This is a genomic window from Streptomyces piniterrae, from assembly GCF_005048155.1.
In the GTDB taxonomy this organism is placed as follows: Bacteria; Actinomycetota; Actinomycetes; order Streptomycetales; family Streptomycetaceae; genus Streptomyces; species Streptomyces piniterrae.
Map to the genome: position 1 here is coordinate 1 of NZ_SUMB01000015.1, position 111,463 is coordinate 111,463.

The 111,463-nt window shown below is 70.8% G+C and carries 105 protein-coding genes and 4 pseudogenes (1 of these 109 cut by a window edge); 38 read left to right on the forward strand and 71 right to left on the reverse strand.

Features of this window, described 5'->3' with window-relative positions:
- Positions 1-698 precede the first annotated feature (698 nt).
- Positions 699-1,235 (forward strand): annotated as a pseudogene (locus FCH28_RS32940) (tryptophan--tRNA ligase); the annotation flags it as partial.
- Positions 1,236-1,385: 150 nt separating this feature from the next.
- On the opposite strand, the gene proC reads toward FCH28_RS32940, so the two are convergent.
- The 3 genes from proC to FCH28_RS32955 all read right to left on the reverse strand — a co-directional run bounded on the left by proC (position 1,386) and on the right by FCH28_RS32955 (position 4,009).
- Positions 1,386-2,195 carry a pyrroline-5-carboxylate reductase gene (gene proC / locus FCH28_RS32945; protein ID WP_136743894.1) on the reverse strand — a complete coding sequence of 270 codons (810 nt, stop codon included), beginning with the start codon at positions 2,193-2,195 and terminating at the stop codon, positions 1,386-1,388.
- Between the two features lie 117 nt (positions 2,196-2,312).
- On the reverse strand, positions 2,313-3,137 hold the full coding sequence (locus tag FCH28_RS32950) for an ABC transporter permease (RefSeq protein ID WP_136743895.1): 825 nt from the start codon (positions 3,135-3,137) through the stop codon (positions 2,313-2,315).
- Entirely contained in the window at positions 3,134-4,009 is an 876-nt protein-coding gene (locus FCH28_RS32955; RefSeq protein WP_136743896.1) for an ABC transporter ATP-binding protein, read from the reverse strand. Before FCH28_RS32955 ends, FCH28_RS32950 begins: the two co-directional genes overlap by 4 nt.
- 233 nt (positions 4,010-4,242) lie before the next feature.
- On the opposite strand from FCH28_RS32955, the gene FCH28_RS32960 reads away from it, so the two are divergent.
- The 3 genes from FCH28_RS32960 (at position 4,243) to FCH28_RS32970 (ending at position 8,112) form a co-directional block, all read left to right on the forward strand.
- Positions 4,243-4,665 (forward strand): hypothetical protein, encoded by a 423-nt coding sequence (locus FCH28_RS32960; RefSeq protein WP_136743897.1) that lies wholly within the window; start codon positions 4,243-4,245, stop codon positions 4,663-4,665.
- A gap of 269 nt (positions 4,666-4,934) precedes the next feature.
- Entirely contained in the window at positions 4,935-6,581 is a 1,647-nt protein-coding gene (locus tag FCH28_RS32965) for a SulP family inorganic anion transporter (RefSeq protein WP_136744078.1), read from the forward strand.
- Between the two features lie 124 nt (positions 6,582-6,705).
- Positions 6,706-8,112, forward strand: a complete 1,407-nt coding sequence (locus FCH28_RS32970) for a M1 family metallopeptidase (RefSeq protein ID WP_136743898.1) — start codon at positions 6,706-6,708, stop codon at positions 8,110-8,112.
- Positions 8,113-8,143: 31 nt separating this feature from the next.
- On the opposite strand, the gene FCH28_RS32975 is transcribed toward FCH28_RS32970, so the two are convergent.
- Both FCH28_RS32975 and FCH28_RS32980 read right to left on the reverse strand, forming a co-directional pair.
- Positions 8,144-8,677: a hypothetical protein gene (locus FCH28_RS32975; protein ID WP_136743899.1), complete on the reverse strand. Its 534-nt coding sequence runs from the start codon at positions 8,675-8,677 to the stop codon at positions 8,144-8,146.
- A gap of 50 nt (positions 8,678-8,727) precedes the next feature.
- Positions 8,728-9,057, reverse strand: coding sequence for a peptidase (locus tag FCH28_RS32980; RefSeq protein WP_136743900.1), 330 nt, complete (start codon positions 9,055-9,057; stop codon positions 8,728-8,730).
- 234 nt (positions 9,058-9,291) lie between these two features.
- On the opposite strand from FCH28_RS32980, the gene FCH28_RS32985 reads away from it, so the two are divergent.
- On the forward strand, positions 9,292-11,691 hold the full coding sequence (locus FCH28_RS32985; protein ID WP_136743901.1) for a serine/threonine-protein kinase: 2,400 nt from the start codon (positions 9,292-9,294) through the stop codon (positions 11,689-11,691).
- Between the two features lie 31 nt (positions 11,692-11,722).
- Here the strand turns inward: FCH28_RS32985 and ilvD are convergent, their stop codons facing one another.
- From ilvD to FCH28_RS33005, 4 genes are all read right to left on the reverse strand, one after another.
- The gene (gene ilvD, locus FCH28_RS32990) at positions 11,723-13,573 is read right to left on the reverse strand and encodes a dihydroxy-acid dehydratase (RefSeq protein ID WP_136743902.1); all 1,851 of its coding nucleotides are present in this window, start codon (positions 13,571-13,573) and stop codon (positions 11,723-11,725) included.
- A 240-nt stretch (positions 13,574-13,813) separates the two neighbouring features.
- On the reverse strand, positions 13,814-14,446 hold the full coding sequence (locus tag FCH28_RS32995) for a TetR/AcrR family transcriptional regulator (protein WP_136743903.1): 633 nt from the start codon (positions 14,444-14,446) through the stop codon (positions 13,814-13,816).
- Complete coding sequence (locus tag FCH28_RS33000) at positions 14,443-15,267, reverse strand: sugar phosphate isomerase/epimerase family protein (RefSeq protein ID WP_187363988.1); 825 nt, start codon at positions 15,265-15,267, stop codon at positions 14,443-14,445. Before FCH28_RS33000 ends, FCH28_RS32995 begins: the two co-directional genes overlap by 4 nt.
- A 117-nt stretch (positions 15,268-15,384) precedes the next feature.
- Positions 15,385-16,323, reverse strand: coding sequence for a Ppx/GppA family phosphatase (locus FCH28_RS33005; RefSeq protein WP_136743904.1), 939 nt, complete (start codon positions 16,321-16,323; stop codon positions 15,385-15,387).
- 57 nt (positions 16,324-16,380) lie between these two features.
- Between FCH28_RS33005 and FCH28_RS33010 the strand changes: the two genes are divergently transcribed.
- A complete protein-coding gene (locus FCH28_RS33010) occupies positions 16,381-17,229 on the forward strand; it encodes a DUF3109 family protein (RefSeq protein ID WP_136743905.1) in 849 nt (282 codons plus the stop codon).
- 78 nt (positions 17,230-17,307) lie between these two features.
- On the opposite strand, the gene FCH28_RS33015 is transcribed toward FCH28_RS33010, so the two are convergent.
- On the reverse strand, positions 17,308-19,173 hold the full coding sequence (locus tag FCH28_RS33015; RefSeq protein WP_136743906.1) for a sigma-70 family RNA polymerase sigma factor: 1,866 nt from the start codon (positions 19,171-19,173) through the stop codon (positions 17,308-17,310).
- 266 nt (positions 19,174-19,439) lie between these two features.
- Here FCH28_RS33015 and radA point away from each other — a divergent pair, with 266 nt between their 5' ends.
- Both radA and disA read left to right on the forward strand, forming a co-directional pair.
- A complete protein-coding gene (gene radA / locus FCH28_RS33020) occupies positions 19,440-20,852 on the forward strand; it encodes a DNA repair protein RadA (RefSeq protein WP_136743907.1) in 1,413 nt (470 codons plus the stop codon).
- Positions 20,853-20,974: 122 nt separating this feature from the next.
- On the forward strand, positions 20,975-22,099 hold the full coding sequence (disA, locus tag FCH28_RS33025) for a DNA integrity scanning diadenylate cyclase DisA (RefSeq protein WP_136743908.1): 1,125 nt from the start codon (positions 20,975-20,977) through the stop codon (positions 22,097-22,099).
- 227 nt (positions 22,100-22,326) lie between these two features.
- On the opposite strand, the gene FCH28_RS33030 is transcribed toward disA, so the two are convergent.
- The 3 genes from FCH28_RS33030 to FCH28_RS33040 form a co-directional block, all read right to left on the reverse strand.
- Positions 22,327-23,313: an NAD-dependent epimerase/dehydratase family protein gene (locus FCH28_RS33030; protein ID WP_136743909.1), complete on the reverse strand. Its 987-nt coding sequence runs from the start codon at positions 23,311-23,313 to the stop codon at positions 22,327-22,329.
- A 144-nt stretch (positions 23,314-23,457) separates the two neighbouring features.
- Positions 23,458-24,282 (reverse strand): hypothetical protein, encoded by an 825-nt coding sequence (locus FCH28_RS33035; RefSeq protein WP_136743910.1) that lies wholly within the window; start codon positions 24,280-24,282, stop codon positions 23,458-23,460.
- Positions 24,283-24,509: 227 nt separating this feature from the next.
- Complete coding sequence (locus FCH28_RS33040) at positions 24,510-25,211, reverse strand: pyridoxamine 5'-phosphate oxidase (protein WP_246103438.1); 702 nt, start codon at positions 25,209-25,211, stop codon at positions 24,510-24,512.
- A gap of 460 nt (positions 25,212-25,671) precedes the next feature.
- Here FCH28_RS33040 and FCH28_RS33045 point away from each other — a divergent pair, with 460 nt between their 5' ends.
- The 5 genes from FCH28_RS33045 to cseC all read left to right on the forward strand — a co-directional run bounded on the left by FCH28_RS33045 (position 25,672) and on the right by cseC (position 30,685).
- Positions 25,672-26,631, forward strand: a complete 960-nt coding sequence (locus FCH28_RS33045; RefSeq protein ID WP_136743911.1) for an HhH-GPD family protein — start codon at positions 25,672-25,674, stop codon at positions 26,629-26,631.
- Positions 26,632-27,224: 593 nt separating this feature from the next.
- Positions 27,225-27,776 carry a SigE family RNA polymerase sigma factor gene (locus FCH28_RS33050; RefSeq protein ID WP_136743912.1) on the forward strand — a complete coding sequence of 184 codons (552 nt, stop codon included), beginning with the start codon at positions 27,225-27,227 and terminating at the stop codon, positions 27,774-27,776.
- A gap of 424 nt (positions 27,777-28,200) precedes the next feature.
- Positions 28,201-28,656, forward strand: coding sequence for a hypothetical protein (locus tag FCH28_RS33055; RefSeq protein ID WP_246103439.1), 456 nt, complete (start codon positions 28,201-28,203; stop codon positions 28,654-28,656).
- Between the two features lie 8 nt (positions 28,657-28,664).
- The gene (cseB, locus tag FCH28_RS33060; RefSeq protein WP_136743914.1) at positions 28,665-29,375 is read left to right on the forward strand and encodes a two-component system response regulator CseB; all 711 of its coding nucleotides are present in this window, start codon (positions 28,665-28,667) and stop codon (positions 29,373-29,375) included.
- An 8-nt stretch (positions 29,376-29,383) separates the two neighbouring features.
- Positions 29,384-30,685, forward strand: a complete 1,302-nt coding sequence (cseC, locus tag FCH28_RS33065; RefSeq protein WP_136743915.1) for a two-component system sensor histidine kinase CseC — start codon at positions 29,384-29,386, stop codon at positions 30,683-30,685.
- A 123-nt stretch (positions 30,686-30,808) separates the two neighbouring features.
- Here cseC and FCH28_RS33070 read toward each other — a convergent pair whose 3' ends face one another.
- Entirely contained in the window at positions 30,809-32,422 is a 1,614-nt protein-coding gene (locus FCH28_RS33070) for an MDR family MFS transporter (protein ID WP_136743916.1), read from the reverse strand.
- 127 nt (positions 32,423-32,549) lie between these two features.
- On the opposite strand from FCH28_RS33070, the gene FCH28_RS33075 reads away from it, so the two are divergent.
- A complete protein-coding gene (locus FCH28_RS33075; RefSeq protein WP_136743917.1) occupies positions 32,550-33,164 on the forward strand; it encodes a TetR/AcrR family transcriptional regulator in 615 nt (204 codons plus the stop codon).
- Here the strand turns inward: FCH28_RS33075 and FCH28_RS33080 are convergent.
- The gene (locus FCH28_RS33080) at positions 33,146-33,859 is read right to left on the reverse strand and encodes a M23 family metallopeptidase (protein ID WP_136743918.1); all 714 of its coding nucleotides are present in this window, start codon (positions 33,857-33,859) and stop codon (positions 33,146-33,148) included. The genes FCH28_RS33075 and FCH28_RS33080 overlap by 19 nt on opposite strands.
- Positions 33,860-34,604: 745 nt before the next feature.
- Here FCH28_RS33080 and FCH28_RS33085 point away from each other — a divergent pair.
- On the forward strand, positions 34,605-37,250 hold the full coding sequence (locus FCH28_RS33085) for an NACHT domain-containing protein (RefSeq protein ID WP_136743919.1): 2,646 nt from the start codon (positions 34,605-34,607) through the stop codon (positions 37,248-37,250).
- Between the two features lie 105 nt (positions 37,251-37,355).
- Here the strand turns inward: FCH28_RS33085 and FCH28_RS33090 are convergent, their stop codons facing one another.
- Positions 37,356-39,881 carry an ATP-dependent Clp protease ATP-binding subunit gene (locus FCH28_RS33090; RefSeq protein WP_136743920.1) on the reverse strand — a complete coding sequence of 842 codons (2,526 nt, stop codon included), beginning with the start codon at positions 39,879-39,881 and terminating at the stop codon, positions 37,356-37,358.
- Positions 39,882-40,379: 498 nt separating this feature from the next.
- Here FCH28_RS33090 and FCH28_RS38740 point away from each other — a divergent pair, with 498 nt between their 5' ends.
- Positions 40,380-41,108, forward strand: a complete 729-nt coding sequence (locus FCH28_RS38740) for an SCO3374 family protein (protein WP_136743921.1) — start codon at positions 40,380-40,382, stop codon at positions 41,106-41,108.
- Here FCH28_RS38740 and FCH28_RS33105 read toward each other — a convergent pair.
- The 10 genes from FCH28_RS33105 to FCH28_RS33150 all read right to left on the reverse strand — a co-directional run bounded on the left by FCH28_RS33105 (position 41,039) and on the right by FCH28_RS33150 (position 49,696).
- Positions 41,039-41,374 (reverse strand): histone-like nucleoid-structuring protein Lsr2, encoded by a 336-nt coding sequence (locus FCH28_RS33105; RefSeq protein WP_136743922.1) that lies wholly within the window; start codon positions 41,372-41,374, stop codon positions 41,039-41,041. The genes FCH28_RS38740 and FCH28_RS33105 overlap by 70 nt on opposite strands.
- A gap of 157 nt (positions 41,375-41,531) precedes the next feature.
- A complete protein-coding gene (locus FCH28_RS33110) occupies positions 41,532-42,050 on the reverse strand; it encodes an amino-acid N-acetyltransferase (RefSeq protein WP_136743923.1) in 519 nt (172 codons plus the stop codon).
- A 9-nt stretch (positions 42,051-42,059) separates the two neighbouring features.
- Complete coding sequence (locus FCH28_RS33115) at positions 42,060-42,509, reverse strand: BlaI/MecI/CopY family transcriptional regulator (protein ID WP_246103455.1); 450 nt, start codon at positions 42,507-42,509, stop codon at positions 42,060-42,062.
- A 190-nt stretch (positions 42,510-42,699) separates the two neighbouring features.
- The gene (locus tag FCH28_RS33120) at positions 42,700-42,879 is read right to left on the reverse strand and encodes a hypothetical protein (RefSeq protein WP_136743925.1); all 180 of its coding nucleotides are present in this window, start codon (positions 42,877-42,879) and stop codon (positions 42,700-42,702) included.
- Positions 42,880-42,942: 63 nt separating this feature from the next.
- On the reverse strand, positions 42,943-43,584 hold the full coding sequence (locus FCH28_RS33125) for a hypothetical protein (protein WP_246103440.1): 642 nt from the start codon (positions 43,582-43,584) through the stop codon (positions 42,943-42,945).
- Between the two features lie 107 nt (positions 43,585-43,691).
- Positions 43,692-44,489 carry a type III pantothenate kinase gene (locus tag FCH28_RS33130; protein ID WP_136743926.1) on the reverse strand — a complete coding sequence of 266 codons (798 nt, stop codon included), beginning with the start codon at positions 44,487-44,489 and terminating at the stop codon, positions 43,692-43,694.
- A gap of 5 nt (positions 44,490-44,494) precedes the next feature.
- Positions 44,495-45,538: a carboxylating nicotinate-nucleotide diphosphorylase gene (nadC, locus tag FCH28_RS33135; RefSeq protein ID WP_136743927.1), complete on the reverse strand. Its 1,044-nt coding sequence runs from the start codon at positions 45,536-45,538 to the stop codon at positions 44,495-44,497.
- Complete coding sequence (locus FCH28_RS33140) at positions 45,535-47,325, reverse strand: L-aspartate oxidase (protein WP_136743928.1); 1,791 nt, start codon at positions 47,323-47,325, stop codon at positions 45,535-45,537. Before FCH28_RS33140 ends, nadC begins: the two co-directional genes overlap by 4 nt.
- Positions 47,322-48,524, reverse strand: a complete 1,203-nt coding sequence (gene panC, locus FCH28_RS33145) for a pantoate--beta-alanine ligase (RefSeq protein WP_136743929.1) — start codon at positions 48,522-48,524, stop codon at positions 47,322-47,324. The genes FCH28_RS33140 and panC overlap by 4 nt, the downstream gene beginning before the upstream one ends.
- Positions 48,521-49,696: a Rossmann-like and DUF2520 domain-containing protein gene (locus tag FCH28_RS33150; protein WP_136743930.1), complete on the reverse strand. Its 1,176-nt coding sequence runs from the start codon at positions 49,694-49,696 to the stop codon at positions 48,521-48,523. The genes panC and FCH28_RS33150 overlap by 4 nt, the downstream gene beginning before the upstream one ends.
- Positions 49,697-49,953: 257 nt before the next feature.
- Here FCH28_RS33150 and FCH28_RS33155 point away from each other — a divergent pair, with 257 nt between their 5' ends.
- Positions 49,954-51,207 (forward strand): threonine aldolase family protein, encoded by a 1,254-nt coding sequence (locus tag FCH28_RS33155; RefSeq protein WP_246103441.1) that lies wholly within the window; start codon positions 49,954-49,956, stop codon positions 51,205-51,207.
- Positions 51,208-51,276: 69 nt separating this feature from the next.
- Here the strand turns inward: FCH28_RS33155 and FCH28_RS33160 are convergent, their stop codons facing one another.
- The 3 genes from FCH28_RS33160 to FCH28_RS38385 all read right to left on the reverse strand — a co-directional run bounded on the left by FCH28_RS33160 (position 51,277) and on the right by FCH28_RS38385 (position 53,080).
- Complete coding sequence (locus FCH28_RS33160) at positions 51,277-52,446, reverse strand: methyltransferase domain-containing protein (protein ID WP_136743932.1); 1,170 nt, start codon at positions 52,444-52,446, stop codon at positions 51,277-51,279.
- A 3-nt stretch (positions 52,447-52,449) separates the two neighbouring features.
- A complete protein-coding gene (locus tag FCH28_RS33165; protein WP_136743933.1) occupies positions 52,450-52,770 on the reverse strand; it encodes a hypothetical protein in 321 nt (106 codons plus the stop codon).
- Positions 52,771-52,942: 172 nt separating this feature from the next.
- On the reverse strand, positions 52,943-53,080 hold the full coding sequence (locus tag FCH28_RS38385) for a hypothetical protein (protein ID WP_169314313.1): 138 nt from the start codon (positions 53,078-53,080) through the stop codon (positions 52,943-52,945).
- A gap of 467 nt (positions 53,081-53,547) precedes the next feature.
- Between FCH28_RS38385 and FCH28_RS33175 the strand changes: the two are divergent.
- The 3 genes and pseudogenes from FCH28_RS33175 to FCH28_RS33190 form a co-directional block, all read left to right on the forward strand.
- Positions 53,548-54,225, forward strand: a pseudogene (locus tag FCH28_RS33175) (helix-turn-helix domain-containing protein); the annotation flags it as partial.
- Between the two features lie 88 nt (positions 54,226-54,313).
- Positions 54,314-54,586 carry a DUF397 domain-containing protein gene (locus FCH28_RS39535; RefSeq protein ID WP_136743935.1) on the forward strand — a complete coding sequence of 91 codons (273 nt, stop codon included), beginning with the start codon at positions 54,314-54,316 and terminating at the stop codon, positions 54,584-54,586.
- Positions 54,587-54,947: 361 nt separating this feature from the next.
- Positions 54,948-56,066, forward strand: a complete 1,119-nt coding sequence (locus tag FCH28_RS33190) for a DUF5937 family protein (protein WP_136743937.1) — start codon at positions 54,948-54,950, stop codon at positions 56,064-56,066.
- A gap of 85 nt (positions 56,067-56,151) precedes the next feature.
- On the opposite strand, the gene FCH28_RS33195 is transcribed toward FCH28_RS33190, so the two are convergent.
- Together FCH28_RS33195 and FCH28_RS33200 are read right to left on the reverse strand one after the other, a co-directional pair.
- The gene (locus tag FCH28_RS33195) at positions 56,152-56,841 is read right to left on the reverse strand and encodes a response regulator (RefSeq protein ID WP_136743938.1); all 690 of its coding nucleotides are present in this window, start codon (positions 56,839-56,841) and stop codon (positions 56,152-56,154) included.
- A 166-nt stretch (positions 56,842-57,007) separates the two neighbouring features.
- A complete protein-coding gene (locus tag FCH28_RS33200) occupies positions 57,008-58,204 on the reverse strand; it encodes a sensor histidine kinase (protein WP_136743939.1) in 1,197 nt (398 codons plus the stop codon).
- Between the two features lie 288 nt (positions 58,205-58,492).
- On the opposite strand from FCH28_RS33200, the gene FCH28_RS33205 reads away from it, so the two are divergent.
- Both FCH28_RS33205 and FCH28_RS33210 read left to right on the forward strand, forming a co-directional pair.
- Positions 58,493-59,704 carry an SAM-dependent methyltransferase gene (locus FCH28_RS33205; RefSeq protein ID WP_136744083.1) on the forward strand — a complete coding sequence of 404 codons (1,212 nt, stop codon included), beginning with the start codon at positions 58,493-58,495 and terminating at the stop codon, positions 59,702-59,704.
- 100 nt (positions 59,705-59,804) lie between these two features.
- Positions 59,805-60,947, forward strand: coding sequence for an NADH-quinone oxidoreductase subunit D (locus FCH28_RS33210; RefSeq protein ID WP_136744084.1), 1,143 nt, complete (start codon positions 59,805-59,807; stop codon positions 60,945-60,947).
- A gap of 29 nt (positions 60,948-60,976) precedes the next feature.
- Here the strand turns inward: FCH28_RS33210 and FCH28_RS33215 are convergent, their stop codons facing one another.
- Positions 60,977-61,594 (reverse strand): TetR/AcrR family transcriptional regulator, encoded by a 618-nt coding sequence (locus FCH28_RS33215; RefSeq protein ID WP_136743940.1) that lies wholly within the window; start codon positions 61,592-61,594, stop codon positions 60,977-60,979.
- 133 nt (positions 61,595-61,727) lie between these two features.
- On the opposite strand from FCH28_RS33215, the gene FCH28_RS33220 reads away from it, so the two are divergent.
- A complete protein-coding gene (locus tag FCH28_RS33220; RefSeq protein ID WP_136743941.1) occupies positions 61,728-62,213 on the forward strand; it encodes a DUF1453 family protein in 486 nt (161 codons plus the stop codon).
- A 221-nt stretch (positions 62,214-62,434) separates the two neighbouring features.
- On the opposite strand, the gene FCH28_RS33225 is transcribed toward FCH28_RS33220, so the two are convergent.
- From FCH28_RS33225 to FCH28_RS33240, 4 genes are all read right to left on the reverse strand, one after another.
- Positions 62,435-63,715, reverse strand: coding sequence for a hypothetical protein (locus FCH28_RS33225; protein ID WP_136743942.1), 1,281 nt, complete (start codon positions 63,713-63,715; stop codon positions 62,435-62,437).
- Between the two features lie 64 nt (positions 63,716-63,779).
- Positions 63,780-64,745: an ABC transporter substrate-binding protein gene (locus FCH28_RS33230; protein ID WP_136743943.1), complete on the reverse strand. Its 966-nt coding sequence runs from the start codon at positions 64,743-64,745 to the stop codon at positions 63,780-63,782.
- 187 nt (positions 64,746-64,932) lie between these two features.
- A complete protein-coding gene (locus tag FCH28_RS33235; protein ID WP_169314315.1) occupies positions 64,933-65,763 on the reverse strand; it encodes an ABC transporter permease in 831 nt (276 codons plus the stop codon).
- Positions 65,764-65,766: 3 nt separating this feature from the next.
- Complete coding sequence (locus tag FCH28_RS33240; protein ID WP_136743944.1) at positions 65,767-66,501, reverse strand: ABC transporter permease; 735 nt, start codon at positions 66,499-66,501, stop codon at positions 65,767-65,769.
- Between the two features lie 138 nt (positions 66,502-66,639).
- Here FCH28_RS33240 and FCH28_RS33245 point away from each other — a divergent pair, with 138 nt between their 5' ends.
- Positions 66,640-67,809: an ABC transporter ATP-binding protein gene (locus FCH28_RS33245; protein ID WP_136743945.1), complete on the forward strand. Its 1,170-nt coding sequence runs from the start codon at positions 66,640-66,642 to the stop codon at positions 67,807-67,809.
- Between the two features lie 261 nt (positions 67,810-68,070).
- Here FCH28_RS33245 and FCH28_RS33250 read toward each other — a convergent pair whose 3' ends face one another.
- The 6 genes from FCH28_RS33250 to FCH28_RS33275 all read right to left on the reverse strand — a co-directional run bounded on the left by FCH28_RS33250 (position 68,071) and on the right by FCH28_RS33275 (position 73,551).
- Positions 68,071-68,559: a DUF3180 domain-containing protein gene (locus tag FCH28_RS33250; protein ID WP_136743946.1), complete on the reverse strand. Its 489-nt coding sequence runs from the start codon at positions 68,557-68,559 to the stop codon at positions 68,071-68,073.
- 228 nt (positions 68,560-68,787) lie between these two features.
- Positions 68,788-69,384 (reverse strand): 2-amino-4-hydroxy-6-hydroxymethyldihydropteridine diphosphokinase, encoded by a 597-nt coding sequence (gene folK, locus FCH28_RS33255; RefSeq protein ID WP_136743947.1) that lies wholly within the window; start codon positions 69,382-69,384, stop codon positions 68,788-68,790.
- Positions 69,368-69,742, reverse strand: a complete 375-nt coding sequence (gene folB / locus FCH28_RS33260) for a dihydroneopterin aldolase (protein ID WP_136743948.1) — start codon at positions 69,740-69,742, stop codon at positions 69,368-69,370. Before folB ends, folK begins: the two co-directional genes overlap by 17 nt.
- A 395-nt stretch (positions 69,743-70,137) precedes the next feature.
- Positions 70,138-70,689, reverse strand: a complete 552-nt coding sequence (locus tag FCH28_RS33265) for a nuclear transport factor 2 family protein (RefSeq protein WP_246103442.1) — start codon at positions 70,687-70,689, stop codon at positions 70,138-70,140.
- Complete coding sequence (folP, locus tag FCH28_RS33270) at positions 70,686-71,579, reverse strand: dihydropteroate synthase (RefSeq protein ID WP_246103443.1); 894 nt, start codon at positions 71,577-71,579, stop codon at positions 70,686-70,688. Before folP ends, FCH28_RS33265 begins: the two co-directional genes overlap by 4 nt.
- A 124-nt stretch (positions 71,580-71,703) precedes the next feature.
- Positions 71,704-73,551 (reverse strand): phosphatidylglycerol lysyltransferase domain-containing protein, encoded by a 1,848-nt coding sequence (locus FCH28_RS33275; RefSeq protein WP_169314316.1) that lies wholly within the window; start codon positions 73,549-73,551, stop codon positions 71,704-71,706.
- 141 nt (positions 73,552-73,692) lie between these two features.
- On the opposite strand from FCH28_RS33275, the gene FCH28_RS33280 reads away from it, so the two are divergent.
- Positions 73,693-74,808, forward strand: a complete 1,116-nt coding sequence (locus FCH28_RS33280; protein WP_136743950.1) for an alpha/beta hydrolase — start codon at positions 73,693-73,695, stop codon at positions 74,806-74,808.
- An 82-nt stretch (positions 74,809-74,890) separates the two neighbouring features.
- On the opposite strand, the gene folE is transcribed toward FCH28_RS33280, so the two are convergent.
- The 6 genes from folE to dacB form a co-directional block, all read right to left on the reverse strand.
- On the reverse strand, positions 74,891-75,496 hold the full coding sequence (folE, locus tag FCH28_RS33285; protein WP_136743951.1) for a GTP cyclohydrolase I FolE: 606 nt from the start codon (positions 75,494-75,496) through the stop codon (positions 74,891-74,893).
- A gap of 106 nt (positions 75,497-75,602) precedes the next feature.
- Positions 75,603-77,615: an ATP-dependent zinc metalloprotease FtsH gene (gene ftsH / locus FCH28_RS33290; RefSeq protein WP_136743952.1), complete on the reverse strand. Its 2,013-nt coding sequence runs from the start codon at positions 77,613-77,615 to the stop codon at positions 75,603-75,605.
- Between the two features lie 245 nt (positions 77,616-77,860).
- On the reverse strand, positions 77,861-78,400 hold the full coding sequence (gene hpt / locus FCH28_RS33295) for a hypoxanthine phosphoribosyltransferase (RefSeq protein WP_136744087.1): 540 nt from the start codon (positions 78,398-78,400) through the stop codon (positions 77,861-77,863).
- A gap of 91 nt (positions 78,401-78,491) precedes the next feature.
- Positions 78,492-79,499: a tRNA lysidine(34) synthetase TilS gene (gene tilS / locus FCH28_RS33300; protein ID WP_136743953.1), complete on the reverse strand. Its 1,008-nt coding sequence runs from the start codon at positions 79,497-79,499 to the stop codon at positions 78,492-78,494.
- Positions 79,500-79,697: 198 nt separating this feature from the next.
- Entirely contained in the window at positions 79,698-80,843 is a 1,146-nt protein-coding gene (locus FCH28_RS33305) for a zinc-dependent metalloprotease (protein WP_136743954.1), read from the reverse strand.
- 141 nt (positions 80,844-80,984) lie between these two features.
- Positions 80,985-82,550: a D-alanyl-D-alanine carboxypeptidase/D-alanyl-D-alanine endopeptidase gene (dacB, locus tag FCH28_RS33310; protein ID WP_136743955.1), complete on the reverse strand. Its 1,566-nt coding sequence runs from the start codon at positions 82,548-82,550 to the stop codon at positions 80,985-80,987.
- Positions 82,551-82,636: 86 nt separating this feature from the next.
- Here dacB and FCH28_RS33315 point away from each other — a divergent pair, with 86 nt between their 5' ends.
- The gene (locus FCH28_RS33315; protein ID WP_108151010.1) at positions 82,637-83,131 is read left to right on the forward strand and encodes an inorganic diphosphatase; all 495 of its coding nucleotides are present in this window, start codon (positions 82,637-82,639) and stop codon (positions 83,129-83,131) included.
- A 95-nt stretch (positions 83,132-83,226) separates the two neighbouring features.
- Here FCH28_RS33315 and FCH28_RS33320 read toward each other — a convergent pair whose 3' ends face one another.
- Positions 83,227-84,936, reverse strand: a complete 1,710-nt coding sequence (locus FCH28_RS33320; protein ID WP_136743956.1) for a threonine/serine exporter family protein — start codon at positions 84,934-84,936, stop codon at positions 83,227-83,229.
- Between the two features lie 706 nt (positions 84,937-85,642).
- On the reverse strand, positions 85,643-86,317 hold the full coding sequence (locus FCH28_RS33325; RefSeq protein ID WP_136743957.1) for a DedA family protein: 675 nt from the start codon (positions 86,315-86,317) through the stop codon (positions 85,643-85,645).
- A 199-nt stretch (positions 86,318-86,516) separates the two neighbouring features.
- On the opposite strand from FCH28_RS33325, the gene FCH28_RS33330 reads away from it, so the two are divergent.
- Positions 86,517-86,885, forward strand: a complete 369-nt coding sequence (locus tag FCH28_RS33330) for a YbjQ family protein (protein ID WP_136743958.1) — start codon at positions 86,517-86,519, stop codon at positions 86,883-86,885.
- A 109-nt stretch (positions 86,886-86,994) separates the two neighbouring features.
- On the opposite strand, the gene FCH28_RS33335 is transcribed toward FCH28_RS33330, so the two are convergent.
- Positions 86,995-87,753 carry a MerR family transcriptional regulator gene (locus FCH28_RS33335; protein ID WP_136743959.1) on the reverse strand — a complete coding sequence of 253 codons (759 nt, stop codon included), beginning with the start codon at positions 87,751-87,753 and terminating at the stop codon, positions 86,995-86,997.
- 116 nt (positions 87,754-87,869) lie between these two features.
- On the opposite strand from FCH28_RS33335, the gene leuE reads away from it, so the two are divergent.
- A complete protein-coding gene (gene leuE, locus FCH28_RS33340) occupies positions 87,870-88,556 on the forward strand; it encodes a leucine efflux protein LeuE (protein WP_136743960.1) in 687 nt (228 codons plus the stop codon).
- A gap of 150 nt (positions 88,557-88,706) precedes the next feature.
- Positions 88,707-89,351, forward strand: coding sequence for an NAD(P)H:quinone oxidoreductase (gene wrbA, locus FCH28_RS33345; protein WP_136743961.1), 645 nt, complete (start codon positions 88,707-88,709; stop codon positions 89,349-89,351).
- Positions 89,352-89,370: 19 nt separating this feature from the next.
- Here the strand turns inward: wrbA and FCH28_RS33350 are convergent, their stop codons facing one another.
- From FCH28_RS33350 to FCH28_RS33365, 4 genes are all read right to left on the reverse strand, one after another.
- Positions 89,371-90,012: a PadR family transcriptional regulator gene (locus FCH28_RS33350; protein ID WP_136743962.1), complete on the reverse strand. Its 642-nt coding sequence runs from the start codon at positions 90,010-90,012 to the stop codon at positions 89,371-89,373.
- A gap of 55 nt (positions 90,013-90,067) precedes the next feature.
- Positions 90,068-90,604 carry a DinB family protein gene (locus FCH28_RS33355; protein ID WP_136743963.1) on the reverse strand — a complete coding sequence of 179 codons (537 nt, stop codon included), beginning with the start codon at positions 90,602-90,604 and terminating at the stop codon, positions 90,068-90,070.
- A 126-nt stretch (positions 90,605-90,730) separates the two neighbouring features.
- A complete protein-coding gene (locus FCH28_RS33360) occupies positions 90,731-92,188 on the reverse strand; it encodes an aldehyde dehydrogenase family protein (RefSeq protein WP_136743964.1) in 1,458 nt (485 codons plus the stop codon).
- Between the two features lie 64 nt (positions 92,189-92,252).
- Entirely contained in the window at positions 92,253-93,116 is an 864-nt protein-coding gene (locus FCH28_RS33365; RefSeq protein ID WP_136743965.1) for a helix-turn-helix domain-containing protein, read from the reverse strand.
- 309 nt (positions 93,117-93,425) lie between these two features.
- On the opposite strand from FCH28_RS33365, the gene FCH28_RS33370 reads away from it, so the two are divergent.
- On the forward strand, positions 93,426-93,908 hold the full coding sequence (locus tag FCH28_RS33370; RefSeq protein WP_136743966.1) for an ATP-binding protein: 483 nt from the start codon (positions 93,426-93,428) through the stop codon (positions 93,906-93,908).
- Positions 93,909-93,982: 74 nt separating this feature from the next.
- On the opposite strand, the gene FCH28_RS33375 is transcribed toward FCH28_RS33370, so the two are convergent.
- The 7 genes and pseudogenes from FCH28_RS33375 to rpmG all read right to left on the reverse strand — a co-directional run bounded on the left by FCH28_RS33375 (position 93,983) and on the right by rpmG (position 97,219).
- Positions 93,983-94,222: a DUF397 domain-containing protein gene (locus FCH28_RS33375; protein WP_136743967.1), complete on the reverse strand. Its 240-nt coding sequence runs from the start codon at positions 94,220-94,222 to the stop codon at positions 93,983-93,985.
- A gap of 105 nt (positions 94,223-94,327) precedes the next feature.
- A pseudogene (locus FCH28_RS33380) lies at positions 94,328-94,797 on the reverse strand (SRPBCC family protein).
- Positions 94,798-94,860: 63 nt separating this feature from the next.
- The gene (locus FCH28_RS33385) at positions 94,861-95,229 is read right to left on the reverse strand and encodes an ArsR/SmtB family transcription factor (RefSeq protein WP_136743968.1); all 369 of its coding nucleotides are present in this window, start codon (positions 95,227-95,229) and stop codon (positions 94,861-94,863) included.
- Between the two features lie 126 nt (positions 95,230-95,355).
- Positions 95,356-95,592 carry a 30S ribosomal protein S18 gene (gene rpsR / locus FCH28_RS33390; RefSeq protein WP_136743969.1) on the reverse strand — a complete coding sequence of 79 codons (237 nt, stop codon included), beginning with the start codon at positions 95,590-95,592 and terminating at the stop codon, positions 95,356-95,358.
- 53 nt (positions 95,593-95,645) lie between these two features.
- Positions 95,646-96,794, reverse strand: a complete 1,149-nt coding sequence (locus FCH28_RS33395) for a GTP-binding protein (protein ID WP_136743970.1) — start codon at positions 96,792-96,794, stop codon at positions 95,646-95,648.
- Complete coding sequence (locus FCH28_RS33400; RefSeq protein ID WP_136743971.1) at positions 96,794-97,048, reverse strand: type B 50S ribosomal protein L31; 255 nt, start codon at positions 97,046-97,048, stop codon at positions 96,794-96,796. The genes FCH28_RS33395 and FCH28_RS33400 overlap by 1 nt, the downstream gene beginning before the upstream one ends.
- Before the next feature lie 6 nt (positions 97,049-97,054).
- A complete protein-coding gene (gene rpmG / locus FCH28_RS33405; RefSeq protein ID WP_052861459.1) occupies positions 97,055-97,219 on the reverse strand; it encodes a 50S ribosomal protein L33 in 165 nt (54 codons plus the stop codon).
- Positions 97,220-97,292: 73 nt separating this feature from the next.
- Here rpmG and rpmB point away from each other — a divergent pair, with 73 nt between their 5' ends.
- From rpmB to tatA, 3 genes are all read left to right on the forward strand, one after another.
- On the forward strand, positions 97,293-97,529 hold the full coding sequence (gene rpmB / locus FCH28_RS33410) for a 50S ribosomal protein L28 (RefSeq protein WP_136743972.1): 237 nt from the start codon (positions 97,293-97,295) through the stop codon (positions 97,527-97,529).
- Entirely contained in the window at positions 97,529-97,834 is a 306-nt protein-coding gene (gene rpsN / locus FCH28_RS33415) for a 30S ribosomal protein S14 (protein ID WP_136743973.1), read from the forward strand. Before rpmB ends, rpsN begins: the two co-directional genes overlap by 1 nt.
- A gap of 168 nt (positions 97,835-98,002) precedes the next feature.
- Positions 98,003-98,182, forward strand: a complete 180-nt coding sequence (gene tatA, locus FCH28_RS33420) for a Sec-independent protein translocase subunit TatA (RefSeq protein ID WP_136743974.1) — start codon at positions 98,003-98,005, stop codon at positions 98,180-98,182.
- 9 nt (positions 98,183-98,191) lie between these two features.
- Here tatA and FCH28_RS33425 read toward each other — a convergent pair whose 3' ends face one another.
- Positions 98,192-99,037 (reverse strand): nitrilase-related carbon-nitrogen hydrolase, encoded by an 846-nt coding sequence (locus tag FCH28_RS33425; protein WP_136744088.1) that lies wholly within the window; start codon positions 99,035-99,037, stop codon positions 98,192-98,194.
- Between the two features lie 605 nt (positions 99,038-99,642).
- Positions 99,643-100,143 (reverse strand): chaplin family protein, encoded by a 501-nt coding sequence (locus FCH28_RS33430; protein WP_136743975.1) that lies wholly within the window; start codon positions 100,141-100,143, stop codon positions 99,643-99,645.
- A gap of 633 nt (positions 100,144-100,776) precedes the next feature.
- Here FCH28_RS33430 and FCH28_RS33435 point away from each other — a divergent pair.
- Entirely contained in the window at positions 100,777-101,424 is a 648-nt protein-coding gene (locus FCH28_RS33435; RefSeq protein ID WP_136743976.1) for a hypothetical protein, read from the forward strand.
- Between the two features lie 446 nt (positions 101,425-101,870).
- Here the strand turns inward: FCH28_RS33435 and FCH28_RS33440 are convergent, their stop codons facing one another.
- The 3 genes and pseudogenes from FCH28_RS33440 to FCH28_RS33450 all read right to left on the reverse strand — a co-directional run bounded on the left by FCH28_RS33440 (position 101,871) and on the right by FCH28_RS33450 (position 103,408).
- A complete protein-coding gene (locus tag FCH28_RS33440) occupies positions 101,871-102,233 on the reverse strand; it encodes a hypothetical protein (protein ID WP_136743977.1) in 363 nt (120 codons plus the stop codon).
- Positions 102,234-102,556: 323 nt separating this feature from the next.
- A pseudogene (locus tag FCH28_RS33445) lies at positions 102,557-102,787 on the reverse strand (chaplin); the annotation flags it as partial.
- A gap of 372 nt (positions 102,788-103,159) precedes the next feature.
- Positions 103,160-103,408: a chaplin gene (locus FCH28_RS33450; RefSeq protein ID WP_425472059.1), complete on the reverse strand. Its 249-nt coding sequence runs from the start codon at positions 103,406-103,408 to the stop codon at positions 103,160-103,162.
- A 243-nt stretch (positions 103,409-103,651) separates the two neighbouring features.
- Between FCH28_RS33450 and FCH28_RS33455 the strand changes: the two genes are divergently transcribed.
- Both FCH28_RS33455 and FCH28_RS33460 read left to right on the forward strand, forming a co-directional pair.
- On the forward strand, positions 103,652-104,836 hold the full coding sequence (locus tag FCH28_RS33455; protein ID WP_136743980.1) for a winged helix DNA-binding domain-containing protein: 1,185 nt from the start codon (positions 103,652-103,654) through the stop codon (positions 104,834-104,836).
- Positions 104,833-106,512, forward strand: a complete 1,680-nt coding sequence (locus tag FCH28_RS33460) for a bifunctional 3'-5' exonuclease/DNA polymerase (RefSeq protein ID WP_136743981.1) — start codon at positions 104,833-104,835, stop codon at positions 106,510-106,512. The genes FCH28_RS33455 and FCH28_RS33460 overlap by 4 nt, the downstream gene beginning before the upstream one ends.
- A 4-nt stretch (positions 106,513-106,516) precedes the next feature.
- Here FCH28_RS33460 and FCH28_RS33465 read toward each other — a convergent pair whose 3' ends face one another.
- Positions 106,517-107,149, reverse strand: coding sequence for a TetR/AcrR family transcriptional regulator (locus FCH28_RS33465; protein ID WP_136743982.1), 633 nt, complete (start codon positions 107,147-107,149; stop codon positions 106,517-106,519).
- A gap of 223 nt (positions 107,150-107,372) precedes the next feature.
- Between FCH28_RS33465 and FCH28_RS33470 the strand changes: the two genes are divergently transcribed.
- Together FCH28_RS33470 and FCH28_RS33475 are read left to right on the forward strand one after the other, a co-directional pair.
- On the forward strand, positions 107,373-108,113 hold the full coding sequence (locus FCH28_RS33470) for a spheroidene monooxygenase (RefSeq protein ID WP_136743983.1): 741 nt from the start codon (positions 107,373-107,375) through the stop codon (positions 108,111-108,113).
- A 141-nt stretch (positions 108,114-108,254) separates the two neighbouring features.
- Positions 108,255-108,698 carry a RidA family protein gene (locus FCH28_RS33475; RefSeq protein ID WP_136743984.1) on the forward strand — a complete coding sequence of 148 codons (444 nt, stop codon included), beginning with the start codon at positions 108,255-108,257 and terminating at the stop codon, positions 108,696-108,698.
- A gap of 136 nt (positions 108,699-108,834) precedes the next feature.
- On the opposite strand, the gene FCH28_RS38390 is transcribed toward FCH28_RS33475, so the two are convergent.
- From FCH28_RS38390 to FCH28_RS33490, 3 genes are all read right to left on the reverse strand, one after another.
- On the reverse strand, positions 108,835-109,278 hold the full coding sequence (locus FCH28_RS38390) for a hypothetical protein (RefSeq protein ID WP_169314317.1): 444 nt from the start codon (positions 109,276-109,278) through the stop codon (positions 108,835-108,837).
- Between the two features lie 67 nt (positions 109,279-109,345).
- On the reverse strand, positions 109,346-110,818 hold the full coding sequence (locus FCH28_RS33485; RefSeq protein WP_425472056.1) for an acyltransferase family protein: 1,473 nt from the start codon (positions 110,816-110,818) through the stop codon (positions 109,346-109,348).
- 311 nt (positions 110,819-111,129) lie between these two features.
- A protein-coding gene (locus tag FCH28_RS33490) for a glycerophosphodiester phosphodiesterase (protein ID WP_136743985.1) crosses the window boundary here: on the reverse strand, positions 111,130-111,463 show its 3' portion. 551 nt of this gene lie beyond the right edge of the window; only the last 334 of its 885 coding nucleotides appear in the window; its start codon lies beyond the right edge, outside the window; its stop codon occupies positions 111,130-111,132.

The window sequence follows — 111,463 nt, forward strand, 5'->3', positions numbered from 1 at the left end:
CGAAGCTCTGCTTGGCAGGACTTTCAAAGGAACCTCGTCCCAGCTGATGCTGGAGACGGGGTATCAACATATCTGGCGTTGACTTTTGGCACGCTGTTGAGTTCTCAAGGAACGGACGCTTCCTTTGTGCCTGTTTCACCAGGCTCTCCGGGCGCTTCCCTTCGGTTTTGCGTTTCCGACTCTATCAGATCCTCGCGGTCCTGATTTTCGCCGGTGCGTTTCGGCCTTTCGGCTTCTTCGCGGTTCCAACCTTACCAGATCCGTTTCCGTCTCCGGCCCCCTGTTGGAGCGGGGTTGACCGTCCGGCTTTCGCTTTTCGGCCTTTCCGACTCTATCAGATCCGATTTCGTTCCGTGGCCGGTTCGAATTCAGTTCCGATTCCCCGTCGGCGGGGTTTTGCGCCTTTCGGCGCGGTCACTACTTTAGCGGAATTCCTCGGTGACTCAAATCGAGTCGGTGCAATCGAATTTCGGCATGCCGAAATTGATCCCGGTGAGGGGCCGTGCAGTAGTGGTGTGCCGCTGTGGCGGCGGGATGGTCGCCAGGGACCTGTCGGGCCGTGGCAACTCGGAGAACACTACACGAGGGGGTGAGGGCCATCAAACCGCTGCCGGGTGGCCGTTCGCGTAGCTCCCTCACGTAGCCGGCCGGCGAGGTCGGCGGTCTCCACGTACGTATACGAAGGAGACGAGGCGGAGATGACGCGGATGTTCAGTGGTGTGAAGCCGACCGGGCATCTGACGTTGGGGAACTACCTGGGGGCCATGCGGCGCTGGGCCGAGCAGGACCAGCACCGGGCGGATGCGCTGTTCTGTGTGGTGGATCTGCATGCGCTGACGGTGGAGCACGATCCGGCGCGGGTCAGGAGGCTCAGTCGGCAGGCCGCGACGTTGTTGCTGGCGGTGGGGCTGGATCGAGCTGACGCGGGATCTGGCGGTGCGGTTCAACCAGCGGTACGGGGCGACGTTCGTGGTGCCGAAGGGGGCGACTCCGGCGGTGGCGGCGCAGGGGATGGATTTGCAGGATCCGGCTTCGAAGATGGGGAAGTCGCATGCGCGTACGGCGGGGATCGTCTATTTGCTGGACGAGCCCGAGGTGGTGCGCAAGAAGGTGATGCGGGCGGTGACCGATGTGCATTCCGATGTCGTGTACGACCGGGAGGCTCGGCCGGGGTCGCCAATCTGCCGGATGTGCCGGAGGCGGTGGTGAAGGTGCTGCGGCCGGTGCGGGTTCGGCAGGTGCCCGTTCAGGGGTCCGGCTTCCCGCCGTGGGGGTGCCGCTGTGCCCACCCTCCCGCAATTTCTTAAGGAGCTGGGGGACCCCATCGCCTTGCGGCACGCCTGCCCGCAGCTGGGTGGGGAGGGGGTGGGCGCAGCGGCGGATGGTCAGCCGTTGCCGGTGGCCAGTTCGCGGCTGCGGTCCCGGGCTGCTTCCAGGGCGGCGATCAGGGCGGCTCGTACGCCGTGGTTCTCGAGTTCGCGGATCGCGGAGATGGTGGTGCCGGCCGGGGAGGTGACGTTCTCCCGGAGGGTGACCGGGTGTTCGCCGCTGTCGCGGAGCATGACGGCGGCGCCGATGGCGGCCTGGACGATCAGGTCGTGGGCCTTGTCACGGGGCAGGCCGAGCAGGATCCCGGCGTCGGTCATCGCCTCGACGAGGTAGTAGAAGTACGCCGGGCCGGAGCCGGAGAGCGCGGTCGCGGCGTCCTGCTGCGACTCCGGGACGCGCAGGGTCTTGCCGACGGTGGAGAAGACCTCCTCGGCACGGGAGAGGTGCGCCGCGGTGGCGTGGGTGCCGGCGGAGATGACGGACATCGCCTCGTCGACGAGGGCGGGGGTGTTCGTCATGACCCGTACGACCGGGGTGCCGGCGGTCAGGTGGTCCTCGAAGTAGGCGGTGGGGATGCCGGCGGCGCCGCTGATGACGAGGCGGTCGACGGGGACGTGCGGGGCCAGCTCGGCGAGGAGGGTGCCCATGTCCTGGGGCTTGACGGTGAGGATCAGGGTGTCGGCGGACTTGGCGGCCTCGGCGTTGCTGACCGCTTCGACGCCGTAGCGGGTGCGGAGGGTTTCGGCGCGTTCGGGGCGGCGGGCGGTGACGAGGAGGTCGGAGGGGGCCCAGCCGCCTCGGATCATTCCGCTGAGGAGGGCTTCGCCGATTTTTCCGGTGCCGAGGACTGCGACCTTCTGGGTCATCGTGCGGGCTTGCCTTTCCGCTGTGCTGTGCCTTGTTCCGCTGTGCTGTTCCTGGTCCCGCCATCCTCGCACCTGGGCGGGGCCGGGCGGGGCGGCGTTCCGAGGACCGGGACGGTCTCAGGCGGTCCGTCGCCGCAGTGTGGCGGCGCCGAGGGTGAGGACCAGGGCGGCGCAGGCCGTGACGATCAGGGCGTCGCGGAGGAAGGTGGCGGTGATGTCGGGGTGGTGGAGGACCTCGTTCATACCGTCGACGGCGTAGGACATCGGCAGGACGTTGGAGATCGCCTCCAGGGCGGGGTGCATGGCCTCGCGGGCGGTGAAGAGGCCGCAGAGGAGGAGTTGGGGCATCAGGACCGCCGGCATGAACTGGACGGCCTGGAATTCCGAGGCGGCGAAGGCCGAGACGAACAGGCCGAGCGCGGTGCCGAGGAGGGCGTCGAGGACGGCGACCAGGAGGAGCAGCCAGGGGGAGCCGATGACGTCGAGGCCGAGGACCCAGATGGAGAGGCCGGTGGCGACGGCGGACTGGGCGATGGCGAGCAGGCCGAAGGCGAGGGCGTAGCCGCCGATCAGGTCGGCCTTGCCGAGGGGCATGGCGAGCAGGCGTTCCAGGGTGCCCGAGGTGCGTTCGCGGAGGGTGGCGATGGAGGTCACCAGGAACATCGTGATCATCGGGAAGATGCCGAGGAGCGAGGCGCCGATGTTGTCGAAGGTCGCCGGGTGCGCGTCGAAGACGTAGCGGAGCAGGGCAATCATCACGCACGGGACGACGAGCATCAGGGCGATGGTGCGCGGGTCGTGCCACAGCTGGCGCAGGACCCGGGCGGCGGTGGCCAGGGTGCGGGCGGGGGACAGCGGCAGCAGGGTGCGGCGGGTGGGAGGCGGCGCGGTGCGGCGGGTGGGAGGCGGCGGCGCGGCACCGGGGAGGGCTGTGGTGGTCATCGTGCCGACTCCTTGGCGAGGGGGGCGGGTTGTCGGGTGCCCCGTGCGGTTGCTCGGGCCTCGTCGACGAGGTGCAGGAAGGCTTCCTCGACGGTGGCGGAGCCGGTCCGGTCGCGGAGTGCGTCGGGTGCGTCGTCGGCGAGCAGGCGGCCCTCGCGCATGAGGAGCAGCCGGTGGCAGCGCTCGGCCTCGTCCATGACGTGGGAGGAGACGAGGAGGGTGGCGCCGCGGTCGCCGGCGATGGTGTGGAAGAGGTTCCACAGGTCGCGGCGGAGGACCGGGTCGAGGCCGACGGTGGGTTCGTCCAGGACGAGGAGTTCGGGGCTGCCGAGCAGGGCCACCGCGAGCGAGACGCGGCTGCGCTGGCCGCCGGAGAGGTTGCCGGCGAGGACGTCGGCGTGGCCGGTGAGGTCGACGTCGTCGATGGCGCGGGTGACGCTGTCGCGGCGCAGGGCGCGGGCGGCCCGGCCGGGGTGGAGTACGGCGGCGAAGTAGTCGAGGTTCTGGCGGACGGTGAGGTCGTCGTAGACGGACGGGTCCTGGGTGACATAGCCGATGCGGGGGCGTAGCCGGGGGTCGCCGGCGGGGTGGCCGAGGACGTCGAGGGTGCCGGTGACCTTGGCCTGGGTGCCGACGACGGCCCGCATCAGGGTGGATTTGCCGCAGCCGGACGGGCCGAGGAGGCCGGTGATCTGGCCGCGCGGGACGTCGAAGGCGAGGGAGTCCAGGACGGTGTGGCCGCCTCGGACGACGGTGAGGTCGTGGGCGTGGACGGCCGGGACGGGGGTGGCGTCGCGGGCCGGGTCGGCGGCCGGGTCGGAGTCGGCGGCCGGGTCGGGGTCGGTGGCGGGGTCGCGGCCGTAATTCATCATGTGATGAATAATGCTCGGGGTTCGGGGCTTCGTCAAGGATCCGGACGGCCGGGCGGCCGACGGCGGCGCATTGCGGTCGACACCGCGCTCCGGCGGCCGCCGGGGTGATCGGAATCGGTCATTCCCGCTCGCTGATTCCGCATTTACCTGACAGTTACACAATTGCCCGCCCGTGCCCATCTCCCGCTGGACACAATGGGGTTGACTGTCCAGCCGCGCCGAAGGGGGCGACGATGGCCAAGGTCCGGGCCGACCGCCTCGGCCGGCTCCTGTTGATCGTCGCCACCATCGTTCTCGCCCTCCCCACCGTCCTCCACGGCGTACGCGGAGGGGTCGCGGCACTCACACCGCCCGCGCTCGCCGCCGACTCCCCCGGTCACCACTGGGAGCCGCCCCCGGGCCAGCGCGCGGGGCACCCCACCTTCTCGACCGACGGCCATCCGGACGCCGCCGCCGTCCACTGCCAGCAACGGCACGGCGGCCGGTCGCCGGCCACCGCATCCGCACCGGTGCCGCTGTCCACGCCGCTGTCCACGTCCGCGCCGGTGCGGGCGGTCGGTGGCCGCGCGGTGTCCGCTCCCCTGACCGGACGGCAGGCCGTACCCCTGTCGAGATCGGGCGAACTGCCCGTCCACCACAGCGTCTTCCGCTGCTGAGAGCCGCCCCCAGGGCCTCCCCGACCCACGCATCCGACGGATCCAGCCGTCACGTCCCCCGGCGCCCCGCGCGTCGCGGCATCGGCAGCACCTGTCCGCGTCATCGCTTCGCAGGGTCCGCATCCGCAGGCCCTCGCTGCATACGTATGCCTCTACGCGTACACATCCGCAGGCATACGCGTACGCATCCGTAGACGCATACGCAGCCACAGCCGAGTCCGCGTCCGCTCGCGCGCCACCGCATCCCGTACTCCGCTGGAGGCATGCTCATGCAGAGATTCCCCGACCTGACCCGCCGTCTCTCCCTCCCCTCCCGGCAGTCGCTCCCCCGCTGGCGGGCCGATTTCGCCGCGTCGCTCGTCGTCTTCCTGGTCGCCGTCCCGTTGTGTGTCGGGGTGGCCGTCGCGTCCGGGGTGCCGGCCGAGCTCGGGCTGGTCACCGGCATCGTCGGCGGGCTGCTCACCGGTCTGCTGCCCGGCAGCAGCCTCCAGGTCAGCGGCCCCGCGGCCGGGCTGACGGTGCTGGTCTACGAGGCCGTGCAGGAGTACGGGCTCGGTTCGCTGGGCGTGCTGGTGCTGGTGTCCGGTGTGCTCCAGCTGGCCATGGGGGCGCTCAAACTCGGACGGTGGTTCCGCGCCATCTCCGTCGCGGTCGTCCAGGGCATGCTCGCGGGCATCGGACTGCTGCTGATCGCCGGGCAGTTGTACAAGCTCGCGGACGCCAAGGCGCCCGGCAGCGGACTGTCCAACCTGGGCGGCCTGCCGTTGCTCGTGGTCGACACCCTCGCATCGGACGCGGCACTGACGGCGCTCGCCGTGGGCGCCGGGACGATCGCGGTCCTGGTGCTGTGGCCGCGCTGGCCGGCGGCGGCGCGGGTGGTGCCCGCACCGCTGATGGCGGTGGCGCTGGCGACCACGGCGGTGTTCGCGCTGGACCTGCCGGTGGCCCGGGTCGAAGTGCGCGGCCTGCTCGGGGTCGTACAGCCGCCGGGCGGTGCGGACTTCGCGCGCCTGACGGAGGCGGGCGCGCTCGCCGGGGCTCTGGGCACCCTCGTCGCCTTCACCCTCATCGCGTCTGCGGAGTCGCTGTTCAGCGCGGCCGCGGTGGACCGGCTGCACGACGGGCCGCGTACCGACTACGACAAGGAGCTGATGGCGCAGGGCGCGGGCAACGCGGTGTGCGGGGTGCTCGGCGCGCTGCCGATGACCGCGGTGATCGTCCGCAGCTCGGCCAATGTGTACGCCGGGGCGCGGACGAAGGCGTCGCGGGTGCTGCACGGTGTGTGGCTGCTGGTCTTCGCGGCGGCGTTCCCGGCGGCCCTGGGGATGGTGCCGGTCGCCGCGCTGGCCGGTGTGCTGGTGAACGCGGGCTGGAAGCTGATTCCGCGCAAGGACCTGCTGCCGCTGTGGCGCGAGCACCGCGGCGAGGCGGTGGTGCTGGTGACGACGGCGGTGGCGATCGTGGCCACCAACATGTTCGAGGGGGTGCTGCTGGGGCTGCTGATGGCCGTCGCCAAGTCGGCGTGGGAGACCTCGCATGTGCATCTGGAGGTCGCGGACCAGCCGGGGAGCGTGGACCGTCCGGAGAGCGTGCAGCCGGCGGAGCCGGAGGGCGCGGGAGGCACGGCGCCGGAGGACGTGCCCGGCGCGGCGGACCCGGGCTCCGGCTCCGGCCCCGCCGGCCCGCTCCGCGTACGGGTCGTCGGCCATGCCACCTTCCTGCGGCTGCCGAAGCTGCTCGACCAGCTGGAGGCGCTGCCCGGGAACCGGGAGATCGAACTGGATCTGTCCGGGCTGCGGCACCTCGACCACGCCTGCGCGGCGGCCCTCGGCAACTGGGCCGAGCAGCGCCGCAGGACCGGGCAGCAGGCCAGGACGGGGGCCGGGGCGCCGGAGCCGGTACGCAGGGGCGGCTAGGCCGCGATGCCCGACATCACACCATCGACCCTCCCGTAACGCCCTCTAACCGGAAGGGACCGGCGTTGCGGAAGAAATGACCGTAGGGTCGGTGATCCATCGATCGCCGACCCCCGGGAGTGCTGTGAACCGCCGGCCCCTCCGCTACTGCGGTGCGACCGCCGCCCTGTCCGTCGCCCTGCTGCTGGCCTCCTGCACGAGCGCCGTCAGGGGAGCGGACGGCGCGGGCGGGGTCGGCGATCCGCTGTTCCCCGCGCTCGGCAACGGCGGCTACCAGGTCACCCACTACGGGCTCGACCTCGACTACGACGTACGGAAGAAGCACCTGGACGCGACCGCCGAGATCACCGCCAGGGCCACCGAGGACCTGCGGTCCTTCAAGCTCGACCTCCAGGGGCTGAAGGTGTCCGGCGTGCGGGTCGACGGCGAGGAGGCCGCCTTCACGCGCAAGGGACACAAGCTGACGGTCCGGCCGGCCGAGGGCCTTCAGAAGGGGAAGTCGTTCCGCACGGTCGTCGAATACAGCGGTATACCCCAGGAGATGACGGACGCGGACAATTCCAAGGAGGGGTGGGTCAAGACCTCCGACGGGGCGTTCGTGGCCGGTGAGCCCGCCGGGACGATGACGTGGTTCCCGGGCAACAACCACCCCGGCGACAAGGCCACCTACGACTTCAGGATCACCGTGCCGGAGCGGTACACGGCCGTCGCCAACGGGGAGCTGCGGTCGCAGAAGACCGCCAAGGGCAGGACGACGTACGAGTGGCACAACGGCCAGCCGATGGCCAGCTACCTCGCCACCGCCACCATCGGGACGTTCGACTTCAGCACCTCCCGTACGCCCGACGGGCTGCCGCTGTACATCGCGGTGGATCCGGCGGAGGCCGCGAAGAGCGAACCGGCACTGAACCGGCTGCCGGAGATCATCAAGTGGGAACGCGGGCTGTTCGGCCGCTACCCCTTCTCCTCCGCGGGCGCGATCGTCGACGACACCGGCAACCGGATCGACTGGGGCGCCCTGGAGAACCAGACCAAGCCGCTCTACGCCGGGGCGCCGGACACCACGACCGTGGTGCACGAGATGGCGCACCAGTGGTTCGGCGACTCGGTCACGCCGAAGACCTGGAAGGACGCCTGGCTCAACGAGAGCTTCGCGACCTACGCCGAGTGGCTGTGGGCGGAGCGCGAGGGCGGCAAGACGCCCCAGCAGCAGTTCGACGCGCTCTACAAGGACAAGAGCGACGACGCCAAGGAGCGTTGGGCCTTCCCGCCGGGCAATCCGGGCTCGGCGAAGAACGTGACGGGGACGCCCGTCTACGAGCGCGGCGCGATGCTGCTCCAGCAGCTGCGCAACGCCGTCGGCGACAAGACCTTCTTCAAGATCCTCAAGGAGTGGCCGGCCGAGTACCGCCACTCCAACGCCGACGCGAAGGACTTCATCGCCTTCTGCGAGGAACGGACGGACGTGGATCTGACGGATCTCTTCAAGGACTGGCTGTACGGGAAGGGCAAGCCGGACTGGGAGTACTGAGCGGGCGGGTGCGCGGCGACTCGGCCCCGGCCTAGCGGCGCTTCCTGCCCTTCGGCTTGGGTTTCCGCGCGGCCGGGTTGCCCGTGCGCGCGCCGCGGCGGCGTTCGTGGCGCTCGCGGGCCGCCTCGTATTCCGTACGGCGCAGCTTCTCGCCGGGGGCTTCCACGAGGCTGCGGCAGAAGTAGGCGAGGAGCGAGCCGATGAAGCCGATGAGCATCAGGCTCTGCGCGGACTTGTCGGCCGCGCTCTCGGCGGCCGGGTCAGGGCGGCGGACGAAACCGTCCCAGGTGCGGCGGAAGGCGAGGGCGCTGCAGATCGCGAAGCCCGCGACGACGAGGATGCCGACGAACCCGCCGACGTCGGCGACCTCCAGGCCCTGGAAGGCGAAGCGAAGCACGGCGGCGCCGGCCGCGGCGAGTACCAGCGAGCCGATCGCGACGGCGGCCCGGCGCAGGCCGTAGCCGCCGTCGTGGTGGACCCAGGTGGTGCCGAAGAACCGGATCTCCTCCGGCTCCGGGCCGCCCCGCTCCGGTCCGCCGGACGACGTCGTCTGCTCATCGCTCATGTCGTCGATTATCCCGGCGGCCGTGCCCGGTGCCGCGGGCGGCCCGCGGGTCAGCTCATGCAGCGCGGGGCGACCAGGCCGTCACTGCCCGTCCGCACGTAGGCGTCGGAGACGTACTGCCCGGGAGCGATGTTGTCCCAGATGTCCGAGGTGCCGTAGGGGCCGCTGACCCGCTGGCCGCGCCGCTGGCAGCGGATCTCGATCCAGGCGCCCTCGGCCAGCTGCCGGACGACCGGGGTGTCGGTGCCGGGGCCCTGGCGGACGTTGACCTTGTAGCCGGGCGCGACGGCGTAGCTGCGGCGGTGGGTGGCCGCCTGGACGGCGGCCGCGTCCTCCGCGGCGGCGGCGTCCGGGAAGGCCTGTTGGTCCTGTGTGGTCATTTCTCGTTCCCCCGTTGAACCGTGACGCCGGATCGTGGGATCGGCGTCGCGTCGTGACAGTGAAGTGAATCGTGACAGTGCATCGTGACGTGGTGCCGCCGCGTCGAGGTGCGGCGTTGCCATAGTGCAACCCGCACGCTAGCAAGCTTCATTCATCTCGTACGCGGCATCGACTAGGCTCCGCGCGTCGCACCTGCGACCGAATGGCACGGGTAATGACACGGGGGTGGAACGATGCCGCCGCTGCGTGATTCCGGGGTCGACCCGGAAGCGGAGCGTCCGGAATACGCTGGGCAATACCGCCTCGAAGCGCGGCTGGGCGCCGGCGGTATGGGCGAGGTCCATCTGGCGCGCTCGTCCTCCGGGCTGCTGCTCGCGGTCAAGGTCGTACACGCCGAATTCGCCCAGGACCCGGAATTCCGGGGGCGGTTCAGGCAGGAGGTGGCCGCCGCCCGACGGGTCAGCGGGGCTTTCACCGCACCGGTCGTGGACGCCGATCCGGACGCCGCGCGGCCCTGGATGGCGACCCTCCACATCGCCGGCCCGACCCTTTCCGAGCATGTGAAGCGGAATGGCCCGCTGCCCCCCGCCGAGGTACGCCGGCTGGCCTCGGGACTGGCCGAGGCGCTGCGCGACATCCACCGTGCCGGCGTCGTGCACCGCGACCTCAAGCCGGGAAACGTGCTGCTGGCCGCCGACGGACCGAAGGTCATCGATTTCGGTATTTCGCGGCCGTCGGACAGCGAAATGCGCACCGAGACCGGAAAGTTGATCGGGACGCCGCCGTTCATGGCGCCCGAACAGTTCCAGCGGCCGCGCGAGGTGGGGCCGGCGGCCGATGTCTTCGCGCTGGGTTCGGTGCTGGTGCACGCCGCCACCGGAAGCGGGCCGTTCGACTCGGAGAGCCCGTATCTCGTGGCCTATCAGGTGGTGCACGACGAGGCGGATCTGGCGGGTGTGCCGGCAGAGTTGGCGCCGCTGATCGAGAGCTGTCTGGCGAAGGACCCGGCGGACCGGCCGACACCGGACGCCCTGATGAAGCAGCTGCACACCGATCTGCCGACGGAGGTGCAGCAGCAGGTGCAGCACTGGCCGGGGGCGGGCTTCGACGCACCGGGCAGTGCGCCGAGCGGCGCCGACGCGCCGGACGACACGGGGGCCGGTTCGGTGCCCTGCGCGCCGATACCGGGGCAGCTTATTCCCGGCCAACGGCGGCCGGTACGCGCCGAGTCCACGCCGCCGCGGGCCGAGGCCACGCATGTCCGTGTCGTGACGCCCCCCGCGGCGGAACCGGACGAGCCCGGTCCGCCGGCTGCCGAGCCGCGCCCACGGGCCCGCCGCCGCTGGCCGGTCTGGGCCGCCGTGGCGCTGGTCGTGGCCGGGGCCGGGGCCTTCGGGGGCGTCCGGGCGCTGTCCTCCGGGGAGCCGGAGGGGGATCCGGCGCTCCAGACCCGTCCCTCGCGCGCGTCCGCCGCCGCCTTCCGCCCCTGGCGGACCACCCTCGTCGAACGCCCCGAAGGCCACGCGGCGGAGATGCCGTTCTGTACGACGGACACCGACAGCGGATCGGGCACCGACAGCGGATCGGACACCGACGGCGGATCAGGCTCCGCCGCCGCGAACCCGCCCGCCCTCTTCTGCGCCCAGTCCGGCGTCCTGGCCGCCCGCCTCGACCCCGGCACCGGCCGCGTGGTGTGGCGCCGTACGGCCCCGCCGACCGCGAAGTCCGCCGCGCCGCCGTCCGCGCCGGTGCTCTCCGGCGGGCTGCTGTACGTCTTCTCGCACGACGGGAAGCGGCTGGAGGCGCTCGACCCGTCGCCCGCCGGAAAGGGCGCCACCCGCTGGTCCAAGGACCTCTCCGGTTACGAGGGCGGCGCCACGATCGCCGGCGGCCGGATCCTGCTGGCCTCCGGCGACGGTACGGTCACCGCCCTCGACAGCACCACCCACCAGCAGCGATGGCACAAGCGCTACCCCCAGCACCAGTGGGCTGCCTTCAAGGCGTCCGAGGCGGCCGGCGATGCCCGCACCGCGTATGCCGTCGGAGGGTCGGTCGACGGCCCCGACACCCCCGTCACCGCCATCGACCCGAAGAGCGGCGAGGTGCGCTGGCAGCGGCGGCTGTCCGGCTCGCTCACCCTGGCCGGCACCGGGTCGTCCGGGGCGCTCTACTTCACCGTCGCCGACCCGGTGTCCAGCTTCACCACCACCGCCGTCGTCCGCTACGACCCGGCCACCGGGCACGTCCGGCGCCTCCCGCTCACCGCGCCACTCGACAACGTCCTGGCCGTGGTGCACGGCGAGACGGTGTATCTGCTGGCCGAGGGCGGTGCGCTGCATGCCGTCGGGGAGCGGAAGTGGGACGTGGAGACGTCGGTGAGCCGGGGCTCGGTGCCGGTGGTGACCGGCGACCGGCTGTATTTCACCGCGGCCGACGGACGGCTGCTGGCCGTCGACACCCGGTCCGGCACCCCGCTGGGGCAGACCAGGCCCCGGCTCGCCGCCGACCGGCACAACGGCTTCCTGGAGACACTGCCCGCCCCGCTGGTGGACGCGCCCCGCGGCCGGATCTACGCGGCGGCTCCCGACGGGACGGTCTTCAGCGCGACGACGAAGGACCCGGCGGGCTGGTGACGCCCACCGGGTCCTTCGCTGTCGGGCCTGCTCAGCCCAGCTTGCTCACATCGCGCACCGCGCCCTTGTCGGCGCTGGTCGCCATGGCCGCGTAGGCCCGGAGCGCCTGGGAGACCTTGCGCTCGCGGTTCTTCGGGGCGTAGGTGCCGCCGAGCGCGGCCTCGCGGGTGGCCAGGTCCGCTTCGGAGACCAGGAGTTCGATGGTGCGGTTCGGGATGTCGATGCGGATCCGGTCGCCGTCCTCGACGAGTGCGATGGTGCCGCCGGACGCCGCCTCGGGCGAGGCGTGGCCGATGGACAGGCCCGAAGTGCCGCCGGAGAAGCGGCCGTCGGTGATCAGCGCGCAGGTCTTGCCGAGGCCGCGGCCCTTGAGGAACGACGTCGGGTAGAGCATTTCCTGCATGCCGGGGCCGCCCTTGGGGCCCTCGTACCGGATGACCACCACGTCGCCGTGGGTGATCTCCTTCTTGAGGATCTTGTCGACGGCTTCTTCCTGCGACTCGCAGACGACGGCCGGGCCCTCGAAGGTCCAGATGGACTCGTCGACGCCGGCGGTCTTCACCACGCAGCCGTCCACGGCGAGGTTGCCCTTGAGGACCGCGAGCCCGCCGTCCTTCGAGTACGCGTGCTCGGCCGAGCGGATGCAGCCGCCCTCGGCGTCGGTGTCCAGCGCCTCCCAGCGCTCGGACTGCGAGAAGGCGGTGGCGGAGCGGACGCAGCCGGGCGCCGCGTGCCACAGCTCGACGGCCTCGGCGGACGGCGAACCGCCGCGCACGTCCCAGGTCTTGAGCCAGTCGGCGAGGGAGGTGGAGTGGACGGTGTGCACGTCCTCGTTGAGCAGCCCGGCGCGGTAGAGCTCGCCGAGCAGGGCCGGGATGCCGCCCGCGCGGTGCACGTCCTCCATGTAGTACGTACGGTCCTTGGCCACGTTCGGGGCGACCTTGGCCAGGCACGGGACGCGGCGCGAGACCGCGTCGATCGCGTCCAGACCGAACCCGACGCCGGCCTCCTGGGCGGCGGCGAGCAGATGCAGGATCGTGTTGGTCGAGCCGCCCATCGCGATGTCGAGCGCCATGGCGTTCTCGAAGGCGTCGAAGGTGGCGATGTTGCGCGGCAGGACCGTCTCATCGCCCTGCTCGTAGTAGCGCTGGGTGATGTCGACGATCGTGCGTCCGGCGTTCTCGTACAGCGCCTTGCGGGCGGTGTGCGTGGCGAGCACCGAGCCGTTGCCGGGGAGGGACAGGCCGATGGCCTCGGTCAGGCAGTTCATCGAGTTGGCGGTGAACATGCCGGAGCAGGAGCCGCAGGTCGGACAGGCGTTCTCCTCGATACGGAGGATGTCCTCGTCCGAGATCTTGTCGTTCACGGCGTCGGAGATCGCGTCGACCAGGTCGAGGGTGCGGACCGTGCCGTCGACCAGGGTGGCCCGGCCGGACTCCATGGGGCCGCCGGAGACGAAGACCGTCGGGATGTTCAGCCGCAGCGCGGCGTTCAGCATGCCCGGCGTGATCTTGTCGCAGTTCGAGATGCAGATCAGGGCGTCCGCGCAGTGCGCCTCGACCATGTACTCCACGCTGTCCGCGATCAGGTCGCGGGAGGGCAGGGAGTAGAGCATGCCGCGGTGGCCCATCGCGATGCCGTCGTCGACCGCGATCGTGTTGAACTCGCGGGGCACCGCGCCGGCCGCCTTGATCGCCTCGCTGACGATCCGGCCGACCGGCTGGAGGTGGGTGTGGCCCGGCACGAACTCCGTGAAAGAGTTGGCGACCGCGATGATCGGCTTACCGATGTCCTCGCTCGCTACGCCCGAGGCCCGCATAAGGGCGCGGGCGCCCGCCATGTTGCGGCCATGGGTAACGGTGCGGGACCTCAGCTCAGGCACGATGGTCACTCCCTCGGGGTTCGTCCGTACGACCGCCGGTCGCGGGTGGGTTCCCCGGCGCCTCGAGGGCTCGGGGGCGGGCCGGGCGGCCCTGCCGGATACCGGCCGGCGTCATATAGCAGCTGTAGCCGAGATTACGCCCTTGATCCAAGATCTGGACGCGGACTCCGGTATGTGAGACGGCTGACCGCAGTACGGACAGCGCACGGCCCCTCCGGGGCAGGCCCGAGAGCCCCTCCCCTACGGCTGCGTCAGGTACCGCTGGAGCGTCGGCGCGATCATCGCCACGATCTCCTCGGTGTCCGCCGAGGCGACCGGCTCCATCTTGATCACATACCGCAGCATCGCGACCCCGATCAGATGGCCCGCGGCCAGCTGCACCCGGAACTCCGGGTCGGGAACATGCACTTCGCCCGCCACACGCTGGAGCAGCCGCCGCTCGATGAGCCCCCGCAGCACCGCCGCCGCGGTCTCGTTGGTCAGCGCCGAGCGCATGATCGCCAGCAGCGGCTGCCGGCTGACCGGGTTCTCCCACACACCGAACATGAAGCGCGCCATCCGCTCGCCGACCGCCTCGCCGCCGCTCGCGATGACCTCCGGCATGGTCAGCGCGGGCGCGAAGGACAACTCGATGGCCGCGCCGAAGACCTGCTCCTTGGTGCCGAAGTAGTGATGCACCAGCGCCGGGTCCACCCCGGCCGCCTTGGCGATCTGGCGTACCGACGTCTTGTCGTAGCCCCGCTCGGCGAACTCCGTACGGGCCGCGGCCAGGATCCGCTCGCGCGCCCCGGGACCGCCCTCGGCCTCGGCGCGGGCGGGGCGGCCCCGGCGGCGCCCCGGAGCGGGGGCCCCGTCGTCCTTGCCGCCGGTCACGAGCCGGGCACCCAGGTCGGCGAGGCGAGATGCAGCCGGGTGAAGGCCAGCGCCTCGGCGAGGTCGGCCTCCCGTTCGGCGGCGGACATCGCCCGGCGGGTATTGACCTCGACGACGACATGGCCGGCGAAACCGCCGGCGGCCAGCCGTTCCAGCAGGTCGGCACAGGGCTGGCTGCCACGGCCCGGCACCAGGTGCTCGTCCTTGGCGGAACCGTTTCCGTCGGCGAGATGGACGTGCGCCAGCCGGTCGCCCATCCGGTCCACCATCTCCAGCGCGTCATTGCGCGCCGTCGCGGTGTGCGACAGATCGACGGTGAAGTGCCGGTAGTCGTCGCTGGTCGGGTCCCAGTCCGGCGCGTACGCCAGCATCTCGCGGTCCCGGTAGCGCCACGGATACATGTTCTCGACGGCGAACTTCACATCCGTCTCATGCTCCATCCGCCACACACCGCGGACGAACTCCCGCGCATAGCTGCGCTGCCACCGGAACGGCGGGTGCACCACGACCGTGGACGCGCCCAGCTTCTCGGCGGCCTTCCGCGCGCGCTGCAGCTTGACCCAGGGGTCGGTGGACCAGACCCGCTGGGTGATCAGCAGACACGGCGCGTGCACCGCCAGCACCGGCACCCCGTGGTAGTCCGACAGCCGACGCAGCGCCTCGATGTCCTGGCTGACCGGATCGGTCCACACCATGACCTCGACCCCGTCGTAGCCGAGGCGCGCGGCGATCTCGAAGGCCGTCGCCGTCGACTCCGGATACACCGAGGCCGTGGACAGCGCGACCTTCGCATCCGGGATGCGCACCACTGGCTCTGTCACGAAGGACAGCGTACGGGCCGGAACTGCGCACAGGGCAGGAGGTCCGAACGACCGCGCTCCGCCGTGTGACACGCCTTACACCGGCGGGACGCCCCTCCACGGCCCACGGCCCGAGGCCTACGGCGTCGACGGGGGCAGATGGTCCAGCCGCCGCAGGATGACGCCCTCGCGCAGCGCCCACGGGCAGATGTCCAGCGTCTCGACCCCGAACAGATCCATCCCCGCCTCCGCCACCAGCGCCCCGGCGAGCAGCTGCCGCGAACGCCCCTCGGACACACCGGGCAGCGCGGCCCGCTCGTCCGCCGACATCCCGGCCAGCCGCGGCACCCACTCCTCCAGCTTCTTGCGGGTCAGCTCCCGCTGGACGTACAGCCCCTCGGCGGAGCGCGCCGCGCCCGCGATCCGGGCCAGCTGCTTGAAGGTCTTGGAGGTCCCGACGACGTGATCGGGCGTCCCGTAGCGGGAGAACTCGCTCACCACCCGGGCGATCTCCGCCCGCACCCGGCGGCGCAGCGCCCGCACGTCGTCGCTGCCCGGCGGGTCGCCCGGCAGATCGGAGCTGGTCAGCCGGCCCGCGCCGAGCGGCAGCGAGACCGCGGCGTCCGGCTCCTCGTCGAGGCCGTAGGCGATCTCCAACGAGCCGCCGCCGATGTCCAGGACCAGCAGCCGGCCCGAGGACCAGCCCAGCCAGCGGCGGGCGGCGAGAAATGTGAGCCGCGCCTCGTCCTCGCCGGACAGCACCCGCAGCTCGACGCCGGTCTCCTGGGCGATCCTGACCAGTACCGCCTCGCCGTTGGTGGCATCGCGGATCGCGGAGGTGGCGAACGGCAGCACTTCCTCGACGCCCTTGTCCTCGGCCACCTGGAGCGCTTCGTGGATCGTGGCCTCCAGCCGTTCCACGCCGGCGTCGTTTATGGCGCCGTCTTCGTCGAGCAGTTCGGCAAGGCGCAGTTCGGCCTTGTGCGAATAGGCGGGCAGCGGGCGTGCGCCGGGGTGTGCGTCCACCACCAGGAGATGGACCGTATTCGAACCCACATCGAGGACACCGAGTCTCATACGGGGAAACCTACTGCCGCGGCGGGGATCTCTTGTCAGCCGCCTTAGGCTGGAGTCGTGGCAAAGACGAAAAAGGCGAAGCAGGTAAAAGCCCTGAAGAAGGAAGAAAAGCGGCGCGCCAAAGCGGCGCAGGTCGCGCAGTCCGCGCACGGGGCCCCGGCCGACGAGGTCGGCCTCGACTTCGCCCGCGCCTGGGTCACCTTCCCCGACCCCGCCGACGACGAGCAGCTGTTCCGCTGCGACCTGACCTGGCTGACGTCCCGCTGGACGTGCATCTTCGGCAGCGGCTGCCAGGGCATCCAGGCCGGCCGCGCCGACGACGGCTGCTGCACGCTCGGCGCGCACTTCTCCGACGAGGACGACGAGAAGCGGGTCGCCCAGCATGTGGCGCGTCTCACGCCCGAGCTGTGGCAGTTCCACGACGTCGGCACGGAGACCGGCTGGGTCCAGGAGGACGAGGACGGCGAACGGCAGACCCGGCGCTGGGAGGGTTCGTGCATCTTCCAGAACCGTCCCGGCTTCGCGGCCGGCGCCGGCTGCTCGCTGCACATCCTCGCGCTGCGCGAGGGCCGCGAGCCGCTGGAGACCAAGCCGGACGTCTGCTGGCAGCTGCCGGTCCGGCGTACCTACGACTGGATCGACCGGCCGGACGACACCCGCATCCTGCAGGTGACGATCGGCGAGTACGACCGGCGCGGCTGGGGTCCGGGCGGCCACGACCTGCACTGGTGGTGCACCTCGGCGACCTCGGCGCACGGCGCGGGCGAGCCGGTCTACGTCTCGTACAAGCCGGAGCTCACCGAGCTGATGGGCAAGAAGGCGTACGCCAAGCTCGCCGAGCTGTGCGAGGAGCGGCTGGCCGCGACGCTGCCGATGGCGCCGCATCCGGCGGACCCTCGGAAGTGAGAGGGAGCGACGCCCCGCGCAGCCCCGTGTAACGCCGTCACAGCGCCGCCGCCCGCCCCTCCGTGAGTCGCCCGCCCCTCAGCGAGCGGGGCGGGCCGTGTGTGACGGCCGCGGTGCCGACGGTGTGCCGCTGTCCGCCTGGCTCGGTGACGCGGTGGGCGTCTCGCTGGGCGTCGGGGTCCCGCTCGGCTGGGACGGTCCGGGCGTGTGGTGGGTCGGCGTCGGCCTGGGCCCGGGATGACTGTGCGACGGCCTCGGGTGCGGCGGGGTCGGCTTCGGCTTCGGATGCGCGGGCGACGGGTGGGCCGGCCCCGGGCCCGGCTGGGGCGCGCCACGGCCCTCCAGCGTGACGGCGGCGGCACCGGGATCGATGGCGATACGGGCCCGCCAGTGGCCCTCGGGCTCCCGGTCGTGATCGACCCAGACCGTGATCGTCGTGGTCTCCCCCGGCCGCAGCACACCCGCCGTATGGCTCATCTGCAGCCACGGGGCGGCCGCCGACGCCCGCCAGCGCACCGCGGAACCGCCGGACGCGCTGATCGTGACGACCGTCATGCCGCCGCTCGGCTGCGCGGTGACGGTCAGCCGCCCCGGCCCCCTGCGCTCACGGCTCGGCTCACCGGGCCGCAGCGCGGTGCCGTCCGCGCTGACCACCTCGACCGACACATCGGGCGACCGCCGACCGGCCGAGAAGCCCGGATCGGGAGTCGTCCTGGCGTTGCCGGCGTTCTCGTACGGGCTGCCGTCCAGCCGGCCGCTGTCCGACTCGTTGGCGGTCACCGCGGGGGTGCCGTCCGCCTCGCCCGTGGCCGGGGCGTTGCGGTACGCCGCCCAGACGGCCAGCACCGGCGCCGCCAGGACCGTCGCGACGACGGTGGTCGTCACCGCCCGGCTGCGCAGCCTGCGGCGGCGGGCCGCCCGGTCCGTGGGGCCCACGGGGAAACCGCTGCGGTCGTAGCGAGGAGAACCGTTTGGCCCACCGGAGCGCCCGGTCCCGGGCACGCCCGCTCCCGGCACCCCCTCGGCGCGCCCCGACCGGGAGCGCCGGGCCGCCGCCAGCGCCCGGAGGACCGCCTCCCGATCCGCTCCGACCAGCGGCAGCGCCCCTTGGGCCGCGGGCGCGGTGCCCGGCCACGGCCCGGCCGCGGTGGCCCGCTCCGCCGTCCGCCGGCACTCGGCGCAGTCGTCGACATGGCGTACCAGCTCACGGCGGAGCGCCACACCGAGCAGCATCTGGGTGTCGCCGGCCAGCCGCGCCACATCGGGACATCGGCCGCGCTCGACAACGGCCAGCGCGGCCCGGGTCCGCTCCACCTCACAGGACGCGGCGGCCAGCAGCTGGCGGGTGGCGACCGCCTCCGCGCCGAGCACCGCGGCGACCTCACGGGCCGAGAGCCGATGGCGTACCGACAGCTCCAGCGCCTCGCGCTGCTCGGGACTGGTCCCGGCGGCCTCCGGCCAGGCCAGCACGGCGAGTTCACGCTGCCGCCCGGGGTCGGGAGCGGCCTCGGCGGACGGCCCGCCGCGAGTCCCACCGGGCGGGAACGGGCGGCCCGACGACGCTGCCCGGGGAAGCTCGGCGAGCCGGCGCAGACAGGCCCAGCGGGCCAGGGCGTAGAGCCAGGGACGGTAGAGGGCCCGTTCGGCGGGCCGCCGGCCATGGTGGCGGCCGGCGAGCGCGAGCGTCTCGCCGAGCACCGCGGTCGCCGCGTCGTGCTCGCACAGGACGGACAGGCAGTAGGTGAACAGCCCGTCCAGATAGGGCTCGTAGGGCTCCCTGCGGTCCGTGCCGGTCGCGCTGTTCGCTCGTGCCGCACCGTTCGCCCGGTCTGCGTCGGACCGGCCCGGCCGCTCGGAGGGCTGCGGCCGGCTCCGGCCCGGTGCGCCGCTGCGCGCCCGGTGTGCGCCGGTGGAATGCCTGGGATGCTCTGGCCTGCTGCTCATCACCCGGCGACGGTAGGCGGATGATGCAGCCGCGCTCGCGTACCTTGCGCCCTTTTAACCCATACGGGTGACCATCTCCCTCAAAAGGGGACACGAATCGCCGATTCCGCGCCCGACGCGCACCGGTTACGTCACCCGGTTGGCGCAATGTACGGGCGGCTCAGGCCCCCTGATCCCCACCCGGGCGCGAGCCGGCGCCCGGCGCCTCCCCCGGTCCAGCCACAGCTCCACGGAGCATTGTCGGACCCCGCCGATACGGTGAACTCATGGCAACCCGAAAAACATCGGCCAAGGAGCGTCCCTCCTACCGCTGCACCGAATGCGGCTGGACCACCGCGAAGTGGCTCGGCCGCTGCCCCGAGTGCCAGGCATGGGGCACGGTCGATGAGTTCGGCGGCGCCCCCGCGGTCCGTACGACCGCGCCAGGGCGGGTCACCACCGCGGCACTGCCCATCGGCCAGGTCGACGGCAAGCAGGCCGCCGCCCGCTCGACCGGCGTGCCCGAGCTGGACCGCGTCCTGGGCGGCGGACTGGTCCCCGGCGCGGTCGCGCTGCTGGCCGGCGAGCCCGGCGTCGGCAAGTCCACCCTCCTCCTGGACGTCGCCGCGAAGGCCGCCAGCGACGCCCACCGCACCCTCTACGTCACCGGCGAGGAGTCCGCCAGCCAGGTCCGGCTGCGCGCCGACCGCATCGGCGCCCTCGACGAGCACCTCTACCTCGCCGCCGAGACCGACCTCTCCGCCGTCCTGGGCCACCTCGACACCGTCAAGCCGTCCCTGCTCATCCTCGACTCCGTGCAGACCGTCGCCTCCCCGGAGATCGACGGCGCACCCGGCGGCATGGCCCAGGTCCGCGAGGTCGCCGGGGCCCTCATCCGCGCCTCCAAGGAACGCGCGATGTCCACGCTCCTCGTCGGCCATGTCACCAAGGACGGCGCGATCGCGGGCCCCCGCCTCCTGGAGCATCTCGTCGACGTCGTCCTGCACTTCGAGGGCGACCGGCACGCCCGCCTCCGCCTCGTCCGCGGCGTCAAGAACCGGTACGGCACCACCGACGAGGTCGGCTGCTTCGAACTGCACGACGAAGGCATCACCGGCCTCGCCGACCCCTCGGGCCTCTTCCTGACCCGCCGCGCCGAGCCGGTGCCCGGCACCTGCCTGACGGTGACCCTGGAGGGCCGCCGCCCCCTGGTCGCCGAGGTCCAGGCGCTGACCGTCGACTCCCAGATCCCCTCCCCCAGGCGTACGACATCGGGCCTGGAGACGTCCCGCGTCTCGATGATGCTGGCCGTCCTGGAGCAGCGCGGCCGGATCTCCGCCCTTGGCAAGCGCGATATCTACAGCGCGACGGTCGGCGGCGTGAAGCTGTCCGAACCCGCCGCCGACCTCGCCGTGGCCCTCGCACTCGCCAGCGCCGCCAGCGACACCCCGCTCCCGAAGAACCTGGTCGCCATCGGCGAGGTCGGGCTCGCCGGCGAGGTCAGACGGGTCACCGGCGTCCAGCGCAGGCTCTCCGAGGCGGCCCGGCTCGGCTTCACCCACGCCCTCGTACCGTCCGACCCGGGCAGGATCCCCGACGGGATGCGGGTCCTGGAGGTCGCCGACGTCGGGCAGGCGCTGAGCGTCCTTCCCAAGCGGGTGCGGCGGGAGGCCCCACGGGAAGAGGAGCAGCGCCGGTAGACTTTGCCCTGGTCTCGCCCGTCACCGCAGTCTTGCCGCCGGCCACGTACGCTCCTCTGGTACGTCACCGCGGCAAGGGCCGGGCGGCCGCGGACCGACAGACCGTGCGACGGAGGAGTGCAGTGGCAGCCAACGACCGGGCATCGTCTCCCAGCAGGTCCGGCGGGAGCTCCGGCACCGACAGCCTGATGCGCGCCTCGCTGAGCGCCGTCGCGCCGGGTACGGCCCTGCGCGACGGCCTGGAGCGCATCCTCCGCGGCAACACGGGCGGGCTGATAGTGCTGGGTTTCGACAGAACCGTCGAGTCCATGTGCACCGGCGGCTTCGTCCTCGACGTGGAATTCACCGCGACCCGGCTGCGCGAGCTGTGCAAACTCGACGGCGCGCTGGTCCTCGACAAGGACATCACCAAGATCCTCCGGGCCGGAGTGCAGCTCGTACCGGACGCCTCCATCCCCACCGAGGAGACCGGCACCCGCCACCGCACCGCCCAGCGCGTCTCGATCCAGGCGGGCTTCCCGGTCGTCTCCGTCAGCCAGTCCATGCGCCTGATCGCCCTCTACGTGGACGGCGAACGCCGCGTCCTCGAGGAATCCGCCGCGATCCTCTCCCGCGCCAACCAGGCGCTGGCCACCCTGGAGCGCTACAAGCTCCGCCTGGACGAGGTCGCCGGCACCCTCTCCGCCCTGGAGATCGAGGACCTGGTGACGGTCCGCGATGTCACCGCCGTCGCCCAGCGGCTGGAAATGGTCCGCCGGATCGCCACCGAGATCGCCGAGTACGTCGTCGAGCTCGGCACCGACGGCCGCCTCCTCACCCTCCAGCTGGAGGAGCTGATCGCCGGCGTCGAGCCCGAGCGCGAGCTGGTCGTCCGCGACTACGTCCCCGAGCCGACCGCCAAGCGCTCCCGCACGGTCGCCGAGGCGCTCTACGAGCTGGACGCCCTCAGCCACACCGAACTCCTCGAACTCCCCATCGTGGCCCGCGCGTTGGGCTACAGCGGCTCCCCCGAGACGCTGGACTCCGCGGTCTCGCCGCGCGGCTTCCGCCTGCTGGCGAAGGTCCCCCGGCTGCCCGGCACCGTCATCGACCGCCTCGTCGACCACTTCGGCGGCCTGCAGAAGCTGCTCGCGGCCAGCGTGGACGACCTCCAGACGGTCGACGGCGTCGGCGAGGCCCGCGCCCGCTCGGTCCGCGAGGGCCTGTCGCGACTGGCGGAGTCGTCGATCTTGGAGCGGTACGTCTAGCTGCCGGCGGTACGTCCAGGTCGGATGGGTAGGTCCAGCTCGGACGGGCACGTCCAGGTCGGAGCGGCACGTCCAGGTCGCATCGGATCAGGCCACGTGGGTCGGTCGCGCAGGCCACGCGGGCTACCCAGGTCGCGCAGGCCACCAGTCCACGCAGGTCGCACCGGACCGGGCGGCGCCCGGGGTGGTGCGCCCGCCGCTGCCTGTGCCTGCCTTCCCCCGGCGCCCTAACCGGCCAGCACACCCGCCTCCTTCTCCGGTGCCAGGCCCGGCGCCGGGCGGTCCGGACGCTGCGGCGCCGTACCGCCGATGCTCCGGAGCCAGGCCCAGGTGTCGGCCACGGTTTCGCTGACGGGACGACACTTCAGCCCGGCGGCAAGAGCCTTGGACGTATCGCCGTGGTGCATCGTGTCGTGGGACTCGCCCGGCGGCAGCCAGATCGGCAGCTCCGTCCATGGCTCGATACCGGCGGCGAGCACCTCCTCAGGGGCCGTCCAGCGCAGCACCGCGTCCGAGCCGGTGGCCTTCACACAGCTGTCCAGAAGCTCGCCCATGGTGGTGTGCCCCACCGCGCTGACCAGGTTGTACGCACCACCGACCGCCGCCTGCAAGGCGTCCAGCGTCCACTCCGCCAGGTCGCGGGCGTCGACGTACTGCAGGGCCAGGTCCCGCGGCCCCGGTGCGAGGACGGGGCCGCCGCGGGCGATCCGGCCCAGCCACCACGGCAGCCGCCCGCTGTTCTCGTACGGGCCGAGGATCAGGCCCGCGCGGACGAGCAGCGCCCGGTCCCCGAAGGCGTCCACCGCGGCCAGCTCACCGCCCCGCTTGGCCCGCGCATAGTCGTCGGCGTCGGTGTCATCAGGGCAGCCCGGCACCAGCGGGCCCTCCTCGTCCAGCCCCGGCCCGGCCGGATAGGCGTACACCGACCGGCTGGAGATATAGGCGTACGCCCCGGCCCGGCCGGCCAGCAGCCGCGCAGCGTCCCGCACGGCCGACGGCGGGCCGGTCCAGGTGTCGACGACGGCGTCCCACTCGCCGTTCTCCAGGGCGGCCAGTCCGGCCGCGTCCCCGCGGTCGCCGCGCAGCGCTGTGGCACCTTCCGGGGGAGCGTGGTGCCCGCGATGGAACACGGTCACCCGCCAACCCCGCGCCAGCGCCGCCTCGCTGACCGCCCGACCCACGAACTCCGTTCCACCCAGCATCAGTAGTCGCATCCCGCGACTGTGCCCCAGGAGCCCCACTCGGGACAGGACCGCACGCTCTCAGCGCAACGAACGGAGCACGAGCCTCCGGGGAGCCGCCCCAGCCGGCCGCTGTTGATCAGCCTTGCGATCCCGCTGAATCAGCCCTGGTCGCCGTTAGTCGCCCTTGGCGAGCACGAAAAACGTGTGGACCGGGGACAGGCCCGGGACCTCGGCCTCGATGCGGTACTTGCCGGCCGGGACGGCGGCCGCGCTCGGCGTCGCGCACTGCGGGGCGCTCGCCCGGCGGTCCCACTCGATGGTGCGCTTCACGGAACCCTTCGCCGGGACCTGGAGCAGCGCGGAGCCGGTACCCGACGGGCAGTCGTTGGAGGCCCACACCCGGTCGTCGTCCGCGGTGTCGTCGGTGATGGTGAGCACCGCGGCCTTACGTCCGAGGTCCACCTTGCAGGCGGAACCCGCGGTGTTCTTCACCGTCAGCTCGAACTTCGGCTTCTCGCCCGGCCGGTAGGAGTCCTCGACGCTGCGCAGCGTCAACTTGCCAGCGCCGGAAGCGCAGTTGGGGAGCGGGGAGCCGGCCGGTACGACACCGCCGCCCGAACCCTCGCCGATCGGCGCACCACCACCGGAGCCGCCGGCACCCGAACCGTCGGAACCGCCGGAACCTGACCCGCCGCCCGAAGAACCCGAGCCGCCACCGGAGTCCGAGCCCGATTCACCGCTGCCGCCCGAACTGTCGCGCCCGCCGGGCTTTTGAGTGATCGCCGGCCCGGTGCCGGAGGGGCCGGGCGTGATCGACTCGGCGGGACCCGAACCCTCCGCGCCCTTGCCCTCGTTGCCCGTCTTGCCGCTGTTTCCGCCCAAGTTGAGCGCCCACACCACCAGGAGGGCGAGCAGTGCGACGATGGCCAGCGCAACGGCCCTCCGCCGCCAGTAGATGGAGGAGGGAAGCGGCCCGATCGGATTGCGCAGTGATCCCACGCGGAAACTCTACGAGAGATCCGCAGTCACACCGGCCAGTACCCGCCGCACGAAGCTGCAACTTTTCCCATCATCGTCCCGGAGAAGCGCACCCACCCGCTTTTCCCCCACGCCCCTCACGCCTCCTCCACATCACGGGCGGGGGACTCGTCCACATCAAGGGCCAGGGAGCGACGCAGACTCCTCCCCCCGGGGCGGGTGTCGTCTCGCTCCGGGAGGGAGGGTCGTCACCTCGCCCCCGGGGCGGGTGTCCGTTTCCACTCCTCCTTGTGTCCGAAGCCCTGACCGTTGTCGATCAGCCGCAGCCAGTCGGGGCGCAGCTCCCAGAGCGCGGTCCGCTCCAGCGCCGCGCGGAGCTGCTCGCTCGCCACGACGAACGGGAAGCGCTCGGTGTAGATCCGCCAGCCGGCCTCCCACTCGGCACCAATCAGCGGGCGACAGCCGCCGCGCCCCTGCAGACCGGTCAGCCCGCTCCACTCCTGGCCGTCCTTCTGCATCGTGAAGGCCACCCGGGCTCCGGGCTGCGCGAGGGCGCGGCCGTGCCGTGTCGTGGTCGCGCTGACGAAGTACAGCGCCGGTCCGGCATCGGCCCCGCCATCAGCCCCGCCGTTGGTCCCGCCATCGGCTGCTCCATCGGCTGCTCCATCGACCCCGCCGTCGGCTCCTGGCGGGCTCGCCGCGTACAGCACGGCGCACGCCTGCGGGCCGTCCTCGTCCGCGTACGCCAGTGTCATCGTCGTATGGCCGGCCAGCGCCCGCCGGATCGCCGCCGGGCAGGCCCCGCCGGCCGCACCTGCCGCGCCGGCCGCCTCGGCCGCCTCGGCCCGCGTCACGGAGCCCGCTTCCGCCTCTGCCGCGCGGGCCGCCCCCTCAGCACCGCCCGCCCCCTCGGCACCGCCCGCGCCCGCCGCACCGCCCGTACCGTTCACCTGCCGCACCTTCCGCCTTCCCTGCCCGTCCGCCCTGCTTCGCCTGGCTGCCCTGCTTCCCCGGCTTGCCTGCCAGGTTCCCCTGGCTGTCCCCCTGCCGGGCTTCCCTGCCTTCCGACCGCCTTCACCATCCTTACCGCGCCGCGCCCGCCCCTCTCCGCTTTCCTGCGTCCGCTTTCCTGCGTCCGCTTGCCTGCGTCCGCTTGTCTGCCTCCGCTTGCCCGGGTCCTCGCTCGCCGCCACCTTCCTTTTCGAGCAACAATCACGGAGAGTAATTAATTCCACCGGATCGTAGTCGGGTTCCGGGGGTTCGGGTTCGGGCTCTCCGAGGCGTCTCGTGCGTACCGGCGGTAGCGGCCACCCGTGCGTACCCGGTCGTGCTGCGTGCGGGTGGGCGCGCGGCGGGGCGCGCCCGGTGCGTTTCATGGGTGCCGTTCGGCGTGCCAGGATCGGCGGTGCCATGACTTCGACGCCTGTCACCACCACTGCCACGTCCGCCGCCGCCGAGACCGCTTCCGCCGCCCCCTCGGCCGCGGAGGCCGCCGACGGGACCGGCCTGCACGGCCCGGTCACCGCCTGGTTCGACGAGCACGCCCGCGATCTGCCCTGGCGCCGCCCCGACGCGGGGGCCTGGGGCGTGATGGTCAGCGAGTTCATGCTGCAGCAGACGCCGGTCAGCAGAGTGCTGCCGGTGTATGAGCAGTGGCTGGCCCGATGGCCGCGCCCCGCCGACCTGGCCGCCGAAGCACCGGGCGAGGCCGTCCGCGCCTGGGGCCGGCTCGGCTATCCGCGGCGCGCCCTGCGCCTGCACGCCGCGGCCTCGGCCATACAGGAGCGGCACGGCGGTGACGTACCGCGCGAGCACGCCCAGTTGCTGGCGCTACCCGGCGTGGGCGAGTACACGGCGGCGGCCGTGGCGTCCTTCGCGTACGGGCAGCGGCATGCGGTGCTGGACACGAATGTGCGCCGGGTGTTCGCGCGCGCCGTCGCCGGCCGGCAGTATCCGCCGAACGCCACCACGGCGGCCGAGCGCAAGCTCGCCCGTGCGCTGCTGCCGCAGGACGAGGCGCTCGCGGCGCGCTGGGCGGCGGCCACGATGGAGTTGGGCGCGTTGGTGTGCACGGCGCGCGGCCCCGAGTGTGTGCGCTGCCCGATCGCCACGCAGTGCGCCTGGCGGCTGGCCGGTTCCCCGGCGCATGAGGGTCCGGCGCGGCGGACCCAGACGTATGCCGGTACCGACCGGCAGGTGCGCGGCAAGCTGCTCGCCGTGCTGCGGGAGGCGGTCTCGCCGGTGCCGCAGGTGGTGCTGGACGCGGTGTGGGACGAGCCGGTGCAGCGGGCGCGCGCGCTGGACGGGCTGGTCGCGGACGGGCTGGTGGAGCCCCTCAGCGGCGGCCGCTACCGACTGCCGCTCACGTAGCGGCCAGGGGTCGTGGGTCGTCGCGGGGGCTCCGCTCACATAGGCGCCACCAGCCCGCCTCCGCTCACATAGGCGCCGCCTGACCGGTCCGCTCACACAGGCGATCGCCAACCGGCTTCGCTCATCCAGCAGCGAAGCCGGACGGGCCGGCGGGAAGCCGGGCCGACCGACGCGCGGGCCGACGGGGCGGGCCGACGGGCGGACAGATGTTGCCGTTGGCGTAGCTGTCGGCGCAGGCGTAGGCGTTGGCGGTCATGCTGGGCGGACGTACGCGCACGGTTCAGCCAGTGACCCTGTCAGTCACGCAGTCAGTCACGTCGGACGTGTGCGAATGGCCGTAACCGCGGACCCGGACTGGTCGTAGGCCTTCTGGTGGGGGTGTTTCTCCCCCCGGAGGATGACCCGTCAGGGCGGTCCGTCCGTCCGAGGTATGACCCCCGGTGCGCTGTTACACAACCGAGGGTTTTCCGTGCATTCGCTGTGGGGCCGACGCACATTACGTCGCAACACCCCCTCCGTAGCGTCTTCCTCGTGCTGGAGATGACTGCCAGCGCGGTCAACGTGGGGAACGCAAGCGGATCGGAGGCGTCGAGATGGCGACCAGCGGCGGCAAGGTACTGGACTTCGAAGAGTACGTACGTACGCGGCAGGAGGCTCTGCTGCGCAGTGCCAGGCGACTGGTGCCCGATCCGGTCGATGCCCAGGATCTGCTCCAGACGGCCCTGGTCCGTACGTACGGCCGTTGGGATGGCATCGCGGACAAGTCCCTCGCGGACGCCTACCTCCGCCGCGTCATGATCAACACGCGTACGGAGTGGTGGCGGGCCCGCAAGCTGGAGGAGGTGCCCACCGAGCAGCTCCCGGACGCGAGCGTGGACGACGGCACCGAGCAGCGCGCCGACCGTGCGCTGCTGATGGACATACTCGGGGTGCTGGCTCCCAAGCAGCGCAGCGTTGTGGTGCTGCGGCACTGGGAGCAGATGAGCACCGAGGAGACTGCGGCGGCGCTCGGTATGTCGACGGGTACGGTCAAGAGCACGCTGCACCGTGCGCTGGCGCGGCTCCGTCAGGAGCTGGAGAACCGTGACATCGATGCGCGGGTGCTGGAGCGGGGCGAGCAGGAGCGGGAGCGGTGCGCGGCCTGACGGCCGGCGCGGGGCACCGTGCGGCCCGGTTGCGGGCGGGCGGTGGCCGGGGGAGTGGTTCGGGCCGGGGGCAAGTGCGCAGGTCAGCGGGGAGTGCGGCGGGCTCTTCGGGGTCCGCGACGCGGCGCGCGGCGTTACGCGCCACAATCACCCCAGGAGCAGCGGCGGGATCAGCGGCTGTGCGAGCAGCGCGGTGAGCGGGAGCGGATTGTCCAGGAACAGGTTGACCGGTGGGTTGACCAGAGGCGGCGCGGCCACGGCGGGGGTGGCCGCCGTCGGCCTTTTGCTGGCCAGTTGCCATCCGGGAAGTGAGGGTGTGCGCTCCGAGGGGTCGGCGAGTGGTTCGCCGCTGCCCAGGGGTTCGCTGAGTGCTTCGCCGGCGCCTGCGCCGTCGTCGTCCGTCGGTCCTGGCGAGGTCGATGTGGTGGCGTTGCTGAAGGGCGATGCGAGGGTCGGGGACGATGTGAAGAAGTCCTTGGCGAAGCCGTGCGCGGCCGACGCGTATCCGGTGGAGGTGGCGTATGCGTCGCTGACCGGCGGTAAGTCTCCCGATGTCATCGTCAATGTGCTGACGTGCGCGGACTCGGTGGGCATCGGCTCGTACGTCTACCGTAGGGACCGTGGTGCGCCGGGCGGTTATGAGAATGTGTTCGCCGATGAGGAGCCGACGGTGAGTGCCGCGGTCAACAAGGGCGAGCTGGAGACCTCCACGCAGTTCTATGACACTGGCGATGAGGTGTGTTGCCCGTCCGGTGAGGTGGTGAAGAACTACCACTGGTCGGATGGCCGCTTCACGAAGTACCGCGACCATGAGACCGACTACAGCAAGACCACCGCCCTGGGCTCCGGGCCTGCGGGCGGTACCGGATCGGAGGGTTGAGCAGCCGCATGGCCGACACTCATGTCCTGTTCGTCGAGGACGACGATGTCATCCGCGAAGCCACCCAACTCGCTCTGGAGCGGGATGGTTTCGTGGTCACCGCCATGCCCGACGGGCTCGCGGGTCTGGAGGCGTTCCGGGCGAACCGGCCGGATATCGCGTTGCTCGATGTGATGGTGCCGGGGCTGGACGGGGTGAGTCTGTGCCGGCGGATCCGTGATGAGTCGACGGTTCCGGTGATCATGTTGTCGGCGCGTGCCGACTCCATCGATGTGGTGCTCGGTCTGGAGGCCGGCGCCGATGACTATGTGACCAAGCCGTTCGACGGTGCGGTGCTGGTGGCCCGGATCCGGGCGGTGCTGCGTCGTTTCGGGCATGCGAGTGGTCCGGACGGGAACGGCGCGGGTGCGGCGGAGGCGGCGGAGCCCGCCGAGGCGGTGCTGCGTTTCGGTGATCTCGAGGTGGACACCGAGGGCATGGAGGTCCGTAAGGGTGGCGAGAATGTGGCGCTGACGCCGACGGAGATGCGTCTGCTGCTGGAGTTCTCGCATGCGCCGGGTACGGTCCTCTCGCGTGACCGGCTGTTGGAGCGGGTGTGGGATTACGGCTGGGGTGGTGACACCCGGGTGGTGGACGTCCATGTCCAGCGGTTGCGCGGCAAGATCGGCCAGGACCGGATCGAGACGGTCCGGGGCTTCGGATACAAGCTGAGAGGCTGACACCCGCGGTGGTCAGGGTGGCCCTGCGGACGGGTCTGAGATGGAAGCTCAGTGCCGCGATCGCGCTCGTCGGGGCGTTGGTCGCGATCGCGCTGAGCCTTGTCGTGCACAAGGCGGCTCGGGCTTCGATGCTGGACAACAGCCGGGATGTGCAGATCGAGCGGCTGAACTTCACGCAGAAGATCTTCGAGTCGACGAACCGGGTGCAGTTCGGTGCGCGGATCGATGATCCGGCGTTGCCGAAGCCGTTGCGGGACGAGGTCGCCGAGGGTGAGCGGGCGACGTATCTGCAGGACACCGGGGAGACGGTGCCCGAGGTGTGGGCGGCGACGCCGCTCGGTAATGGCCGGGTGCTGTCGATGCATGACCGGTTCCCCGACCGGTTCGCGGTGCTGGATGATCTGGATCAGGCGCTGGTGATCGGTTCGACGGCTGTGGTGGTCGGTGGCTGTGCGCTGGGTGTTCTGGTCGGCGGGCGGCTGTCGAAGCGGCTGCGGACGGCGGCTGCCGCGGTGGGCCGGCTCGCGGATGGTGACACTTCGGTCCGTATCCGGGACGAGGTGGGTGGCCGGGTCCGGGACGAGACCGATGATCTGGCGTGGGCCGTGGATGCGATGTCGGACGCGTTGCAGCAGCGCATCGAGGCGGAGCGGCGGGTGACCGCCGATATCGCGCATGAGCTGCGTACGCCGGTGACCGGTCTGCTGACCGCGGCCGAGTTGTTGCCGCCGGGCCGGCCGTCGGAGTTGGTGCGGGACCGGGCGCAGGCGATGCGCACGCTCGTCGAGGATGTGCTGGAGGTGGCGCGGCTCGATGGTTATGCGGAGCGGGCGGAGCTTCAGGATGTCGCGTTGGGCGAGTTCGTCACGCGGCGGGTGCGGTCGTTGAATCCGGATATCAGCGTCGAGGTCGCGCGGGATGCGGAGGTCACCACGGATCCGCGGCGGCTGGAGCGGATTCTGGGCAATCTCATCGCGAATGCGGCGCGGCACGGCAAGCCGCCGATCGAGGTCACGGTGGAGGGCCGGGTGCTGCGGGTCCGTGATCATGGGACGGGTTTCCCGGAGGCGTTGTTGCGGGAGGGCCCGAGCCGGTTCCGTACGGGCAGCAGTGACCGGTCGGGCCGCGGTCATGGTCTGGGGCTGACGATCGCGGCGGGGCAGGCGAGGGTGCTGGGTGCCCGGCTGACGTTCCGGAACGCGGATGAGCTGACGGATGGTTCGACGGGGGCGGTCTCCGTGCTGTGGTTGCCGGAGAACGCGCCGACGTCGACGGGGAGCTTTCCGGTGATTCAGCTTCCCGACCGGTGACGGTGCGCTGCGGTTGGCCTGGGCCGACTTGATCGCTCGCCGTTTTGGGCTGTCCCGCCGAGAAATGCAGTGGGGCGCGCGTAAGGATTACGCGCGCCCCTGCTCGGTTTTCCCGCGGACGGTCTAGACGGCCGCCACCTCGACCGGTGCCTGCTCCTGCGGGGCGTTCTCGCCCTCCGGGCGGCTCGCCGGGCCGCCGCGGAGCGGGACCTCCTTGACGAACCAGGCCGCGGCGAAGCCGATGATGCTGACCACGGCGCCCCAGAGGAAGACGTGGTGGGTGCCGGTGGCGACCGCGTGGTCGTAGGCGTCCTTGATCATCGGCGGCAGTTCGTTCAGGCGCTTCGGGTCCATCTGGGCTCCGCCGCCGGTCAGCTTTTCGCCGGCCTTGCCGACCCGTTCGGCCATCGTGGTCTGCACCTGGTGGGTGAAGATCGCGCCGAAGATCGCGACGCCGAAGGAGCCGCCGATCGTACGGAAGAGGGTGGCGGAGGAGGAGCCGACGCCCATGTCCTTCATCTCGACGCTGTTCTGCGCGATCAGCATGGTGGTCTGCATGAGGAAGCCCATGCCGGCGCCGAGTACCGCCATGTAGGCGCCGGAGGTGAAGCGGGTGGTGTCGGTGTCCATGAGGGACAGCAGCGCGAGGCCGGCGGTGATCAGTCCGCCGCCGACCACGACGAAGATCTTGTATTTGCCGGTCGAGGTGGTGAACCGGCCCGCGAACAGGGAGACGGCCATCATCGCGAGCAGCATCGGCAGCAGCAGCAGTCCGGAGTTGGTGGCCGAGGCGCCCTGGACGGTCTGCTGGAACAGCGGCAGGAAGGTCATCGATCCGAACATCACGAAGCCGACGAGGAAGCCGATGACCGTGATGAGGGAGAAGTTGCCGTTGCGGAAGATGTGCAGCGGCAGTACCGGCTCGGCGACCTTGCGCTCCACGAGGACGAAGGCGGCGAGCGCGATCACGCCGGTGATGCCGAGGCCGATGATCTGGCCGGAGAGCCAGTCGTACTCGGTGCCGCCCCAGGTGGTGATCAGTACCAGGGCGGTGATGCCGATGGTGAGGAGCGCGGCGCCGACGTAGTCGATGCGGGTCTGCGAGCGCTTCTTGGGCAGGTGCAGCACCGTGGTGATCATGACGAGTGCTATCGCCCCGAGGGGCAGGTTGATGTAGAAGCTCCAGCGCCAGCCGAGGTGGTCGGTGATGGTGCCGCCGACCAGCGGCCCGCCGATCATCGCGACGGCCATGACGCCGGCCATCATGCCCTGGTACTTGCCGCGCTCACGGGGCGGGATGAGATCACCGATGATCGCCATGACGCCGACCATCAGGCCGCCGGCGCCGAGGCCCTGGACCGCGCGGAAGCCGATCAGCTGGCCCATGTCCTGTGCCATTCCGGACAGCACGGAGCCGATCAGGAAGAGCACGATGGAGGTCAGGAAGACGCCCTTGCGTCCGTACATGTCGCCGAGCTTGCCCCAGATCGGGGTTGAGGCGGCGGTGGCGAGTGTGTAGGCGGTGACCACCCAGGACAGGTGCTCCAGTCCGCCGAGCTCGCCGACGATGGTCGGCATCGCGGTGCCGACGATCATGTTGTCCAGCATCGCGAGCAGCATCGCGATCATGAGCGCGAAGAGTACGACGCGCACGCTGGCCGGTTGTCTGCCCGCGCTTTGCGCCGGTTTCTGCTTTTCCCCCGCAGCTGGGGTCGCGTTCCCCTGCGACATCCCCATCACTCCCACTTACTTGCCGCCCGGCTAGTTCAGTACAGTGATGAAGGTAAGCGCCCTACTAGCCGGGCGTCAAGTAAGTTAATAAGCGGCCCTCTGACCAGCATCGACATCAGCGCAGGAGAGCACCATGAGCACATCGCAGGCGCGCCGGGGCAACACCCGCCAGCGCATCCAGGACGTCGCTCTGGAGCTGTTCTCGGAGCACGGCTACGACAAGACCTCGCTGCGCGAGATCGCCGAGAAGCTGGACGTCACCAAGGCGGCGCTCTACTACCACTTCAAGACCAAGGAAGACATCGTCGTCAGCCTGTTCCATGACCTGGGCAAGCCGTGCGACGAGCTGATCGTCTGGGCCGAGGGGCAGCCGCGCACCCTGGAGACCAAGAAGGAGGTGCTCAGCCGCTACAGCGAGGCGCTGCGTTCGGCCGAGCCGTTGTTCCGCTTCATGCAGGAGAACCAGGCCGCGGTGCGCGACCTGAGCATCGGCGAGACGTTCAAACAGCGGATGCTGACCCTCTTCGGCCTGCTGCGGGAGCCGGACACCGAGCTGGCGGATCAGGTGCGCTGCATCACGGCGCTGTTCTCGATGCATGCGGGCATGTTCGCGATGCAGAACCTGGAGGGCGACCCCGAGGACAAGCGCAAGGCCATCCTCGAGGTCGCCACAGAGCTGGTCACGGCGGCCAACCCGCCGCACCGCCGGCCAGCTCGACCGGACTCAGCTCAGACGGATTCGCCGTGAGCCCGCAGGAATCCGGTCGGCTCGATGCCCGTCCCGTAGTCGGGGCCGGTGCGGATCTCGAAGTGCAGGTGGGGGCCGGTCGAGTTACCGGTGCTGCCGGACAGGCCGATCTTCTGGCCGGTGCCGACCTGCTGGCCGACGTGGACCTGTATCGCTGACAGGTGCGCGTACTGGCTGTAGGTGCCGTTGTCGTGCCGGACCACGATGGCGTTGCCGTAGGCCGGGCCGTCGCCGCCGCCGTAGGGGCCGGCCTTGACGACGGTGCCCTTGTGGACGGACTTGACCGTGGTGCCGGTCGGCACGACGAAGTCCTGGCCACTGTGGTTGTGCGACCAGTGGTCGCCGGCGAGGCCGAAGGTCGAGCCCAGGGTGTACTTGTCCACCGGCTTGACCCAGCCATTGGCCTTCTTGGCGGCGGCCTTCTTCGCAGCGGCCTTCTTGGCCTTCGCCTTCGCGGCGGCCTGCTTGGCCTTCGCGGCGGCGTGCTTGGCGTCGGCGACGGCCTTTACCTGTGCGTCGGCCTGCTTGGTGACCGCCGGGGCGACGCCGGAGGCGACGTTCATCAGGCTGGAGTCGGCGGCATTGGCGATACCGGCACCGAGCGCGGCGGTAACACCGAGGCCGGCGGCGACAACGGCGGCACGGGTATGCAGCGCGGGCTTCTTGGAATTACGGATCGCGGCGAACTTCGACATGCGGGTTTGACCTCCAGAAAATGAATGGGCCCCGGCTGCGGACCGGGATCGCCATTCCTTGGTAACCCGGCTTCGCCATCCCGCCAAGGGGCCTTTCTACTACCCGCGCCCGTATTAACCGCCGGCGAATTGACCCCGCCGCGGCCCCCGCGACCACCCACCACGAACCACCTGAACCGGGGCATACCGGTGCAGTTCGGACGCCCGCCGTACCCCCATTGAACTGGCCATTTACCCATATACGCCGAGGCCGGCCGGCGGTCCGCCGCGCCCCCTCGGCACGCCCCCCGCACCCGGCCGCCGAAGGCCCCGGATCCCCGCGCCGCAGTTCCCCTATTTCTTTTAGTAGGGCCAAAATCGGGTGTGCGGCACGTCACGGCTATGCGAGATCAAATGGCTTTCCGCGGGCCATTTACGCGCCCACGGGGGACCAAAGACCCTGTGACGCGGGTTACTCAAACCCTTGTGACGTGGATTACCGAAGGCTTTGTGACGTGGATTACCGGGCCGTTGTGACGTGGATTACCGAGCTCTTGTGACCTGGGTTACCAAGCCTTTGTGAGGTGGATTACCCAAAGGCCGAGAAATGTCCGAATTGCCAGTAAATGGGCGCTCGCCGTCCTGCGTCTGCCCTCCCCGTGGCTCCTGCGGCCGCAGGGGGATCCCCCCTCCCGCCCCCTCGCCTAGGCTGAGTGCCTGTCCCGCCGCCAACCGCCTTGGCCTGAAACGCAGTTACGGGGAACGCATGGATCCCACGATCATCGCCGCCCGCCTCACGCCGTATGCCCTCGATCCGCTGATCCGCACGCTGTTCGACACCGAAGGACCGGGCGCCGCCCTCGTCGACCGGCCCGTACACCTCTCCCACCTGGTCTCCTTCACCGGCGAGAAACCCGGCCTCACCGAGCGGGACCTGCACACTCTCGCCGCGGCTCTCGTCGAGCGCGCCTTGCGCGACGGGGACGCCGACGAGGACGGCGGCGAGCGGCCGATAGGCGCCGACGAGGACCGGGCCGTCACCGAGGCGCTCGCCCGTACGCTGCGGGCGCTCGGCGAGATCGAGATGGACGATGTGCAGGCCGCCCGGCTGCTGCCGGCCGAATTCGCCCGGCGGCTGCGCGCGACCGTACCCGGCGTCACCGAGCGGCTGACCGCCGACGGAACCCGCCTCTACGCGCTGCTGCTGGACGCCGCCGCCCTGCAGATCCTGCACTTCTTCACCCGGCGCTCACCGTTTGTCGCCCGCACCCTCGTCGAGCAGACCCGCACCCTGAGCGAGCTGGTCCACGGCCAGGGGGCGCTCGGCGCCGGGCCGCCGTCCCCCAGCACCGAGGACACCGCCACCGAGGACGCCGCCTTCGAGGAGCGCTACGCCCACGACACCGCCGTCCTCCACAACCACCTGACGATCTTCGGCATCGACCTCACCCACTCCCCCGACAGCTGGCCGCTGGACGCCGCCTATCTGGGGCTGCAGTGCGAGCCCGGCCCGCTCGACTCCGAGGGGACCAGGGCCGACGCGGACGGTGCCGCGGACCAGGGGGAACCGCCGGTCCCGGCGGAGCAGGCGCTGTCCGGCCGCAGCCAGGTCCTGGTGCGCGGCGTCGCGGGCTCCGGCAAGACGACCCTGCTCCAGTGGCTGGCCGTGGCCACCGCCCGCGACGAGCTGCCCGACGCGCTGGGCGCGCTGCGCGGCCGGGTGCCGTTCCTGCTCCCCGTACGCCGCTTCGCCCGCGACGGCGTCCCCTCCCCGGAGTCCTTCCTGACCGCCGCCGGCTACCGCGACGCCGCGTCCCAGCCGGCCGGCTGGACCGAACGCGTCCTCGGCTCGGGCCGCGCCCTGCTGCTGATCGACGGCATCGACGAGACCCCCGAGAGCGACCGCGAAGAACTCCGCCGCAGGCTCCGCGACTGGACCGCCCGCTACCCCGGCAACGTCTGGGTCGTCACCTCCCGGCCCTCGGCCGTCCGCGGCAACTGGCTCACCGGCGAGGGCTTCACCGAACTGTCCCTGGCGCCGATGAGCCGCGAGGACGTCGCCGCGTTCATCCAGCGCTGGCACCGGGCCGCCGCCCAGCAGAGCCCCGCCGACCTGGACCGCCTCGGCGACTACGAGCACACCCTGCTCAACGCGGTCCGCATCACCCGCGACCTGGGGCGGCTGGCCACCAATCCGCTGATGCGCGGCCTGCTGTGCGCCCTGCACCGCGATCGGCGCGGCTACCTGCCCAACGGGCGCAAGGAGCTCTACGACGCCGCGCTGTCCATGCTGCTGGAGCGCCGCGACCGGGAGCGGGCGATGGTCGCCACCGACGGCGTCGATCTGCCCCGCCAGCCCAAGATCCAGCTGCTGCAGAAGCTCGCCCACTGGATGCTGGTCAACGGCCGCTCCGAGATGGATCAGGACGTCGCGATCGAAACGCTCGCCGAGCATCTGCCGGCCATCCCGGACGCGGCCCGTCAGGGCGGCCCCGAGGACGTCTACCGGCACCTGCTCAACCGGACCGGGCTGCTGCGCGAGCCCACCCCCGGCACCGTCGACTTCGTGCACCGCACCTTCCAGGACTATCTCTCCGCCCGCGCCATGGTCCAGCGGCACGAATTCGGTCCGCTCCTCGACCACGCCCACCACGACGACTGGGAGGACGTCATACGGATGGCTGTGGCCCTGGCCCGGCCCGACGAGTGCGCGGCCCTCCTGGACGGCCTGCTCGCCCCGCACGCGGGCGTACGGGCCGCCGAGGCCCGGCACCGCAAGCTGCTCGCGGCCGCCTGCCTGGAACACGCCACCGAGCTGGACCCCGCGGTCCGCGCCCGCGTCCAGCGCTTCACCCGCGACATGGTGCGCCCCAGCACCCCGTCCGCGGCCCGCACCCTGGGCTGGATAGGGCCGATCGTGCTGGAGATGCTGCCCGACCCCACCGATGTGCCCGACGACGAGGCGTACCTCCTCGCCATCACCGCCACCTCCATCGCCGACGACATGGCCATCGACTATCTGACGAGCCTGCGAGGCCGCGCGCACCACGACATCCGGGCGCAGCTCGCCGGAGCCTGGCGGCGTTATGACACCGCCCGCTACGCCCGCGAGATCATCGCCCACCTGGAGCCGGCCGAGCTGTATTTCCCGGTCTCCGACCTGGAGGAGCTGCACGCCCTGCGCCGGCTGGGCGGCCGGCCCCATGTGCAGATCGCCGGGCCGTTCACCCCGGACCAGCTGATCGAGGGCATCGCGCCAGCGGAGGGGCTGACCCGGCTGTGGCTCGCCTACGACCTGGGCGTCTCCATGGAGTGGCTGTCCGGCTTCCCGCGGCTGGACACGCTCAGGATCGGCCACCGGATCCCGCCGGTGACGGGCGTGCCGGACGGTATCCGCGTCGTCCAGCTGTAGCGGGGCCCGGCCCGGGGCCCGTGGGCGGTCGTGACATGGAACTGCCCCGGAACCGTACGAAGCGGTTCCGGGGCAGTTCCGGTGCCTGATGAGGCGGGTGCTGCGTCAGGCGTCCTTGCTCAGGTTCGGGCCCGAGCCGCCGGCGGCGGACTCGATCGGCGGGGCGTCCGGCAGGGCCGCCTTCTCCTCGCCGCGGAAGGTGAACTTGGCGGTGTCACCCTCGCCCTCGACGTCGACGACCACGATGTGGCCCGGACGGAGCTCGCTGAAGAGGATCTTCTCCGACAGCGAGTCCTCGATCTCGCGCTGGATCGTCCGGCGCAGCGGACGGGCGCCGAGCACCGGGTCGTACCCGCGCTTGGCCAGCAGCGACTTGGCCTCGCCGCTGAGCTCGATGCCCATGTCGCGGTCCTTGAGCCGCTCGTCCACCTTGGCGATCATGAGGTCGACGATCTGGATGATGTCGTCCTCGGTCAGCTGGTGGAAGACGACGGTGTCGTCGACACGGTTGAGGAACTCGGGGCGGAAGTGCTGCTTGAGCTCTTCGTTGACCTTGTTCTTCATCCGCTCGTAGCTGGACTTGGTGTCGCCCTGGGCCGCGAAGCCGAGGTTGAAGCCCTTGGAGATGTCCCGGGTGCCGAGGTTGGTCGTCATGATGATGACCGTGTTCTTGAAGTCCACGACCCGGCCCTGGGAGTCGGTCAGCCGACCGTCCTCCAGGATCTGCAGCAGCGAGTTGAAGATGTCCGGGTGGGCCTTCTCGACCTCGTCGAAGAGCACGACGGAGAACGGCTTGCGGCGCACCTTCTCGGTCAGCTGGCCGCCCTCTTCGTAGCCCACGTAGCCGGGGGGCGAACCGAAGAGACGCGAGACCGTGTGCTTCTCGCTGAACTCCGACATGTCGAGGGAGATCAGCGCGTCCTCGTCGCCGAACAGGAACTCCGCGAGGGTCTTGGACAGCTCGGTCTTACCGACGCCGGACGGGCCGGCGAAGATGAACGAGCCACCGGGACGCTTGGGGTCCTTCAGGCCGGCACGGGTACGGCGGATGGCCTGGGAGAGCGCCTTGATGGCGTCCTTCTGGCCGATGACGCGCTTGTGGAGCTCGTCCTCCATGCGCAGCAGACGCGAGGACTCCTCCTCGGTCAGCTTGAAGACCGGGATGCCGGTGGCCGTCGCCAGGACCTCGGCGATCAGCTCCTCGTCCACCTCGGCGACGACGTCCATGTCGCCGGCCTTCCACTCCTTCTCGCGCTTGGCCTTGGCGGCCAGGAGCTGCTTCTCCTTGTCGCGCAGGCCGGCGGCCATCTCGAAGTCCTGCGAGTCGATCGCGGACTCCTTCTCCCGGCGCACATCGGCGATCTTCTCGTCGAATTCGCGCAGGTCCGGCGGCGCGGTCATCCGGCGGATGCGCATCCGGGAGCCGGCCTCGTCGATCAGGTCGATCGCCTTGTCCGGCAGGAAGCGGTCGGAGATGTAGCGGTCGGCGAGGGTGGCCGCGGCGACCAGGGCGGAGTCCGTGATGGAGACGCGGTGGTGCGCCTCGTAGCGGTCCCGCAGGCCCTTGAGGATCTCGATGGTGTGCGGCAGCGACGGCTCCGCGACCTGGATCGGCTGGAAGCGGCGCTCCAGGGCCGCGTCCTTCTCCAGGTGCTTGCGGTACTCGTCGAGCGTGGTGGCGCCGATGGTCTGCAGCTCGCCTCGCGCCAGCATCGGCTTGAGGATGCTCGCGGCGTCGATCGCGCCCTCGGCGGCGCCCGCACCGACCAGGGTGTGGAGCTCGTCGATGAACAGGATGATGTCGCCGCGGGTGCGGATCTCCTTGAGGACCTTCTTCAGGCGCTCTTCGAAGTCACCGCGGTAGCGGGAGCCGGCGACCAGGGCACCGAGGTCGAGGGTGTAGAGGTGCTTGTCCTTGAGGGTCTCGGGCACCTCGCCCTTGACGATGGCCTGCGCCAGGCCCTCGACGACCGCCGTCTTGCCGACGCCGGGCTCGCCGATGAGGACCGGGTTGTTCTTGGTACGGCGGGACAGCACCTGCATGACCCGCTCGATTTCCTTCTCGCGCCCGATGACCGGGTCGAGCTTGGTCTCGCGGGCGGCCTGCGTCAGGTTGCGCCCGAACTGGTCCAGGACGAGCGAGGTCGAGGGGGTGCCCTCGGCCGGGCCGCCGGCGGTGGCGGCTTCCTTGCCCTGGTAGCCGGAGAGCAGCTGGATGACCTGCTGCCGCACCCGGTTGAGATCGGCGCCCAGCTTCACGAGGACCTGGGCGGCGACGCCCTCGCCCTCGCGGATCAGGCCGAGCAGGATGTGCTCGGTGCCGATGTAGTTGTGGCCGAGCTGGAGGGCCTCGCGGAGCGACAGCTCCAGGACCTTCTTGGCACGGGGGGTGAAGGGGATGTGCCCGGACGGGGCCTGCTGGCCCTGGCCGATGATCTCCTCCACCTGCTGGCGGACCGCCTCGAGCGAAATCCCGAGGCTCTCCAGGGCCTTAGCGGCGACACCCTCACCCTCGTGGATCAGGCCCAGGAGGATGTGCTCGGTGCCGATGTAGTTGTGGTTGAGCATCCGGGCTTCTTCCTGAGCCAGGACGACAACCCGCCGCGCACGGTCGGTGAACCTCTCGAACATCGTTAATCGCTCCTCAGAGCGGTCAGAAAGATCGGGGACGATCCCCTCCCTGTCCTTCCGCATGCTAGTCCCGCAGGGCGGGACAGCTCATTCCAACTGCCGACACCCGTCCGGATCACCCCCGCGCTGGCGGGGAAAGTTACTGCCGAACAGCTGACATCTGCTCCAACTCGATGGTGCGAGACGATGTTCCCGCAGGCCAGGCATATACGCCCTCCGCCACTACGCCGATGGCGAACGCGGGCCTTTTCGACACGCCCGTCAGCCGCCCGGCGTCAGCCCGGGCGGCGCGCCATCACGCGCGGTCACACCGCTTTTCCCACTGAGACTGTCTTACCCGCTGCCACTGACACTCCATGCGGCGCGGGCTTCTTCCATCCGCTACGGGCGAACATCCACACCCCGCCGAATGCATCGGCACGCCCCCGCCTTGAGCACACTGAGTGGCATCTGGTCAACCCAGCGTAACTTCGCGGGGGTGCGGAAGTTGCACCGGGCATGATCCGCGCCCTTCCGCGACCCCGTGCACCCCTCTTCGGCGTTCCCGCCGTCCGCCGGTGGTACGAGGACGAGCTGGGCTGGCCGACCACCGGCGGGGAGCCGGTGGAACTGCTCACGGGGCTGAGTTTCGACGTTCTGGAGATGCCGGCCGACGCGGGGCGCGCGGTTCTGCGGCGGATTCCGTACACCGGTCCGGTGGCGCTGCTGCGGTCCGGACGCGACGGGAATCGCATGGGTCATCGGCCGAAATTGCTCATGCTCATCGCGGCCGGCGGCGCCGAGGAACTTCCCGGAATCCTGGAATGGCTGGAGTGGGGTGCGCTGACCCCGGATCTCACCTCGCGGGGAACCGGAGACCGGATGCCCGCACCATCGTTCCCCACCGCGGCGCCGCCTTCGGGCGGGCCGCCGGCAAACCTGCCGTCATCTCGCGGATTCGGCTCCTGGGAGGCCGCCGGATGGTTGCGACCTCCCGAGCCCGGCCGCGAGATGGAGAATTCCCTGCCCGCCCCGCGGCTCACGGCGGTAGGGGCGGGAAACGGGGACGGTGGGGGCGCCCCCGATCTCGTGCGACTCGTGAGCACGGCAGCGACGGAATGCCACCGGGCCCGGTTGCTGCGTGCTCGTAATGCCCAATCGGATCGCGCGTGCGGCGATCAGCCGTTGGCCTTCTCGAATGCCTCGCGAATGTCGGCGGGCACACGGCCACGGTCATTGACGCTGTAGCCGTTCTCCTTGGCCCACGCACGGATCTTCGCGGTGTCCTGGCTGCCGCCCGTGGAAGCCGCACGGGCCTTGCCGCGACCGCCGGAACGGCCACCGGTCTTGCGACCGGCCTTCACGAACTCCGCGAGCGACTCACGCAGCTTCGTCGCGTTGTCGTCCGAGAGGTCGATCTCGTAGGACTTGCCGTCAAGGGCGAACGTCACGGTCTCTTCGGCCTCGCCGCCGTCGAGGTCGTCGACAAGAAGAACCTGAACCTTCTGTGCCACCGGGTTTCCCTTTCATCGAATGCGGATTACGACAGAAAGCAAACCGCTTTTCCGGGAAAAACACAAACCCTTGGGTAGGGTTCAGTTGCCCGTCAGCCGGGGAACACTTGCTTCCGTACCCATGAGATAGGGGAGCGATTCGGACATAGAACGCTGATCACAGGTGCAGAAGCATGCGGCTGTTACCCAGGGTGTTGGGCTTCACTCGTTCGAGACCGAGGAACTCGGCAACGCCCTCGTCATAGGAACGCAGGAGCTCGCTGTAGACATCACCGTCTACCGGAGTCTCGCCGATCTCCACGAAGCCGTGCTTGACGAAGAAGTCGACTTCGAAGGTGAGACAGAAAATGCGCCGTACTCCGAGCCAGCGCGCGGTACGCAGCAGCTGTTCCAGGACTTGATGGCCGACTCCGGACCCCTTCAGCTGCGGATCCACCGCGAGAGTGCGCACCTCGGCGAGGTCTTCCCACATGACGTGGAGTGCTCCGCAGCCGACCACCTCGGCGTCTTCGTCCCGTTCGGCGACCCAGAACTCCTGGATGTCCTCGTAAAGCGTGACGGTGGCTTTGTCGAGCAGGATGCCGTCGCGTGAGTAGGAGTCGATGAGGCGGCGTACGGCCGGTACATCGCTGGTCCTGGCACGACGGACGGTGAGCCCATTTGAATGCGGAGGCATGCCCGGACGCTATCGCCCCTTGCCGGCGGTGCCCGATCCGGGTTCTTCCCCATCGGGCGATGTGCCTTCCGGTTCCGCTTCCGGTGCGGGTTCCCGTTCACTGACTTCCGCGGGATCGTCCGCTTCCGGCCGTTCATCGATCTGAACCATCCGTACGGCATCCCGGAGAGCTTGTCGTTGTTCCGGCGACATCATGCCGAAGAAGGCCACAAGAGCGGCGGCGGGGTTGTCACTGGCGGACCATGCTTCGTTCATCAGTGCGGCCGAGTAGGCGGCGCGAGTGGAGACCGCCTCATATCGATAGGCGCGGCCTTCTGCTTCGCGGCGGACCCAGCCCTTCTGATGCAGGTTGTCCAATACGGTCATCACCGTCGTGTAGGCGATCGACCGTTCCTTCTGCAGATCTTCCAGGACTTCTCGAACGGTGACCGGGCGGTTCCACTCCCAGACCCGCGTCATCACCGCGTCTTCCAGATCACCCAAGGCTCTCGGCACACTAAGAACAATAGTGGGAGATGTCGCGAATGCCCGTTGATCTCGATGCGTTTGCGCCGGAAAAAGGTGTACGACCCGAGGCGAGCAATCCCGGGTCGTACGGTGCGCACATGCCGCGTGAATAAACGGCGGGCCGATCAGGCCGATGAGCCGGTCAGACTCCGTGTGCCTTGGGTTCCTGACCGACGGACTCGGCACGGCCGAGTGCGGCGTCCACGGCGGCGTCTTCCTTGGATTTGTTCTGGCCGCCCTGACTCTTGACGATCGTCACGATCAGGGCGGTGAACGCCACGGCCATCACTACGGGCGGAAGCAGCGCTGCGACGTAATCCATGGCCGGTGGCCTCCTTTAAAGGGCGTAAGCCTCAGAGCGTACGCAGTCAGGGTACGCAGCGTTTCAGGCGGTGCGGCTCTCGGGGGGCGGCGCGGGTTTGCGGCGGGGCGGGAACACCTCGCCGGGTGTGGGGACGGGGCGGTGCGGCCGCGGGGATTTCGGCTGGGTTTTCGGCTCGGGGCGCGGGGCCGGCTGCGGTTCGTCCTCCCGTTCGCGCTCGCGCTCCGGTTCGTGCGCCGAGCGGCCGCCGGGCAGCGCGTGCAGCCGGGTGCGCGCCGAGCGCTCGGAGAGCTGCTCGCAGCGGCGGAGCAGGGCGGTGCGGCGGTCCCCCGCCGCCGCTCCGGCGCGCGGTGCGCCGAGTGTGCGCAGGGCGGTGAGGTCGGCGGGGGCGGGGACGTAGCCGGCCCGCAGGGCCTCCTGGAGCCGCGCCAGGTAGCCGGGGGCCGAGCCGGGCAGGGCGTCGCGGTAGCGGGCGAGGTCGGCGAGCAGGAAGGCGCGCAGCCGGCCGCCTTCGCGGACCGCCTCGTCCACCGCCTCGGCCAGCCGGAGATAGTCCTGGTTGCCGGCCGGCCCGTGCGGGTCGGGGCGGCCCAGGGGGGCGGGGTGGGACGTCGACTGCAAGGCATGGGCGAGGGCGCGACGGAGGACACGCAACTCTTCGGCGCCGAACGCCATGCCGCCGCGGGATCCGTATGGCATAGGCATGCCGCGACTTTACGACCAATTCAGACAAAAGCCACTTAATTGGTGTTCAGCGGCGCGTGCGGAGCGGTGGTGCGGTCACCGGCCGCACCACCCCGCCCGCCCGCCGCTCACGACCGGGCGATGTTCCGCTCGTAGACCAGCCGCAGGCCGATCAGCGTGAGCCAGGGCTCGTGCGCGTCGATCACCGAGGACTCGCCCAGCACCATCGGGGCCAGCCCGCCGGTGGCGATCACCGTCACCTCGTCCGGGTCCTCGGCCAGCTCCCGCGCCATCCGGTGCACCACCCCGTCGACCTGGCCCGTGAAGCCGTAGAGGATGCCGGACTGCATCGCCTCGACGGTGTTCTTGCCGATCACGCTGCGCGGCCTGGCCAGCTCGATCTTGCGCAGCTGGGCGCCCTTGACGCCCAGCGCCTCCACGGAGATCTCGATGCCCGGCGCGATCACGCCGCCCACGTACTCGCCGCGCGCGCTGACCGCGTCGAAGGTGGTGGCCGTACCGAAGTCGACGACCACCGCGGGCCCGCCGTACAGCTCGACCGCCGCCAGGGCATTGATGATCCGGTCGGCGCCGACCTCCTTGGGGTTGTCCATGAGGATCGGCACGCCCGTCTTGACGCCCGGCTCCACCAGGACCGCGGGGACGTCGCCGTAGTAGCGGCGGGTGACCTCGCGCAGCTCGTGCAGGACGGACGGGACGGTGGAGCAGATGGAGATGCCCTCGATGCCGTCGCCCAGGTCGTCGCCGAGCAGCGGGTGCATGCCCATCAGGCCCTGGAGGAGGACGGCCAGCTCGTCGGCGGTGCGGCGGGCGTCGGTGGAGATCCGCCAGTGCTCGACGATCTCCTCGCCGTCGAAGAGGCCGAGGACCGTGTGCGTGTTGCCTACGTCGATGGTCAGCAGCATGGCGGTCAGCGGTCCCCGTGCGGCTCGTCGTCCTCGCGCAGGTCGAGGCCGATGTCGAGGATGGGCGAGGAGTGGGTCAGGGCGCCCACCGCCAGGAAGTCCACACCGGTGTCGGCGTAGGCGCGGGCGTTGGCGAGGGTGAGCCGGCCGGAGGACTCCAGGAGCGCGCGCCCGGCGACCAGGTCCACGGCCTCGCGGGTCTGCTCCGGCGTGAAGTTGTCCAGCAGGATCAGGTCGGCGCCCTCGGCGAGGATCGGCTGGATCTGGTCGATCCGGTCCACCTCCACCTCGATCGCCAGACCGGGGAACTCGGCCCGGACGGCCCGGAACGCCTCGGCGACGCCGCCCGCCGCGACCACGTGGTTGTCCTTGATCAGTGCCGCGTCCGACAGCGACATCCGGTGGTTGACGCCACCGCCGCAGCGCACCGCGAACTTCTCCAGGGAGCGCAGTCCCGGAGTCGTCTTGCGGGTGTCGCGGACCTTGGCCTTGGTGCCCTCCAGGGTGTCGGCCCACTGGCGGGTCGCGGTCGCGATGCCCGAGAGCCGGCACAGGATGTTCAGCGCGCTGCGTTCGCCGGTGAGCAGATCGCGGGTGCGGGTGGTGACGGACAGCAGCTTCTGGCCGGCCTCGACCCGGTGGCCGTCCTCGACGTGCCGCTCGACCGCGAACTCGTCGGTGCACACGATGGACAGCACCGCCTCGGCGATCCGCAGCCCGGCGACCGTGCCGGCCTCGCGGGCCGTGAAGTCGCCGGTCGCCACCGCGTCTTCGGGGATGGTCGCCACGGTGGTGACGTCCACGCCCTGGTCGAGGTCCTCCTCGACGGCGAGGTGCGCGATGTCCTCGACCTGGACGGGGTCGAGCCCGGCGGCCACCAGGAGCGCGGCCAGATCGGGGTCCAGACCGCAGGTGAGCGGGTCCAGCTCGTAGGCGCCGTCGTCACCGCCGCCGCAGCCGCAGGCGTCGCCGCAGCCGCCGCTGCTGCCGGGGCCGTCGGAGGGCCCGCCGATCTGGAGGAGGGGGAGGTCGTCGGGGGTGCTGCTCACGGGGTGGGCTCCGTATCGGGGGAGGTGGTCGGGGTGGCGGGCTGGGGCTCTTGGGTTGTCGCCGGGAAGCCGGCGGTGTCCGTGGTGTGGACGGTCAGCGCGCGGTCCGCGTCGAGGGTGATGCGGAAGTGGCGGCGCCAGAAAGCATCGTCCCGGTCCGGGTGGTCCTCGCGCCAATGGCAGCCGCGGGTCTCCTCACGGCGGTACGCCGCGGCGACCAGCACCCTGGCGACGCACAGCAGGTTGGTGGCCTCCCAGGTGTCGACGCCGGGCTCGGGGGCCTTGCCGACGGCGTGCCCCGCCTCGCCCGGCAGCGCCGCCTCGCGGTGGATGCGGTCGAGTTCCGCGGCGGCCCTGGCCAGGCTCCGGGCGCTGCGCAGCACACCGGCGCCGGCGGTCATGATCCGCTGCACCTCGGTACGGGTCTCCGGCGCGAGCAGGCGCAGGGCCGCGGGCGGCGGGGCGGCCGGGGTTCCCGCGTACGCCTCGGGGGCGGGGCGCTCCACGATGTCCGCGGCGATCCGCTCCGCGAACACCAGGCCCTCCAGAAGGGAGTTGGAGGCGAGCCGGTTGGCGCCGTGGACGCCGGTGCAGGCGACCTCGCCGCAGGCGTAGAGGCCGGGCACGGTCGTCCGGCCGTGCAGGTCGGTGCGGACGCCGCCGGACGCGTAGTGGGCGGCCGGCGCGACCGGGATCGGCTCGGTGACCGGGTCGATGCCGTGGGCGCGGCAGGCGGCGAGGATGGTCGGGAAGCGCTGCTCCCACATCTCGGCGCCGAAGTGCCGGGCGTCCAAGTACATGTGGTCGGTGGCCTGTTCGTGCGCCCGGCGCATGATCGCCTTGGCGACGATGTCGCGCGGGGCGAGCTCGGCGAGTTCATGCTGCCCGACCATGAAGCGGACGCCGTCGGCGTCGACGAGATGCGCTCCCTCGCCGCGTACCGCCTCGGAGATCAGCGGCTGCTGGCCCTCCGCTTCCGGCCCCAAATACAGGACGGTGGGGTGGAACTGGACGAATTCCAGGTCGGAGATCTCGGCGCCGGCGCGCAGCGCGAGGGCCACGCCGTCGCCGGTGGAGACGGCCGGGTTGGTGGTCGCGGAGAAGACCTGGCCCATGCCGCCGGTGGCCAGGACGACCGCCGGGGCGTGCACCGCGCCGACGCCGTCGTGCTGGCCCTCCCCCATCACATGCAGGGTGACGCCGGACGTCCGGCCCTCGGCGTCGGTGAGGAGGTCGAGGACCAGCGCGTGCTCGATGGTGCGCAGCCCGGCGGCGCGGACCGCCTCGACCAGCGCGCGGGTGATCTCGGCCCCGGTGGCGTCGCCCCCGGCGTGCGCGATCCGGCTGCGGTGGTGGCCGCCCTCACGGGTGAGCGCTATGTCGTCGCTGCCCGGTGCGGTGTCGAACCGCGCGCCGCTCCGGATCAACCGGTGGACGGCGTCCGGGCCTTCCGTGACCAGGGTCCGTACGGCCGCCTCGTCGCACAGTCCGGCGCCCGCGACGAGGGTGTCGTCCAGATGCTGCTCGGGGCTGTCGCCGTCGCCGAGAGCGGCCGCTATGCCGCCCTGCGCCCACCGGGTGGAGCCGTCGTCGAGACGGGCCTTGGTGACGACGACGGTCCTGCGGCCGGCGGCGGCGCAGCGCAGCGCGGCGGTCAGACCGGCCACTCCGGAGCCCACGACGACGACATCCGCATCGATCGACCAGCCGGGGGCGGGGGCGGTCAGGCGTATGCCGGTGGTGCCAGGGGCTGCGCCTGGGTCTATGCCTGGTCCAGTGGCGGTCATCGGGTCGCTCCGAGGGGGCCTTGGGGGTCGGTGGGTGGGGCGGGAGTCGCGGGGGTGGCGGGGCTTGCCGTGGTTGCGTGGGGCTTCGTCCCGGGGGCGGCCCGAGGGCCGAAGGTGAGGCGGATGTTGTCGATGAGGCGGGTGGTGCCGACCTTGGCGGCGACCGCGAGGATCGCCTCGCCCTCGTACGCGTCCGTGATCTCGGTGAAGTCGGACGGGTCCACCAGGGCCAGGTAGTCGAGTTCCAGCGGCGGATCGAGCTGGGCGGCGTCGTCCAGGACCGTGTGGGCCGCGGCGCGCGCCACGGACGGGCCGTGCGGCAGCGCGCTGGCGGCGTACGCGACGGCGTGCGCGTCGGCGGCCGCCCGGTCCTCACCGAGGGCCGCCAGCGCCGCGGAACGGCGCTGAGCGGCCTGCCCGCCGGAGGCGGCGCGGGCCCGCAGCGCCTCCTCCGCGGTGAGCCGGTCGCGGGCCGCGAACAGCGCCGCGGACAGTGCGAGCGCGGTGCGCCGCTGGGCCCGGGACAGGTAGCGGTTACGGCTGGAGAGGGCCAGGCCGTCGTCCTCGCGGACGGTGGGGACACCGACGATCTCCACGGGGAAGTTGAGGTCGGCGGCCATCCGTGTGATGACGGCGAGCTGCTGGGCGTCCTTCTGCCCGAAGAACGCGACGTCCGGGGCGGAGAGGTGCAGCAGCTTGGCCACAACGGTCAGCACTCCGTCGAAGTGCCCCGGGCGGCTGGCGCCCTCCAGGAGGGTGCCCATGGGACCCGCGGAGATCCGGATCTGCGGCTCGCCGCCCGGGTAGACCTCGTCGGCCGACGGCGCGAAGACGACGTCCGCGCCCGCCTCGCCGGCCAGCACGACATCCGCGTCCAGGGTGCGCGGATAGCGGTCGAGGTCCTCGGTGGGGCCGAACTGGAGCGGATTGACGAAGACGGTGACCACGACCTGGCCCTCCCCGCCGACCCGGGCGCGAGCGGCGCGGATCAAGGTGGCGTGGCCCTCGTGCAGCGCGCCCATGGTCATGACGACGGCCCGCCGGCCGGTGCGGCGCGGCAGGTCGCGCAGGGCGGCCGCGGTGTGCACGAGCTGTACGGGCGGGGTCGGGGGCGGGGACGACGGGGAGGAGGAGGACGAGGAGGACTGGGACGACGGCGAACCCGGGGCCTGCTGGGCGTGCGGGGGCGGGGTGGTCATCGGTCGCCTCCGTCGGGGCCGGGGTCGGGGTCGGGGGCGTCGTCGGAGCCGGGGGCGGGGGCGTCGTCGGGGTCGGTGGGGGTGGCGTCGGGCTCGCCGCGTCGGCCGTCCGATCCGCCGTCCTCCTGGTCGTCCCGCACCTCACGCGCCTCGCGGGCATCGCGGTCGTCCCGCGTGTCAGACGCACTGGACTCTCTGGAGTCTCTGGACTCACTGAACGCACCTGGCGCATCGAGCACCTCAGGCGCAGCGGACACATCCGATGCATTGGGCACATGGGCGAGGACGCCCAGCAGGTCCTCGGCCAGTTCCGGCTTGAGCAGACCGTGGGCCAGCGCCCGGTCCGCCGTCGTACGGGCCATGGCGAGATACCCGGCGACGCTCTGCGGCGCATGCTTGCGCAGCTCGGCGATATGGGCGGCGACGGTACCCGCGTCACCGCGCGCGACCGGCCCGGTCAGGGCCGCGTCACCGGACCGCAGCGCATTGTCCAGGGCCGCGCCGAGCAGCGGGCCGAGCATCCGGTCCGGGGCCTCGACACCGGCCGCGCGCAGCAGCTCCATCGACTGGGCGACCAGCGTGACCAGGTGGTTCGCGCCGATGGCCAGCGCCGCGTGATAGAGCGGACGAGCCGCTTCCGCGATCCACTCGGGCTCCCCGCCCATCTCGATGACCAGCGCCTCGGCGGCCATCCGCAGCTCTTCGGGCGCGGTCACACCGAACGAGCAGCCCGCCAGCCGCTGGACGTCCACCGGGGTGCCGGTGAAGGTCATGGCCGGGTGCAGCGCGAGCGGCAGCGCCCCGGCGCGGGTCGCCGGGTCCAGCACCGAGGTCCCGAAGCGCCCCGAGGTGTGCACCAGCAGCTGTCCCGGCCGTACGGCACCGGTCTCCGCGAGGCCGCTGACCAGGCCGGCGAGGGCATCGTCGGGGACGGTCAGCAGAACGAGATCGGCGCGGGCGAGGACCTCGGCCGGGGAGACCAGCGGGACGTCGGGCAGCAGCGCCGCCGCACGCCGCACGGACGCGTCGGAGACACCGGAAACCGCGACCGGGCGGTGCCCTGCCAGCTTCAGCGATGCGGCAAGAGCAGGCCCGACACGGCCTGCGCCGACGACTCCGACGGTGAGCCGGGCGGGGCGGTCCTGGGCCTCGATGGGTGGGTTTGCGTTCACGCGGCGATGGCCTTCCGTTCCAGTCCGCGGGGGGTACCGGACGATTCATCGCCATGCTACGCGAGTGTTTCCGAGGGGCTTCTGGGCCGTACGGAGGGTGAGACGCGCCTCTCCCGCCCACCCGAAACCGCCTCTGCTGCGGTTTTCCTCCACCTCGTTTCCTCCGATTCTCGGGAGTTATCCACAGGGGTCGCGGGCCGGCACGGCGCTGAGCCATGATCGATGCATCGGCGCGAACGGAAGAACGGGGCGGAGCCTTGGACGAGAACGGGCAGACGCGGGCGCGGGGGCGCGACCAGGGCGAGCGCGAGCGCAGCGGGGGAGCTGGGGAAAGCGGCGGGGACGGGCAGAGCGGGGGTGCCGCGGATTCGTCCGGCTCCCCGGTCGGCCGGGAGCGGCTGCTGGCGGCGTGGCACGGCTCGAAGCGGATGCTGGTGGGCGGCACGTCGGGCGAGACGATCCGCGAGCGGCTGAACCGCCTGCTGGCCGACGCCCCCGCCGCGTACGACCTGGACAGCTGGCTGGATATGTACGGCAACGAGGACGGCATAGTCGGCGAGCTGGAGCGCCGGACCGCCGAAGCGCTGGGAATGGAGGCCGCCGCCTTCTTCCCGACCGGCACGATGGCACAGCAGGTGGCGCTGCGCTGCTGGGCCGGGCGCACGGGCAACGCAACGGTCGCCGGTCATCCGCTCTCCCATCTGGAGGTCTACGAGCGCGATGCGTATGCCGTGGTCAGCGGGCTGCGCATGGTGCACCCCACGACCGAACCACGGCTGCCGACCGCCGCCGAGCTCCATGACCTCCAGGAGCCCTTCGGCACCCTCACCGTCGAACTCCCGCTGCGCGACGCCGGCTACCTGCTCCCCGAGTGGGACGAACTGACCGCACTCGTCGAAGCGGCGCGGGAACATGACGCGACAGTGCATTTCGACGGCGCGCGAATATGGGAATGCGGCCCGCATTTCGGCCGTTCGCTCCCGGAGATCGCCGCGCTCGCGGACAGCGTCTACGTCTCCTATTACAAGTCGCTGGACGGCATATCGGGCGCCGCGCTGGCGGGCCCGACGGACTTCGTCGAGGAGGCGCGGGCCTGGCGGCACCGATATGGCGGGCAGTTGTTCCAGCAGTGGCCGACGGTGCTGGCCGCGCTCACCGGACTCGACCGCGAGCTGCCGCGGCTGCCGGAGTACGTGGCACACGCGAAGGTCGTCGCGCAGGCGCTTCGGGAGGGGCTGGCCGAGGCCGGCGTGCCGTGGTTCCGGGTGCACCCGGAGGTACCGCACACCCACGATTTCCAGATCTGGCTGCCCCACCCGGCCGAGGCGCTGAACGAGGCCGGCGTACGACAGGCGGAGGAAACCGGAACGACGCTGTTCCGCAAGTGGTTCGAGGAGGGCCCCCTCGGACTGTCCATGACGGAGGTGTCGATCCGCTCATCCGCCATGGACTGGACAGCCGAAGACGTCCGGACCGCGCTGCGCGACTTCTTGGGGAGGGTGCGGGCGTGAGGTCTTAGGGGGTGGGGGGGCGGGGGCGGGGCGGTCCCCTACCTCCCCGCGCCTTGCCCCGCACCGCGCCTACAGGGCCCAGGCGTCCTGGGGGTCGTCCAGCCAGGCCCGTTGGCCGTGTTTGTCCACGGTCAGGCCGAAGCGGGCGAAGCCGGGGCGATCACGCGCCTCCCACCAGCGGTAGGCGCTCTCCGCCTCGTCCCACAGCCGACGGGGGCCCGACTGCCAGACGCGCGCCGTGTCCCCGTCGCGGAACATCACGCACGCCCATGAGCGGTCGGCCAGCCCGTAGAACCACACGGGCCGCGCCCCGTCCCGCTTCTCGGCGACCACGTGCCAGCAGTCGCGGACCCGCAGCCCCAGAGCGAACCGCACGGGGCTGAACTTCTCCCCGACGAACTCGGCTTCCGTGATCCCCGTGGAGGTCTCGGCGCCATCCGCCACGCTGCCCGTGACGTAGTCGGAGTGCACGACGGGCGGACGGCGCTGCGCTCGTAGCTTCATGAACTCAACGGGCCCCGTGAAGCCACCTGACGCACTCTCACCATCCCGCGCGACGACCAGCCGGGCGACCGCGTCCCCGTTGCTGTAGTGCGTCCCCCACGGGGCCACGATGACCCCGCCCGGCCGACCCTGCCGCACCCAGGCGAACGGGACCTCCCGCACACCGCAGGTCGCCATGATCCGGTCATACGGCGCACCCTGCGGACATCCCAGGAACCCATCTCCATGAACGACGCGGACGGGCAGCCCGAACCGCTCAAGAGCCGCCCGCGCGGAAGCCGCGACGGCGCCGTCCACTTCCACGGTGACGACGTTGCCGGCGCCCAACCGGTGCGCCAGCAGGGCGGCGTTCCACCCCGTACCGGTGCCGATCTCCATCGCCCTCGCTCCGGGCCGCACATCCAAATCCCGGAGCATCGAGAAAACGACCGAGGGCATCGACGCCGAGCTGGTGGAGACCTCGCCCGGCTCGGTGCCGCTGTGCCGCCCGTCGTCCCACTGCGTGACGATCGGCACGTCAGCGTCCGCGTACCCCTGCCACCCGGCCGGATCATCCGTCTTGGAAACGGCCCTGCTCCGCCCCGCCGCCATATCGAACGGCCAGATCAGGTCGGGCAGGAACGCGGAACGGGGCACCGCTTCGTATGTGGGCGCCCAATCTGGAGTGAGGACGCCGGCAGACAGGAGGGCGCGCCCGAGGTCGCCGGGCTGCCCCTTCTGCTCGTTGGCAGCCATGGGTCAGAGGGCCTTGGGCGGATTGGGGACACCGGGGCCGCCGTCAGGGGTCGGGGTCGGGTGCGGGCCGGGATAGGGCTCGCCCGGCAGTTTGTCGCCGCCGCCCCGGGCAGCTGCGCTGTCTGCGGTACGCCACTCATCAGGACTCATGACACTCATGACACTCTCCTTGCTTCTCGCTGTTTCCCCGAAGATCGCTACCAGCAGGGCCTCTTCGCGCTGCCGGATGAGGCATTCACGCAGCCGCGCGACGAACTGCGCGGCAAACACGGGATCCACGGACAGCGCGAGCAACTCCCGCCGCAACTGCCGCTCGTGGGGCATCAACGCCCGTACGGGATCCGCGAGTTGAGAACGTCGACGCCACCAGTCCGCCGACCAACGAGCGCCCCTCACCGCTTCCCCGCCCCCGTGCCCTCGCTCCGCTCGTTCACCTTCCTGAGCTTCTCGGACAGGTCCCCCGTGTCGCCCGTAGGCCGCTGCTCTTCCTGGTCCATCAGGAGGCCACCTTCACACCGTGGATCCAGCGCGGCCCCGCATCGATCCCGTACGTGGCCAGCCACAACGCCCGCCGCCTGCCGCGCTGTAGCCGCACACACTCCCGCGCCTCATGCGCCACCAGATACGGACGCACGAGGGCGGAGTCCTCACCCCGAAGCAGCTCGGTGTGGGGTACGGGGAGGCGGCGGGGCTGCGTCGGCCTCGGGACGTCCGCGCATGCCGCCGGGGACGGCGATGCACCGGCAGACCGATGACGTCCCGTCGCGGGCAGTAACAGACGTAGCAGCAACTCAATGAGCCGGATAACGTGTTGCATGTCGTCAACCTCTGTGGGGTTGAGGGCCACGCCCCCGGACGTCCAGCAACGTCGCGGGGGTCTTGCGTGTGGCCCGTGCTGTCGTTCGGGCATCCCAAAGCAGGCCGAAATCGGCCGAACGACCCTTTACTCTGGGTGAGTTCATCGTTGCTCAGTGAAAGAGCCGAACTCAACGCTGAGCGCGTGACAATTGCCAACTGTCACGAAGCACGAAGGGGGATGCCGTGAAGCGACGCAACGCGACAGGGGGAACGGCGGCCACCACGGCCGCCGTGTTCGGCGAGGTGCTGAAGCATCACCGGGAGGCGGCGGACCTGACCCAGGACGCCTTGGCGCGCGAGATCCCGTGCGACCGTTCGCACGTGGCGCGCGTCGAGGCGGGCACCCGTGTACCGCAGGACACCTTCGCCAAGAGGTGCGATGAACTCCTCGACACTGGTGGGGTGTTGCTTCATCTGTGGGCCCGCATCGACTGGTACCCGGAGGTGCGGCATCCGGACTGGTTCGAGCGCCGGGCCGAGATGGATGCGGAGGCGGTGGCCCTGCGCGCGTATCAAGAGCAGGTCATCCCTGGCTTGTTGCAGACGCCGGACTATGCGCACGCGCTGTTCGCCCAAGTCGCGAGCGGTGATGAGATCGAAGAGCGCGTACGGGCCCGATTGAGTCGCCAGCCGCGCTTTCTGGCCGACGGCGGCCCGCTGTACGTCGCCGTCTTGGACGAGAGCTGCCTGCGCAACGCGGTGGGGAGCCCCGAGGTCATGCGTGACCAGTGCGCGCATCTGCTGAGCGTCGGACAGCGCCCCAACATCCGTGTCCAGGTAGCCCCGGCGGGCCTGTTCGGGGTCGTCCGCCCCCGTAGCTCCATGTCACTGATCGAACTGGCCGACGAGCGGTGGGTGTACTCGGAATCGCTCGACCGCGGCCATTTCACCAACGATCCGTCCCTCTATGCGCTCCACAGCCAGACCTATGATGTGCTCAGGGCAGACCTTCCGTCAGCCCGCGAGTCCGCCGCACTGATCATCGACGCGATGGAGGGGTACGAGCAGCATGGACAGACACGATCTCAGCGCGGCGATCTGGACCAAGAGCAGCTACAGCGGAAACAACGGCGGCGACTGCATCGAGGTGGCGCTCACCTGGATGAAGAGCAGCTACAGCGCGCCAAACGGCGGCGACTGCATCGAAGTAGCCCCCGGTTTCCCCCACGTCGTCCCCGTCCGTGACAGCAAGAACCCTCACCGCCCCGCGCTGGTCTTCCCGGCCGCCAACTGGGCCTCTTTCCTCGCTGCGGTCAAGGGCGGGGAGTTCCCCAACCCCTGACCGGCCAAGCCTGCTGACGCTCTATCGGCACTGGCTATCGGCACTGGACGTGCGTCTCCCCCCTCGCGGCCAAGGCCGCCCTCATCCGGCGTATGGCGCGCACCACGCGCCCCGGGCGAATCTCCCGGGCGGCGCGGACGGAGCCGGTGCCCGGGAGGATGGGCGCCGCCTCGCCTCGCTGAGCGGCGCGGTACGTGTCGAGCATGTGCTGCTGGGTTGCGTTCATGGCAGTCAGCGTGCGCCGCTCCCGCCGTCCGGGGCTCGTCGATTGACGGGAGCAGTCAATCGACGTCGTTGCAGGTCGGGGCGCGCGCATCATGGACCATGAAGGACACAAGAGAACGGGAACGGGGGCGGGTTCATGAGTGTGTGGATCGATATCGCGGGGCTGCCCGCTGAGCGCATCAATTTCAGCCCGTCGCCGCTGGCGGAGCTCGGATTCGCTCTGCACACCCTCGCCGAGCCCGCGCACCACCCGGGTCTGCACGGCTGGACCACCGCCACCGCCGCCGCTCTGAAGCCCGATCTCGCCGACCGGCTGCATGAGGCGGTGTTCCTCTGGGGCGCGACGTTCTCCGACATCACCTTCGCGTTCGCCGCGCTCCCCGAGCGTGCCGGGCAACCGGGCACCACGCTCGCGGAGGACCTGGACCTGCTGGACCGGCTGGACGACGAGTTGTATGTGGCGGCCGCGCTGGAGATCTCCTGCTCCAGTTCGTACTGCGAGGGCGGTCCCTCGCCGCTGGTCGACGCGCGTTCCCGGGAGCAGGCTCTGGAGCGGGCCACCGCCCGTGGGCCGCGCCAGGCGGCCTTCGCGCGGCGGCTGCTCGCGGACCCGCCCGCCGTACGCGCCTGGATCCGTCGGCTGTTCGAGGACTGTGAGCAGGCGTTCTTCGCGGACGTCTGGCAGCGGGTGGGGGTCCAACTGGCCGCCGACGCCCGGCACAAGACGGAGCTGCTGCGCCGCAAGGGGCTGGCCGAGGCGCTGGCGGAGGTGTCGCCGGCGGTTTCGCTGGACGAGGAGCGGTCCCGCATCGTCATCGACAAGATGGCCCACGGGCGTACGACTGCGGGGGATCCGGCGGTCGGTCCTGGTGTGACGCTTGTGCCGTCCTCCTTCGGCTGGCCGCATCTGCTGGCGCTGCACGCGCCCGGGTGGCGACCGGTGGTCATCTATCCCGTCGCGGCGCCCGAGTTGTCCAACCCGCCGTCGGTGGAGCTGCTGGAGAACCGGCTGACCGCGCTGGCCCACCCGATGCGGATCCGGATCTGCCGTGATCTGGCGCGTTCCGCCTACACCACGGGCGAGTTGGCCAAGTCGAACCGCATCAGCGCGCCGGAGGTCTCCCGGCATCTCGCGATCCTGAAGAAGGCGGGGCTGATCCAGACCCGGCGGCGCGGGCGGTATGTGCTGCACCAGCTGGACCTCATGGTGGTGGCCCGTCTGGGCAGCGACTTCCTTGAGGGCATCCTGCGCTGATCGGCTTGCCGAGCACCGAGCACCGAGCATGCGCTGAGCGGCCGAACGCGGGGCCGCCGGACCGACCCGCGCGGCCCCGGACCCGCTACGCGCCCGCGCCCGCGCCCCCGGCCCGCACCAGCCCCGTCTCGTACGCGAGCACCACCGCCTGGACGCGGTCGCGCAGGCTCAGCTTGGTGAGGATCCGGCCGACATGGGTCTTCACCGTGGCTTCGGACAGCACCAGCCGCGCCGCGATCTCGCCGTTCGAGAGTCCCTGGGCGACCAGCAGCAGCACCTCCCGCTCACGCTCCGTCAGCCGCTCCAGCTCGGGGCGCTTCGGCTCGGCGGAGGTGGTCGGCAGCATCGGCGTGAAGCGGTCCAGGAGCCGGCGGGTGGTGGACGGTGCGACGACCGCGTCGCCGCTCTCCACCGCCCGGATGGCGGCGAGCAGTTCGCCCGGCGGTACGTCCTTGAGCATAAAACCGCTGGCCCCGGCCTTGAGCGCGGAGAAGGCGTATTCGTCGAGGTCGAAGGTGGTCAGGATGAGGACCTTCGGCGCGCCGTCCTTCTGGCCGCCCTCGCAGATCCGCCGGGTGGCCTCCACCCCGTCCAGGTGCGGCATCCGGACGTCCATGAGGATCACGTCGACCTTGGTTTTGCGCAGCACCTCCAGCGCCTCCACGCCGTCGCCCGCTTCCGCGACGACATCCATGTCGGGCTGCGCGGCGAGCACCATCCGGAAGCCGGTGCGGAGCAGCGCCTGATCGTCGACGAGCATCACTCGGATGGTCATGGCAGGGGGATCCCTTCAGGTGTGGGGCTACAGCGTACGGAGCGGGCGAGGCGGGTGGAGCGGACAGGCAGGGCGGAGGGGGTGAGCGGGACGGCTCCGGCGGCCGGCCTCACCGGGCTTGGCCAGCCACCGGCCTCACCGCTCCGGTTTGGGCCGGCGGCCGGCCTCACCGCTCCGGTTTGAGCGGCAGCACCGCCCCGATCCGGAAGCCGCCGCCCTGCCGCGGTCCCGCCTCCAGGCTGCCGCCGACCATGCCGACGCGTTCGCGCATCCCGATGAGGCCGTGTCCGAGGCCGTCCGACCCGCCCTCCTCGTAGAGCTCGTGCTGCGCGCCCCGCCCGTCGTCCTCCACGAGGAGACCGAGTTCGTCGTCCTTGTAGGAGAGCCGGACGGTCGCGGCGACTTCCGAGCCGCCGTGCTTGCGGGTGTTGGTGAGCGCTTCCTGGACGATGCGGTACGCGGTCAGCTCGACGCTGCTGGGCAGGGGCCGCGGGTCGCCCTCCACCCGGAAGTCGACCGGCAGTCCCGCGCCGCGCACCTGGTCTATGAGGTCGGTGAGCTGCTCGACGCCCGGCTGGGGGACGTATTCGCCGCCCTCGGGTTGTTCGCCGGTGCGCAGCACGCCCAGCAGCCGGCGCATTTCGGCGAGCGCCTGGCGGCCCGTGCCGGAGATCGTCTCCAGTGCCTGCCGGGCCTGGTCGGGGGCGGTGTCGAGGACGTAGGCGCCGCCGTCCGCCTGCACGACCATCACCGAGACGTTGTGCGCGACGACGTCGTGCAGCTCGCGGGCGATACGGGCGCGCTCGGCCGCGACGGCGATCTGGGACTGCGTCTCGCGTTCCTTCTCCAGGCGGGCGGCCTTCTCCTCCAGCTGTGCCCAGTAGGCGCGGCGGGTGCGGATGGAGTCGCCGAGCACCCAGGCCAGGATGAAGGGCACGGCGAACATCACCGTGACGAACAGGGCTTCCCATATGTTCCGCGTGTCGGAGACGCTGCCCAGGCGCCATGCGGCGAGTGCGGGGCCGACGATCGCGCCGGCGAGGGCGAAGCGGGCCGCCCAGCGGCTGACCGAGGTGCCGGATGCGACCGTGTAGATGATCACGAGCATCGCGAAGTTGGCGATGGTCGGTTGGATCACGATCAGCTGGGCGATGCCGATGGCGGTCGCCAGCAGCATCATCTTCACCGGCATACGGCGGCGCAGCGCGATGACGACGCACAGGCCGACGTTGAAGAGCATGACGGGGCTCTCGTGCCCGCTCTCTTCGGCGAGCACCAGGGCGCTGAACCCGAGCAGGAGGAGAGCCCAGAAGCTGTCCACTCCCGTCGGGTGTCTGCGGAGGAAATCGTAGAGGCGCTGCACGTAACCCAGCGTAGGCATTCGATATAGGTGTACGAGTCAACCGGAGGAGCGATCCTGCGCGCGGGGCGTACTCCCCAAGGTGGAGACCGGAGTGGCCGAAGTGTTGGGGTGGGCTTGGCCGATGTGCCGACGTGTGGCTTGGCTGAGGCGCCGACGTGCGGTTTGGCCGAGCCTGCGCCCTGGCCGGGGGTGCGTGTCCGGACCGCCCGTACCGTGGGGCGCGTGACGAACAAGCGGAACCAGCGGGATGCTCCGGATGAGCGGAACGCCCCGGATGAGCGGGGCGCGCTGAACGGGCAGGGCACGCCGGAGGCACCGGAGACGCCGGAGACGCCGGGCGAGTGGTGCGGCTGGCGCGAGGCGACCGAGCGGGCGCTCTACGGCCCGGACGGCTTCTACACCCGGCCCGGTGGACCGGGCCCGGCCGGCCACTTCCGCACCTCGGTGCATGTCTCGCCCCTCTACGCGGGCGCCGTCGCCACCCTCCTCCGACGCGTCGACAGCGCACTCGGCCACCCGGACGAGCTGGCCCTCGTCGATGTGGGCGCCGGGCGCGGCGAGCTGCTGACCGGCGTGCTGGCCGTATTGCCCGATGCGGTGAGCGCGCGGCTGCGCCCGTACGCCGTCGAGCGCGCCGCGCGCCCCGAGGACCTGGATCCGCGCATCGACTGGCGGGCCGAGCTGCCCGCCCCCGGCACGCTCACCGGGCTGCTGTTCGCGAACGAGTGGCTCGACAATGTGCCGGTCGATGTCGTCGAGACGGACGCGGACGGCGTGCCGCGCCGGGTTCTCGTACGCGCCGACGGCACGGAACGGCTGGGCGAGCCGGTCGACGGGGCGGACGCGGAGTGGCTGCGCCGGTGGTGGACGCCGCCGCTGGCCCCGCCGCCGGGCGCCGTCCCATACACCCCTGGGTCCGGCCCGCACGACGGGGGTTCCGGCCCGTACGACGCCGGGTCCGGCCCGTATGACGAGACTTCCGGCGCGCAGCCCCCGCACACCGTCCCGCCCGGCCCCACCCTCGCCTCCCCCGACCAGGTCCCCGTCCCCTCCCCCGGCCTGCGCGCGGAGATCGGGCGGCCGCGCGACGCCGCCTGGGCGCGGGCCGTCCGCAGCCTGCGCGCCGGGCTCGCCGTCGCCGCCGACTACGCGCACGACCTCGCCGACCGCCCGCTCTTCGGGACCCTCACCGGGTTCCGTGAGGGCCGCGAGGTGCATCCGGTCCCGGACGGCAGCTGCGACATCACGGCGCATGTCGCGCTGGACGCCTGCGCCGGTCCTTCGGCCGAGCTGCTGACCCAGCGCGCGGCGCTGCACGCCCTCGGTGTGTCGGGGCGACGCCCGCCGCTCGCCCTCGCCTCCACCGACCCGGCCGGGTACGTACGGGCCCTCGGCTCGGCGGGCGCGGCGGCGGAACTGACCGACCCGGCGGGCCTGGGCGGCTTCGGCTGGCTCCTGGAGCCGGTGGGCTCGGCCTGCGCGGGGCTGCTGAAGTCCTGATGACGCCCTGAGGGGCGGGCGCGGGCCCCGCGCGTTCCGGAGCAGGCCCGTCCGCCGCCCCTCCCCCGCGTCCTGCGACACTGTCCCCATGACGGACACGATGAGGGAGACGACTGTCGGCGTCGGCGGGGCGGCCGAGAGCACCGACATGGTGCTCAACATCGGCCCGCAGCACCCGTCCACCCACGGCGTGCTGCGGCTGCGCCTCGTCCTCGACGGGGAGCGCATCCAGCATGCCGAGCCGGTGATCGGCTATATGCACCGCGGTGCCGAGAAGCTCTTCGAGGCCCGCGACTACCGCCAGATCATCATGCTCGCCAATCGTCACGACTGGCTGTCGGCCTTCTCCAACGAGCTGGGCGTGGTCATGGGCGTCGAGCGGATGCTGGGCATGGAGGTCCCCGAGCGTGCCGTGTGGACCCGTACGCTCCTCGCCGAGCTGAACCGTGTCCTCAACCATCTGATGTTCCTCGGCTCGTACCCGCTGGAGCTGGGCGGCATCACGCCCGTCTTCTACGCCTTCCGGGAGCGCGAAGAGCTCCAGAACGTCATGGAGGAGATCTCCGGCGGCCGGATGCACTACATGTTCAACCGCGTCGGCGGCCTCAAGGAGGACCTGCCGGCCGGCTGGCTCGGCCGGGCCCGGCAGGCGGTGGCCGATGTCCGCTCCCGGATGGACGTCTTCGACAACCTGGTCCTGGGCAACGAGATCTTCCGCGGTCGGACGCGTGGCGTCGGCGTCCTCGCGCCCGAGACGGTGCACGCGTACGGCGTCTCCGGGCCGATCGCCCGCGCGTCCGGTGTCGACTTCGACCTGCGGCGCGACGAGCCGTATCTCGCGTACGCCGATCTGGCGTCCACGCTGAAGGTCGTCACCCGCGAGGAGGGCGACTGCCTGGCGCGCTTCGAGTGCCTGCTGGAGCAGAGCCACAACTCCCTCGATCTCGCGGACGCCTGCCTGGACCGCATCGAGCAGCTGCCGCCGGGGCCGATCAACCAGCGGCTCCCCAAGGTCCTGAAGGCACCGGAGGGCACCACCTACTCCTGGACCGAGAACCCGCTGGGGATCAACGGCTACTACCTCGTCTCCAAGGGCGAGAAGACCCCGTACCGCCTCAAGCTGCGCTCCGCGTCGTACAACAACATCCAGGCGCTGACGGAGCTGCTGCCGGGCACGCTGGTCGCCGACATGGTCGCGATTCTGGGCTCGCTGTTCTTCGTGGTCGGCGATATCGACAAGTAGGCGGCGGCCGGAACGGGCGTCGCCCGGCGTCACCGCTCGCGGCGGAGCGTCTCCAGATGCCGCCGCAGTACGTTCCGCAGTATGTCCGGTGTGACCCGCTCCGGCTCCAGGGCGGCCTGCAGAGTCAGCCCGTCCAGCAGGGCCGACAGCCGGAACGTCTCCAGTTCCAGATCCAGGTCGTCGGACAGGCCGCCCGCCTCCTGACCGCCGCGCAGCACCCGTAGCAGCAGGGCGCGCAGCCCCTCCTCCAGCTCGACGGCATGTGGCCGCAGTTCCGGACGGGTACGGGCCGCGGTCGTGAACGCCTGCCAGAGCATGCCCTCTTCCCGGCGCTCGGCGTCCAGCGGCAGGAACTCGGCGATCAACTCCTCCGCCCGCGCGCGGTGTTCGTGCCCCGCCTCGGGGTCGAGCAGCCGCTCGACATGTCCCCACACACGGCGCTCGATACGGGCGCTGAGCTCCGTCATCGCGAAGATCAGCACTTCGTCGTGGTCGCTGAAGTAGTGGCGGACGGAGCCGATGGCGAGCCCCGCCTCCTGGGCGACGTTACGCAGCGAGGCGCCGGCCACCCCGTCCCGGCCCACGACGCGCAGTACGGCCTCGGCGACGGCACGACGGCGGGCTTCGGGGTCGACGATCTTCGGCATATTGCGATTGTGGCACACCCGAGCTAAATTATTTTTTAGCACGGGCGAGCCAAAAAGCTCCGCCATTCGCGATTCACCACTCGGCATCTCGGCATCTCGGCATCTCGGACTGAACATCCATCAGGGGGACCCCATGAACGGATGGCTGCTCGCGGCGATCATCCTCGCCGTCGCCATCGTCGTGATCATCAAGCGACTGCGCGGCGAACCGGTCAACGCCCGCGACCTGTTCGTCCCACCGGTCGTCCTCATCGCCATCGGCGTCACCTCCCTCGCCAAGGCCGACGGCCTGACGGGGACCGACTACGCCTGGGCCGCCGCGGGCGCCGTCCTCGGCTGTGCGCTCGGTGCCCTGCGGGGTGCGACCGTCCGGCTCTTCGACCGGGACGGCGTCCTGTGGCAGCGTTACACCGGCCGCACATTCCTGGTCACCGTCCTCTCCCTGCTCGCGATGGCCGGCTACGGCCTGCTGGCGACGAAACTGGGGATGCACGAGAAGGCCCGCCCCACCCAACTGGGCATCGGCATCAGCTTCCTGGGCGAGGCGCTCGCCGTCGCCTACCGCGGCCTGGCGACCGGCACACCGTTCGCGGCGGAGCGGGGGCGGGAGCGGGTGTAGGCGGGGGCGCGGGTAGGCGGGGGCAAGAGGCTATCCACACCCTGTGGACAGCCCTCCGACCTTCCGGCCCTCCGACCTTCCGGACTGCGTGCCCCGTCCACCCCCATACGCACAACGGCTCCCGCCCCTCGGTGAAGGGGCGGGAGCCTATTGCTCTCACAAGCGAGCCGGGATCAGGACCTCACGGCGTCAGGTCAGCGCGGCAGCACGGCAGTGCGGCATCAGGAGATCGCGGTGCGCAGCTCGGCCACGTCCAGCTGCTCGGTCTCGTCGTGCGCGGTCAGGTCGATAACCTCGCCGACACCGTCACCGGACGCGGCTTCCTCCGTGGCGTCCTCGGTGGCGTCCTCTGCAGCCTCGCCGGTCTCCCCGGCGTCTGGCCGCGCCGCGGGCGTCTGCGCATCCGCGCTCGCGTCCGTACGGGGCGTCTCCTGGCGTGCCGAGTGCTCCGCGAGCGCTTCGTCGCCCACCACGTCCGCCAGGTCGTCCGCGAGCGGCGCGGTCAGCTGCCGGGGCTCTGCGGCGGTCGCAGTGCCGAAGAAGTCGAAGCCGCCCAGGGCGCGGGACGGGGAGATGCGCGGCTCGGACGGCGGCGCGACGGCAGCGGCGGCGGCCGGGACCGGGCGGAGCGCGGGTGCGGCACCGGCGTCCGTACGGGCCTGGCGCTCGGCGCCGTTGCCCTGCCCGGCGGCCGCCTCGGCCTTCCCCCGGCCCTGCCCACCGTCCTGGCCGCCCTGGCTGCTCTCGCGGGCGGCGGCCTCCCCCGTCGGCCGCGGGGCGCCCTGAGCGGAGCCCCTGGCGGTCTTCTGGGCACGGTCGCGCTGCCGGGCGGCGTTACGGGCCAGCCGGCGCAGCGCCTGGTCCGCCTGCGCATAGGCGGCGGGGGTCGGCCCGGAGGCCGAAGCGGAGGCGGGTGCTGAGGTGGGTGCGGAGGTAGGAGTCGTGCCCGAAGCCGTGTCCGCGGTCGAGGTCGTGGGGGTGGGCGCCGCCGACTGGCGCTGCGCCGGGACGCTGCCCGGGGCGGCCGTCAGCTCCTTGGCCGGGGTTCCGGCCTCTATGGCCAGGAGACGGCGGCCCTCCAGGGCGCTGGCCCGCTCGGTCTCGGCGGTGGCGTAACGGCGCAGCAGCTCGGCGTGCTCGCTGCGCAGCCGCGCCAATTCGGCGCGCTTGGCACGCAGTTTGGTGTCGAGCGCCGTACGGATCTCGCGGGACTCCTCGATATCCGTTTCGAGCTCTGCTATCCGCTCCTCGGTGCGCCACTCGTCGCGCACCCGGGCGCGGGTGAGTTCGGCGACCCGCTTGCCGGCCTTACGGTCCCAGGTCCGCAGAAGAACGGCGCCGGTTGTCGCGGCGACCGCGGCTCCCGCGGCGAGCATCCGCTGGACCAGGTCGTCGCCGACGAACCACGCGCCCGCGGCGCAGGCAATCGACGCACCGGCGACCGTGGAGGGAGGAAGCAGCCGGTGGAGGGGTGGTGAATGGCGGTGGCGTCCTCGTGGCATGGCCAGAAACTTACCGTGCGTGCGGGGCTTATGGGGCCCCGCACGCCAATCCGGTTCGTAGTGGTTACTTCTTCAGCAGTCCCTTGGACTCCAAATACGTCTGCGCGACATCCGCGGGCTTGAGCCGTTCGGCATCAACCTTGCGGTTCAAGTTGATCAAGTCTTCGGTCGTCAGCACACGCGTGAGCTTGCCGAGAGCCGTCTCGATCTCCTTGTCGCCGGCACTCTTGGCATTCACCACCGGCAGCACATTGTCGGCGTTCTGCAACTTCTTGTCGTCCTGGAGAAGCACCAGGCCGAAGTTGTCGAGCGTGGCGTCCGTGGTCGTGGTGAGCACCAACTGGTCGGTGCCGTCCTTGACGGCCTGCTTGGCCTGCGGGGTCCCGACGCCTTTGGGGTCGAGGCCGGTGATGTCGATGCCGTACGTCTTCTCCAGGCCCGGCTTGCAGAACACCCGGGTCTCGCACTCCTCACCCGAGGCGAGCTTGATCTTCTGCTTGGACCCGCCCAGGTCGGAGAGTGTCTTCAACTTGTGCCGGGCGGCGAATTCCTTGGTCACCGCGAACGCGTTCTGGTCGGTGGCCTCACCGGCCGCCAGGACCTTGAGACCGCGCGGCCCGGCGAGCTTCTCGAGCGCCTTCACCGTCTTGTCGACGTCACTGGAGGCGACGGGCTTCGCCTTGGCGCCGTTCTTCTTCGCGTTGAGGAATTCGGCAAGCGTGGAGGCGTATTCCGGAACGACATCTATCTGGCCCTTCTCCAGGGCCGGCTCATAGAGCTCCCGATTGGCCAGGGTCTGCACCCGCGCCGAGTAACCGGCGTCGTTGAGGATCCTGGAATAGATCTCGGCGAGCACCTTCGACTCGGTGAAACCGGCCGAGCCGACGACAATCTCCCCCTTCCCGCCGCCGTTGTTCTTGCCGCCCTTGTCCTCAAGGCTCTGGCCACCGCACGCGGCCAGCCCGGCCGCCAAAGCGATCACTGTGCCCGCAACGAGCGCGGTACGTGCCGCGCGCGACGTGCTGCTCATGGAATTCACCATTCGGTTCGTTCGGATCCGGTCAGATGTGGTGCGTCTGGTGACACTGAATTTCGGTGGCGCGGGGTCTGGAGTGGGTGGGGCGGGTGGCGCGGGGGCCTCGGGCGGGTGCCGCAGGGTTCCGGGGTGACTGGCCCGCCGATCCGGTACGGCAGCTTCGCAAACCCCCGGCACCGCGTCAGGCGAGTTTCCCCAACGCGACCACATCGTCATCACCGCCTGATCCGGGTGCTCCGGGCGATCGGCCTGATCCGGCGGATGCGTCTGATCGGCCTGATCCGCCCGGACCGACCTCGCCCGGCCCCGCGCCCGGCCCCGCCTCCCTCGCCGTGCGCCGTCCGCGCCGCCGACCCCGCATCGGGTCGAAGAACCGGTCCACCAGGACCAGGGCGCCCTCAACGACCAGGGCCAGTACGGCCACCAGCAGCGCGCCGGCCACCACCTGCGCGGTGTCGTAGTTGCCGAAGCCCGCCGTGATGATCCGGCCCAGTCCCCCGCCGCCGGCCAGAGCGGCGAGCGTCGCGGTCGCCACGACCTGCACCGTGGCGGACCGTATGCCCGTCATGATCAGCGGATAGGCCAGCGGTATCTCGACCCGCAGCAGCAGCTGCGGTCCCGACATCCCCATCCCGCGCGCCGCCTCGACCACATCGCGGTCCGCCTCCCGCATCCCGAGATAGGCGTTGGTCAGCAGCGGAGGCACCGCGAACAGCACGAGAGCGATGACCGTCGGCCAGTCCCCCTGGGTGCCCAGCGGACTGAGCGTCAGCAGCACCAGGACCGCGAAGGTCGGCACGGCGCGCCCCACGTTGGAGAGATTGACCGCCAGCGCCCCGCCCTTGCCGATGTGCCCGAGCCAGAGCGCCACCGGCAGCGCCATCAGACAGGCGAGGGCCAGGCACACCGCGCTGAGTTGGACATGTTCGCCGAGCCGGTGCCACACCCCCTTCTCCCCGGCCCAGTTGGCCGCGGTCGTCAGCCACTGCCACGCGCCCGTGATCGCGTCCATCGCTCAGGCCACCACCTTCGCCGTGCGGGCCCCGCGCCGGGTCCGGAGCCTCCCGGGCCGCTGCGTACGCGTCCAGGGCGTCAGCAGCCGTTGCAGTCCCAGCAGAAGCAGATCGGCTATCAGGGCCAGCAGCACGCACAGCACCGAGGCCGTCAGGACCTCCGCCTTGAAGAAGCCCTCCATGCCGCTGGCTATGAGATTCCCCAGCCCGCCGTAACCGACCACGGATCCGATGGTCGTCATCGCCACCGTCGAGACCGTGGCGATGCGCACTCCGGCCACCAACGCGGGCAGTGCGAGCGGGAGTTCCACCCCGAACAGCAACCGCGCGGAGCCGTACCCCATCCCCCGGGCGGCCTCTCGCACGTCGGCGGGCACCGCCTCCAGACCGGCGAGGATGTTGCGCACCAGAATCGTCAGCGAATACAGCACCAGGCCCGTGACGACCACCGCGGCCGAGACCCCGAACACCGGGGTGAGCAGCGCGAACATCGCCAGGGACGGCACCGTGTAGAGCACCGTCGTCAGCCCCAGGACCGGCCCCGCCGCGCCCCGCCAGCGCCGGGCCGCCAGCGCCAGCGGAAAGGCGACCAGCAGGCCGATGACCACGGACACGACCGTGATGCCGATGTGCTGGAGGGTCGCGTCCACCAACTCCTGGCTGCGGGTGCGGACATACTCCCCGCAGATCCAGTCGTTCGCCTGCAGACAGCCCGGCCCCGCGGCAATGCCTCGCATGAACCGTCACCTCCCCCGCCCTGTCGCTCACATTTTCGGTGACTGTCTGCGACCCTAACCCCCGCCACTGACAATCGGCCCGGCCCGCCATCCACGCGCAACACCGCGTTCACGACCGCCCGTCCACAATGGGGAACCATGATCCGCTTCGAGCATGTCACCAAGAGCTACGCCGACGGCACCACCGCCGTCGACGACCTCTCCTTCGAGGTCGCGAAGGGCGAACTCATCACGCTCGTCGGACCTTCGGGCTGCGGAAAAACGACGACGATGAAGATGGTGAACCGGCTCATCGAGCCCACCAGCGGCACCATCCGCCTGGACGGCCGCGACATATCCGCCATCGACCCCGTCGAACTCCGCCGCCACATCGGCTATGTCATCCAGCAGGTGGGGCTCTTCCCGCACAAGACCGTCCTCGACAACACCGCCACCGTCCCGCACCTCCTCGGCTGGCCGCGCAAGAAGGCCCGCACCCGCGCCGCCGAACTCCTCGACCTGGTCGGTCTGGACCCGTCGACCTACGGCGACCGCTACCCCGACCAGCTGTCCGGCGGCCAGCGCCAACGCGTCGGCGTCGCCCGCGCACTGGCCGCCGACCCGCCCGTGCTCCTGATGGACGAGCCGTTCGGCGCGGTCGACCCGGTCGTCCGCGAGCACCTCCAGAACGAATTCCTGCGGCTTCAGTCCACGCTCCACAAGACGGTCCTCTTCGTCACCCACGACATCGAGGAGGCGGTCCGGCTCGGTGACCGCATCGCCGTCTACGGGGCGGGGCGCATCGAGCAGTTCGACACCCCGGCGACGGTCCTGGGCGCCCCCGCCACCCCGTACACCGCCGAGTTCGTCGGCGCGGACCGCGGCCTGAAGCGGCTCTCCGTCACGCCCGTCGAGACCGGCGACCTCGAACATCCCCCGGTCGTCCACCTCGACGACCCCACGGACCGCGCCGCCGCCCGGCTGGCCGCCGACGGCGCCCCCTGGGCCGTCGTCCTCGACGCCGACGGATCCGTGCACGGCTGGGTCCCGGCCACGGCCCTCGCCAAGAAGTCCCTCACGAAGGGCGCCACCGTCCGCGATCACGCCCGGCGGATGGACGCCCGGCTGCCGCTCGGCGCCCCGCTCAGGCAGGCGCTCGGCGCGATGCTCCAGCATGACGCCGGCTGGATCGCGGTCCTGGACGGCGACCGCTTCCTCGGCGTCCTCACCCCCGCCCGGCTGCATGCCGCGCTGCGCCGCTCCACTACGGCCGACGCCTCGAACATTCCCCGCGGGGAGGTGGCGCTCGATACGGTCCCGGGCGCCTGAGCCGGGGCCGGAGGCCGGGACGCGGGGCAGACGGAAGCGCGGAAGGCAGGCAGGACGAAGGGCCGGCAGGGACGACAGGCCGAGCAGAACGGGCGGTCCGGGGATGCCGAGCGGTCCGGGGATGCCGAGCAAGGCAGTCGGTCCGAGATCCGAGGAGCCCGGGACAGCGGAACGCCGAGAGCCCGGGAGAGCGATACGCCGCGAGGCCGGTCTGAGCGAAGGCGCCGAGAGGCCGGCTGCGGCGGTCGGAGCGGGGCGCCGCTACGCGCGGGCCGCCCCGGGCTGGTCGTCGTCCTCATCGCCCTCCGGGAGCTTGCAGACCCGCTCCAGGAAGATCGCGGCGGCGACCACCGCCGCGCCGGCCAGCACCGACAGACCGGCGTAGATCGCCTGGTCGCGGCGCGGTCCGTCGATGCCCGAGGTCAGCAGGAACACACCGACCCCGCCGTAGAGCCCGGCGACCAGCGACGCCACCAGGGCGCTCGCCTGGCCGAAGACCACCGCGCGGGCGGCCAGCAGCGGATCGACGCCCTTGGCGCCCTGCCGTCGCTCACGCTGCGCGCGCAGCCGCGACCGGAGCGAGAACGCGGTGGCGGCCAGCACGGCGGCGATCACCGCCAGCACGATCGGCGCCGCCACCGGAACGCTCGGGAGGGTGCCCAGCGAGTCCCACAGCCGGGCGCCCGCCCAGGCGAGTACCCCTGCCGCCAGAAAGAGCCCGACCAGCACCTTGATGTGTAGCTGCTTCACCGAGCGCTCGCCCCTCGCACCGTCGTCGCCGCCCTGCCGTCGTCAGGGCCGTACTGCCGTCACGGCCGTACCGCCGTCTTGTCCGGTCCGTACGCACGCATCCCTATGCATTCGTGCCGTACCGGACCGTTCCGTATGCATCCATCCCATACGGAGGCGTTCCCTACGCATCCGTGCCGTATCCGTGCCGCATCCGTGCCGTATACAACCGGCCCGCAAGCCTAACGACTACTCGGGCAGCCGCAGTTCCAGGTCGGCGCGCGGCATCACGCCCTCGTGCCCGATGGACGACAGCAGTTCGGCCACCGCGCCGTGCCCGGGGACCTCCGCTCCCGGGTCGATGTCATGCCACGGCACCAGCACGAACGCGCGCTCATGGGCCCGCGGGTGCGGCAGGGTCAGCCGCGGATCGTCGGAGACCACGTCCTGGTAGGCCAGGATGTCGACATCGATGGTGCGCGGGCCCCAGCGCTCGTCCCGCACCCGCTCGAAGGCCTCCTCGATCGCATGCCCGCGCTCCAGGAGGGAGGACGGCGGCAGCGTCGTCTTGATCAGCACCACGGCATTGAAATACGAGGGCTGCGAGCCGGGCGCGACGCCCCACGGCTCGGTCTCGTACACCGGAGAGACCGCCTTGACCCGCAGGCCGGGGGTGTCCTCCAGGGCGTCGACGGCGCCCTGGAGCGTCTCCAGGCGATTGCCGAGGTTGCTGCCCAGCGAGATCACGGCGCGTTTGGGATTGGACAGTGTCACATCGGCGGCGTCCACCTGCTCCACGACGGAGGCGGGCACCGGCTGAACGGTCGGGTCACTGCTGGTGTTCATATACACGGCTCCGGGTGATGGTGATGGTCACGTCGTCAAAGGGGACGGTGATCGGGGCGTCCGGCTTGTGGACGACCACCTCCACCTCCTGCACCCCCTCGTGCTTGAGGCACTGGTCGGCGATCCGCTCCGCGAGCGTCTCGATGAGGTCGACCGGCTCGCCCTCCACGACGGCCACGACCTCCTCCGCCACCACGCCGTAATGCACGGTCTTCGCGAGGTCGTCGGACGCCGCCGCCGGGCGGGTGTCCAGCCCGAGCACCAGGTCCACGATGAAGGTCTGGCCCTCCTCGCGTTCCCGGGGAAACACCCCGTGGTGCCCTCGGGCCTTCAGCCCACGCAGCGCGACACGATCCACGCGAATCACTCCCACTGGTCCCACGGCACCATTGGCGCCACTTTCATCCGATACCGGGCACGCGCCGGACTCACCCGGCACACCGCCTCGTTGTCGAATCTACCTTCGAGCACTGACAGTGCCCGCCCACGGGGGCTATGGACAAGACCCCGCACTGGTGCTAAGTCCCACCCGGGGGCAGGCCGTCCGCGCGGCCTGCTTACCCCCTGGCCCGCGCCCCACCCCTACCCATGCCGCACTTGGCTCGAACGGGTGCGCCCTTGGCCTTTGCGCTGACGCCCGCCGCTGACGCGGGCCGTCGTGGCCGGGGCTCCGGCGCAGGTCAGCGGCCATGGAGCGGACCCCGGGCCGACACCCGGGTCACCCCCCGGATCGGCCCCGTGTCCACCTCTGGTTCACAGTCCGCCGGCCGCCCCGGCCCCGCCCGCCGGTCCTTCCCCGTCCTCTTCGCCGGCATCGGCGTCGGCGTCGTCCTCGTCCTCGCGGTCCGCCAGCACCGGCGACCCGTGGTGCGACCAGACCCGCCAGCCGTCCTCCGTACGCCGGAAGACATTGGTCGCCACGACCAGCTGACCGATCAGCGGCCCCACCGAGCCGTCGTCCTCCGCCGGCCCGCCGCTGAGGATGTTCTCGGTGCAGGTCACCAGTGCTGTGTCACCGAGGACATCGATCTCCACGTCCGTCAGGAAGAACTGGATGTACTCGGTGTTCGCCATGATCAGGGCGTACGAGCGAAGCACCTCGCCGCGTCCGCGCAGCACCGGCCACCCCGGGTGCACCACGCTCACCTGACCGTCCAGCCACATCTCGGACAGCGCCTCGTGATCGCCGCGCTCGATGGTCTCGTACAGGTCCGTGTTCGCCTGCTCGACCAGCTCGATGTCCGTCCGTGGGCCCAAGCCGCTCACACCGCTCCCGTCGCGTTCGCCGTCGTTTCCGTCGTTCATGCCGTACTGCCCGTGCCGCCGCTGCCGGCCGCACCCGCCGCGGTCTGCACCGCGCGTGCCACCCGTACCGCGTCCGCGCTCGCCCTGACCTCGTGCACCCGCACCGCCCAGGCCCCCTCTCGCGCCACGATCGCCGACACCGCCGCCGTCGCGGCGTCCCGCTCACGGGCCGGCGGCGGGGTGGCTCCCGCGCCGCCTGCCAGCACCCTGCCCAGGAAGCGTTTCCTCGAAGCGGCCACGAGCAGCGGCCGGCCCAGCGCCCGCAGTCGCGCCAGGTGGGCGATCAGTACGAGGTCGTGCTCGGCGTTCTTGGCGAAGCCCAGGCCCGGGTCGATGACGATCCGCTCCGGGTCGATGCCGCCGGTCACCGCGCGCTCCATGCTCTGCGCGAGCTCGTCGACGACCTCCGTGACGACATCGGCGTAGACGGCGCGGTTGTTCATGTCGATCGACTGGCCGCGCCAGTGCATCACGACGAACGGCACATGGGACGCGGCCACCACCCGCACCATCGCCGGGTCGGCGGCGCCCGCGCTCACATCGTTGACCAGCCGCGCCCCGGCCTCCACGGCCCGCTCGGCGACCGATGCGCGCATGGTGTCGACGGACACCACGGCGCCGGCCGCCGCCAGTTCCCGTACGACCGGGACGACCCGGCGCAGCTCCTCGGCCTCGTCCACCCGCGCCGCGCCGGGGCGGGTCGACTCGCCGCCCACGTCGACCATGTCGGCGCCCTGCGCGACCAGGTCGAGACCGTGTTTGACGGCGAGTTCGGTGTCGAACCACTGGCCGCCGTCGGAGAACGAATCGGGCGTCACATTGACGACGCCCATCACCGCGCAGCGGTCCCAGTCCGGCAGTCCGGCCACCCGGCCACGCAAGGTACTCATGGCACCAGCCTAGGCCGTGTGCCGACCGGCCGGATTGCGGCTACTGGCTGGGGCGCGGGGCGGTCCGCGGGCCCGGAAGCGCGGGTGGCCCGCCGGCCGGTCCGCCCCGTACGGCGGTCGCCGCTCAGGCCGCCCGCTCGACCGCCACGGCCGAGCGGACCCGCTCCGCCGTGTGCGCACAGGGCCGCGGCTCGGGGGCCCGCTTGCGGCGCAGTACGCGCGGCAGGCCGAGCTCCAGGTAGCCCTCGGCCTGGAGTGCGGCGAGGCCGATACGGGGGATGTCGCGGCTGTTGCGGAAGACCACGAAGCGGGGCTCCCAGCGGGGCCGGAACTTGTCGTTGAACTTGTAGAGCGACTCGATCTGGTACCAGCGGGACAGGAAGATCAGCATGCCGCGCCAGATCCGGATGACCGGCCCGGCGCCGAGCTTCTCGCCTCGCTCCAGGGAGGAGCGGAACACCGCGAAGTTCAGCGACACCTGCTTGATCCGCAGGTCCGGCGCGGCCTGCAGCGCCGCGACGATCAGCAGCTCGTTCATGCCGGGGTCGGCGCTGCGGTCGCGCCGCATCAGCTCCAGGGAGATGCCGCTGTCCCCCCACGGCACGAAGTGCTGCATGGCCTTGAGGTCCCCGTACGGTCCCGGCTCCTCGCCCTCGCCGGGCGCCAGATGGGCGGTGGCGATCACCGCGTCGCCGTCGGCCACCGCGTCGATCCGGCCCAGCGCCATGGAGAAGCCGCGCTCGGTGTCGGTGTCCCGCCAGGCGTCCGCGGCCTTCTGGATCCGGGCCAGCTCCTCCGGTTCCAGGTCGCGCACCCGCCGCACCCGGGTCTCGTAGCCGTTGCGCTCGATGCGCTTGACCATCTGCCGGACGTTGCGCATCGCCCGGCCGGTCAGGGTGAAGTCCGCCACGTCCACGATCGCCTCGTCGCCGAGCTCCAGCGCGTCCATGCCGGTCTCCCGGGTCCACACCTGGCCGCCGGTCTCGCTGCAACCGGTGACCGCCGGCGTCCAGGAGTGCGCCTGCGCCTCGGCCATGAAGCGCTCGATGGCCCCCGGCCAGGCTTCGACATCGCCGATCGGATCGCCGCTGGCGAGCATCACGCCGGAGATCACCCGGTAGCAGACGGCGGCCTTGCCGGTCGGCGAGAAGACCACGCCCTTGTCGTGGCGGAGCGCGAAGTAGCCGAGCGAGTCCCGGGCGCCGTGTTTGTCGAGCAGTTCCCGCAGCCGCTGCTCGTCGTCGTCGGTCAGCCGGGCCGCCGGGTGCTCGGGGCGGAAGGCGAGGTAGGCGGTGGTGGCGACGGTGAGCAGGCCGAGCGCGCCGAGGGAGTAGCCGACGGTGTAGTCGACCTGGTGGGTGTAGCCGATCGGGCCCTCGAAGCCGAACAGGCCCCACAGGACGTGCTGCGCCCGGTCCCAGAAGGACGGCGAGCCGATGATCTTGTGGGGGTGGGAGCTGACGATCACCATGCCGATGGCGAAGCTCGCGCCGCCGAGGACGACGAGATTGGCGACGGCCTTCCAGCGGCTGCGCGGGTCGGGGAGGGCCGCGAAGGCGCGCCGGTGGCGGACCAGGAACAGCAGCAGGGCGAGCGAGAGCACCGCTCCGAAAACGGAGTGGCGGTAGACGAGCTGAGCGGCGATCCCCACCGGGAGCAGCGCCACGGCCGCCCCCCAGGCCCGTCGCTTACGCCGTTTGAGGCCGTGCGCCAGCAGAAGCAGCAGGATGCCGACGACGATCGAGGCGGCGGCCGCCAGCGGGCTCACCGCGCCCGGCAGGACCTCGGCCAGGGCGTGCACCCGGCTGTGCCGGAACCGCGGAAACACACCGGCCGCCAGGTTCAGCAGGCCCACGACCACACCGGCCGTGCCGACGATCCCGGGCACCGATTCGGGCTTCGGGCCACGGAGCCAGCGTGGCGTTCGCCACGCAACCGTCTCCGACTTTTCGCCATCTTGCCTGTCAGACATCACTTTCCCGTCGCCCCGGTCGAGAGAACGTGCGAGCCTTGTCGCAGCATCTGGACTTTTTGCGCCCTGTATGACGGCGTTTCAGGGCTCGGGGTTCCATTCGCGGCAGGGATGGGCCGGCCGCCCGGAAGAAAGCACCACATGGGTCTCACCAGCAAGAAAGTGCTGCTTATAGCCGTCCTCATAGCAGTGGCACTGTTTGTCCTCACGATTTGGCTCTGGCCGCGCCTTTCCAGGGGAAACTGGCGCGCGGTCGTCGGCCGGATCGGTCTGCTTCTGGCGACCCAGCTCTCCCTCTTCGCCTCGGTCGGCCTGATGGCCAACAATTCCTTCGGCTTCTACGCGTCCTGGGCCGACCTCTTCGGCCAGGAGCAGGAGCCGGGCGTGGTCACCAATTACGAGACGGGCCCGAACGGCACCAAGCTGAAGATGCTGGGCACCGAGCACCTCAGCATCCAGGGCGGCTCCAAGCCGAAGGTCGCGGGACGGATCGAGAAGGTCCTGGTCCGCGGCGAGCAGTCCAAGATCACCAGCCCCGCGTTCGTCTATCTGCCGCCGCAGTACTTCCAGCACAAGTACGCCGGGAAGAAGTTCCCCGCGACCGTGGTCCTCACCGGCTACCCGGGCACCGCCCAGGCCCTCTACAAGAAGCTGCATTTCCCGCAGACGCAGCACGGCCTGCTCAAGCAGAAGAAGATGCAGCCGACCATTCTGGTGATGATGCGGCCGACCGTGGCGCCGCCCCGTGACACGGAGTGCGTGGACATACCCAACGGCCCGCAGACCGAGACGTTCTTCACCAAGGACCTGCGGGCCGATATATCCCAGCACTACCGCATCGGCACCGAGGCCAAGAACTGGGGCATCATCGGCGACTCCACCGGCGGCTACTGCGCGCTGAAGATGACCATGCGCCACCCCGAGGCGTTCTCCACCGGCGCCGCCCTCTCCGGCAACTACAAGGCCCCCATCGACGCCACCACCGGCGACCTCTTCGGCGGCAACCCCCAGCTGGAGCGCGAGAACAACCTCCTGTGGCGCCAGAAGAACATGGCAGCGCCGCCGGTGAACCTCCTGGTCACCACCAGCAAGCAGGGCGAGGAGAACTACCAGAAGACGCTGCAGTTCATCCAGCAGACGAAGTCGCCCTCGCGCATCTCGTCGATCATCCTCGACAGCGGCGGCCACAACTTCAACACCTGGCGCCGTGAGATCCCCGCCGCCCTGGAATGGATCGGGCAGCACCTCAAGCCCTGAGCCGCCACCGGGCGGCCCCGGCTCCCTCCCCGGAAACCGGGACTAGCGGGCCACTACCAGCGGCCCTGGCCAGCGGCCCTGACTAACGGGCCATTATCAGGCTCATCGCCTCGGCCCGGGTCGAGGAGTCCCGCAGCTGTCCGCGCACCGCGGACGTCGTCGTCTTGGCGCCGGGCTTGCGTATCCCGCGCACCGACATGCACATGTGCTCGGCCTCGATCACCACGATCGCTCCGCGCGCTTCGAGAATGCGCATCAGGGAGTCGGCGATCTGCGTGGTCAGCCGCTCCTGCACCTGCGGGCGGCGGGCGTAGACCTCCACGAGCCGGGCCAGCTTGGACAGCCCGGTGATCTTGCCGTTCTCCGCCGGAATGTAGCCGACATGCGCCACGCCGTGGAACGGCAGGAGATGGTGTTCGCACAAAGACACGATCTCGATGTCCTTCACCAGGACCATCTCGTCGTGCCCGAGGTCGAAGGTGGTCGTCAGGACGTCCTCCGGCTGCTGCCACAGGCCCGCCAGGATCTCCTTGTACGCCCGGGCCACCCGCGCCGGCGTCTCCAGCAGTCCCTCACGGTCCGGATCCTCGCCGACCGCGATGAGCAGTTCACGTACGGCGTTTTCGGCGCGCTTCTCGTCGAAAACGCCGATCTTGCCTTCGACGTCCAGCGTCACAGGGTCCGTCATGTGGTGCCTCGTTCCTTCTGCGCCCGCTCGAAACGCGGAATGCCGCGCCCCCAGGCTAAAACCTGCGGGGCGCGGCATTCATTCCGGGGCCGATGTGACCCTCGGCTCAGCTCTCCGGGCGCGGCTCCTCGGCGACGTCCGCCTTCTCCGTGGAGACGGTGGTCGTCGTCGGCACCGAGCCGTTGGCCGGGCTCAGCTCCTTGGGCGACAGCACCGGCGGGCGGGTCGAGGGCGTACGACGGGAGGAGCCGGTCCACGCCGGGCGGGCCGGGCGCTTCACGATGTGCTTGAAGATCTCCGCGACCTCCTCCTTGCCCAGCGTCTCCTTCTCCAGGAGGGCCAGGACGAGGTTGTCGAGCACATCCCGGTTCTCGACCAGGATCTCCCACGCCTCGTTGTGCGCGGTCTCGATGAGCTTCTTGACTTCCTCATCGACCAGCGCGGCGACCTCTTCCGAGTAGTCGCGCTGGTGACCCATCTCACGGCCCAGGAAGGGCTCGGAGTTGTCGGTGCCGAACTTGATCGCGCCGAGCCGCTCGGTCATGCCGTACTGCGTGACCATCGCGCGGGCCGTGGCGGTGGCCTTCTCGATGTCGTTCGCGGCGCCCGTGGTCGGGTCGTGGAAGACCAGCTCCTCCGCCGCGCGCCCGCCCAGCATGTACGCCAGCTGGTCGAGCATCTCGTTGCGGGTGGTGGAGTACTTGTCCTCGTCGGGCAGGACCATGGTGTAGCCCAGGGCCCGGCCGCGGGACAGGATCGTGATCTTGTGGACCGGGTCGGAGTTCGGTGAGGCCGCCGCGACCAGGGCGTGTCCGCCCTCGTGGTACGCGGTGATCTTCTTCTCCTTGTCGGACATGATCCGGGTCCGCTTCTGCGGTCCGGCCACGACACGGTCGATCGCCTCGTCCAGGAACTTGTTGTCGATCAGCTTGGCGTCACTGCGGGCCGTGAGCAGCGCGGCCTCGTTGAGGACGTTGGACAGATCGGCACCGGTGAAGCCGGGGGTGCGCTTGGCGACGGCCGAGAGGTCGACGTCCGGGGCGACCGGCTTGCCCTTCTGGTGCACCTTGAGGATCTCCAGGCGGCCCTGCATGTCCGGGCGGTCGACGGCGATCTGCCGGTCGAAGCGGCCGGGACGCAGCAGCGCCGGGTCGAGGATGTCCGGCCGGTTCGTGGCGGCGATGAGGATCACGCCGCCCTTCACGTCGAAGCCGTCCATCTCGACGAGGAGCTGGTTGAGGGTCTGCTCACGCTCGTCGTGGCCACCGCCGAGGCCCGCACCGCGGTGCCGGCCGACGGCGTCGATCTCGTCGACGAAGACGATCGCCGGGGCGTTCGCCTTGGCCTGCTCGAAGAGGTCGCGCACCCGGGAGGCACCGACGCCGACGAACATCTCGACGAAGTCGGAGCCGGAGATCGAGTAGAACGGGACGCCGGCCTCACCGGCGACGGCGCGGGCGAGCAGCGTCTTGCCCGTTCCGGGCGGGCCGTACAGCAGTACGCCCTTGGGGATCTTGGCGCCGACGGCCTGGAACTTCGCCGGCTCCTGCAGGAACTCCTTGATCTCGTGGAGTTCCTCGACCGCCTCATCGGACCCCGCGACGTCCGAGAACGTCGTCTTGGGGGTGTCCTTGGTGATGAGCTTCGCCTTGGACTTCCCGAAGTTCATCACCCGGGAGCCGCCGCCCTGCATCTGGTTCATCAGGAACAGGAAGACGACCACGATGAGGACGAAGGGGAGCAGCGACAGCAGCACACCGACGAACGGGTTCTGCTTCGACGGCTCGACGGTGTAGCCGTCCTTGATCTCCTTCGTCAGGTACTTGGACTGCAGTTGCTTGGCCAGATCGACGCCCTGGTCGCCGATGTAGCTCGCCTGGATCTTGTTGGAGCCGTCGATCTTGTTGTCGCCCGACAGCTCGACCTTGATCTTGTTCTCGTCGCCGGTCGTCAGCTCGGCGGATTTCACCTTGTTGTCAACGATCGCCTTGACGACCTGACCGGTGTCCACCGTCTTGTAGCCGCCGGACGAGCCGACGACCTGCATCAACACGACCACGGCGAGGACGGCCAGCACGATCCACATGACCGGCCCACGGAAGTATCGCTTCACGTCCATCCATACGGAGCCGCTTAGGCCCCGTCCCTCCTGCCACAGTGAGGCACAACGCCCTCGGGAGGGCTGGTCGTGCGTACGGTGTATTACTGGCCCGAATAAAGCCTGCCTTCGGACGGTACCCCAGCATTGTCACCCGACGGCGCGCTGCGCGGTTAACAATGCGGCTTGCGATACCGCTCTCCCTGCTCCAACGGCGGGAGACCCCGAAGGGTTCCCGCCGGGCCAGGGAGGGCCGTACGGGGCTCTCAGCCGCCGTACACGTGCGGCGAGAGGGTACCGACGAACGGCAGGTTGCGGTACTTCTCCGCGAAGTCCAGGCCGTAACCGACGACGAACTCGTTGGGGATGTCGAAGCCGATCCACTTCACGTCGATGGCGACCTTGGCGGCTTCCGGCTTGCGCAGCAGCGTGCAGACCTCCAGGGAGGCCGGCTCGCGCGAGCCGAGGTTGGACAGCAGCCACGACAGCGTCAGGCCGGAGTCGATGATGTCCTCGACGATCAGGACGTGCTTGCCCTTGATGTCGGTGTCGAGGTCCTTGAGGATGCGGACCACACCGGAGGACTGGGTGCCCGCGCCGTAGGACGACACGGCCATCCAGTCCATCGTGACGGGGGTGGACAGCGCACGCGCCAGGTCCGCCATCACCATCACGGCTCCCTTGAGGACGCCGATGATGAGCAGGTCCTTGCCCGCGTACTCCGCGTCGATCTTCGCGGCCAGCTCGGCCAGCTTCGCGTCGATCTCTTCTTTGCTGATGAGTACCGACTTAAGGTCGGCGCCCATGTCCTTGTCGTCCACCCGTGCCACTCTCGTTCGGTTCGGTGTCATGTCAGTCGTGAGACTCATGAAGCGGGGCAGTGTGCGGTGCTGCGGCTCAGCCCTGCCGAATCACCAGTCTGCCACCCTGCCGTCGCACACCTACGCGCCCGGGGAGGTTGATGGCGCCCTGCCCGCGCCAGGCCGTGATCAGCCGGTCGACTTCTTCGATGTGGCGGGCGAAGAGCGAACCGGCGGGTGAGCCCGCGCCGATGACAGCCCGGCGCAGCACCCGGCGGCGCACCGCGGGGGGCAGCGCGAAGAGGGCCGCGATGTCGAGGCCGCCGCTTTCGTCGAGCACCGTGCCCTCCGCGTCGGCCGCCCAGGCGTCCAGCGCGTCGGCGTCGTCGCGGGAGAGCTGCGCGGTACGGGCGAGGGCCTCGACGACGCCCTTGCCGAGAGCTTTCTCCAGGGCGGGCAGTCCTTCGTGGCGCAGCCGTGAGCGGGTGTACGCGGGGTCGGTGTTGTGCGGGTCGTCCCAGACGGGCAGCGACTGGATGAGGCACGCCTTGCGGGCGGTCTGGCGGTCCACGTCCAGGAAGGGCCGGCGGTAGCGGCCGTCCCGCCCGGTGGTCGCGGCCATGCCGGACAGGGAGCGGGTGCCGGAGCCGCGGGCGAGGCCGAGCAGCACCGTTTCCGCTTGGTCGTCACGGGTGTGGCCGAGGAGGACCGCGGCGGCGCCGAGGCGCTCCGCGGTGGCGTCGAGCGCGGCGTAGCGGGCGTCGCGGGCGGCGGCTTCCGGCCCTCCCCCGCGGCCCACCTGGACCGCGACGGTCTCCACGGGGTCGAGCCGCAGGGCCCGCAGCCGCAGGGCGACCTCGGTGGCGCGGAGGTCCGAGCCGTCCTGGAGGCCGTGGTCGATGGTGACGCCCCCGGCGCGGACGCCCAGCTTGGGGGCTTCGAAGGCGAGAGCGGAGGCGAGCGCCATGGAGTCGGCGCCGCCGGAGCAGGCGACGAGCACGAGCGGGGAGCCCTGCCGGTCCTGCGCGAAGTGGTCGTTCAGTACGTCGTGGAGTACGCGGCGGACCGCCAGGCGTATCGCGGCGACCGCTGGATGGGGACCCATGTCCGTTTCCAATCGTTCAGCTGGGAGCTGGAGAGCCTCGGGCCGTGGACGCTGAATCGTCACACAGAGTGCCTAGATGGTGACAGAGGCGAGCAGTTCCCCGAGCATTGCACGCCTATCCATCGGTCACGGTCCCTCGGACGAGTGATAGAAGGGGCGCTCTTCTGCCGTGCAGCGTGCCCAGCTCACGCCGTACGGCTACGGTGCCCCATCCGCCTTGCGATGCACCCGCGCGATCCAGTCCGCCGGTTTGGCGATCTCCTGTTTGGTGGGGAGGGTGTTCGGCGACGTCCAGACGCGGTTGAAACCGTCCATGCCGACCTCCTCGGCGACGGCCCGCACGAACCGCTCGCCGTCACGGTACTGCCGCAGCTTGGCGTCCAGGCCGAGCAGTTTGCGCAGCGCCTGGTCGAGCCGGCCGGCGCCGCTGGCCCGCCGCTTCTGGAACTTCTCCCGGATCTCCGCGACCGACGGCACGACCTCGGGCCCGACACCGTCCATCACGTAGTCCGCGTGCCCCTCCAGCAGCGACATCACGGCCGTCAACCGCCCGAGGATCTCCCGCTGCGCCGGCGTCTGCACGAGATCGACGATCGAGTGCCCGCCTTCGTCGCCCTCCTCGCCCTCCGGCTTGGCACCGGCCAGCGACTGGGCGGCCTCGCGCAGCCGCTCCAGGAGCGTGCCCGGGTCGATGTCCGTCTCGCCGAGGAACGACTGGATCTCACCCTCGATGTGATCCCGCAGCCACGGCACGGCGGTGAACTGCGTGCGGTGCGTCTCCTCGTGGAGGCACACCCACAGCCGGAAGTCGTGCGGGTCGACCTCCATCTCCCGCTCCACGTGCACGATGTTCGGCGCGACGAGCAGCAGCCGGCCGCCCTGCGCCGCGGCGGGAAGGTCGCGGGAGGCGGGCGCGAACGTCTCGTACTGGCCGAGGACACGGGACGCCAGGAACGAGAGCAGCATGCCCAGCTCGACGCCGGTCACCTTGCCGCCGACCGCGCCGAGCACGCCGCCGCCGGGGACCGTCGAACGGCGGTCCTCCATCTTGTCCAGCAGGGGCTTGAGGACGGCCCGGAACCCGGCGACGTTGGCGCGGATCCAGCCGGGCCGGTCCACTACGAGGACCGGCGTGTCATGCGGCACGCCCTCCTCGGCGCCGGGCTGCGCCATCCGCGTGAACGCGCGCACATGCTCCTCGGAGGCCTTCGCGTGCCGGCGCAACTCGGCGACGATCGCCCGCGCCTCGTCCCGGCTCACCTCTGGACCGGGCCGCACAAACCGGGTCGCGGTCGCAACCGCGAGGTTCCAGTCGACCATCTCCGCACCACCGATGCTCGTCATGGCTTCACGGTACGTGGGCACTGCGCTCGGGGGTAGCCGGTCGCCGTGCTCGGCCGCACCCCGGGTGACGCGGCGGTTTGCCCGAGCCGCGTCGGCGACGGCGCCTCAGGGCCTGGCCGGCCCCCACCCGTCGAACAGGCCCTAGCGACAGCCGCAGTTCGCCACCGCCGAGGCCAGCCGGTCCAGGGCCTCCTGCGCGCCCTGCGCGCTGCCCGTGCCGCTGGTCATGAACGCGAAGACCAGAAGGCGGCCGTCGGCGTCGACGACCGTGCCGGCGAGCGTGTTCACGCCCGTCAAGGTCCCGGTCTTCGCGCGTACGGCGCCGGCGCCGGCGGTCTGGCCCGCGTAGCGGCCGCTGAGGGTGCCGGTGAAGGCGGCCACCGGGAGGCCGGTGAGCACCGGGCGCAGCGCCGGGTGGTCGGGTGCGGACGCCTGCAGCAGGAGGTGGGAGAGCAGCGCGGCGGAGACCTTGTCGGCCCGGTCCAGGCCGCTGCCGTCGGCGAAGACGGCGCCGGTGAGGGGGAGGTGCCGGCGCGCCAGAGCGCCTCGTACGGCCTTGCCCGCGCCGGCGAAGCTGGCCGGCTGACCGGCCGCGATGGCAGTCTGACGGGCCAGCGCCTCGGCGATGTCGTTGTCGGAGTAGGTGAGCATCCGCTCCACGAGGGCGGAGAGCGGCAAGGAGTGGACGGCGGCGAGGCGGTCGTGCCGGGCGGGGGCCTTGGCGGGGCGGGCGTCGACGTCGACGGTGATGCCGCGCTCGCGCAGCAGGCCGGCGAAGGTGCGGGCCGCGGCCGCTGCCGGGTCCGCCTCGCGCGGCGCCGTGCCGTGTTCGCTGCGGTCCAGGCGGGCCTCGTCGGCCATCAGGGCGACGACGGGCGCGATGTTCTCGTTGGGGCCGATGGGGTGCAGAACGGGCCCCGAGTACGCCGAGGTGTCGTAGCCGAGTGCGATCTTCGTGGTCCCGCGCTTCTTGAGGGCGCGGGCGGTGTCGTCGGCCAGGGTGCGCAGATTCGCGGGGTGTTCCTCGGCGCCGTGCCGGGGCGCCCGTGCGGTGAGCGTCGGGTCGCCGCCGCCGATCAGAACGACGCGGTTCTTCGCGCCGCTCACGACGGTGGTGTCGATGCGGTGGTCGGCGCCGAGTTCGGCGAGCGCGGCGACGGCGGTGGCGAGCTTGACCGTGGAGGCGGGGGTGGTGGCCGTGCCCTGCCGGGCGCCGAAGACCTCGTGCCCGGAGGCGACGTCCACGACGGAGGCGGCCCGCAGCGAGCCCAGCGACGGGTCCTTGAGCAGCGGCGCGAGCGCGTCGGCCAGCCCCGCGCCGGTGGGTGCCGGGGCCGCGCCCCGGCCGGCGGCACCGTGTGCGGGCCCGCCGAGCGCCGCCAGTACGGGCGGCGCTTCGGGGGCGGCGGGGTCGTGCCCCGGGCCGTGATGCTCGCCACCTGTGCCCGCTCCGGCGGCCGCCAGCGCCCGCTCGGCCGTACGCTGGCCCGAGTCCCACGGCCCGGACGCCGCCACCGCGACGACCGCGACCGCCAGGCCGGTGGCGGCGGACACCGCTGTCAGCCGCCAGGTCTGCCGCGTTTGGCGGGGTGCGGACCGCCACGCCTCGCGCGCGGCGCCCGACGCCGCTCGCGCGGACTGTCCCGTCTCCCGCGCGCAGCGCTGCGCCGACTGCCATCTGACCTGCCACTTTCTGGTCTCCGGCACCTCGGACCAGCCCCTTTCGCCACCACACACCTGCGTGGGGGACACTTAATCACCAGAACTATGTGTTGATCATGGAGGAGCCACCCGTGGAGTTCGACGTCACCATCGAGATCCCGAAGGGTTCGCGGAACAAGTACGAGGTGGACCACGAGACCGGTCGGATCCGCCTGGACCGTCGACTCTTCACCTCGACCAGCTACCCCGCCGACTACGGTTTTGTCGAGAACACGCTGGGCGAGGACGGCGACCCGCTGGACGCCCTGGTCATCCTGGACGAGCCGACTTTCCCCGGCTGCCTCATCAAGTGCCGCGCCATCGGCATGTTCCGCATGACGGACGAGGCCGGCGGCGACGACAAGCTGCTGTGCGTGCCGGCGTCCGACCCGCGGGTGGAGCACCTTCGGGACATCCACCACGTGTCGGAGTTCGACCGCCTGGAGATCCAGCACTTCTTCGAGGTCTACAAGGACCTGGAGCCCGGCAAGTCCGTCGAGGGCGCCAACTGGGTCGGCCGCACCGAGGCCGAGGCCGAGATCGAGGCTTCGTACAAGCGCCTCGAGGCGCAGGGCGGCGCGCACTGAAAGTGCTCTGACGCGCTCTGATTTTCGTACGCGAACGGGCGGCACCCACTTGGGGGGTGCCGCCCGTTCGCGTACCGGTGCGCCGTGGGCAGGCCCTAGAACCCTCGGGTCCGCTTGGCCGCGCGGCGGCCCGCGCCCGCCTCTCCCATGGCCGGCGCCCGCAGGAACAGCCGGGCGATCTCGCTGCCGAGATTGACCCCGACGGCGATGGCCAGGGCCAGCGAAACGGCCCTGATCAGCGACGCGAAGCCGTCGAGCAGATTGCCCTGGGCGAAGTTGAGGAGCCCGAAGTACGTGGCGCTACCGGGCAGCAGCGGGCCGATCGCCGCCGTGACGTACGGCAGCGCGGACGCGTAGCGGTAGCGGGAGAGCAGCTGGCCGAAGAGGCCGACGAGGCCGGCCGCGATGGCGGTGGCGGGCACCGGGTCGAGGCGGGCGACATTGGCGAGGGCGCCGTAGACGACCCAGGCGACGCCGCCGTTCAGGGTCGCGACCAGCACGGTGTGACGTTCCTGCTGGAGCAGTACGCAGAACGCCACCGCCAGCAGCAGGGACGCGCTGAGCTGCACCAGCGGCTCGTTGTACTGCGCGAACACCTGCTGCGGGTTGATCGTCTTGAGGCCGGGGTTCAGCTGGAGCCCGACATAGAGCACGGTGAGCACGCCGACGACGATGCCGACGATGAGATAGCCGACCTCCAGCAGCCGGGCGGCGGCGGTGATGTAGTAGCCGGTCAGTCCGTCGTGCACGCCGGCGACCAGCGCCCGCCCCGGGATCAGCGCGAACAGCCCACCGGTGATCACCGCGGAGGCCTGCACGTTGGCGTGCACCAGGCCGAAGGCGACGCCCATCGCGGCCGGCGGCATCGCCGCGACCACGAACTGGTAGAACTCCGGCAGCCCGCGCCCGGACGCCAGCCAGGCCAGCCGGTCGCCCAGCATCGAGCCCGCGGCGGCCGCCAGGAACACCAGCAGCCCGCCGCCGACCAGCATCGACGCCGCGCCGGACAGCAGCCCGGAGGCCAACGTCAGCGCCCAGCTGGGGTACGGGTGCCGGTTACGCCGTATCTCGGCGAGGCCGCGATACGCCTCCTCCAGCGTGATGCCCTCGGAGGTGATGTCGTCCACGAGCCGGAAGACCGCGGACAGCCGGTTGTAGTCCACACCGCGCCGCCGCACCGTACGGCTCGCCGTCAGCGGATCGTCCACCAGCGACGGCTGGTACGAGATCGACAGCAGCGTGAAGGTGACGGTCGGCTCGACGCGCTCCAGCCCGTAGGCGTGCGCGACACCGAACATCGCGGCCTCGACGTCCTCGGCGCCCTCACCGCCGGCGAGCAGGATCTCTCCGATACGCAGCGTCAGGTCGAGCACACGGGGGACGGCGGGGCCGGCCTCCTCGGGGTGCTCGATCCGCTGCGGGATCGGCCGCTCGTGCACCGGCATCCGGAGCATGGTGCGCATCCGGTCCTGCCAGGGGGCTTCCTTGGTCAGGGTGACGATGGGAATGCCGTGCGGCGGCGTGAAGGCGTGTCCGGCGCCGGGCAGCGGGGTCTGGCCCGTGGTGCTGCCGGGCGGCGCGAACGCCGAGCCCTCATGCTCGGGCGGCGCTTCCGGACGCAGGCCCTCCGGCAGCGCGAACTCGGAGGTGGGGTGCTCGTCCTCGGGGAGCGGCGGATACGGCACGCCCAGCGGCGGAGTGAAGGCGCTGTGCGCCTCGTCCGACTGGGGCTTGCGGTCCTCCGAGGCACCGGCGTGATCGCCGATGCCGCTCGTACCGCGCTGTGGGTGTGGGTCCGACGCCACGTATCTTCGCCCTTCCGCTGCGCTTGGCCTGGGCCGCTGTGGGGGTACCCGTACGTTGCCCCGTGCGGCGCCGCCATTGTGCCTGCGGCACGCGGATACTGCTGCGCGGGGTCGCTGCGCTGGGCTTGGCCGTCTTGGTTCCCGCCGTTTTCGGCGGGGACGCTGCGCTTGGGCTGGGCCCGTCTTCGGCTTTCCCGCCGTTGTGGCCGGTGTGGGCTGTTGCCGCTGCGCGGGGCTTTTCGGCTGCGGTGCCGGAACTCAGGACTCCGTCATGAGTTCCGGCCCCTCCCGTGGGTGGGTGGTGGGAGATGGTGCGGCTTGCCGTACGCCGTCGGCTGCGGCTTGTGGGCCGGGAGCCGTGCCGTGCTGGGATCCGCCGGTGGTCCCTCAGCGGACCCCTCGGGGGTCCGGGGCCTGGCCCCGGTTTCGGGGTCCGGGGCCTGGCCCCGGTTTCGGGAAGGGGCGGGACCGGGGCAACGGACTCGTGCACGACGCCCCGCACCCGGCAACGCACCCCCACGCACCAGCCACCTCATCCGTCCCCACCCCAACGGGAGGGGACGGGCCGCGGGACGGAGTCGTGCGGCCCGTCACCGCACCCGACAGCCCCGCGCAGCGACCCCGCCCGCCGCAGGCGCAACGGCGCGACACCCCCACGCCGCGACAGGCGACAACGGCGAGCAACCAAGCCGGCCCAAGCCAAGCGCTAGCGCCTCGCGTGGCGGCCCCGCTCGCCAGCCGCCGTCACAGCCCCCGCCTTGCGGGACTTGCCGCGGGCCCGGAGGTATTCGATGGCGATCGGGATGACGGAGATCAGCACGATCGCGACCAGCATCGCCTCGATGTTCTTGTGCACGAACTCGACATTGCCCAGCGAGGCGCCCAGCAGTGTGACGCCGGCGCCCCACAGCGTGCCGCCGATGACGTTGAACGTGATGAAGGAGCGGTAGTTCATCCGGCTCACGCCCGCCACGATCGGCGTGAACGTCCGCACGATCGGCACGAAGCGGGCCAGGATCAGCGACTTCGGGCCGTACTTCTCGAAGAATTCATGCGCCTTCTCGACGTTCTCCTGCTTGAAGAGCCGGGAGTCGGGGCGCTTGAAGAGCGAGGGGCCGACCTTGCGGCCGAAGAGATAGCCGGCCTGGTCGCCGAGAACCGCGGCCAGCACCACCAGCGCGCACACCACCCACAGCGGCTTGTCCATCTTGTTCGTCGTCACCAGCAGCCCGGTGGTGAACAGGAGCGAGTCTCCCGGCAGGAAGAAGCCGATCAGCAGGCCGGACTCCGCGAAGACGATGACGAGGACGCCGATCAGGCCGAAAGTCGTGATCAGATAGTCCGGGTCCAGCCACTGGGGGCCGAGCGCGAGAGTGTTCACGGGGTGAAGGCTCCTGGGTCGAGGGCGCCGGATCGCGCGGTGCGACAGGGGTGCAGGCGCGGTGTGCGGCCCAAAGCTATCAACGCCAGGTGGGCCGCCATGGTTCCAGCCGCCCCCTCCCCGACCGCCGCCCGCCTCCTCCCCGCCCACTGGCCGCGCCCGCCGACCAGAGTGATGCTGGCCGTAGGGAGGTGCGCGGATGGGCATCGAGGATTACGGCGGCGGGCAGCAGACCCAGTCCGACGTCCTGGTGGTGACGACGAACGACGTCCCGGGGTTTCACGTGGAACAGGTCATCGGTGAGGTCTTCGGGCTGACGGTGCGCTCGCGGCACCTCGGCAGCCAGATCGGTGCGGGACTGAAGTCGATGATCGGCGGCGAGCTGCGGGGCCTGACCAAGACCCTCGTCGAGACCCGTAACCAGGCGATGGATCGGCTGGTGGAGCAGGCCCGCTCGCGCGGCGCGAACGCGGTCCTGATGTTCCGGTTCGATGTCACGGAGGCCGCTGAGGTGGGCACCGAGGTGTGCGCCTACGGGACGGCCGTGGTGATCGCGCCGAAGAGCTGAGCCCCGGAGGAGCTCTGGGCCACGGAGGAGCCCTGGGCCCCGGAGAAGCGCTGACCCCTGGGAGGAGCCGCCCGTACGGGCCGGAGGCGCGCTCTCCGGCCCGTACGGATCACTGGTGCCGCTCGGCGTTCGCGAGGATCGCTTCGCGCATGTAGACGGCCAGCCCCGGCTTGGCCTTGTCGATGTTCTCCGTGTACCGGTGGTCGGTCACGAACATCTCACCGAGGCAGGTGTGCAACTCGTGCCCGCACTCGTACATGTTGCGGCAGATCCCCTGGCGGTGTGCCTCGGCCACGTCCATGGCGGCCTCGGACTCCGGCCCGGTGCCGGCTTCCATCAGTGCGACGAAGCGACGGGTGAGCTCGTCGTTCTCCGCCTGGATCCGCTGCCAGTCCTCCTTGGTGTACGAGGCGGACCGGCGCTGCGACTCCTTGTAGGCGTCGCTGTTGCCCCAGCGCTGCTCGACCTCCTCGGCGTAGTCGTCCGGGTCGAAGTCCCCGAACACCTCGAACTTCTCCTCGGGCGTGAGGTTGATGCCCATCTTCCTTGCCTCCATCGCGTGTTCGACGGCGGCGGCCATCTCCTGGAGCTTGCCGATCCGTGCGGTCAGCAGGTCGTGCTGGCGCCGCAGATGTTGCTGCGGGTCCGCGTTCGGATCGTCCAGGAGAGCCGCTACCTCGTCGAGCGGGAAGCCGAGCTCCCGGTAGAACAGGATCTGCTGCAGCCGGTCCAGATCGGCGTCGCTGTAACGCCGGTGGCCTGCGTGGTTGCGCTCGCTGGGCACCAGCAGCCGGATCTCGTCGTAGTGGTGCAGCGTGCGCACGGTGGTCTTGGCGAACCCCGCCACCTGTCCTACCGAATAGCTCACTTCCGCGCTCCCTTCTCGGTACGCACTCCACGATGTGTCCTCACGTCACGTGAGGTGCAAGTCCGAATTCTGAAAGCCGGGTGAAGCGGACGATCCGGGGTGACATCCTGCGGCTCATGCTGGGGATAACAGATCTTTCTACGTATCTGGTGGGACTCGCGCTGATCATTCTGCTGCCGGGGCCGAACTCGCTGTACGTCGTCTCGGTGGCGGCCCGGCGCGGCCCGCGGGTGGCGTACCGGGCGGCGGCGGGCGTGCTGTGCGGCGACGCGGTGCTGATGACGCTGTCGGCGGGCGGGGTGGCCTCGCTGCTGCAGGCCAGCCCGGTGCTCTTCGCGATCGTGAAGTTCGCCGGCGCGGGCTATCTGACCTGGCTGGCGATCGGGATGCTGCGGGGCGCCTGGTCGCTGTGGCGCGGCCGGGCGGCGCGCACGGCCGGGCGCGGCGACGCGGACGGGGATGCCGCCACGCCGACAGAGCCGAAGGAGATCGCCGAACGGCCGTACCGGCGGGCCCTGGTGGTCAGCCTGCTCAACCCGAAGGCGATCCTGTTCTTCATCTCCTTCTTCGTGCAGTTCGTGGACCCGTCCTATGCGCACCCGGTGCTGTCGTTCCTGACGCTGGGCGCCTGGGCACAGCTCTTCAGCTTCACGTATCTGACGATCCTGATCTTCAGCGGGACGTTCCTGGCGGCCACCTTCCGCCGCCGCAAGCGGCTGACGGCCGGTCTGTCGGCGGGGGCCGGCGCGGCGTTCCTCGGCTTCGCGGCGAAGCTGTCGCTGGCCAGCGCGAGCGCGAGCTGAGCGCGGCGGTCCCGGCGGACGGGTGAGGGGTGGGTGGCGGGCGTGTGACGGTCCTGCGGGACGGCCACCCACCTGTCCCCTTCCACCGGCCGAACTTCGCAGGCCCCGCACCCCCTGTGCCCTTATCGTCGGGTTCCAGGAGGTACGTCCATGCCCACGCACGACGTGCATGTCGCCGTCATCTACTACTCCTCGACCGGCACCGTCGCCGAACTCGCCCGGCTGATCGCGGACGCCGCCGAGCACGCGGGCTCCGACGTACGACTGCGCCGGACCGGCGAACTCGCCCCGCAGACCGCCATCGACGCCAATCCCGCCTGGGCCGCCAACGCCCTCGCCACCGCCGACATCCTGGAGGCCACCCACGAGGACATGCTCTGGGCCGACGCGGTGATCTTCGGCTCCCCCACCCGCTTCGGCAACGTCTCCTCGCAGCTCAAGCAGTTCCTGGACACCCTGGGCGGGCTCTGGCACCACGGCAGACTGGCCGACAAGGTCTACAGCGGCTTCACCGCGAGCGCCACCCGGCACGGCGGCCAGGAATCCACCCTGCTCGCGCTCTACCAGACCATCCACCACTTCGGCGGCATCGTCATCGCCCCCGGCTACACCGCCCCGCAGAAGTACACCGACGGCAATCCCTACGGCACCTCCCACGTCGGAGGCCCGGACATCCCGGTCGACGACGACGCCCGCACCGCCGCCAGGATCCAGGCGGAACGCGTGGTGAAGTTCACCAAGGCCATCAAATACGGCCTCGCCCAACGGCAGTTGGCAGAGAGCCCCAGCCGATGAGTCTTCGAGGTGTCAGGGGTCAGTCCGCGTCCCCGGGGTGGGCTTCCTTCACCGCGTACGGGTTCTCCGCCCCGTCCGGCAGCACCCCCACAAACGGCTCCCCCTCGCCCGCGAAGACATACGCCCCGCCCTCGATCCGCTCGATCAGCCCCCGCGTCCACTCCGCGTCGCCGTCCGCGGAGTGCACCCACAGGTTCATGATCTCGCCGATATGGCCGAGCTGTCCGGGCCCCTCCTCGGGCGTGTAGTACTCGGTGACGGTGCTCCGCCACTCCTCCAGCGCCCGCACCCGCTGCCTGAGCAGCGCCACCGCCTCGGCGCGCGGCAGATCCAGGAGGAAGCCGATGCCCGCGCTCAGCACATCGGCCTTCTGGTCGTGCTGGGAGAGCGCGGCGCGCAGCAGCGTGAAGAACTCCGCCTCGCCGGCGTCGGTCAGCTCGTACTCGGTGCGCGGCGGGCCGCCGGCGGTGCTGGGCGCGATGTCATGGGCGTGCAGCAGCCCTTGCTTGGCCATCTGCTTGAGCGCGTGGTAGATCGAGCCCGGCTTGGCGTTGGACCACTCATGGGCGCCCCAGTACTCCAGGTCGTTGCGCACCTGATAACCGTGCGCCCGCCCGTGCTGGCGCACCGCGCCCAGGACGAGGAGACGGATAGCTGACATGCACGTCAGCCTATTCCCCGGGGCTCTCCCGCCGGATCGGAGCGGGGTTCGAGCGTCATCCCTTGGCGAGCGCGACCAGCTCGAAGGCCGTCTTCCCGTCCAGGGACTCACGGATGACGTCGGCGTGACCGGCGTGCCGGGCCATCTCCGTGATCAGGCGGAGCAGCAGCCAGCGCATCGACACCGCCTCGTCGTCCGGGAACCACGGCTGGTCGGGCAGCGGGAAGGTGTCGTTCAGGCTGGGCACGGACCGGATGAAGTCCTCGGTCTGCCGGGCGGCCTTGTCCCAGTAGGCGAGCGTCGACTCCACGGTCTCGTCGCCGACCAGCTGGAAGCTGTCGCCCCAGTCCTGCTCGGAGCGCTGGATGTCCGGGGCCACCTGCCGGGCCCGCGACAGCCAGCCCTGCTCGGTCTCCGCGACGTGCTTGAGCAGCCCGGAGAGCGAGAGCTCGCTGGCGCTCGGCCGGGTCGCCGCCTGCTCGTCGGTCAGGCCGAGCAGGGTCCGGCGGATGCCCCCGCGCTGTTCGTCCAGGAAGGCGAGCAGTGCGCCGCGCTCGTCGCCGTGAGCCTCTGCGTGTACGTGCATGACCATGGGGGCCACCTCTCGTGACATCCGTGTGCGGCCGGCTGCTCGCCGTCCGCCCTTCCGACATCACTCAAGCTACGAGCCCTTGCGGTCAGCTTCGGTCCGCAAGGCCGAGCGGATCAGGCGATCGGATCAGAACGGGAACTTGGACCGTCCGTGCTGGATGGAGACCCACTTCTGGGTGGTGAACGCCTCGACCGTGGACTCGCCGTTGAGCCGGCCGACCCCGGAGCACTTCTCCCCGCCGAAGGCGACCAGCGGCTCGTCGTGCACCGTGCCGTCATTGACGTGGATCATGCCGGTGTCGATCCGGCCGGCGATCCGCGCGCCGCGCTCCACATTGGCGGTGTGCACCGCGCCGCTCAGCCCGTAGGGCGAGTCGTTGGCGATCCGTACGGCCTCGTCCTCGCCGTCGAACGGCACCAGCAGCACCACAGGACCGAAGATCTCCTGAGTGTGCAGCCCGGAGTCGGCGGGCAGCCCGGCCAGCACGCTGGGCTCCACCAGGTTGCCTTCCGTACGGCCGCGCAGCAGCGCCGTCGCGCCCTCGGCGACCGCCCGGTCGACCAGCGCGGTCAGCGCCTCCGCCTGGAACGAGTTGATCAGCGGGCCGATCTGGGTCTGCGGGTCGCGCGGGTCACCGGTGCGCAGCGCCGCCACCTTGGCCACGAACTTCTCGGTGAACTCGGCCTCCACCTTGCGGTCGACCAGCACCCGGTTCGCCGCCATGCAGACCTGGCCCTGGTAGATGAACCGGCTGAAGACGGCGGCGTCCACGGCGTAGTCGACATCGGCGTCGTCCAGCACGATCAGCGCGCTGTTGCCGCTGAGTTCGAGGATGACGCGCTTGAAGTGGCCGGCGCTGACCGAGGCGACATGGCGGCCGACCTTGTCCGATCCGGCGAACGAGATCACCTTGGGCACCCGGTGCTCGATGAGCGCGTCGCCGATCTCCGCGATATCCGTGACCAGCACGTTGACCAGGCCGTCCGGGAGGCCGGCGTCCTGGAAGAGCTTGGCGATCAGTCCGCCGCCGGCGATCGGGGTGTTCTGGTTGGGCTTGATCACCACGGCGTTGCCGAGGGCCAGCGCGGGCGCCACCGACTTCATCGCGATCAGGAAGGGGAAGTTGAACGGGCTGATCACCGCGATGACGCCGACCGGGCGGCGGTAGACCCGGTTCTCCTTGCCGTCCACCGGGGAGGGCAGAATGCGGCCCTCCGGCCGCAGCGCGAGCTGTATCGCCTCGCGGACGAACTCCTTGGCGAGGTGGACCTCGTAGGCGGCCTTGGCGTGGGTGCCGCCCAGTTCGAGGACGAGCGCCTCGGCGATCTCCTCCTCGCGCTCCTCGATGAGCCGCAGCAGCCGTTCGATGACCTGCCGCCGGACGTAGGGATTGGTCTTCGCCCACTCTCGCTGCGCCCGCTCGGCCGCGCGGTACGCCTCGTCGACCTGGTCCACCCCGGCGACCGTGATGGACGCCAGTTTCTCCTGGTCGTAGGGGTTGAAGTCGATGATGTCCCACGAGCCGCTGCCGGCCCGCCACTCACCGTCGATGAACTGGTAGGCCAGGTCTGCGAAGAAGGACATGGCATCCCTACTCTGTGCGGCTCTGCTCTGCGGGGGGCTGATCCGGCGTCATCCTACCGGGCGGTCAGATGAGTTGGAGTAGACCACGCAGCAGATCCCTGCTCTGGGCGGGAGTTGGGCTGTCCTCCTGCAACCGCGTCATCGCTCGCTCGTACTGTCCGACCTCGTCCGGCTTGTCGACGTACAGGGCGCTGGTGAGCTGCTCCAGGTAGACGAGGTCGGAAAGGTCCGACTCCGGGAAGCGCAGCATCGTGAAGGAACCGCTCTCGCCCGCGTGCCCACCGAAGTTGAACGGCATGACCTGGAGCTGGACGTTGGGCCGCTCGGAGATGTCGATCAGATGCTGCAACTGGCCGCGCATCACGGACCGGTCGCCGTACGGACGGCGCAGCGCGGCCTCGTCCAGCACACAGTGCAACTGCGGGGCGCGCTCGGCTATCAGCAGCTTCTGGCGCTCCTGGCGCAGCGCCACCCGCCGCTCGATCTCGACCTCGGGCGCACCGGGCATGCCCCTGGCGACAACGGCGCGGGCGTACTCCACGGTCTGCAACAGCCCGTGCACGAACTGCACTTCGTAAGTACGGATGAGGGATGCGGCTCCTTCCAGACCTACATATGTCTGGAACCAGCCGGGAAGTACATCGCCGTAACTGTGCCACCAGCCCGCGATGTTGGCCTCTCGCGCCAGTGCGAGCAGCGCCTCACGTTCCCGCTCGTCGTTCACGCCGTACAGCGTGAGGAGGTCCTGGACGTCACGCGCCTTGAAGCTCACCCTGCCCAACTCCATGCGGCTGATCTTCGATTCGGATGCACGGATTGAGTAGCCGGCCGCCTCGCGGGTTATCCCCCGGGATTCACGCAGCCGACGGAGCTGCGACCCCAGCAGGATCCGCCGAACCACCGACCCGCTCGTCTCACTTGCGGACACCTTCAGACCCTCCTGCGCCCACCCCGCCCAACAGTGCGCCGAAGTCTGCCATGTTCGTGCTTCGTTGAGTGCTCATCCGGTTACTGATATGTGAGGTCCCTGCAGGCTCTCCACAAAGAGACGCAGGAAGAATTACGCCGGAATCCGTACAGCCTCCGCAATCAAGGCACGTGCACGTGCATCTGCCCTTGCATCTGGGGAACGCATTGGGAACCATGGGCTTCGCACGCATGCACGCTCGTGAAAGATCCGCCAGATCCGGCCATCCGGCCAGGGTCATGACGTCCGCGAACGCCAGGAGTGCCTCGCATGGGGACCAGGGTTTTGACCATGCTCGAGCCGTTATGGCAGGGCCTTCCGCCCATCGACCCCTTGAGCGTCTCCGGATCCGTCTCCTGCATCCTGCCGCCCCGGTACGAATCGGTCAGCGGTGCGCGGAAGTTCACCCGTGACACCCTTCGAGGCTGGGACCTGGACGAACTCTTCGACGGCGTCGGCCTGGTGGTCTCCGAGCTGGTCACCAACGCCCTGCGGCACGCGATCCTGGCCGCACCGGAACTCGCCGACGACACCCCGCCCGCCCGGCTGCATCTGATGCGCTGGTCCTCGCGGCTGGTTTGTGCCGTACGGGACCCGAGTGACGACTCGCCGGTCGCCGGGGAGGCCGACTCGGCCGCGGAGGGCGGCCGCGGGCTGTATCTCGTGGACTCCTTCAGCGACAGCTGGGGCTGGCACCCGATGTCCGGCACCTCGCCCGGCAAGATCGTCTGGGCGGTCTTCCGACTGCCGTAGCGCCCGACGGCGCTCCCGCCGGTCAGAGCCTGAGGGCCTGTCCTCGCACCCGGTCGGGATGCGAGGACAGGCCCTCAGTCGCGTACGAGGTGGTCGAACTCGCCGTCCTTGATGCCGAGCAGCATCGCCTCGACCTCGGCCGGCGTGTAGATCAGCGCCGGGCCGTCCGGGAAGCGGGAATTGCGTACCGCTACGTCGCCCCCGGGCAGCTTGGCGAACTCCACGCACGAGCCCTGGGAGTTGCTGTGCCTGCTCTTCTGCCAGGCCACGCCGTGGAGATCCGTTGCGGCCATGCCGTTGTATGCGTGGGGCACTGGAGTCTCCCGGTGATAACTGGTGTCAACTGCCCGGGATCATAGCTGCGTTCACATGCGGATGCATGCGCAGATGCACGTGCACGACAACCGGTGCCGGCCCGGTCACAGCTCGTCGAGCACCTGCCCCAAACGCTCCGTCACAATCGATCGCCATCCGCCACTCATGACGCGGTGCGCCTGCACCTGATACGGATCGTCGGGGTCGAATCCCTCATGCACGAGGAAGAGACGGGTGCCGCGACCTTCGGGTTCCAGGGTCCAGGTAATGGTCCAGTCCGCCAGGTTGCCCTGCCCCTCGCCGGCGTCCCGCCAGCGCAGCCGCAGCAGCTTCCCCCAAGCTCTTAAGGAGCAGGGGGGACCCCCATCGGCTCGAAAGCGGTCACCTCGGCGATGACGGTGCCGGAGAAGTTGCTGTTCGGCCGCGGCAGCGAGGTCATCTCGTACCGGTGACCGACCTCCAGCCTGAAGTCTCCGGGCATCAGCCACTGGGCGATCAGCTCGGGTTCGGTGAGCGCCCGCCAGACCTTCGCCGGAGGGTGCGGCAGGAACTGCGCGACGCGAACCGTCGTCAGGGCCGTCGGGTCGTCGGGGGTATCGGATGGGGGTCCCCCCTGCTCCTTAAGAGCTTGGGGGAGTCATCGCGCCTCGTCGTCGGGAATGCGGTCGAGCAGCTCGCCCAGGCCCGCGAGTTTCGTGCGCCAGAAGCGCTCGTACGGGCCGAGCCAGTCCTGGACCTCGCTGAGCGGCGCGGCCTCCAGGCGGTAGATCCGCCGGCGGCCGGCCCGTTCCTCGCTCACCAGCCCGGCCTCCCGGAGCACCTTCAGATGCTCGGAGAGGCTCGGGCGGCGCATCGCGAAGTGGTCGGCCAGCTGCTGGACGGGCTGCGGCCCCCCGTCCCGCAGCAGTCGCAGCACTTCGCGCCGGGTGCCGTTGGCGAGCGCCGCGAAGACCCGGTCCTGGCCGGATTCGGAGAGGGCGGCGGGCGGTGCGGGAGTGGCGTTCACCCCTCGACGATACGTAGGGAATTCCCTACCCGTCAACCGTAGGGCTTTCCCTACGCATAGCGCGTCACCTCGTCACATGGCCGTCGCATGGCAGTCGCGTGGCCCTTGCTTGGCCCCCCGCCGCGATCACCGCGCCGCGTACGGCAGCAGCGCCATCTCCCGGGCGTTCTTGATCGCGCGGGCCAGCTGCCGCTGCTGCTGGGCGGTGACCCGGGTGACCCGGCGGCTGCGGATCTTGCCGCGGTCGGAGATGAACTTCCGCAGCAGATCGGTGTCCTTGTAGTCGATGTAGGTGATCCCCGCCGCGTCGAGCGGGTTGGGGCGGGGCGTGGACTTCCGGCGCGGGTCGGGCCGACGGGGCATGAGATTTCCTTACGGGTACTGATGAGACCGGTTTTCCGGGGTATTCCGGCCGGTCACGAAACGGGGTCGAGGAGTGCGTCGAAGGCGGGCGGCAGGCTCTTCCACGCATGCGGCCCGCCCGCGTACTCCGCATCGGTGAGCAGACAGGACTCCAGCAGGGACGTGAGCCCCTCGCGGTCCAGTCCGGGCGAGGTGAAGACCAGGTGCTGGGCCCGGTCGCCGTGCTCGGGATGCCAGTCCAGCGCGGCCGCGGCCCGCCGCATCGGCGGCACCATCTCCCAGGCGGCGTCCGGCAGCGAGGCCAGCCACGGCCCGGCGTTCTCCACGCACAGGGCGCCGCCCGCCGCGTCCCAGGACAGCAGCGTGTCCGGCCGGTCGGCCAGCCAGAAGCGCCCCCGGCTGCGCGCGGCCGCACAGGTCAGGTCCTCCAGGGCGGCGTAGAGCCGCTCGGGGTGGAAGGGCCGGGTGCGCTGCCAGACGAGCGTGCCGACGCCGTCCGCTTCGGCCTCCTGCGGCAGCAGCGCACAGGCCGGGTGCTGGCGCGCCGCGGCGGCCTCCACATCGAACCCGGCCGTCGCGGCGGCCACCAACTCATCGGATTCGACATCGACCTGGCGCGCCATCGGGTGCAGCTGGGCGAGCAGTGCGAGGTCGGCCGCGTCGGCCTCCTCCTCGCCGGCCGCGAGCGCCAGCACCGGGGCGTACTCCAGCTGCCGTGCCCAGGTGTCCGCGACGGTGCGCTGGTCGGAGGCCGCGGCGGCGAGGCCCGCCTCGGCGAGGTCGTCGCCGCAGCCGAGATAGGGCAGCAGCAGCGCCGGATCGACGGCGGTGAGCACTCCCGTCAGCGCGAGATTCGCGCTTCCGCAGGAGGTGACCACCTCGGCCATCGCCTTCGGCTCGACCGAGTCCCACAGCTCGACGATCGCCAGCCGGCACGTTCGGCCGGCGGCCAGCCGCTCCAGCTCGGGGACGAGGTCCTCGCGCAGCGCGCAGCAGGCGCAGTCGTTGACCAGCGGGGCCTCACCGGTGTCCAGCGTTCCCCCGGCGTCCCGGACGGTCCGCCGGACGGTGCCCTCGACGGCCGAGGCGAGGTCGTGATGGAGGGCGACGCTGCCGGGGACGGCACGCAGCAGCCGCTCGACGGCGATCTTCCGCGCATCGGAGTGCAGGCCGCCCACCAGCACGACGTTCAGCCGGTCCATCAACGGTCCTGACGCTTGCCGTAACGGCGCTCGAACCGCTCCACGCGGCCGGCGGTGTCCATCACCCGGGCGGTGCCCGTGTAGAAGGGATGGCTCGCCGAGGAGATCTCGACGTCGATGACCGGGTAGGTGTTGCCGTCCTCCCACTCGATCGTCTTCTCACTGGTGGCGGTCGAACGGGTCAGAAAGGCGTAGTCGGCGGCCCGGTCGCGGAAGACGACGGGCCCGTACGCGGGGTGGATTCCGGACTTCATCGGGGCTCAGCGCTCCTCTCGGAAGGTGACATGACGGCCGGCGACCGGGTCGTACTTGCGCAGTTCCAGTCGGTCGGGGTCGTTACGGCGGTTCTTGCGGGTCACGTAGGTGTAGCCGGTGCCGGCGGTGGACCGGAGCTTGACGACCGGGCGTAGTTCGTTGCGGGCCATGCGGGTAGTATACGCAAATGAATTCCATTTTCAATAAGGCCTCCCAGGGGGCCCCGACCGGAAGGACCGCACCTTGTCCGCCCACTGCCAGCTGACCGGCCGCAAGCCGGGCTTCGGCAAGTCCGTCTCGCACTCGCACCGCCGCACCTCGCGCCGGTTCGACCCCAACATCCAGCGCAAGCGCTACTGGCTGGAGAGCGAGGGCCGGCACATCCGGCTCACCCTGAGCGCCAAGGGGATCAAGACCGTGGACACGATCGGGATCGAGGCGGCCGTCGCCCGGATCCGCGCACGAGGGGAGAAGGTCTGATGGCCAAGCAGAGCAAGATCGCCAAGAATGAGCGGCGCCAGGTGATCGTCGCCCGCTACGCGGCCCGCCGGGCCGAACTCAAGGCCGTCATCCGCAATCCCCGTACGTCCGACGAGGAGCGCATGGCTGCCCAGCGCGAGCTGTCCCGCCAGCCGCGGGACGCCAGCGCCACCCGCGTCCGCAACCGCGACAGCGTGGACGGCCGCCCGCGCGGCTACTTCCGCGCCTTCGGACTCTCCCGCGTACGGCTGCGCGAAGAGGCCCACGCCGGGTATCTGCCGGGCGTCCGAAAGTCCAGCTGGTAGGCCGACCGCGGCAACGCCACCGGGCGTCCGGAGCTCCCGGTCGCAGGCCCCGACCAGCCGTCCGGCCCGGGTTCACCCCCCGGGCCGGGCGGCCGGACCCTTCGGGTAATACTGGACAGACCGTCCACCCGGACGCCCGTCCGCAGCCCCGACGAAAGCGAGCGCGCCTTGCTCCGCAACGCCTTCGAGCCCTGGCACCTGATCCTGATCATCGCCGTCCTGGTCCTGCTCTTCGGCTCCAAGAAGCTGCCCGACATGGCACGCGGTCTCGGCCGCTCGCTGCGCATCCTGAAGTCCGAGGCCAAGGCCCTCAAGGACGACCGCCAGGACTCCCCCGCCGCCCGCTGACCAGCGAACTCAGCTGTCGCCGCCCTCGTCGATCAGCCGCCGCACCTCACGGTCGACCAGTCCCAGCCGGGCCTCGGCGACCAGCGGCACCGCCCGGCGCTGCCGCCGCGCCTCGGCCGGGTCGATGTCGACGGTGACCAGCGCCGGCTCCCACTTCGGCGCCTGCGCCACCACCGCGCCCCTGGGGTCCACCACCCGCGAACCGCCCCAGAACGTCGCGCCGTGCTCGTTGCCGACCCGGTTGACGAACACGACCCAGCACTGCAGCATCCGCGCCGTGTAGGACAGCAGCGTCTCCCAGTACAGCTCGGTGTCCATCGCCTCCGGGTCCAGGCTCGCGGCACTGTTGGTCGGCACGAACAGCACCTCGGCACCGTCCTGCACCGCCAGCCACGGCAGCACCGGCTGCCAGGCGTCATTGCACACCAGCGTCGCGCCCCGGCCCCCGCTGGCCGACTTCGTCAGGTCGTACGCCCGCATCGACTGCCCCGGGCTGACGTGCTTGCGCTCCTCCCAGGCCAGGTAATTCGGCAGGTAGAGCTTGCGGTGCGCGTGCACCAGCGCACCGTCCGTGTAATGCGCGCAGGTGTTGTAGGCGCGCAGTGAGGTGTGCTCATGGAAACCGACCAGCACATCGGGGCCGATCGTGCTGAGCTCCAGCAGCCGCGGATCACGCGACTCGATGGAGGAATCGCGCTTGAGCGCGCCCAAGTGATAGCCGTGCAGGCTCAGTTCGGGAAACACCACGAGATCGGCGCCCTGGGCCGCCGCCTGCTCTATCTGCTCGTGGGCGTGGCCGACGTTCTCCGCCACCTCGCCCAGCACACAGTCCGTCTGCGCCAGCGCTATGAGCATGGCCCACACCTCACCCATTGGGCACTTTTACGACCTTATTCACAATTTTGCCAGAGGTGAGGCACTACGGCCTAGGCGCGCGCGGCACGGTTTGACCAGCACTTTCGAGCGCTGCGAGGGGCCGGCCCCGGGGGCGGGAGCGCCTGACCCCTCCCCACGACCGGCCGCAGGCCCGGCGGGCCGTCGATCTACGGGACACGCCCCAACAGGCCGCAAGGCAACCGGAGTTGCCGGAAGCGCCACCGCTCGCCTCTGCCGCCATCCCCGCACCCGGCCGTTCATGCCGACCACTACGACCGGAGCCGCGCCGCCGCCGTACCGCCGATGCCCACCCGCCCCACTTCAAACCCCCTGCGAAGATCAGTCCCACCAACGAGCGAATGAACGATCCTTCCCGTGCCGGACCCGGCCCTCACGCGTTGATCCACACGGTCCGCCGTACGGCCCGCCGGGCAGCTTCCAGCCGCAGCGCCCCGCGGCAGGCGTACGACGGCAAGCGGTCGGGTCGTCCGCTGATGCCGACGGCCGCCCGACCGGGCGCGCACAGGCCGAGCGGCCCGCCGGATCCGCTCGGCCGGCCGCCGAGCCCCTGTCCCGCCGCCCGCTCAGCTCCGGCGCGCGCGACGCAGCAGCAGCGTCCCGACGAGCACCAGTCCCCCGCCCACACCGGCCGCCACGCCCATCTGTCGCGCCCCGGTGGACGCCAGCAGCGCCGACCCCGCCGACGCCCCCGCCCGCGCCACGGCCCCCACCCGCGGCGCCCGAGCGGAGTGCGCCGCGCGCCGGTCCGCTTTCCAGCCGGCGCCCGGCAGCCGCCCGTCCCGCGCATGCCTCCCGGCCTGCGTACGCGACGGCCCGTTTCTGCACGGGTCCCCCATGGCGGGGTGGAGCAGCTCCGCCCAGTCGACGGTGCCGCCGCAGGAACCGACCGGCCCTCGTGCCGGCGGCCGAACGGAATGACCGCCCGGCATCCCGGGAGAATGCGCGGCGCCCCTTTCCGCTCCGGTATCCGCGTATCCAGGACCGCCACTCACACCGAGAATCCCCAGGACCGCCGCCGCGACGAGCACACATTTCCTCGGGCTCCGGCTCAGGCTCTGTCGCATGTCTCATCTCTCGTCTGCACTCGTTGCGTACGGGCCCCGCACATCACCCGCTCGGCGTTCCAAACGGCGGCACGGACCCGGCGTTTGATGTCCTGAGCCGTCCTCGGAATCAGCAATCCGAAGAGCGAGCCGACGTCGTCCTCGGCCTTGGAATTCGGCTTGGCCTTGTCCCCTGCCCTTGGCCGGAATCCCAGACACGGGCATGCAAGGTGCCCCGGATAAGCCCGAGTTCGACGCGCCGCCACCCGTTGTCATGGCCTGCGGCCGGCGCAGCGGTAATTCCGACCGACTCCGACCGGCCCCGACCCATGAGGCCGGCACCGCCGCGCTCGCCATCCTCTTTTCCTCATCAGCAAACCCTTCGGGAGAAGAAACCCTCGCGCGGGAGCCCCGTTTCACCAACCCGCCACACGGACCCGAGTTCCGCACCGCCGGCAAACCGCCCGATTGCCACACGCGCCCATGCCCCGATCAGATGCACCGTCACGTATTCTCCGGCGCGCGGAACAACGAGGTCAGACGGGCCATTCCGAGCCGAATACGAAAACCGCGAGCCAGTGAGCCATTGCGGCCCGCCGATGACCTCCACAGGGTGGCCCTGAGCCCTTCGCTCACCACGGAACGGAGCCCGCCATGCGCATGTCCCGGAAGACCGGTCTGCTGGTCTCCAGCGCCGTCTGCGGCGCTCTGGCCCTGGGTGCCGCGGGCACCGCCCTCGCGTCCATCGACGACACCCCGGCCCGGCCCGGCGGTGTCACCGCGTCGGACGCCCCGCTGCCCGAAGCCGAGTCGATCGCCGAGCAGGCCCGGTCCCTGGCCCTGGCCTCCGGGGTCCTCAAACCCGTAACGGACCTGATCACCTCGGTCCTCGGTGTCCCCGGCGGGAAGCTCTGGCCCGGCCAGGCCGACCGCCTCGCCACCGCCGTCAGGGACGCCGTCGACGCCGCCCGGCAAACCTCGCCCGCGCCCCCCGTGGTGCCGCTCGTCACGCCCGCCGCCCCTGCGGTGCCGCCCGCCTCGAAGCCCGACAACGGGAGGCGGGCGAAGCCCGGCGGGGCCGCCGCTCTCAAAGAGAACGCCCTGGCCGCCCTCCAGACCAGGGCGGACGCGCTGCTCAAGGCGTCCGCGGCGGGAGATCCGGCGGCGATCACCCGCGCCCTCAGGGCGACCGTCGCCGGTCTCGTCAACGTCCTCGTCAGCACCACGCTCGGCAGCGGCCTGCCGGCCCCCGACCTTCCGGGCCTGCCCGCCCTTCCCCAACTGCGCGGCGAAGTGCGCTGACCCCGGAATTCCACCCGTCGGGAGACGCCCGGTGGCATGCCAATGCCCTGGCAACCCCATCAATCTCGCAAGGGCATTGGCATGCGTCCCTCCACACAACCTCTATAACGAGCCAATACGGCATACTTCAGTAACGAGCGAATAACAATGCCCCGCCCCAGGGCCCGGCCTTCCCCCGCAGCACTCACCTTTCGATACACCTTGCTCCGGAAAATATGACCAACCCACAACGACAGGCCCGTCCGCACCCGTTTCCCCGCACAACCCACACCCCGATCCGTCCCGCAGATCGGGGTGGTGGCAAGAGATATACGAATGTAATTCACCGGTAGGAGGAACTACCCGGCGTCCGGTCGCCGCTTTTCGGTCTCCGGTCTCCGGTCTCCGATTTCGGGTTTCCGCGGCGCTCGCGAATGGCCAGCGAAGTTCGCGTGTCTACCCGATTTCTACCGCTTCCCGACCGGCTTCGCGACCGGCTTCGCGACCGGCTTCGCCATCGACTTCCCGGCCGGCTTCCCCCCGAGCAGCGGAACCTTGTTGGCGACCTTTTTGGTGGCATTCTTGGTGACACCTGCGGCACCACCGATCAGATTGTCCCGCTCATCCTTGACGGCATGCGCCGCGCCGGCGACCGTCTCGACCACCGGCTGGATCTGTTCGGCCTTCAGTTGATCGCCGCTCAGCGTGCCAGTCAGTCCACCGGCAAGGTTCGTCTTCGGACCGCCGGTCGGGCCCGCGAAAGCCGGGGTGGCCACGGCGAGTGCGATAACGGAGCCCGTGAGAACCGCGGCAGACTTCGCGTACTTCACTTTGAACTGTCCCTTCTCGGGTGATGCCTGACGGGACCGCGACTTCCGCGCCGCGAGAGCATCGACTTGGCGGCTCGGATCACCGCTTCCCCCTGATTAACGAGTCCCGCCGCCCGGGGAAACTCAGGAGTTCTCAGCTCCTGCCAATCCCACCCGAAAGGTGCGTGCCGTTCGCGATTATCATGCCCGATAACGCGCGCCGCCCGGCCCCGGTGCACATGGTTTGCACACCGTGGCCGGGCCGGAAGGAGGCGACTTTGTTAACGGCCAAAGCCGTGGCCGTGCCCATGGCCGTGGCGGTGGTGGCCACGACCGTGGTGAGAGTCGTTGATGCAGACGTTGCCGAACGCCGGGTTGAGAATCGCGATGAAGTTGATGGTGTTACCGCAGACGTTGATCGGGATGTTGATCGGCACCTGAACGACGTTGCCGGAAACGACACCGGGCGAGTGCACGGCGGTGCCCCTCGCATCCGCGTCAGCGAACGCGGGCACGGAAGTGCCGACTGCCATGAGCGTGCCGGCAGCGACCGCGGCGACCTTTGCGTACTTCACTTTCAGCCCTTCCTGCAGCGGGTGAGTAGCGAACACGACGGTCGTGCCGCACGGGCGGGAACCTGCCCGCCCGTAACTCCGCTGCCGATATTGGTAACGTTTTCTCCGCGCCGACGAAACTCCCATGGGGAAGTTTTCGGAGGAATCGCCCGAAAGAAGCAAGGGCGTTTCGGCGGATCTCCGCCGCGGTTCATCCGGCGATGCAGCAGGATGAATATGAATTGCTGTCTAATGATGAATCAAGAATTTCGACTCCCCTGGCGGCGGTGCGCACTCCGAACGCATGAGAAGAATGTGTGGAAATACCTACCGGCCGGTGGGCGACAAAAGGCCCGCCCAGACAGCGGGCGGGCCTCTACCGCTAGGCAGCGGTCACTTGTTGATGCACTTGTTGCCGAACGCCGGGTTGAGCAGCGCGATGAAGTTGGCGGTGTTGCCGCAGACGTTGATCGGGATGTCGATCGGCACCTGGACGACATTTCCGGAGACCACACCGGGGGAGCCCACCGCGTGACCGGAGGCGTGGGAACCATGGCCACCGCCTCCGGCGGCGGCGGCGCCGGCACCGCCGATGACCGCAATTCCTGCGGTGGCGCACAAGGCAACGGCCTTGGAGAAAATCTTCACGGCTAACCTCTTCACTGAGCAGCGTTTCAGGACCTTTTACGCGCCGCCTGGAGCGACAGCTTGCACAACGCACGAAAACGGGCAAAAGTAGTGCGGTCATTCGGGTGAATTGCGCGGTTCCGCACATCGGGACGCCATGACCGGTCACCGCCGCACACCGCCCGCACCGCGCCCACCCCTCGCACCATCCGCACTGCCCGCACCGCCGCTGTCAGTGGCGTCGTGTGCAATGGCGCCATGAAGGTCACTCACGATCAGGTGCTGGCCTGGCGGCTGCGACAGCAAAGCCTGGCGCCCCGTACCACCGCCTCGCCGACGGAGCTCGTCGAGCGTCTTGCCGGTGTCCAGGCGCAGATGGCCTCCGCCGCCGAACTCGCCGTCGCGACCCGGCAGCGGGCTCCGGCCCCCGATGCCGTGCGGTCGGCCCTGGAGGCGCGTTCCGTGGTCAGGACCTGGGCGATGCGCGGCACCCTGCATCTGCTGCCGGCCGAGCGGATGGCGTCGTATCTCGCGCTGCTGGGTGCCGCCCGGACCTGGGAAAAGCCGTCCTGGCAGCGGGCGTTCGGGGTGAGTCCGGGGCAGCTGGAGACGCTCGGGGAGGCCGTCGACGACATCCTGGAGGGGCAGGTCCTCACCCGGCAGGAGCTGACGAAAGCGGTGCTGGCGCGCCGCGGTCTGGAGGAGTTGGGCGAGCAGTTGTCCTCCGGGTGGAGCACCGTCCTCAAACCGCTGTCCTGGACGGGGCGGTTGTGTCAGGGGCCGCCCCAGGGGCAGAAGGTGACGTTCACCTCGCCGCGGTCGTGGGTGCCGGGCTGGCGCGGTCTGCCGGACCCGGAGGAGGCGGCCGCGACGGTGATTCCCGCGTACCTCAGGGCCCACGGCCCGGCCACGCCCGCCGCGTTCGACGCCTGGCTGCTGCGGGGTGCGACCCGTAAGGCCGTGCTCCGCGGCTGGTTCGCGTCGCTCGGCGACCGGCTGACGGAGGTCGAGGTCGATGGCGAGGGCGGCGCGTTCGTGCTGAGCGAGGACGCCGAGGCGCTGGCGCGGGCGAAGCCGTCGCGGGAGGTCCGGCTGCTGGCCGGCTTCGACCAGTACGTCCTCGGGCCCGGCACCGGGGACACCCGGCTGATCGCGGCCGGGCGGCGCAAGGCGGTGAGCCGGACGGCGGGCTGGATCTCGCCTGTGGTGGTGCACGGCGGCCGGGTGGCCGGGGTCTGGGAGTTCACCGAGCGGACGGTGGAGGTGACGCTGTTCGAGGAGCACGGCGCGGTGCCACGGGCGGGCCTGGAGGCGGAGGCCGCGCATCTGGCCCGCTGCACGGGACGCGAGCGACCGCTCGTCGTGCGTACGGGCTCCAGCCAAGGGGGCGTAGGCGCTGGTCAGGGGGATTGTCAGACCCAGGTGCAAGACTCGGGGTCATGAGATGGGCGGTGGTGGAGACGGGCGACGGGGGTGCTCGTCTCTGCCCGCTCGCCCCCGATGGCCGGCCTGCCGGTCCGGTGCTGGAGGAACCGTCGCTCGCGGCGGCGGTGCGGGCGCGTCCCGAGGTCGAGCGGTGGGTGTGGCGGTCCACCGCGGAGACGTATCGGCGGCTGCTGGCGGCGGGGGTGCGGGTCGAGCGCTGCTATGACGTGGAGGCCGCCGAGTCGCTGCTGATCGGCCACGAAGAGGGCCAGTCGGGCCAGCCGCGCTCGCTGGCCGCCGCCTGGGCCCGGCTGCACGGCCTGCCGGTCCCGGAGGACGCGCCCGCGCGGGCCGCCGACACCCAGCCCTCTCTGTTCGAGCCGGGCCCGGTGCCGCTGCCGCCCGGCACGGACGAGCTCACGGCCCTGTTGGAGGTCTACGCCGGCCAGGTGGCGCGTACGGCGAAGACCGAGCATCCGGAGCGGATGCGGCTGCTGCTGGCCTCGGAGTCGGCGGGGATGCTGGTCGCCGCGGAGATGACCCGGGCCGGGCTGCCCTGGCGCGCGGATGTGCACCGTGAGCTGCTGGACGGGCTGCTGGGCGATCGCTATCCGGGCGGTCTTGAGCCGCGCCGGATGGCGGAGCTGGCGGAGGAGGTGTCCCGGGCCTTCGGGGCGGACGCCAGGGTGCGCCCCGACCTGCCGAACGAGATCATCAAAGCTTTTGCCGGCGCCGGGATTCCTCTCACCTCCACCCGCAAATGGGAGCTCCAGAAGATCGACCATCCGGCGGTGGCACCGCTGCTGGCGTACAAGTCGCTCTACCGCCTGCACACCGCCCATGGCTGGTCTTGGCTCCAACAGTGGGTGCACGACGGCCGGTTCCGCCCCGAATACCTCCCCGGCGGCACGGTCTCCGGGCGCTGGACCACCAACGGCGGCGGCGCGCTGCAGATCCCCAAGGTGATCCGGCAGGCCGTGCTCGCCGACCCGGGATGGCGCCTGGTGGTCGCCGACGCCGACCAGATGGAGCCGCGGGTGCTGGCCGCCGTCTCCCGCGACCGGGGCCTGATGGAGGTGGCCGGCAGCGGCGAGGATCTGTACGCCGATCTGGCCGCCCGCGCCTTCGACGGCGACCGCGACCAGGCCAAGCTCGGTCTGCTGGGCGCCATTTACGGCCAGACCTCGGGCGACGCCCTCAAGCACATGGCCGACCTGCGCCGCCGCTATCCGGCCGCGGTCGCCTATGTCGACGACGCGGCGCGCGCCGGCGAGGAGGGCCGACTGGTGCGCACCTGGATGGGTCGCACCTGCCCGCCCGCATCCATGGCGGCACCCGACGAAGCGGGCCTGCCCCAGGAGGAGGACCCGCCCACCGGTTACGGCAGCAGCTCGGCGGCCCGCGCCCGCGGCCGGTTCACCCGTAACTTCGTCGTCCAGGGCAGCGCCGCCGACTGGGCGCTGTTGATGCTGGCCGCGCTGCGCCGCTCGCTCTCCGAGGCGGATCTCCGTGCCGAACTGGTTTTCTTCCAGCACGACGAGGTGATCGTGCACTGTCCCGCGGAGGAGGCGGCGAAGGTGTCCGAGGCGATCACGGCGGCGGCCGACGCGGCGGGCCGGATCGCGTTCGGGGAAACCCCGGTCCGCTTCCCGTTCACCATCGCGGTGGTGGACTGCTATGCGGAGGCGAAGTAGGGCTCTAGGCCCGCGCTGCCCCATCCGATGATCCGGGAAGGGGCTCGACGGTCGAGATCAGGCCGCGGGTGATCCGTACCATCGCCGCCACCAGCAGCTCGCGGGGCCGGTCGGGCCGCTCCAGCCACCACAGGGCGAGCCCGTAGAGGGAGCTGCGGATCGCCTCGCCCAGCGGCTCCAGCTCGGCCTCAGGGATGCCGGGCACGAACTCGCGGAGCAGGGACATATCGGTCTCCCGCTGCCTGCGTTGCAGTTCGCGGTGGAACGCCTGCACCTCCGCGTCCCCGGTGGTGTCGCGGAACATCATGCGCCAGGTGTACGGATGCGTCTCCACATACCCGAACCAGGCGTCGTACATCGCCCGCATCCGGGCGTCCAAGTCCCCCTCGCCGTGCAACAGTTCACGGATGGGGGCGGCTGCCAGCTCGTCGCGGTGCCGCTCCAGCAGGGCGAGGTGCAGCTCCTGCTTGGAGTCGAAGTGGCGGTAGAGCATCGGCTTGCTCAGACCGGCTTCGGCGGCGATCTCCCCGATGGTGGTGCCCGCGAAGCCACGCTCGGCGAAGAGCCGGGCGGCGGTGTCCTCGATACGTGTCCGCGCCTCGGCGCGGGCGGCACGACTCCGGTCGATCTCACTCATGCGCTGCTCCGGTCGGTTTCGTTCATGCGCTTACGTTCTCGCCCTCACGTTCTCGCTTCGAGGGCATGCGGCTCATGCGAGGTGGCTCGTAGCGCACGGAATCTGGCTTGATCAGGCCCGTGATTTCGACTGGCGGCGGGGCCCACGATGAAGGATACTCATTCGTGTACCGCTTGGTATACGCATAAGTAACTTGGTAGCGCCAAGATACGGGGGACCCGACGTGATCGTTTCCGTACACCTCGCCGACATCGGTGCCCGCGCCGCGCTCGCCGCCCTCCGCGACCGCCCACACCCGGGCAACACCCCCGGCCTCCGTTACGCCGAGACCACCATCACCGGCGGCATCGCCGCGGGCCTGCCCAAGGTGCGCCTCGGCCGGGCCGCACTGATCGCCGCGTGGGAGGACGACGCCGCGCTCGACCGTTTCCTCGCCGAGGACCCAACGGCCCGGCGCCTGGCCCGCGGCTGGCATGTGCGCCTCCAGCCTCTCCGGGTCTCGGGCTCGTGGAGCCCGATGCCGGTGGACATAGCCCCCGCCGCGGCGCTGGACGACGAGGACGGGCCGGTGGCCGTCCTCACCCTCGGGAGGTTGCGACTGCGCCGCGCGGTGCCGTTCCTGCGCGCCAACTCCAGAGCCTCCGGTCAGGCCGCGGCCGATCCGTCGATGGTCGCCTCCATAGCCCTGGCCAGACCGCCCCGCTTCGTCGCCACCTTCTCGATATGGCGAAGCGAGTCGGCGATGAGCCGCTACGCGTACGGCACCGCGCAGCCGCGGCAGAGGGGCGTGGCCACGAGACACGAGTCAGCGGGCAACCAGCACAAGCAGGTGATCAAACAGCATCAGGCGGACCCGTTCCATCACGAAGCGGCCTTTGTGCGCTTCCGGCCGTACGCCTCCCAGGGCACACTGGACGGACGCGAACCGGTGGCGGCAGCCATGGCCGCAGCCACCCAGCCGTAGCCCGGGCACAGTTGTGGCGCCGGCCCCGCTCGCCGACTTCGATCTCGTCATCTCCGATGATCTGCTTCCCTAGGAGGAGCAGAACACGCTTCAATCCCGGGGTGTGCGGTATCAGTTGCCGACGGAGAGGACCCACTGGTCATGAGCGGTGAGACAGCGGAATCGCGCGAGGATGTCACCGCCCGCCCCGGGCTGGAGCGCGTCAACCCGCCCCATCTGGCGCCGCCGACCGGATTCAGCCATGCCGTCCGCGCCACATCCGGCACCATGGTGTTCCTCGCCGGGCAGACCGCCCTCGACGGTGCGGGCCGGATCGTCGGCGACGGCATCGTCGAGCAGTTCGAGCGGGCGCTGGCAAACCTCCTGGAGGCGGCCGCGGCCTCCGGCGCCGGCCCGTCCGACCTAGCCAAACTCACCGTATTCGCCGTCGACATCGCCGACTACCGGCGGCATTCCCGGGCTATCGGCCAGGTGTGGAAGCGCCTGGTGGGCGGCGACTTCCCCGCCATGGCGGTCATCGGCGCGACCCGTCTGTGGGACGAGGCGGCTTTGGTCGAACTCGAAGGCATCGCCGTCGTCCGATAGAGGGCCGTTCACCTACCCACGGCGATGTCCCTTAGGGGGTGGTCGAACAGATCCCCTAGGGGATGCAGGGTCCCCTTGCATGCCACAACGCGGGGGCAGCGGGCGGTATTCCGGCGCGTGTTGCGATCGCTGGTTGCTACGCCCACCGGAGTCGCAACGCTGGAGCCGCCGGCACCGCGCTCGCGGGCACTGCAGTCACCGGCACCGCAGCCGTTGGCACCGGAGTCACCGGCACCACAGCCCCCAGCACTACAACCGCCGGCACCACAGCGGCCAGCACCGCAGTCACCAGCACCACCGCCCCCGGCACCACAGCCGCCAGCACCGGAGTCGCCAGCACGTCAGTCGCGGGCGCCACAACCGCCCGCACCGCAGCCGCCGGCACGTCAGTCGCGGGCACCACAACCGCCCGCACCACAGCCGCCGGCACGTCAGTCGCGGGCACCACAACCGCCCGCACCACAGCCGCCGGCACGTCAGTCGCGGGCACCACAACCGCCCGCACCACAGCCGCCGGCACGTCAGTCGCGGGCACCACAACCGCCCACACCACAGCCGCCGGCACGTCAGTCGCGGGCACCACAACCGCCCACACCACAGCCGCAACCGCGGGCGCGCGCGAAGCGCGGCGCCCGCGGTGACGGAGGCTACTTTCGTCCGCGGGCCATGCCCACCGGATCCTTCCTGAACGCCCAGGTCATCTTGGGCTCCATCGCGAACCGGAACATCCGCTGGACAGGCGGTGTGCACAGCACCGTGACCACGGTTCCCGCGATCAGGGTCAGCAGCACCGCGCCCCACGGCGTGTGCATCCACGCGTAGGTGTCGTACCAGCCCCAGAACCGCGAGCCCTTGGCCAGGAAACCGTGCAGCAGATAGCCGTACAGGGTGCCCGCGCCCAGCGCCGTACACCACATCGTGCGCCCCGGAATCCAGGCGAAGAAGCAGGCCACCAGCACCATCGAGCAGCCGAACATGGCGAGCGTCATCACCCCGCCGCTCCACCACGGTGCGGCCAGTTCCTGTGCACTGTCCCGGTGGTAGAACCACGCCGCATTCATCCGCGGCGCCGCCCAGTACGCGAAGACCAGCGCGAAGGCGAAGACCGGCACCGCCGCGATCCGCGCCTGCCGGCGGCGTACGAGCTTGAAGTGCTCGGGCTTCAGGCACAGCCCGACCACGAAGAACGGCAGGAACTGCAGCGTCCGCTGAAGATCCAGGTCCTTGCCGATGTTCGGCGAAAGTGACGCGAGTACGGCGATGGACAGCGCGAGCGGAAGCGGCCAACGCACGATCTTCCACAGCGGGGTGGTCAGCCGCCAGACGAACAACGCCAGCAGGAACCAGGTCAGATACCAGGGATCCGTGAGGCTGATCGGATAATCCGGGTCGTCATCCGCCCACCTCTTGAAGAGCGTGTACGCGACTTCGAAAAGGATGTACGGGACGGCGATGCCGGTGATCAGCCGCTGCAACCGGTCCTTGCGCATATCGAAACTGCGCGAGAAATAGCCGGAGATGATGATGAACGCCGGCATATGGAAGGCGTAGACGGTGATGTAGAGGGCGGCAGCCGCGCGGCTGCCGTCGCGCAGCGGTTCCCAGGAGTGCCCCATCGCCACCAGAACGATGGCCAGGTATTTCGCGTTGTCGAAGAACGCGTCACGCTGCTTCACCTGGGCGCCGGCATTGCCACCGGCCTTGGTTCCGGGCTTGGCGTGCGCCTTCGCGTGGCCTCTCCCCCTGGGCTTCGCATGCGATCTGGCAGCGGCCCCGGCGCCCGGGCCGGCGTGCGCCGACGACGGCCGCTCGGTCAGCGCGTCCGTCGCAACCGTCCCACCTGCGGCAACCGCTGTGTTCGCCGCAGCCGCCGTGGCAGCAGTGGCCCTCGTGGCCGTTGCCGCGGCGCCGTTCGCAGCGGACCACGACCGGCCACCCGCGTACCCGGAATCGGCCGCATACGACGCATCCGCCGCATACCCGGAACCAGCCGCGTACGCCGGATCGGCCGCATACGACGAATCCGCCGCATATGCCGAATCCGCCGCGTCATTCGGCACCTGCCGCTGCGGGGGAAGAGGCACCCGCCGATCGCCGTACGAGGGAAAATTGTTGTTCAAGGGCCCTCCCGGAACGAACCCAGGGAAGGAGCTGAACGCGGGCCCACACCGGGCCGCAAATCGGAACCCAAAAGCCAAATCCTGCGTCTTAGTTCTTTTACGGGGAGTGAGGCGGCGTCGAACATCCCGAGCACCTTAGCCTCGCCACGGGAATACCGTAAATCCCCGCCAGCCGCAGTCCACCCGCCACCCTCCCGCCCTCCACAGCACCTTCACGGCGTGAGCGAAAGGCCCAGGCCAACCATGGTTCTGCGGGCCGACGGAGCGCGACAGCGCGGCATGAACGAAGTCTCGGAACCCCTGAACGGAGCCTAAGCGATAACCCCTTCGATCCGCCGCATCGAGGCCGCCCGCGCGCTCCCATCCTCCCCTACGTCCCACGCATAGATCTCCAACGGCCGACCGTGCGCGCCGCGCAGCCGATGCACCGCCTCGACCCAGCGTGAACTGATCGCAGAGAGACGGGGGTTGATCTGGTCGGTGAATCGCGCATAACGCGCCAGCTTGTCCATCCGGGGTGCCCCGAGAATCCCCGTACGCACCTGGGGCGCCAGTTCGTGCACGGTCTTGATGCATCGTGCGCAAAAGCTCTGAACAACCAGTCGGCCCTGGACATGCGCACGATCGAGCCAGCCCCGCCGGCGC

What these genes read in the sequence shown, in the direction of transcription:
- proC (WP_136743894.1), bottom strand. Translation starts at nt 2,195, where the DNA reads ATGACCCAGAAGGTCGCAGTCCTCGGCACCGGAAAAATCGGCGAAGCC.
- FCH28_RS32950 (WP_136743895.1), bottom strand. Translation starts at nt 3,137, where the DNA reads ATGACCACCACAGCCCTCCCCGGTGCCGCGCCGCCGCCTCCCACCCGC.
- FCH28_RS32955 (WP_136743896.1), bottom strand. Translation starts at nt 4,009, where the DNA reads ATGATGAATTACGGCCGCGACCCCGCCACCGACCCCGACCCGGCCGCC.
- FCH28_RS32960 (WP_136743897.1), top strand. Translation starts at nt 4,243, where the DNA reads ATGGCCAAGGTCCGGGCCGACCGCCTCGGCCGGCTCCTGTTGATCGTC.
- FCH28_RS32965 (WP_136744078.1), top strand. Translation starts at nt 4,935, where the DNA reads ATGCAGAGATTCCCCGACCTGACCCGCCGTCTCTCCCTCCCCTCCCGG.
- FCH28_RS32975 (WP_136743899.1), bottom strand. Translation starts at nt 8,677, where the DNA reads ATGAGCGATGAGCAGACGACGTCGTCCGGCGGACCGGAGCGGGGCGGC.
- FCH28_RS32980 (WP_136743900.1), bottom strand. Translation starts at nt 9,057, where the DNA reads ATGACCACACAGGACCAACAGGCCTTCCCGGACGCCGCCGCCGCGGAG.
- FCH28_RS32985 (WP_136743901.1), top strand. Translation starts at nt 9,292, where the DNA reads ATGCCGCCGCTGCGTGATTCCGGGGTCGACCCGGAAGCGGAGCGTCCG.
- FCH28_RS33005 (WP_136743904.1), bottom strand. Translation starts at nt 16,323, where the DNA reads ATGAGACTCGGTGTCCTCGATGTGGGTTCGAATACGGTCCATCTCCTG.
- FCH28_RS33015 (WP_136743906.1), bottom strand. Translation starts at nt 19,173, where the DNA reads ATGAGCAGCAGGCCAGAGCATCCCAGGCATTCCACCGGCGCACACCGG.
- radA (WP_136743907.1), top strand. Translation starts at nt 19,440, where the DNA reads ATGGCAACCCGAAAAACATCGGCCAAGGAGCGTCCCTCCTACCGCTGC.
- FCH28_RS33030 (WP_136743909.1), bottom strand. Translation starts at nt 23,313, where the DNA reads ATGCGACTACTGATGCTGGGTGGAACGGAGTTCGTGGGTCGGGCGGTC.
- FCH28_RS33045 (WP_136743911.1), top strand. Translation starts at nt 25,672, where the DNA reads ATGACTTCGACGCCTGTCACCACCACTGCCACGTCCGCCGCCGCCGAG.
- FCH28_RS33050 (WP_136743912.1), top strand. Translation starts at nt 27,225, where the DNA reads ATGGCGACCAGCGGCGGCAAGGTACTGGACTTCGAAGAGTACGTACGT.
- cseB (WP_136743914.1), top strand. Translation starts at nt 28,665, where the DNA reads ATGGCCGACACTCATGTCCTGTTCGTCGAGGACGACGATGTCATCCGC.
- FCH28_RS33070 (WP_136743916.1), bottom strand. Translation starts at nt 32,422, where the DNA reads ATGGGGATGTCGCAGGGGAACGCGACCCCAGCTGCGGGGGAAAAGCAG.
- FCH28_RS33075 (WP_136743917.1), top strand. Translation starts at nt 32,550, where the DNA reads ATGAGCACATCGCAGGCGCGCCGGGGCAACACCCGCCAGCGCATCCAG.
- FCH28_RS33080 (WP_136743918.1), bottom strand. Translation starts at nt 33,859, where the DNA reads ATGTCGAAGTTCGCCGCGATCCGTAATTCCAAGAAGCCCGCGCTGCAT.
- FCH28_RS33085 (WP_136743919.1), top strand. Translation starts at nt 34,605, where the DNA reads ATGGATCCCACGATCATCGCCGCCCGCCTCACGCCGTATGCCCTCGAT.
- FCH28_RS33090 (WP_136743920.1), bottom strand. Translation starts at nt 39,881, where the DNA reads ATGTTCGAGAGGTTCACCGACCGTGCGCGGCGGGTTGTCGTCCTGGCT.
- FCH28_RS38740 (WP_136743921.1), top strand. Translation starts at nt 40,380, where the DNA reads ATGATCCGCGCCCTTCCGCGACCCCGTGCACCCCTCTTCGGCGTTCCC.
- FCH28_RS33110 (WP_136743923.1), bottom strand. Translation starts at nt 42,050, where the DNA reads ATGCCTCCGCATTCAAATGGGCTCACCGTCCGTCGTGCCAGGACCAGC.
- FCH28_RS33115 (WP_246103455.1), bottom strand. Translation starts at nt 42,509, where the DNA reads ATGACGCGGGTCTGGGAGTGGAACCGCCCGGTCACCGTTCGAGAAGTC.
- FCH28_RS33120 (WP_136743925.1), bottom strand. Translation starts at nt 42,879, where the DNA reads ATGGATTACGTCGCAGCGCTGCTTCCGCCCGTAGTGATGGCCGTGGCG.
- FCH28_RS33125 (WP_246103440.1), bottom strand. Translation starts at nt 43,584, where the DNA reads ATGCCTATGCCATACGGATCCCGCGGCGGCATGGCGTTCGGCGCCGAA.
- FCH28_RS33130 (WP_136743926.1), bottom strand. Translation starts at nt 44,489, where the DNA reads ATGCTGCTGACCATCGACGTAGGCAACACGCACACGGTCCTCGGCCTC.
- FCH28_RS33140 (WP_136743928.1), bottom strand. Translation starts at nt 47,325, where the DNA reads ATGACCGCCACTGGACCAGGCATAGACCCAGGCGCAGCCCCTGGCACC.
- panC (WP_136743929.1), bottom strand. Translation starts at nt 48,524, where the DNA reads ATGACCACCCCGCCCCCGCACGCCCAGCAGGCCCCGGGTTCGCCGTCG.
- FCH28_RS33160 (WP_136743932.1), bottom strand. Translation starts at nt 52,446, where the DNA reads ATGGCTGCCAACGAGCAGAAGGGGCAGCCCGGCGACCTCGGGCGCGCC.
- FCH28_RS33165 (WP_136743933.1), bottom strand. Translation starts at nt 52,770, where the DNA reads ATGCCCCACGAGCGGCAGTTGCGGCGGGAGTTGCTCGCGCTGTCCGTG.
- FCH28_RS39535 (WP_136743935.1), top strand. Translation starts at nt 54,314, where the DNA reads ATGGACAGACACGATCTCAGCGCGGCGATCTGGACCAAGAGCAGCTAC.
- FCH28_RS33190 (WP_136743937.1), top strand. Translation starts at nt 54,948, where the DNA reads ATGAGTGTGTGGATCGATATCGCGGGGCTGCCCGCTGAGCGCATCAAT.
- FCH28_RS33195 (WP_136743938.1), bottom strand. Translation starts at nt 56,841, where the DNA reads ATGACCATCCGAGTGATGCTCGTCGACGATCAGGCGCTGCTCCGCACC.
- FCH28_RS33210 (WP_136744084.1), top strand. Translation starts at nt 59,805, where the DNA reads ATGAGGGAGACGACTGTCGGCGTCGGCGGGGCGGCCGAGAGCACCGAC.
- FCH28_RS33215 (WP_136743940.1), bottom strand. Translation starts at nt 61,594, where the DNA reads ATGCCGAAGATCGTCGACCCCGAAGCCCGCCGTCGTGCCGTCGCCGAG.
- FCH28_RS33220 (WP_136743941.1), top strand. Translation starts at nt 61,728, where the DNA reads ATGAACGGATGGCTGCTCGCGGCGATCATCCTCGCCGTCGCCATCGTC.
- FCH28_RS33225 (WP_136743942.1), bottom strand. Translation starts at nt 63,715, where the DNA reads ATGCCACGAGGACGCCACCGCCATTCACCACCCCTCCACCGGCTGCTT.
- FCH28_RS33230 (WP_136743943.1), bottom strand. Translation starts at nt 64,745, where the DNA reads ATGAGCAGCACGTCGCGCGCGGCACGTACCGCGCTCGTTGCGGGCACA.
- FCH28_RS33235 (WP_169314315.1), bottom strand. Translation starts at nt 65,763, where the DNA reads ATGGACGCGATCACGGGCGCGTGGCAGTGGCTGACGACCGCGGCCAAC.
- FCH28_RS33240 (WP_136743944.1), bottom strand. Translation starts at nt 66,501, where the DNA reads ATGCGAGGCATTGCCGCGGGGCCGGGCTGTCTGCAGGCGAACGACTGG.
- FCH28_RS33245 (WP_136743945.1), top strand. Translation starts at nt 66,640, where the DNA reads ATGATCCGCTTCGAGCATGTCACCAAGAGCTACGCCGACGGCACCACC.
- folK (WP_136743947.1), bottom strand. Translation starts at nt 69,384, where the DNA reads ATGAACACCAGCAGTGACCCGACCGTTCAGCCGGTGCCCGCCTCCGTC.
- FCH28_RS33265 (WP_246103442.1), bottom strand. Translation starts at nt 70,689, where the DNA reads ATGAACGACGGAAACGACGGCGAACGCGACGGGAGCGGTGTGAGCGGC.
- folP (WP_246103443.1), bottom strand. Translation starts at nt 71,579, where the DNA reads ATGAGTACCTTGCGTGGCCGGGTGGCCGGACTGCCGGACTGGGACCGC.
- FCH28_RS33275 (WP_169314316.1), bottom strand. Translation starts at nt 73,551, where the DNA reads ATGTCTGACAGGCAAGATGGCGAAAAGTCGGAGACGGTTGCGTGGCGA.
- FCH28_RS33280 (WP_136743950.1), top strand. Translation starts at nt 73,693, where the DNA reads ATGGGTCTCACCAGCAAGAAAGTGCTGCTTATAGCCGTCCTCATAGCA.
- folE (WP_136743951.1), bottom strand. Translation starts at nt 75,496, where the DNA reads ATGACGGACCCTGTGACGCTGGACGTCGAAGGCAAGATCGGCGTTTTC.
- ftsH (WP_136743952.1), bottom strand. Translation starts at nt 77,615, where the DNA reads ATGGACGTGAAGCGATACTTCCGTGGGCCGGTCATGTGGATCGTGCTG.
- hpt (WP_136744087.1), bottom strand. Translation starts at nt 78,400, where the DNA reads ATGGGCGCCGACCTTAAGTCGGTACTCATCAGCAAAGAAGAGATCGAC.
- tilS (WP_136743953.1), bottom strand. Translation starts at nt 79,499, where the DNA reads ATGGGTCCCCATCCAGCGGTCGCCGCGATACGCCTGGCGGTCCGCCGC.
- FCH28_RS33305 (WP_136743954.1), bottom strand. Translation starts at nt 80,843, where the DNA reads ATGACGAGCATCGGTGGTGCGGAGATGGTCGACTGGAACCTCGCGGTT.
- FCH28_RS33330 (WP_136743958.1), top strand. Translation starts at nt 86,517, where the DNA reads ATGGGCATCGAGGATTACGGCGGCGGGCAGCAGACCCAGTCCGACGTC.
- leuE (WP_136743960.1), top strand. Translation starts at nt 87,870, where the DNA reads ATGCTGGGGATAACAGATCTTTCTACGTATCTGGTGGGACTCGCGCTG.
- wrbA (WP_136743961.1), top strand. Translation starts at nt 88,707, where the DNA reads ATGCCCACGCACGACGTGCATGTCGCCGTCATCTACTACTCCTCGACC.
- FCH28_RS33350 (WP_136743962.1), bottom strand. Translation starts at nt 90,012, where the DNA reads ATGTCAGCTATCCGTCTCCTCGTCCTGGGCGCGGTGCGCCAGCACGGG.
- FCH28_RS33355 (WP_136743963.1), bottom strand. Translation starts at nt 90,604, where the DNA reads ATGGTCATGCACGTACACGCAGAGGCTCACGGCGACGAGCGCGGCGCA.
- FCH28_RS33360 (WP_136743964.1), bottom strand. Translation starts at nt 92,188, where the DNA reads ATGTCCTTCTTCGCAGACCTGGCCTACCAGTTCATCGACGGTGAGTGG.
- FCH28_RS33370 (WP_136743966.1), top strand. Translation starts at nt 93,426, where the DNA reads ATGGGGACCAGGGTTTTGACCATGCTCGAGCCGTTATGGCAGGGCCTT.
- rpsR (WP_136743969.1), bottom strand. Translation starts at nt 95,592, where the DNA reads ATGCCCCGTCGGCCCGACCCGCGCCGGAAGTCCACGCCCCGCCCCAAC.
- FCH28_RS33395 (WP_136743970.1), bottom strand. Translation starts at nt 96,794, where the DNA reads ATGGACCGGCTGAACGTCGTGCTGGTGGGCGGCCTGCACTCCGATGCG.
- FCH28_RS33400 (WP_136743971.1), bottom strand. Translation starts at nt 97,048, where the DNA reads ATGAAGTCCGGAATCCACCCCGCGTACGGGCCCGTCGTCTTCCGCGAC.
- rpmG (WP_052861459.1), bottom strand. Translation starts at nt 97,219, where the DNA reads ATGGCCCGCAACGAACTACGCCCGGTCGTCAAGCTCCGGTCCACCGCC.
- rpsN (WP_136743973.1), top strand. Translation starts at nt 97,529, where the DNA reads ATGGCCAAGCAGAGCAAGATCGCCAAGAATGAGCGGCGCCAGGTGATC.
- FCH28_RS33425 (WP_136744088.1), bottom strand. Translation starts at nt 99,037, where the DNA reads ATGCTCATAGCGCTGGCGCAGACGGACTGTGTGCTGGGCGAGGTGGCG.
- FCH28_RS33430 (WP_136743975.1), bottom strand. Translation starts at nt 100,143, where the DNA reads ATGCGACAGAGCCTGAGCCGGAGCCCGAGGAAATGTGTGCTCGTCGCG.
- FCH28_RS33435 (WP_136743976.1), top strand. Translation starts at nt 100,777, where the DNA reads ATGCGCATGTCCCGGAAGACCGGTCTGCTGGTCTCCAGCGCCGTCTGC.
- FCH28_RS33455 (WP_136743980.1), top strand. Translation starts at nt 103,652, where the DNA reads ATGAAGGTCACTCACGATCAGGTGCTGGCCTGGCGGCTGCGACAGCAA.
- FCH28_RS33460 (WP_136743981.1), top strand. Translation starts at nt 104,833, where the DNA reads ATGAGATGGGCGGTGGTGGAGACGGGCGACGGGGGTGCTCGTCTCTGC.
- FCH28_RS33465 (WP_136743982.1), bottom strand. Translation starts at nt 107,149, where the DNA reads ATGAGTGAGATCGACCGGAGTCGTGCCGCCCGCGCCGAGGCGCGGACA.
- FCH28_RS33475 (WP_136743984.1), top strand. Translation starts at nt 108,255, where the DNA reads ATGAGCGGTGAGACAGCGGAATCGCGCGAGGATGTCACCGCCCGCCCC.